97 protein-coding genes, 1 other RNA gene and 6 pseudogenes are annotated in these 98,843 nt (G+C 71.3%); 47 read left to right on the top strand and 57 right to left on the bottom strand.

The window, feature by feature from the left end; all coding sequences use genetic code 11:
• Nucleotides 1-188: 188 nt before the first annotated feature.
• Nucleotides 189-944, bottom strand: a complete 756-nt coding sequence (locus ACZ7EG_RS00555) for a DUF6578 domain-containing protein (RefSeq protein ID WP_471070236.1) — start codon at nt 942-944, stop codon at nt 189-191.
• A gap of 104 nt (nt 945-1,048) precedes the next feature.
• Between ACZ7EG_RS00555 and ACZ7EG_RS00560 the strand changes: the two genes are divergently transcribed.
• Nucleotides 1,049-1,849 (top strand): site-2 protease family protein, encoded by an 801-nt coding sequence (locus ACZ7EG_RS00560; RefSeq protein ID WP_471070238.1) that lies wholly within the window; start codon nt 1,049-1,051, stop codon nt 1,847-1,849.
• A 9-nt stretch (nt 1,850-1,858) separates the two neighbouring features.
• Here ACZ7EG_RS00560 and ACZ7EG_RS00565 read toward each other — a convergent pair whose 3' ends face one another.
• From ACZ7EG_RS00565 to ACZ7EG_RS00575, 3 genes are all read right to left on the bottom strand, one after another.
• Nucleotides 1,859-2,038, bottom strand: coding sequence for a hypothetical protein (locus ACZ7EG_RS00565; protein ID WP_471070240.1), 180 nt, complete (start codon nt 2,036-2,038; stop codon nt 1,859-1,861).
• Between the two features lie 71 nt (nt 2,039-2,109).
• Nucleotides 2,110-2,829, bottom strand: coding sequence for an NADPH-dependent F420 reductase (gene npdG, locus ACZ7EG_RS00570; RefSeq protein ID WP_471070242.1), 720 nt, complete (start codon nt 2,827-2,829; stop codon nt 2,110-2,112).
• A 38-nt stretch (nt 2,830-2,867) separates the two neighbouring features.
• Nucleotides 2,868-3,941: a sialidase family protein gene (locus ACZ7EG_RS00575; RefSeq protein ID WP_471070244.1), complete on the bottom strand. Its 1,074-nt coding sequence runs from the start codon at nt 3,939-3,941 to the stop codon at nt 2,868-2,870.
• 253 nt (nt 3,942-4,194) lie between these two features.
• On the opposite strand from ACZ7EG_RS00575, the gene ACZ7EG_RS00580 reads away from it, so the two are divergent.
• Nucleotides 4,195-4,797: a hypothetical protein gene (locus tag ACZ7EG_RS00580; protein ID WP_344457441.1), complete on the top strand. Its 603-nt coding sequence runs from the start codon at nt 4,195-4,197 to the stop codon at nt 4,795-4,797.
• A 408-nt stretch (nt 4,798-5,205) separates the two neighbouring features.
• On the opposite strand, the gene ACZ7EG_RS00585 is transcribed toward ACZ7EG_RS00580, so the two are convergent.
• Nucleotides 5,206-5,439: a hypothetical protein gene (locus ACZ7EG_RS00585; protein ID WP_031105401.1), complete on the bottom strand. Its 234-nt coding sequence runs from the start codon at nt 5,437-5,439 to the stop codon at nt 5,206-5,208.
• A gap of 58 nt (nt 5,440-5,497) precedes the next feature.
• Here ACZ7EG_RS00585 and map point away from each other — a divergent pair, with 58 nt between their 5' ends.
• Nucleotides 5,498-6,355: a type I methionyl aminopeptidase gene (gene map / locus ACZ7EG_RS00590; protein WP_471070247.1), complete on the top strand. Its 858-nt coding sequence runs from the start codon at nt 5,498-5,500 to the stop codon at nt 6,353-6,355.
• A 98-nt stretch (nt 6,356-6,453) separates the two neighbouring features.
• Nucleotides 6,454-7,101 carry a biliverdin-producing heme oxygenase gene (locus tag ACZ7EG_RS00595; protein WP_471070249.1) on the top strand — a complete coding sequence of 216 codons (648 nt, stop codon included), beginning with the start codon at nt 6,454-6,456 and terminating at the stop codon, nt 7,099-7,101.
• Between the two features lie 162 nt (nt 7,102-7,263).
• Here ACZ7EG_RS00595 and ACZ7EG_RS00600 read toward each other — a convergent pair whose 3' ends face one another.
• On the bottom strand, nt 7,264-7,908 hold the full coding sequence (locus ACZ7EG_RS00600; RefSeq protein ID WP_471070251.1) for a PhzF family phenazine biosynthesis protein: 645 nt from the start codon (nt 7,906-7,908) through the stop codon (nt 7,264-7,266).
• Between the two features lie 335 nt (nt 7,909-8,243).
• On the opposite strand from ACZ7EG_RS00600, the gene efeO reads away from it, so the two are divergent.
• Genes efeO through efeU form a run of 3 tightly spaced genes read left to right on the top strand, consistent with a single transcriptional unit; the run spans nt 8,244 to nt 11,477 of the window.
• Nucleotides 8,244-9,392: an iron uptake system protein EfeO gene (efeO, locus tag ACZ7EG_RS00605; protein ID WP_471070253.1), complete on the top strand. Its 1,149-nt coding sequence runs from the start codon at nt 8,244-8,246 to the stop codon at nt 9,390-9,392.
• Between the two features lie 11 nt (nt 9,393-9,403).
• On the top strand, nt 9,404-10,639 hold the full coding sequence (gene efeB / locus ACZ7EG_RS00610; RefSeq protein ID WP_471070256.1) for an iron uptake transporter deferrochelatase/peroxidase subunit: 1,236 nt from the start codon (nt 9,404-9,406) through the stop codon (nt 10,637-10,639).
• A 4-nt stretch (nt 10,640-10,643) separates the two neighbouring features.
• Nucleotides 10,644-11,477, top strand: coding sequence for an iron uptake transporter permease EfeU (gene efeU, locus ACZ7EG_RS00615; protein ID WP_471070258.1), 834 nt, complete (start codon nt 10,644-10,646; stop codon nt 11,475-11,477).
• A 383-nt stretch (nt 11,478-11,860) separates the two neighbouring features.
• Here the strand turns inward: efeU and ACZ7EG_RS00620 are convergent, their stop codons facing one another.
• The 4 genes from ACZ7EG_RS00620 to ACZ7EG_RS00635 form a co-directional block, all read right to left on the bottom strand.
• Entirely contained in the window at nt 11,861-12,835 is a 975-nt protein-coding gene (locus ACZ7EG_RS00620) for a polyprenyl synthetase family protein (RefSeq protein ID WP_471070260.1), read from the bottom strand.
• An 11-nt stretch (nt 12,836-12,846) separates the two neighbouring features.
• Complete coding sequence (locus ACZ7EG_RS00625) at nt 12,847-13,746, bottom strand: phytoene/squalene synthase family protein (protein WP_471070262.1); 900 nt, start codon at nt 13,744-13,746, stop codon at nt 12,847-12,849.
• Nucleotides 13,747-13,861: 115 nt separating this feature from the next.
• The gene (locus ACZ7EG_RS00630) at nt 13,862-14,704 is read right to left on the bottom strand and encodes an ABC transporter permease (protein ID WP_471070265.1); all 843 of its coding nucleotides are present in this window, start codon (nt 14,702-14,704) and stop codon (nt 13,862-13,864) included.
• Nucleotides 14,701-15,291 carry an ABC transporter ATP-binding protein gene (locus tag ACZ7EG_RS00635; protein WP_471070267.1) on the bottom strand — a complete coding sequence of 197 codons (591 nt, stop codon included), beginning with the start codon at nt 15,289-15,291 and terminating at the stop codon, nt 14,701-14,703. The genes ACZ7EG_RS00630 and ACZ7EG_RS00635 overlap by 4 nt, the downstream gene beginning before the upstream one ends.
• Nucleotides 15,292-15,856: 565 nt before the next feature.
• Between ACZ7EG_RS00635 and ACZ7EG_RS00640 the strand changes: the two genes are divergently transcribed.
• Nucleotides 15,857-16,837: an SCO2278 family lipoprotein gene (locus tag ACZ7EG_RS00640; RefSeq protein ID WP_471070269.1), complete on the top strand. Its 981-nt coding sequence runs from the start codon at nt 15,857-15,859 to the stop codon at nt 16,835-16,837.
• Nucleotides 16,838-16,871: 34 nt separating this feature from the next.
• On the opposite strand, the gene ACZ7EG_RS00645 is transcribed toward ACZ7EG_RS00640, so the two are convergent.
• Nucleotides 16,872-17,609, bottom strand: coding sequence for a bifunctional DNA primase/polymerase (locus tag ACZ7EG_RS00645; protein ID WP_471070271.1), 738 nt, complete (start codon nt 17,607-17,609; stop codon nt 16,872-16,874).
• 207 nt (nt 17,610-17,816) lie between these two features.
• Here ACZ7EG_RS00645 and ACZ7EG_RS00650 point away from each other — a divergent pair, with 207 nt between their 5' ends.
• Nucleotides 17,817-18,674 (top strand): glycerophosphodiester phosphodiesterase, encoded by an 858-nt coding sequence (locus tag ACZ7EG_RS00650; protein WP_471070273.1) that lies wholly within the window; start codon nt 17,817-17,819, stop codon nt 18,672-18,674.
• Here ACZ7EG_RS00650 and ACZ7EG_RS00655 read toward each other — a convergent pair.
• Nucleotides 18,653-19,294, bottom strand: coding sequence for a TetR/AcrR family transcriptional regulator (locus tag ACZ7EG_RS00655; RefSeq protein WP_471070275.1), 642 nt, complete (start codon nt 19,292-19,294; stop codon nt 18,653-18,655). The genes ACZ7EG_RS00650 and ACZ7EG_RS00655 overlap by 22 nt on opposite strands.
• Before the next feature lie 101 nt (nt 19,295-19,395).
• On the opposite strand from ACZ7EG_RS00655, the gene ACZ7EG_RS00660 reads away from it, so the two are divergent.
• Nucleotides 19,396-19,605: a DUF6243 family protein gene (locus ACZ7EG_RS00660; RefSeq protein WP_471070277.1), complete on the top strand. Its 210-nt coding sequence runs from the start codon at nt 19,396-19,398 to the stop codon at nt 19,603-19,605.
• Between the two features lie 132 nt (nt 19,606-19,737).
• Nucleotides 19,738-21,105, top strand: a complete 1,368-nt coding sequence (locus ACZ7EG_RS00665; RefSeq protein ID WP_471070279.1) for a S28 family serine protease — start codon at nt 19,738-19,740, stop codon at nt 21,103-21,105.
• Here the strand turns inward: ACZ7EG_RS00665 and ACZ7EG_RS00670 are convergent.
• From ACZ7EG_RS00670 to ACZ7EG_RS00690, 5 genes are all read right to left on the bottom strand, one after another.
• Nucleotides 21,072-21,425, bottom strand: coding sequence for a hypothetical protein (locus ACZ7EG_RS00670; protein ID WP_471070281.1), 354 nt, complete (start codon nt 21,423-21,425; stop codon nt 21,072-21,074). The two genes, ACZ7EG_RS00665 and ACZ7EG_RS00670, sit on opposite strands and share 34 nt — an antisense overlap.
• Before the next feature lie 77 nt (nt 21,426-21,502).
• Nucleotides 21,503-22,486, bottom strand: a complete 984-nt coding sequence (locus ACZ7EG_RS00675; protein WP_471070283.1) for a small ribosomal subunit Rsm22 family protein — start codon at nt 22,484-22,486, stop codon at nt 21,503-21,505.
• Nucleotides 22,487-22,627: 141 nt separating this feature from the next.
• On the bottom strand, nt 22,628-22,930 hold the full coding sequence (locus ACZ7EG_RS00680; protein ID WP_471070285.1) for a hypothetical protein: 303 nt from the start codon (nt 22,928-22,930) through the stop codon (nt 22,628-22,630).
• A gap of 79 nt (nt 22,931-23,009) precedes the next feature.
• Nucleotides 23,010-24,188 (bottom strand): serine hydrolase domain-containing protein, encoded by a 1,179-nt coding sequence (locus ACZ7EG_RS00685; protein ID WP_471070288.1) that lies wholly within the window; start codon nt 24,186-24,188, stop codon nt 23,010-23,012.
• Nucleotides 24,131-25,438 (bottom strand): multidrug effflux MFS transporter, encoded by a 1,308-nt coding sequence (locus tag ACZ7EG_RS00690; RefSeq protein ID WP_471070290.1) that lies wholly within the window; start codon nt 25,436-25,438, stop codon nt 24,131-24,133. The genes ACZ7EG_RS00685 and ACZ7EG_RS00690 overlap by 58 nt, the downstream gene beginning before the upstream one ends.
• A 147-nt stretch (nt 25,439-25,585) precedes the next feature.
• Between ACZ7EG_RS00690 and ACZ7EG_RS00695 the strand changes: the two genes are divergently transcribed.
• Both ACZ7EG_RS00695 and ACZ7EG_RS00700 read left to right on the top strand, forming a co-directional pair.
• The gene (locus ACZ7EG_RS00695; RefSeq protein ID WP_471070292.1) at nt 25,586-26,620 is read left to right on the top strand and encodes a Gfo/Idh/MocA family protein; all 1,035 of its coding nucleotides are present in this window, start codon (nt 25,586-25,588) and stop codon (nt 26,618-26,620) included.
• Between the two features lie 12 nt (nt 26,621-26,632).
• Nucleotides 26,633-26,971, top strand: a pseudogene (locus ACZ7EG_RS00700) (SDR family oxidoreductase); the annotation flags it as partial.
• A 454-nt stretch (nt 26,972-27,425) separates the two neighbouring features.
• Here the strand turns inward: ACZ7EG_RS00700 and ACZ7EG_RS00705 are convergent.
• Nucleotides 27,426-27,752: a nuclear transport factor 2 family protein gene (locus tag ACZ7EG_RS00705; RefSeq protein WP_471070295.1), complete on the bottom strand. Its 327-nt coding sequence runs from the start codon at nt 27,750-27,752 to the stop codon at nt 27,426-27,428.
• A gap of 153 nt (nt 27,753-27,905) precedes the next feature.
• On the opposite strand from ACZ7EG_RS00705, the gene ACZ7EG_RS00710 reads away from it, so the two are divergent.
• Both ACZ7EG_RS00710 and ACZ7EG_RS00715 read left to right on the top strand, forming a co-directional pair.
• Nucleotides 27,906-28,472 (top strand): DoxX family protein, encoded by a 567-nt coding sequence (locus ACZ7EG_RS00710; RefSeq protein ID WP_471070297.1) that lies wholly within the window; start codon nt 27,906-27,908, stop codon nt 28,470-28,472.
• An 86-nt stretch (nt 28,473-28,558) separates the two neighbouring features.
• Nucleotides 28,559-28,927: a MazG-like family protein gene (locus ACZ7EG_RS00715; protein WP_471070299.1), complete on the top strand. Its 369-nt coding sequence runs from the start codon at nt 28,559-28,561 to the stop codon at nt 28,925-28,927.
• Between the two features lie 111 nt (nt 28,928-29,038).
• Here ACZ7EG_RS00715 and ACZ7EG_RS00720 read toward each other — a convergent pair whose 3' ends face one another.
• The 14 genes from ACZ7EG_RS00720 to ACZ7EG_RS00785 all read right to left on the bottom strand — a co-directional run bounded on the left by ACZ7EG_RS00720 (nt 29,039) and on the right by ACZ7EG_RS00785 (nt 43,548).
• Entirely contained in the window at nt 29,039-29,821 is a 783-nt protein-coding gene (locus ACZ7EG_RS00720) for a hypothetical protein (RefSeq protein ID WP_471070301.1), read from the bottom strand.
• Between the two features lie 48 nt (nt 29,822-29,869).
• Complete coding sequence (locus ACZ7EG_RS00725; RefSeq protein ID WP_471070303.1) at nt 29,870-30,334, bottom strand: hypothetical protein; 465 nt, start codon at nt 30,332-30,334, stop codon at nt 29,870-29,872.
• Between the two features lie 20 nt (nt 30,335-30,354).
• Entirely contained in the window at nt 30,355-31,632 is a 1,278-nt protein-coding gene (locus tag ACZ7EG_RS00730) for an MCE family protein (protein WP_471070305.1), read from the bottom strand.
• Nucleotides 31,629-32,933 carry an MCE family protein gene (locus ACZ7EG_RS00735; RefSeq protein WP_471070307.1) on the bottom strand — a complete coding sequence of 435 codons (1,305 nt, stop codon included), beginning with the start codon at nt 32,931-32,933 and terminating at the stop codon, nt 31,629-31,631. Before ACZ7EG_RS00735 ends, ACZ7EG_RS00730 begins: the two co-directional genes overlap by 4 nt.
• Entirely contained in the window at nt 32,930-34,045 is a 1,116-nt protein-coding gene (locus tag ACZ7EG_RS00740) for an MCE family protein (RefSeq protein ID WP_471070309.1), read from the bottom strand. The genes ACZ7EG_RS00735 and ACZ7EG_RS00740 overlap by 4 nt, the downstream gene beginning before the upstream one ends.
• Nucleotides 34,042-35,208 carry an MCE family protein gene (locus ACZ7EG_RS00745; RefSeq protein WP_471070312.1) on the bottom strand — a complete coding sequence of 389 codons (1,167 nt, stop codon included), beginning with the start codon at nt 35,206-35,208 and terminating at the stop codon, nt 34,042-34,044. The genes ACZ7EG_RS00740 and ACZ7EG_RS00745 overlap by 4 nt, the downstream gene beginning before the upstream one ends.
• A complete protein-coding gene (locus ACZ7EG_RS00750) occupies nt 35,205-36,242 on the bottom strand; it encodes an MCE family protein (RefSeq protein WP_471070315.1) in 1,038 nt (345 codons plus the stop codon). Before ACZ7EG_RS00750 ends, ACZ7EG_RS00745 begins: the two co-directional genes overlap by 4 nt.
• Nucleotides 36,239-37,480: an MCE family protein gene (locus tag ACZ7EG_RS00755; RefSeq protein WP_471070317.1), complete on the bottom strand. Its 1,242-nt coding sequence runs from the start codon at nt 37,478-37,480 to the stop codon at nt 36,239-36,241. Before ACZ7EG_RS00755 ends, ACZ7EG_RS00750 begins: the two co-directional genes overlap by 4 nt.
• A gap of 8 nt (nt 37,481-37,488) precedes the next feature.
• Nucleotides 37,489-38,292, bottom strand: coding sequence for an MlaE family ABC transporter permease (locus ACZ7EG_RS00760; protein ID WP_328338145.1), 804 nt, complete (start codon nt 38,290-38,292; stop codon nt 37,489-37,491).
• 3 nt (nt 38,293-38,295) lie between these two features.
• On the bottom strand, nt 38,296-39,066 hold the full coding sequence (locus ACZ7EG_RS00765; protein ID WP_402243418.1) for an MlaE family ABC transporter permease: 771 nt from the start codon (nt 39,064-39,066) through the stop codon (nt 38,296-38,298).
• Nucleotides 39,063-40,007 (bottom strand): ABC transporter ATP-binding protein, encoded by a 945-nt coding sequence (locus ACZ7EG_RS00770; RefSeq protein ID WP_471070321.1) that lies wholly within the window; start codon nt 40,005-40,007, stop codon nt 39,063-39,065. Before ACZ7EG_RS00770 ends, ACZ7EG_RS00765 begins: the two co-directional genes overlap by 4 nt.
• A 362-nt stretch (nt 40,008-40,369) precedes the next feature.
• The gene (locus ACZ7EG_RS00775) at nt 40,370-41,497 is read right to left on the bottom strand and encodes an RNA polymerase sigma factor (RefSeq protein ID WP_471070323.1); all 1,128 of its coding nucleotides are present in this window, start codon (nt 41,495-41,497) and stop codon (nt 40,370-40,372) included.
• Nucleotides 41,498-41,551: 54 nt separating this feature from the next.
• A complete protein-coding gene (locus tag ACZ7EG_RS00780) occupies nt 41,552-42,580 on the bottom strand; it encodes a lytic transglycosylase domain-containing protein (protein ID WP_471072394.1) in 1,029 nt (342 codons plus the stop codon).
• A gap of 494 nt (nt 42,581-43,074) precedes the next feature.
• Nucleotides 43,075-43,548 (bottom strand): ATP-binding protein, encoded by a 474-nt coding sequence (locus tag ACZ7EG_RS00785; RefSeq protein ID WP_471072397.1) that lies wholly within the window; start codon nt 43,546-43,548, stop codon nt 43,075-43,077.
• A gap of 151 nt (nt 43,549-43,699) precedes the next feature.
• On the opposite strand from ACZ7EG_RS00785, the gene ACZ7EG_RS00790 reads away from it, so the two are divergent.
• Together ACZ7EG_RS00790 and ACZ7EG_RS00795 are read left to right on the top strand one after the other, a co-directional pair.
• Nucleotides 43,700-44,614, top strand: coding sequence for a helix-turn-helix domain-containing protein (locus ACZ7EG_RS00790; RefSeq protein ID WP_471070326.1), 915 nt, complete (start codon nt 43,700-43,702; stop codon nt 44,612-44,614).
• Entirely contained in the window at nt 44,611-44,808 is a 198-nt protein-coding gene (locus ACZ7EG_RS00795; protein ID WP_471070329.1) for a DUF397 domain-containing protein, read from the top strand. Before ACZ7EG_RS00790 ends, ACZ7EG_RS00795 begins: the two co-directional genes overlap by 4 nt.
• 108 nt (nt 44,809-44,916) lie before the next feature.
• Here the strand turns inward: ACZ7EG_RS00795 and ACZ7EG_RS00800 are convergent, their stop codons facing one another.
• The 13 genes and pseudogenes from ACZ7EG_RS00800 to ACZ7EG_RS00860 all read right to left on the bottom strand — a co-directional run bounded on the left by ACZ7EG_RS00800 (nt 44,917) and on the right by ACZ7EG_RS00860 (nt 55,364).
• Entirely contained in the window at nt 44,917-45,165 is a 249-nt protein-coding gene (locus tag ACZ7EG_RS00800) for an FAD-dependent oxidoreductase (RefSeq protein ID WP_471070332.1), read from the bottom strand.
• 254 nt (nt 45,166-45,419) lie between these two features.
• Nucleotides 45,420-46,295: a glutathione S-transferase C-terminal domain-containing protein gene (locus ACZ7EG_RS00805; RefSeq protein WP_471070334.1), complete on the bottom strand. Its 876-nt coding sequence runs from the start codon at nt 46,293-46,295 to the stop codon at nt 45,420-45,422.
• Nucleotides 46,296-46,687: 392 nt separating this feature from the next.
• On the bottom strand, nt 46,688-46,816 hold the full coding sequence (locus tag ACZ7EG_RS00810) for a hypothetical protein (RefSeq protein ID WP_471070336.1): 129 nt from the start codon (nt 46,814-46,816) through the stop codon (nt 46,688-46,690).
• Between the two features lie 450 nt (nt 46,817-47,266).
• The gene (locus tag ACZ7EG_RS00815; RefSeq protein WP_471070338.1) at nt 47,267-48,457 is read right to left on the bottom strand and encodes an LLM class flavin-dependent oxidoreductase; all 1,191 of its coding nucleotides are present in this window, start codon (nt 48,455-48,457) and stop codon (nt 47,267-47,269) included.
• A gap of 75 nt (nt 48,458-48,532) precedes the next feature.
• A pseudogene (locus tag ACZ7EG_RS00820) lies at nt 48,533-48,846 on the bottom strand (acyl-CoA dehydrogenase family protein); the annotation flags it as partial.
• Nucleotides 48,843-49,400 carry an NADPH-dependent FMN reductase gene (ssuE, locus tag ACZ7EG_RS00825; protein WP_471070340.1) on the bottom strand — a complete coding sequence of 186 codons (558 nt, stop codon included), beginning with the start codon at nt 49,398-49,400 and terminating at the stop codon, nt 48,843-48,845. The pseudogene ACZ7EG_RS00820 and the gene ssuE, both read right to left, overlap by 4 nt.
• A gap of 42 nt (nt 49,401-49,442) precedes the next feature.
• Nucleotides 49,443-49,601: pseudogene (locus ACZ7EG_RS00830) on the bottom strand (dimethylsulfone monooxygenase SfnG); the annotation flags it as partial.
• Between the two features lie 244 nt (nt 49,602-49,845).
• On the bottom strand, nt 49,846-50,832 hold the full coding sequence (locus ACZ7EG_RS00835) for an ABC transporter substrate-binding protein (RefSeq protein WP_471070343.1): 987 nt from the start codon (nt 50,830-50,832) through the stop codon (nt 49,846-49,848).
• A gap of 38 nt (nt 50,833-50,870) precedes the next feature.
• Nucleotides 50,871-51,635 (bottom strand): amino acid ABC transporter ATP-binding protein, encoded by a 765-nt coding sequence (locus ACZ7EG_RS00840; RefSeq protein WP_471070345.1) that lies wholly within the window; start codon nt 51,633-51,635, stop codon nt 50,871-50,873.
• Nucleotides 51,632-52,663 carry an amino acid ABC transporter permease gene (locus tag ACZ7EG_RS00845; protein WP_471070347.1) on the bottom strand — a complete coding sequence of 344 codons (1,032 nt, stop codon included), beginning with the start codon at nt 52,661-52,663 and terminating at the stop codon, nt 51,632-51,634. The genes ACZ7EG_RS00840 and ACZ7EG_RS00845 overlap by 4 nt, the downstream gene beginning before the upstream one ends.
• Before the next feature lie 21 nt (nt 52,664-52,684).
• The gene (locus ACZ7EG_RS00850) at nt 52,685-53,677 is read right to left on the bottom strand and encodes an ABC transporter substrate-binding protein (RefSeq protein ID WP_471070349.1); all 993 of its coding nucleotides are present in this window, start codon (nt 53,675-53,677) and stop codon (nt 52,685-52,687) included.
• On the bottom strand, nt 53,674-54,216 hold the full coding sequence (locus ACZ7EG_RS00855; RefSeq protein WP_471070352.1) for a GNAT family N-acetyltransferase: 543 nt from the start codon (nt 54,214-54,216) through the stop codon (nt 53,674-53,676). The genes ACZ7EG_RS00850 and ACZ7EG_RS00855 overlap by 4 nt, the downstream gene beginning before the upstream one ends.
• Nucleotides 54,213-55,364, bottom strand: coding sequence for an LLM class flavin-dependent oxidoreductase (locus ACZ7EG_RS00860; protein ID WP_471072400.1), 1,152 nt, complete (start codon nt 55,362-55,364; stop codon nt 54,213-54,215). Before ACZ7EG_RS00860 ends, ACZ7EG_RS00855 begins: the two co-directional genes overlap by 4 nt.
• Before the next feature lie 529 nt (nt 55,365-55,893).
• Between ACZ7EG_RS00860 and ACZ7EG_RS00865 the strand changes: the two genes are divergently transcribed.
• The 18 genes and pseudogenes from ACZ7EG_RS00865 to ACZ7EG_RS00950 all read left to right on the top strand — a co-directional run bounded on the left by ACZ7EG_RS00865 (nt 55,894) and on the right by ACZ7EG_RS00950 (nt 73,381).
• A complete protein-coding gene (locus ACZ7EG_RS00865; RefSeq protein ID WP_471070354.1) occupies nt 55,894-56,901 on the top strand; it encodes an amino acid ABC transporter permease in 1,008 nt (335 codons plus the stop codon).
• On the top strand, nt 56,898-58,874 hold the full coding sequence (locus tag ACZ7EG_RS00870) for an FAD/NAD(P)-binding protein (RefSeq protein ID WP_471070356.1): 1,977 nt from the start codon (nt 56,898-56,900) through the stop codon (nt 58,872-58,874). The genes ACZ7EG_RS00865 and ACZ7EG_RS00870 overlap by 4 nt, the downstream gene beginning before the upstream one ends.
• Nucleotides 58,875-59,146: 272 nt before the next feature.
• Complete coding sequence (locus tag ACZ7EG_RS00875; RefSeq protein WP_471070358.1) at nt 59,147-59,710, top strand: winged helix-turn-helix domain-containing protein; 564 nt, start codon at nt 59,147-59,149, stop codon at nt 59,708-59,710.
• An 18-nt stretch (nt 59,711-59,728) separates the two neighbouring features.
• Nucleotides 59,729-60,958, top strand: coding sequence for an acyl-CoA dehydrogenase family protein (locus ACZ7EG_RS00880; protein WP_471070362.1), 1,230 nt, complete (start codon nt 59,729-59,731; stop codon nt 60,956-60,958).
• Nucleotides 60,959-61,046: 88 nt separating this feature from the next.
• A pseudogene (locus tag ACZ7EG_RS00885) lies at nt 61,047-61,827 on the top strand (TSUP family transporter).
• Between the two features lie 162 nt (nt 61,828-61,989).
• On the top strand, nt 61,990-62,082 hold the full coding sequence (locus tag ACZ7EG_RS00890; RefSeq protein ID WP_471070366.1) for a putative leader peptide: 93 nt from the start codon (nt 61,990-61,992) through the stop codon (nt 62,080-62,082).
• Nucleotides 62,083-62,243: 161 nt separating this feature from the next.
• Nucleotides 62,244-63,287: an ABC transporter substrate-binding protein gene (locus ACZ7EG_RS00895; RefSeq protein WP_471070369.1), complete on the top strand. Its 1,044-nt coding sequence runs from the start codon at nt 62,244-62,246 to the stop codon at nt 63,285-63,287.
• A 4-nt stretch (nt 63,288-63,291) separates the two neighbouring features.
• Nucleotides 63,292-64,140: an ABC transporter ATP-binding protein gene (locus ACZ7EG_RS00900; RefSeq protein ID WP_471070371.1), complete on the top strand. Its 849-nt coding sequence runs from the start codon at nt 63,292-63,294 to the stop codon at nt 64,138-64,140.
• Nucleotides 64,137-65,153, top strand: a complete 1,017-nt coding sequence (locus ACZ7EG_RS00905) for an ABC transporter permease (protein WP_471070373.1) — start codon at nt 64,137-64,139, stop codon at nt 65,151-65,153. Before ACZ7EG_RS00900 ends, ACZ7EG_RS00905 begins: the two co-directional genes overlap by 4 nt.
• 81 nt (nt 65,154-65,234) lie before the next feature.
• The gene (locus tag ACZ7EG_RS00910; RefSeq protein WP_471070375.1) at nt 65,235-66,590 is read left to right on the top strand and encodes an LLM class flavin-dependent oxidoreductase; all 1,356 of its coding nucleotides are present in this window, start codon (nt 65,235-65,237) and stop codon (nt 66,588-66,590) included.
• Nucleotides 66,587-68,200 carry an FAD-binding protein gene (locus ACZ7EG_RS00915; RefSeq protein ID WP_471070377.1) on the top strand — a complete coding sequence of 538 codons (1,614 nt, stop codon included), beginning with the start codon at nt 66,587-66,589 and terminating at the stop codon, nt 68,198-68,200. The genes ACZ7EG_RS00910 and ACZ7EG_RS00915 overlap by 4 nt, the downstream gene beginning before the upstream one ends.
• Nucleotides 68,197-68,565, top strand: a complete 369-nt coding sequence (locus ACZ7EG_RS00920; protein WP_471070379.1) for a 4Fe-4S dicluster domain-containing protein — start codon at nt 68,197-68,199, stop codon at nt 68,563-68,565. The genes ACZ7EG_RS00915 and ACZ7EG_RS00920 overlap by 4 nt, the downstream gene beginning before the upstream one ends.
• Before the next feature lie 40 nt (nt 68,566-68,605).
• On the top strand, nt 68,606-69,514 hold the full coding sequence (locus tag ACZ7EG_RS00925; protein ID WP_471070381.1) for a TauD/TfdA dioxygenase family protein: 909 nt from the start codon (nt 68,606-68,608) through the stop codon (nt 69,512-69,514).
• A gap of 102 nt (nt 69,515-69,616) precedes the next feature.
• On the top strand, nt 69,617-70,075 hold the full coding sequence (locus tag ACZ7EG_RS00930; protein WP_471070383.1) for an RrF2 family transcriptional regulator: 459 nt from the start codon (nt 69,617-69,619) through the stop codon (nt 70,073-70,075).
• Nucleotides 70,076-70,214: 139 nt separating this feature from the next.
• The gene (locus ACZ7EG_RS00935) at nt 70,215-70,316 is read left to right on the top strand and encodes a putative leader peptide (protein ID WP_420706123.1); all 102 of its coding nucleotides are present in this window, start codon (nt 70,215-70,217) and stop codon (nt 70,314-70,316) included.
• 193 nt (nt 70,317-70,509) lie between these two features.
• Nucleotides 70,510-71,616, top strand: coding sequence for an ABC transporter substrate-binding protein (locus ACZ7EG_RS00940; RefSeq protein ID WP_471070386.1), 1,107 nt, complete (start codon nt 70,510-70,512; stop codon nt 71,614-71,616).
• Between the two features lie 54 nt (nt 71,617-71,670).
• Complete coding sequence (locus ACZ7EG_RS00945) at nt 71,671-72,468, top strand: ABC transporter ATP-binding protein (protein WP_471072403.1); 798 nt, start codon at nt 71,671-71,673, stop codon at nt 72,466-72,468.
• Nucleotides 72,455-73,381: an ABC transporter permease gene (locus ACZ7EG_RS00950; protein ID WP_471070388.1), complete on the top strand. Its 927-nt coding sequence runs from the start codon at nt 72,455-72,457 to the stop codon at nt 73,379-73,381. The genes ACZ7EG_RS00945 and ACZ7EG_RS00950 overlap by 14 nt, the downstream gene beginning before the upstream one ends.
• A 135-nt stretch (nt 73,382-73,516) precedes the next feature.
• Here ACZ7EG_RS00950 and rnpB read toward each other — a convergent pair.
• The 4 genes and pseudogenes from rnpB to ACZ7EG_RS00970 form a co-directional block, all read right to left on the bottom strand.
• Nucleotides 73,517-73,921: RNase P RNA component class A (gene rnpB, locus ACZ7EG_RS00955), an RNA gene on the bottom strand.
• Nucleotides 73,922-74,036: 115 nt separating this feature from the next.
• Nucleotides 74,037-74,816: pseudogene (locus ACZ7EG_RS00960) on the bottom strand (DMT family transporter); the annotation flags it as partial.
• Between the two features lie 19 nt (nt 74,817-74,835).
• Complete coding sequence (locus tag ACZ7EG_RS00965; RefSeq protein ID WP_471070390.1) at nt 74,836-75,663, bottom strand: AraC family transcriptional regulator; 828 nt, start codon at nt 75,661-75,663, stop codon at nt 74,836-74,838.
• Nucleotides 75,664-75,687: 24 nt separating this feature from the next.
• A complete protein-coding gene (locus tag ACZ7EG_RS00970; RefSeq protein WP_471070392.1) occupies nt 75,688-76,266 on the bottom strand; it encodes a Uma2 family endonuclease in 579 nt (192 codons plus the stop codon).
• Nucleotides 76,267-76,429: 163 nt separating this feature from the next.
• Here ACZ7EG_RS00970 and ACZ7EG_RS00975 point away from each other — a divergent pair, with 163 nt between their 5' ends.
• From ACZ7EG_RS00975 to eda, 5 genes are all read left to right on the top strand, one after another.
• The gene (locus ACZ7EG_RS00975; RefSeq protein ID WP_471070394.1) at nt 76,430-77,188 is read left to right on the top strand and encodes a MerR family transcriptional regulator; all 759 of its coding nucleotides are present in this window, start codon (nt 76,430-76,432) and stop codon (nt 77,186-77,188) included.
• Nucleotides 77,185-77,337, top strand: coding sequence for a hypothetical protein (locus ACZ7EG_RS00980; protein ID WP_471070397.1), 153 nt, complete (start codon nt 77,185-77,187; stop codon nt 77,335-77,337). The genes ACZ7EG_RS00975 and ACZ7EG_RS00980 overlap by 4 nt, the downstream gene beginning before the upstream one ends.
• Nucleotides 77,334-77,912, top strand: coding sequence for a hypothetical protein (locus tag ACZ7EG_RS00985; protein ID WP_471070399.1), 579 nt, complete (start codon nt 77,334-77,336; stop codon nt 77,910-77,912). Before ACZ7EG_RS00980 ends, ACZ7EG_RS00985 begins: the two co-directional genes overlap by 4 nt.
• A gap of 43 nt (nt 77,913-77,955) precedes the next feature.
• Nucleotides 77,956-78,738 (top strand): peroxide stress protein YaaA, encoded by a 783-nt coding sequence (gene yaaA / locus ACZ7EG_RS00990; RefSeq protein ID WP_471070401.1) that lies wholly within the window; start codon nt 77,956-77,958, stop codon nt 78,736-78,738.
• Nucleotides 78,739-78,842: 104 nt separating this feature from the next.
• Nucleotides 78,843-79,493: a bifunctional 4-hydroxy-2-oxoglutarate aldolase/2-dehydro-3-deoxy-phosphogluconate aldolase gene (gene eda, locus ACZ7EG_RS00995; protein WP_471070403.1), complete on the top strand. Its 651-nt coding sequence runs from the start codon at nt 78,843-78,845 to the stop codon at nt 79,491-79,493.
• On the opposite strand, the gene ACZ7EG_RS01000 is transcribed toward eda, so the two are convergent.
• Genes ACZ7EG_RS01000 through ACZ7EG_RS01010 form a run of 3 tightly spaced genes read right to left on the bottom strand, consistent with a single transcriptional unit; the run spans nt 79,468 to nt 82,480 of the window.
• Nucleotides 79,468-80,865 carry a bifunctional RNase H/acid phosphatase gene (locus tag ACZ7EG_RS01000; RefSeq protein ID WP_471070405.1) on the bottom strand — a complete coding sequence of 466 codons (1,398 nt, stop codon included), beginning with the start codon at nt 80,863-80,865 and terminating at the stop codon, nt 79,468-79,470. The two genes, eda and ACZ7EG_RS01000, sit on opposite strands and share 26 nt — an antisense overlap.
• A 20-nt stretch (nt 80,866-80,885) precedes the next feature.
• A complete protein-coding gene (locus tag ACZ7EG_RS01005) occupies nt 80,886-81,629 on the bottom strand; it encodes a zinc ribbon domain-containing protein (protein ID WP_471072405.1) in 744 nt (247 codons plus the stop codon).
• The gene (locus tag ACZ7EG_RS01010) at nt 81,626-82,480 is read right to left on the bottom strand and encodes a Nif3-like dinuclear metal center hexameric protein (protein WP_471070407.1); all 855 of its coding nucleotides are present in this window, start codon (nt 82,478-82,480) and stop codon (nt 81,626-81,628) included. Before ACZ7EG_RS01010 ends, ACZ7EG_RS01005 begins: the two co-directional genes overlap by 4 nt.
• A gap of 197 nt (nt 82,481-82,677) precedes the next feature.
• Here ACZ7EG_RS01010 and ACZ7EG_RS01015 point away from each other — a divergent pair, with 197 nt between their 5' ends.
• Complete coding sequence (locus ACZ7EG_RS01015; protein ID WP_471070409.1) at nt 82,678-84,030, top strand: hypothetical protein; 1,353 nt, start codon at nt 82,678-82,680, stop codon at nt 84,028-84,030.
• A gap of 49 nt (nt 84,031-84,079) precedes the next feature.
• Nucleotides 84,080-84,247, top strand: coding sequence for a hypothetical protein (locus ACZ7EG_RS01020; RefSeq protein ID WP_471070411.1), 168 nt, complete (start codon nt 84,080-84,082; stop codon nt 84,245-84,247).
• A gap of 86 nt (nt 84,248-84,333) precedes the next feature.
• Here ACZ7EG_RS01020 and ACZ7EG_RS01025 read toward each other — a convergent pair whose 3' ends face one another.
• From ACZ7EG_RS01025 to ACZ7EG_RS01035, 3 genes are read right to left on the bottom strand one after another with little or no spacing between them, the layout of a single operon-like run.
• On the bottom strand, nt 84,334-85,275 hold the full coding sequence (locus tag ACZ7EG_RS01025; protein ID WP_471070413.1) for a 3-oxoacyl-ACP reductase: 942 nt from the start codon (nt 85,273-85,275) through the stop codon (nt 84,334-84,336).
• A gap of 11 nt (nt 85,276-85,286) precedes the next feature.
• Nucleotides 85,287-86,363, bottom strand: coding sequence for a Zn-dependent alcohol dehydrogenase (locus ACZ7EG_RS01030; protein ID WP_471070415.1), 1,077 nt, complete (start codon nt 86,361-86,363; stop codon nt 85,287-85,289).
• A 31-nt stretch (nt 86,364-86,394) separates the two neighbouring features.
• Nucleotides 86,395-87,252 carry a MaoC/PaaZ C-terminal domain-containing protein gene (locus ACZ7EG_RS01035; protein ID WP_471070417.1) on the bottom strand — a complete coding sequence of 286 codons (858 nt, stop codon included), beginning with the start codon at nt 87,250-87,252 and terminating at the stop codon, nt 86,395-86,397.
• A gap of 250 nt (nt 87,253-87,502) precedes the next feature.
• On the opposite strand from ACZ7EG_RS01035, the pseudogene ACZ7EG_RS01040 reads away from it, so the two are divergent.
• Nucleotides 87,503-87,954 (top strand): annotated as a pseudogene (locus tag ACZ7EG_RS01040) (ATP-binding protein); the annotation flags it as partial.
• Between the two features lie 52 nt (nt 87,955-88,006).
• Nucleotides 88,007-89,221, top strand: coding sequence for a hypothetical protein (locus tag ACZ7EG_RS01045; protein WP_471070419.1), 1,215 nt, complete (start codon nt 88,007-88,009; stop codon nt 89,219-89,221).
• Between the two features lie 54 nt (nt 89,222-89,275).
• Here ACZ7EG_RS01045 and ACZ7EG_RS01050 read toward each other — a convergent pair whose 3' ends face one another.
• On the bottom strand, nt 89,276-89,617 hold the full coding sequence (locus tag ACZ7EG_RS01050) for a hypothetical protein (RefSeq protein ID WP_471070421.1): 342 nt from the start codon (nt 89,615-89,617) through the stop codon (nt 89,276-89,278).
• Between the two features lie 892 nt (nt 89,618-90,509).
• Between ACZ7EG_RS01050 and ACZ7EG_RS01055 the strand changes: the two genes are divergently transcribed.
• Nucleotides 90,510-93,941, top strand: a complete 3,432-nt coding sequence (locus tag ACZ7EG_RS01055) for an RHS repeat-associated core domain-containing protein (RefSeq protein WP_471070423.1) — start codon at nt 90,510-90,512, stop codon at nt 93,939-93,941.
• Nucleotides 93,942-94,569: 628 nt separating this feature from the next.
• Here ACZ7EG_RS01055 and ACZ7EG_RS01060 read toward each other — a convergent pair.
• Complete coding sequence (locus ACZ7EG_RS01060; RefSeq protein ID WP_471070425.1) at nt 94,570-96,042, bottom strand: MFS transporter; 1,473 nt, start codon at nt 96,040-96,042, stop codon at nt 94,570-94,572.
• A gap of 228 nt (nt 96,043-96,270) precedes the next feature.
• Between ACZ7EG_RS01060 and ACZ7EG_RS01065 the strand changes: the two genes are divergently transcribed.
• Both ACZ7EG_RS01065 and ACZ7EG_RS01070 read left to right on the top strand, forming a co-directional pair.
• Nucleotides 96,271-98,010, top strand: a complete 1,740-nt coding sequence (locus ACZ7EG_RS01065) for an MFS transporter (RefSeq protein WP_471070427.1) — start codon at nt 96,271-96,273, stop codon at nt 98,008-98,010.
• Nucleotides 98,011-98,100: 90 nt separating this feature from the next.
• On the top strand, nt 98,101-98,751 hold the full coding sequence (locus ACZ7EG_RS01070) for a class I SAM-dependent methyltransferase (RefSeq protein WP_471070429.1): 651 nt from the start codon (nt 98,101-98,103) through the stop codon (nt 98,749-98,751).
• Nucleotides 98,752-98,843: the final 92 nt, after the last annotated feature.

Below are 98,843 nucleotides of genomic sequence, written 5' to 3' on the forward strand. Positions count from 1 at the left end.
GGCGACTCCCGAGCCAGAAGCCTGCCCGACCACCAGCCCACGTCACACACGCCACGACGGCGACTCCCGAGCCAGAAGCCTGCCCGACCACCAGCCCACGTCACACACGCCACGACGGCGACTCCCGAGCCAGAAGCCTGCCCGACCACCAGCCCGCATCACGACGGCGGCTTCGGAGCGGGGGCCTGTCACGGTCCTTCGTCTTCGCCGTGCCGCGCGACGGACGTCGGGCCCCTCGACCGCCCGGCGGTGCCCGGACGGCCTCGTCTCCCGGGCCTGCTCAGGCTCTCCAGCAGGGCCGTCAGGTCCGCCGCCGGGATGTCGCGGGTCTCCGCGCCCGGTTCCGCGTGCTGGGGCATGCCCCGGGCCTCGCGGACGGCGTGGGAGAGCCGGGAGTCCGTGTCCGGCACGTCCAGGGTCACCACCAGCCCCGATTCACGCGAGCGCCGTCCCCGCCCGTCGGCCGCCCGCTCCGCCTCGGTCTCCTTGAACCACTTCGGGCACCGGTCCACCAGCCGCAGCCGGCGCTCCCCCGCCACCGGCTGGTAGGACCGCGATCCGGGCGCGGTCTCGGCCCAGCTCTGGGTCAGCACCTGCACGGCCCGCACCCGCCCGCCGGCCTCGGGCCACTTCGCGCCGTGCCGCTCGACGGACAGCAGCCCCACCGACCGGGTCCGGCTCCCCGGCCGCGGGCGCAGGTCCTCCGCGGCGTCGGGACCCGCCCCCAGGGCCACCGGCAGGCCCGACTCCTCCCGCACCAACCGCACCCCGCCCATGTCCTCCACAGACCCGGCCACCTCGGTGAGCTGGTCGTGCCAGCCGCCGCCCAGCACGCTGTCCGGGCCCACGAGCAGCAGCGGCCAGCTCACCTCGTCCCCCACCGAGAACGGTGTGCCGCAGCACTCCATCTGCCAGTCCTCGTAGTACACGTGCCACAGCCCCATTCCCCCAGCCTCCCCGGAACCGACCGCCCCGCGCGAGACGTTTTTCACCTGCGCCCGGTACCGTCGGGCCGTCCCACCCCGTGTCGACGAATGCAGGGAGCCCCATGACCACCGCCACCACCCGCCACAGCGAGCGGCGGATCAGCCCCGTGTTCGTCGGGATCCTCGCCGTGACGGCGGTCACGGGATGGGCGACCTGGACCGGCTTCGCCGAGCAGCCCGGCGTCGCCGTGTTCCTGTTCGTGACGGCGGCGTGGATCGTCTCGCTGTGCCTGCACGAGTACGCCCACGCGCGCACCGCCCTGCACAGCGGCGACATCTCCGTCGGCGCGAAGGGCTATCTGACCCTGAACCCGCTGAAGTACACGCACGCGCTGCTCAGCATCGTGCTGCCGGTGATCTTCGTGATCATGGGCGGGATCGGGCTGCCCGGCGGCGCGGTGTTCATCGAGCGGGGGCGGATCCGGGAGCGCTGGAAGCACAGCCTCATCTCGGCGGCGGGTCCGCTGACGAACGTGCTGTTCGCCGTCGTCTGCACCGCCCCGTTCTGGCTGGACGCGCTGGACGGCGTGCCGAGCGACTTCCGCTTCGCGCTGGCCTTCCTCGCGCTGCTCCAGGTGACGGCCGCGCTGCTGAACTTCCTGCCGGTGCCCGGGCTGGACGGCTACGGCGTGATCGAGCCCTGGCTGTCGTACAACATCCGCCGCCAGGTGGAGCCGTTCGCGCCGTTCGGCCTGCTGTTCGTGTTCGCGCTGCTGTGGCTGCCGGCGGTGAACGGCGTCTTCTTCGACGTGATCGACACGATCCTGAAGTCCCTCGGGATCAGTGACTTCGAGACGTACTGCGGTCAGGAGCTGTACCGCTTCTGGCAGGGCTCGAACGAGTTCTGCCAGGCGGCCCCGTGACGGGAGCGGTCAGTGCGTGACCGACTTCTGCGCCCTGGCGCGCTTCAGGTAGTACCAGGCCATGTTCGACGACAGCCCGGCGAGCAGCACCCACACGATCCCCAGCCAGCTGCCCTGCACGAAGGAGACCACGGCCGCGGCCACGGACAGGACGCAGACGATCAGGGCGTAGAGGGCGAGGCGGGGCATGGGGTCGACTCCTGTCGGGGGACACTGCGGCACTGCTGATGCCGTCCAGTGTCCCCCATGCGTTCACCGGCTCACACGTCGGTGACGCGGAGCCCCGCATGCGCCTTGTAGCGGCGGTTGACGGAGATCAGGTTGGCCACCAGCGACTCCACCTGGTGGGCGTTGCGCAGCCGCCCGGCGAAGACACCGCGCATCCCGGGGATGCGGCCGGCGAGGGCCTGGACGATCTCCACGTCCGCCCGCACCTCGCCGAGCACCATCACGTCGGTGTCGATCTCGTCGATCTCCGGGTCCTGGAGCAGTACGGCCGACAGGTGGTGGAAGGCGGCCGTGACCCGGGAGTCCGGGAGCAGGGCGGCGGCCTGCTCGGCGGCACTGCCCTCCTCCGGCTTGAGGGCGTAGGCGCCCTTCTTGTCGAAGCCGAGCGGGTTGACGCAGTCGACGACGAGCTTGCCCGCCAGTTCCTCGCGCAGGGACTCGAGGGTCTTGCCGTGGCCGTCCCACGGCACGGCGACGATCACGACGTCGCTGCGGCGGGCGGTCTCGGCGTTGTCGGCGCCCTCGACTCCGTGACCGAGCTCCTCGGCGGCGGCCCGGGCGCGCTCCGCGGCCCGTGAGCCGATGATCACCTTCTGCCCGGCCTTGGCGAGCCGGTAGGCCAGGCCCTTGCCCTGCGGTCCGGTCCCGCCGAGCACCCCCACCACGAGTCCGGAGACGTCGGGCAGGTCCCAGGGGTCCTTGGCGGGCGCCTTCTGGGCATTCTCGGTGGCAGCATTGTCGGTAGAGGTCATGGCCCTGACTCTACGACCGCGCCGTCACCCCGGGCGGCTCAGGTCAGCTCCGTCACGGGGACCCGCCGGAACGTGATCGTCTCGTAGGCGCCGAAGTCGCCGGTCTCGTACAACAGGCCCACGGTGTCCGCGTCGACGCGCACGAGATCCGAGTACGCGGCGGGCAGGCCGTCCACGGTGTGCACCGGGCGCCAGGTGGTGCCGCCGTCGGTGGAGGCACGGATCGTCATCAGGGCGCGGAAGCCCGGGTCGGCGGGGCCGGAGTACAGCAGCAGGTCGGGGTCGCGCAGCTGGAGGACGGCGGCCTCACAGACCGGGGCGGCGAGACCGGCCTGCGGACGGAAGGGCTTCACCAGGGTCTGTCCGCCGTCGGCCGAGTGGGCGTCGGCGCGGGTGCCGGGAGAAGGCGAGTCGTTGCGGGTGTTGAAGTAGACGCGCCCGTCGGGGAGTTCGGCGGCGGTGGTCTCGTTGGCGTTGATGTAGCCGTCGGTGTCGTCGTCGACGTAGCCGATCCGCCAGGTGGTGCCCGCGTCGTCGCTGAGCAGGCAGTGACCACCGTTGTACCTGCCCTCCGTGCCGTTGTCGGTGCCGGTGGGCGGCAGGGAGTGGTTGGCGGGGACGACGACGCGGCCGGTGCTCAGCTGGATCGCGTGGCCGGGGGTGGTGGCGTACCAGCGCCACTCCGGCCGCTTGGTCTCCTGGGTGATCTCCCTCGGCGCGGACCAGGTGCGGCCCTCGTCGTCGCTGTGCTGCACCCAGACGCGGCGTCCGTCGGCCGCGCTCACCTTGCCGCGACGGATGGCGTCCTCGGTGGCGAGGGCCGCGTTGCGCACGTGCACGAGGAGGACGCGGCCGGTGTCGAGGACGACCGGGGCCGGGTTGCCGGCGAGGGCGTCGCCGTTGCGCGCGGCGACCTGGAGCGGCCCCCAGGTCCGTCCGCCGTCCGTGGAGCGTTTCAGGACGACGTCGATGTTCCCGAAGTCGTCCCGGGAGCCGACCCGGCCCTCGCAGAAGGCGAGCAGGTCACCGGTGCCGGTGGCGACGACGGCGGGGATGCGGAAACTGGCGTATCCCTCCTGTCCGGCGCGGAAGGGGACGCTGGTCTCGGTCATCGGCGGGCTCCTCCGGTCGTTCGACGGCAGTACAGGTGACCGGTCCGCCTACCCAACATGGGCGAATTCGGCGGACTCCTCCGGTCGTTCGACGGCAGTACAGGTGACCGGTCCGCCTACCCAACATGGGCGAATTCGGCGGACTCCTCCGGTCGTTCGACGGTGGTACAGGTGACCGGTCCGCCTACCCAGCCCGGGCGAATGCGGGATGAACTCGACGTCACGAGTGACCGCTCGGGGCAGGATGCGGCCCATGGATGCGGTACGGGTCGCGTTGCTGCGGGAAGTGCTCGCCGGGACGGAGTGGCTCCAGGCCACGCGGCGGTTCGCCGGGGCGCTGCGCGGCTCGGTGGTGTCGCACGGGGGCGGGCTGCTGCTCGTCGGCACGCGGGAGTACGAGCCGTGGCATCTGGCCGCACACCTGGTGGACGAGGCCGCCTGGTCGGGCACGCCGGAGCTGGCCCCGACGCTGGTACGGCACGACGCGCGCCCCTGCGATCCGACGCATCTGGCGGTCGGTCTGGGCCGGCTCGAGGCGGCCCGGCGGGGCGAGACGCTGCTGGTGGTCGCTCCCGAGGGGCCCGCCGCACCACTCCTGGAACGGGTGTCCGACGCCCGTCGCGCCGGGGCTACGGTTCTGGCCCTGGGCCCCGGCCCGGGCGAGTTGCCGTCCATGGCGCACGAGACCCTGGCCGTCCCCGACGGCTCGGAGCTGGACCTCGACACGGTGCAGCACCTGGTCAGCGCGGCGGCCGGGGAGAACGCCCTGCCCACACCGAGGGGGCGGCGCCGGCTGCGGGACCGGGTGGCGCGCCTGGCGGAGCACCTGACGGCACCGCCACCGGCCCGCTGGTGACGCCCGGGCGTCCCGCCGCCGGCACCGCCCCCGGCCCGCCGGTGACGCCCATTCGTCCCACTTCCGGCACCGCCACAGGCCCGCCAGGCGTCCCGCCGCCGGCCTCGTGGGCACCCCCGGCTTCCGGCACCGCCACCGGCCCACCGGGGGCACCGCCACAGGCCGCCGGAGTACCGCCACAGGCCGCCGGGCGTCCCGCTGCCGGCCGCCGGGGTACCGCCACAGGCCGCCAGGCGTCCCGCCGCCGCTCCCGGTCCGCCCCCAGGTACCCGGCCATCGCGGAGCGCGCCAGGCAGGTCGTCCACGTCCCGCTCTCCGGAGCCGCGGCCTCCAGCACGACGCACTGGCCTCGTGGGCACCCCCGCACATCACGAACGCCCGGGGCCGCGGCCCCGGGCGTCGGTGGGATCAGCTCTCGTCGTCCCGGCTGCCCGCCGGTGCGTCATGCCACTTGGGGTCGTTCTCCCACTGGAGGTTGCGCTCGCGGGCGGTCGCCATCGCGTGTTCGGCCTCCGTGCGGGAGGCGTACGGCCCGAACCGGTCCTTGTTGGGGCACTCCGGCCCCTCCTCGACCTTCTTGTGCTCCAGGCAGTAGTACCACTCACCCGGCTTGCCGACCGTGCGCTTCTTGAACAGGGCCATGACCAGCTCCTCTCGCCATCGTCATGTTCCCCCATGGCCGCTGGTTAGACTCGCTGGCATGTCTGGCCAGTCGCTGCTCGTCCCGGGGGAGCTGTCCCCCATCCGTTCCGTGCCCGGAAACATCCGTCGCCCCGAGTACGTCGGCAAGCCCGCGCCGACGCCGTACACCGGACCGGAGGTGCAGACGCCCGAGACGATCGAGGCAATGCGCGTGGCCGGCCGGATCGCGGCCCGGGCGATGGCGGAGGCCGCGAAGCTGATCTCCCCCGGCGTGACCACGGACGAGCTGGACAGGGCGGCGCACGAGTACATGTGCGACCACGGCGCCTACCCCTCGACGCTGGGCTACCGCGGCTTCCCCAAGTCGCTGTGCACGAGCGTCAACGAGGTCATCTGCCACGGCATCCCGGACTCGACGGTCCTGCGCGACGGCGACATCGTCAACCTCGACGTGACGGCGTACATCGGCGGTGTGCACGGCGACAACAACGCCACCTACCTGGTCGGTGACGTCGACGAGGAGTCGCGGCTGCTGGTCGAGCGGACCCGGGAGTCCCTGGAGCGGGCGATCAAGGCGGTCAAGCCCGGCCGGCAGATCAACATCATCGGCCGGGTCATCGAGTCGTACGCCAAGCGCTTCGGCTACGGGGTGGTCCGGGACTTCACCGGGCACGGCATCAACTCGTCGTTCCACTCGGGCCTGATCATCCCGCACTACGACAGCCCGCACGCGACGACCGTCATCCAGCCCGGCATGACGTTCACGATCGAGCCGATGCTGACGCTCGGCACGCACGAGTACGACATGTGGGACGACGGCTGGACGGTCGTGACGAAGGACCGGAAGCGGACGGCCCAGTTCGAGCACACGCTGGTGGTGACGGACTCGGGCGCGGAGATCCTCACGCTGCCGTAGCCCGCACCACCCCCGCATGGCCCGCTCTCCCGCAGAGGGCGGGCCGTTCCTTTCCCGCTGGGGGTTTTTACCGACACCACGTCGGGAAAAGTGTCCGCATGGAATCCTTCTCGACGCTCCTTCGGACGGCTTCCCGCGAGCAGCACGAGGAGGTCAGGGGCTCGACCTTCATCGGTGACCTGCTGGGACGCAAGCTGGGGGTCGACGCGTTCGCGCGCTACACCGAGCAGCTGTGGTTCGTGTACGGGGCACTGGAGTCCGGCGCCCGGCGGCTGGCCGCGGACCCGGTGGCCGGCCCCTTCGTCCGTCCGGAGCTGTTCCGGATGACGGCACTGGAGCAGGACCTGGAGCATCTGCGCGGCCCCGGCTGGCGGACGTCGGTCAGCGCGCTGCCGGCGACCCTGGAGTACGCGGAGCGGATCAGCGCATGCGCCCGCACCTGGCCGGCCGGTTACGTCGCCCATCACTACACCCGCTACATGGGTGACCTCTCCGGCGGGCAGATCATGCGCGACACGGCCGAGAAGACCTGGGGTTTCCCGAGGAAGGGCGACGGGGTGCGCTTCTACGTCTTCGAGGAGATCCCCAACCCGGCCGCCTTCAAGCGGACTTACGGCGAGCTGCTGGACGCGCTGCCCGGTGACGAGCTGGAGCGGCAGCGGGTCGTGGCCGAGTGCAAGCGGGCGTACGGGCTGAACAACGGGATGTTCGAGGCGCTGGGTGCGGAGTTCCCGCTCACGGCGTGAACGGGCGGGGCCTCTCACGCGCGGCCAGGGGCCCCGGTTCCGGCCCGGGAGAAAGCCGGGCCTGTCCTGCTCGGCGGATGCCGACCGCCGGCGCTCGGTCATACCCGGAGCGCCCCTTCACCGCCCGCCCTGTTCCACCCCTGCGGACGCGCTCCGCCCGGGTCAGCGTTCGAGGTGGACCCGCCCGCCGACCTCGGTCCACCCGTGGGGCTGGGGCGCGGTGAGGATCTGGGAGCCCGCGCCCTGCGTGATGTTGAGGGCCCGGCCCAGCCGGTCGGTGAGCAGCAGGGCCGCGGCCCCCGTCGCCTCGTCCTCGTCGATGCCGTCGTCCCGGCCGGGGAAGGCCCGGGCCCGGATCCGCCCGGCCGGCTCGTCCTCCCATGCCCAGGCGTACACCCACTCCCCCGGCGGCGGCACGGCCAGGTCGTCGACCTCGGCGGCGCTGCCGTACTGCCGCAGCGTCCGCGGCGGCGCCCACTCCGCCCGGGCCTCGATCCAGCAGAACTCCCCGTCCTGCCGGGCCCCCACCACTCCGGCGGGCGTCACCAGCTCGGGCACGTCGAGCAGCCATGCCGTCCCGACGCAGGGGTGCCCGGCGAAGGGCAGGCGCAGGGTGGGCGTGTAGATGTCGATCACCCCGCGCTCGGGGTCGTCGACGAACACGGTCTCGCTGAACCCGACTTTCGCCGCGAACGCCTGCCGCTCGTCCCGCTCCGGCATCACGGAACCCTCACGCACGACCCCGAGCTCGTTGCCGTATCCACCGTTCGGCCCGCAGAAGACGCGGAGCACGTCGTAGTCAGTCACGAGGGGAATTCAAACATCGCGCGACGGGTCGGACATCCTCGTGATGCGGCATGCTCGCGCCCGACCGGGCCGGGCGGGCGCACGCCCGGGGTCAAGGGTGCGCGCCGGTGGCGTGGCGGCGGGGTGGTGTGTGGTCCGGAACTCGTCATGGCCGGTGCGCACCGGGCCTCGCTCCCGTGCGCCGGGCGTGGCGGGGCAGGCGCCGGGCCCCGGGGCACCGAAACGCGACCTTTGACCTTTCCTTGACCCAATCATGGGGGCCATTTTGAGCCACTTAGGTAATCCTTATGTGCTGCCCTTAGGTGAGCCTCACCTTCCTCTCTCCTGGAGCCCACATGCGACCCGCCCGTCCCGCTTCCGTCGTCATCGCCGCCGCGGCGGCCCTGGCCGCCGTCACCGGCTGCACCGAGAAGAGCGACGCGAAGGACGGCGACCACGTGATCAACGTGACGGCGACCGACGACAAGTGCCAGGTCTCGAAGAAGGAGTTCCCGGCCGGGCACGTCGAGCTGGCCGTCGAGAACAAGGGCTCCAAGGTCACCGAGGTCTACGTCCTCTTCCCCGACGACCGCGTGGTCACCGAGCGGGAGAACATAGGCCCCGGCACCAAGCAGCGGGTCACCGCCGAGGTGAAGGCCGGCGACTACCAGATCGCCTGCAAGCCCGGCATGAAGGGCGACGGCATCCGCCAGGCCGTCAAGGCCACCGGCGGCAAGGCCGTCAAGCGCGACCCCCGCCTGGACAAGGCCGTCGCCGCCTACCGTGCCTACGCGCAAGCGCAGGCCGACGAGACGCTGCCGAAGGCCGAGGCGTTCGCCGAGGCCGTCAAGGACGGCGACATCGAAGCGGCGAAGAAGGCGTACGCCCCCTCCCGCATCGGCTGGGAGCGCACCGAGCCGGTCGCCGAGTCGTTCGGCGACATCGACCCCAAGGTCGACGTCCGCGAGGACGGCCTGGAGGACGGCCAGGACCCGGCCACCGACTGGACCGGCTGGCACCGCCTGGAGAAGGCCCTCTGGCAGGACAAGAAGATCGGCGACCGCGAGAAGGACCTCGCCGACCTGCTGATCAAGGACCTGAAGGACTGGCAGAACCGGGTCGGCAAGGCCGAGATCACCCCCACCTCCATGGCCAACGGCGCCAAGGAACTCCTCGACGAGGTCGCCACCGGCAAGGTCACCGGCGAGGAGGAGCGCTACTCGCACACCGACCTGGTCGACTTCAAGGCCAACGTCGAGGGCGCGCAGAAGTCCTACGACCTGCTGAAGCCGGTCGCCAAGGAGAACGACGCGGCCCTCGTCACCGAACTCGACGAGCAGTTCGCGGCCCTGGACAAGCTGCTCGACCAGTACCGCCCGAACACGACGTCGTACGACTTCACCTCCTACGACAAGGTCGGCAAGACCGACCGCAAGGAGCTCTCGGACGCGGTCAACGCCCTGGCGGAGCCGCTGTCGAAGCTCGCCGCGGCCGTGGTCAAGTAGCGGAGGCCCCGATGACGGACACCAACTCCCCCTCCCCCAGCCGCCGTTCCCTGCTCGGCTGGGGCGGCGCGGGCCTGGCGCTCGGCGCCGCCGCGGCAGGCGGCGCGGTGGCGATGGCCCGCACCGAGGACGACGCCGAACCGGCAGGCTCGGCGATCGCCTTCCACGGCCCGCACCAGGCGGGCATCGCCACGCCGGTGCAGGACCGCCTGCACTTCGCCGCGTTCGACGTGACGACTGACGACCGGGAGGCCTTCGTCCAGTTGCTGAAGGACTGGACCGAGGCGGCCCGGCGCATGACGGCCGGGCACGCCGTCGGCGAGGGCGCGTTCGGCGGCCTGCCCGAGGCGCCCCCGGACGACACCGGCGAGGCGCTCGGTCTTAAGCCCTCCCGCCTGACCCTCACGATCGGCTTCGGCCCGTCCCTGTTCGAGAAGTTCGACCTCGCGGACCGCCGCCCGGAGGCCCTGGTCGACCTGCCGAAGTTCGCGGGCGACAACCTCGACAAGAACCGCAGCGGCGGCGACCTGTGCATCCAGGCCTGCGCCGACGACCCCCAGGTCGCGGTGCACGCCGTCCGCAACCTGGCCCGCATCGGCTTCGGCAAGGTCGTCATCCGCTGGTCACAGCTCGGCTTCGGCAAGACGTCGTCGACGACGCCCGAGGGGCAGACCCCGCGCAACCTGTTCGGTTTCAAGGACGGCACCCGCAACATCGCGGGCACGGAGACGGACCGCCTGAAGAAGTTCGTCTGGGTGGACGAGAAGGACGACCCGGCCTGGATGGTGGGCGGCAGCTACCTCGTGGCGCGCCGCATCCGCATGCACATCGAGACCTGGGACCGCACCTCGCTCCAGGAGCAGGAGGACATCTTCGGCCGCGACAAGGGCGAGGGCGCCCCGGTCGGCAAGGCCAAGGAGCGCGACGAGCCGTTCCTGAAGGCGATGAAGCCCGACGCGCACGTCCGGCTGGCGCACCCCGACACCAACCACGGGGCGACGATCCTGCGCCGCGGCTACTCCTTCACCGACGGCACGGACGGCCTCGGCCGCCTGGACGCGGGCCTGTTCTTCCTGGCCTACCAGCGCGACGTCCGCAAGGGCTTCATCCCCATCCAGCGCAGCCTGGCCGTGGACGCGCTCAACGAGTACATCCAGCACGTGGGTTCGGCGCTCTTCGCCGTCCCGCCGGGCGTCCGCGACAAGGACGACTGGTGGGGCAGCACGCTGTTCTCGAAGGAGGCCTGAGCCCGTGTTCTCCAACTACCTGATCGGTCTGCGCGAGGGCCTGGAGGCCAGCCTCGTCGTCTGCATCCTCATCGCCTACCTGGTCAAGACGGACCGCAGGGACGCCCTGAAGCCGATCTGGACCGGCATAGCCGTCGCGATCGTCCTCGCGTTCGGCTTCGGCTGCGCCCTCGAATTCGGCTCCCAGGAGCTGACGTTCCAGGCCCAGGAGGCGCTCGGCGGCTCGCTGTCGATCCTCGCGGTCGGCCTGGTGACGTGGATGGTGTTCTGGATGCGCCGCACGGCCCGCCACCTCAAGTCGGAGCTGCACGGCAGGCTCGACGCGGCGCTGGCGATGGGCACGGGCGCGCTGGTCGCGACCGCGTTCCTCGCGGTGGGCCGGGAGGGCCTGGAAACGGCCCTGTTCGTCTGGGCGTCGGTTCACGCGGCGAGCGACGGCACACCGCGTCCCCTGCTGGGCGTCGCCCTGGGCCTCCTCACGGCGATCCTCCTGGGCTGGCTGTTCTACCGGGGCGCGCTGCGCATCAACCTGGCGAGGTTCTTCACGTGGACGGGCGGCATGCTGGTGGTCGTCGCGGCCGGCGTCCTGGCCTACGGCTTCCACGACCTCCAGGAGGCCGACTTCCTGCCCGGCCTCACCGACAAGGCCTTCGACATCTCCGGCACGATCCCCCCGGACAGCTGGTACGGCACGCTCCTCAAGGGCGTCCTCAACTTCCAGCCCGACCCCACGACGCTCCAAGTCACGGTCTGGCTCCTGTACTTGATCCCGACCCTGGCCCTGTTCCTGGCACCGACCAGGACCACGGCCCCGACTCCGGTGCGCGACAAGGTGTGAAGCCGAGGCCGGGTGGGTGCGCACCCCGGCGTGACGGGGTACCGCTGCGCCCACCCTCCCCCAAGCTCTCGGCTTCGCTCGAGCAGGGGGACTCCCATCGCCCCCAGCGGCACGCATGCCCGCAGCGGTGGCGGAACGGGCGGCCGCGGCGCCCGCGACGCTGTGCGGGACGCGCCCGCGTCCGCAGCCTTGCGCTTCCCTGCCGAGTTGATGCGTTCGGATCTCCCGCGTACGCCTGAGGCGGGTGCGACAGGAGAAGCCGAGGTGACTTGACGGAGCCGTGGCCGGCAGGCGCCCGGTCAGCGCCGGCGGTCGGCTGCTGAGGCGGGTGCGACAGGAAAAGCCGAGGTGACTTGACGGAGCCGTGGCCGGCAGGCGCCCGGTCAGCGCCGGCGGTCGGCTGCGGAGGTGGCAAGTCGGGCGAGCCGGGTGGAGTCCGGCAGGCCGGTGAGTTCGGCGCGTGCTCGTTCGGCGCAGGAGGACGCCATCCGGGCCGCCCTGCCGAGGGCGCCGGTGCGTGTGAGCACCGCGAGGACCTCCCGGTGTGCGGTGACGGGATCGGTGCCGTCACTGAACACGGTGGTCAGGCGGTTGCGGTCGGTTTCGTCGGCGGCTTCGTGCGCGAGCACGACGGGCAGGGTGGGTTGGAGGTTGGCGACGTCGCTGGTGGCTGTCTTGCCGGTGGCCTGGTCGTCGGCGGTGTAGGGGAGCAGGTCGTCACGGATCTGGAAGGCCAGCCCGAGCTGTTCTCCGTACCGGCGCAGGGCCTGGTGCTGCTGCCGGGTCGCTCCGGCCAGGATCGCTCCGGCCTGGCAGGCGGCGCCGGTCAGCGCGGCGGTCTTGGCCCGCATGATGTCCAGGACGGCCGGCGCTCCGCAGGTCAGGTCGCCGCGGATCTCGGTTTCGCGCATGATGCCCTGGCACATGTGGCGCAGGGCCTCGACGGTGAGGCGTGCTGCCTGCAGCACGCGCTCGGCGGGGCCGGAGCTGATCAGGGCCGCGATTCCGGCCATCGACAGTCCGTCGCCCGCCACCAGGGCCTCGGCGAGGCCGTACTGTTCGGCGGTGGAGGCCCGCCCGCGGCGCACTGGGTCCTGGTCGACGATGTCGTCGTGGATGAGGCTGGCGACGTGCAGGCATTCGATGCCGGCGGCGAAAGCCAGAACCTGGTCGGCGGTGCCGCCGACGGCCCTGGCCGACTCCATGCACAGGACGGGGCGCAGGAGCTTGCCCGGAGGGAACAGCGCGTCCAGGCAGGCCAGCTCCAGCAGGCTGTCGCCGCTGCCCACCCAGCGCAGCAACTCGGCCTCCAGGAGCCGAACGGCCGTGTCGTCGGCGGGGGCCACAGCATGGGACATGTCATGTCCTTTCACAGGTCGGCGGGGATCACGGCGCGCATGAGGGGTCGCCACACCTGGAGCAGCGTGCCCAGGGGCGGCCGTACCGGTCGGTGGAGGACGTCCTGGCCCGCGGCCGGCACCGCGGCGATGATCAAGGCCAGGTGCTCACGGTGGGCGTGCCAGAGGGCGCTCGCGGGACCATGGTCCACTTCAGCGGCCTTGCGAAGTTGTCCCGTGACGCGCTCGGCTTCGAACGCGATGAGGTCGGCCACAGCCGGTGTCCAGCGTCTGGCCCTGAGCTCCTCGGCGCGCACGTGGAACCGGTCAAGGTCCTCCAATGGCAGGTAGAGGCGCCCGTCGTCGAGGTCTTCCGACAGGTCGCAGAGCACATCCGTCAACTGTGCGGCCACGGAGAACTCGCGTACCAGCAGCTCATCGGCGGGTCCGGTCGCGGCACCCGTCACCCGGTAGACCGCGGCCAACGAGCCACCGGTCATCTGCATGCACCACTGGCGCAGTTCCTCGTAGGTGGCGAAGTCACGGAAGTCGAGGTCCCGCTGCATCGCGCTGAACATGTCCTCGGCCGCCGACAGCGGGATGCCGAAAGTCCGGTAGGTGCGGACGGTGGCATGCAGCACGGGGTCGGGGGAGCCGCCGGTGGCGAAGGCCGCCCGGGTGGCCTCGACAAACGCGGTGAAGCGTCGCTGACGGTCTCCGGCCGGGCCGCTGTCGGCACAGAGATCGGCACGGTGCCCGTGTGCGAGCAGTGCCGCCACGTGAGGCCGGGCCGGTGCGGGGGCGCTGCGCAGGCCTTGCCAGCGGGCGGTTCCTCCGTCGGCGCCGTCCAGCTCGCGCACGCACACCGTGTAGCAGCGCCGGAGGACGGGATCGGTGATGCCCGCCGCGTCCAGCCATCGCCCTACCAGCATCTGTGAACCTTTTTCTGCTCGACCGGCTCCCTTCCGGGGCCGGTGCTTCGGTCTGCGTCGAAGGGCGGCAATCCATCGCAGGGTCCCGTTCGAGCCGTCGCACCGGGGGGGTTGCTCAGCGGGATGCCGACGTGGCCCGTTCCGGGCGCGCAGGATGCCGGTGTCCGGGGGGCCGGGGCAGATGGAAGGGCGGCCGTGCGGTCAGGGCGTCTTTGGTGCGGTGGTGGAAGGTGAGCAGGCCCAGGAGTGCGGCGCCGGCGAACCACAGGATCTGGACGACCAGATCGCCGGGCAGGTGTGTGTGGGTGAAGCCCGCGGCGGCGGTGGCCTGCGTGGTGCCGTAGGTGGGCAGGAGTTTGATGCCTACGTTTGTGGTGCCGCCGCCGGCCAGGGGGCTTTGCAGGCCGACATCGATGATGCTGATCATGACCAGGGCGAACATGCCCTCCACCTCCCGGCGCAGCAGGGAGCCGAAGACGACGCCGAGCGCCCCGTAGGTCATCGCCCCGCAGAACAGGCCGACGGCGAGCAGCATGGGCTGGCGCGGGCTCCAGTAGGTGCTGATCATCGCGGTGGCGTAGGCGGCGATGACGCCGGAGGCCAGGGTCAGAGAGGTGGTCTTGGCCAGGACGAGATGGACGCGAGGGTAGCCGGCCATGGCCAGACGACGGTCGAAGCGTCCGCCGTTGAACGTGACGGCGAACATCATGAACCCGGTGATCAGGGTGACGGCGTTGATGGCGCCGTTGATCTGCGTGATCTGGTTGCCCGCAGGTTCCAGGAGCTGGCCGGTCGAGCGCAGCTTGAAGGCCACGGTCTTGCTGGGGATGGCGACGAAGGCCAGGCTGATCCAGGAGGGGATGAACAGGACGACCAAGACCATGGCCAGCCTGTTCCGGGCATGTTCGATCAGGTCGAAACGGGCAGCAGTGACGAACAGGCGCAGATGACGCCTCATGCCGGCATCTCCGTCGCGGAACGCAGTACGCCACCCCGGAGCCGCCACAACTCGTCCAGGCGCTCGGCGTCATAGGCCAGGTGCGAGACGACGAGGACGGAGCGACCCGCGTCGCGCAACCGTGCCGCCAGGTCCCAGAAGCGCTGGTAGGTGTCCCAGTCGAAACCCTGGTAGGGCTCGTCCAGCAACAGGACTTGCGGATCGTGCATCAACGCCAGGGTCAGGTTCAGCTTCTGACGCGTTCCGCCGCTGAGCAGTCCGGCACGCTCATCGGCGTATTCCGACAACTGCAGCGCATCCATGACCTCTTCGGCGTGTCGCAGATCGGGCAGCCCTCGTGCGACGCGGAAGAACTCCAGATGCTGCCGCACGGTCAGAGCGTCGTTGATCACCACGTCCTGCGGGCAGTAACCGAAAAGACCTGCGTGACGGACCGTGCCGTGCTGCGGGCGCAGCTCACCGGACAGAATCTTCAGCAGCGTGGACTTGCCGGCACCGTTCTCCCCCACGATCCCGGCCAGCACACCGGGCCGCAGATCGAACTCCAGGCCCCGCAGAACCTCACGACGACCGTACGCGTGACGCACGCCCCTCACCTTCACCGCACCCCCAGGCCGCCCCGTAGACCGTGCCACGCACACATCGCTGACCACTCGCCGTCACGGCAAGGCTAGGCATCACATGTGATCAAAGGTGCAGCTCAAGCCGCTGAATAGCCCGTACGAGTGAAGGCCGCGCCGTAAACACGGCTGAGAGCTGAGTCGAGACGTGACAGGAACGGCGTTGGCGCAGGCTGGGCCGGTCGGAGTCCGGACGGACAGGGACGACGTCGACCGGGACGTCCTGGCCGGTGGAGTTGAGGAGGATGAGAACGGCTGCCGCGACGGCAACCTGCCCCGCTCGGTACCGGGATTCGGTCTCAGCGGCCCGGGACTCCCTGAGGGCTTCCTCAAGGCGGACAACCTCTTCACGGAGTCGCTTTCGACTGTACGGTGTCGCTTTCGACTTCCGGCTTCTGGTGCGTTCACCGCGCGAGCCCGCGCAGAGAACTCCGTCGGACGTAGCGGACGACCGCCCCACCCCACCCCCGGCCCAACCGCCGGAGGCACCCGGTAGGGTTCGCCTCCGGAAAGGGGAAGGTGAAGGTACCCGATGAGCAGGGATCGCGACCCTCGAACGCTCCGCAGGCCCGCCCGGAGCGCCCTCATAGCAACCTCGGCGACCGCTTTGTCGCTGACGGCCACTGGATGCGTCGTCGTGCACGGCGAACGGGAGATCCTCCCGTCCACGACCCGCGCCGAAGCCGCCCAGGCCCTCCAGGAGTTCACGGCCGCGTACAACGAGGCCGACAAGGCCTACGACGGCACCCTGGACGCCGGCCACACCACGGGCGCCCTCGCCGACATCGACTCGGCCCGCCTCAAGGCCGGGAAGGCGAACAACCCTGACGGCAACCCGCGCCACACCCCGCTGAAGCTGACGGACGCGAAGTTCACGATCCCCAAGAAGGCCGGCTGGCCCCGCTGGTTCGTCGCCGACGCGGCCGGCAACAAGGGCGGCACCGCCCGCTGGCTGCTGGTCTTCACCCGCAGCAGCCTGGACGACCCCTTCCAGGTGGCGTACCTGACGCTCGTCGCCCCGGACAAGGTCCCGCAGTTCAAGAAGGACGCCGACGGCTGGGCCGAGTCCGTCCCCGCGAACTCCACCGACCCCGGCGACCTGAGCCGCACGTACGCGACGTATCTGAAGAGCGGCGGAGAGACCTTCGCGGACGGTGCCCACACCAGCCAGTGGCGTGCCCTGCGCGAGAAGAACGGCAAGAAGCCCGGCATGGTCACCCAGTACATCGACGAGCCGCTGACGAACGGCGACTACGCACCGCTGGCGCTGCGCACGACGGACGGCGGGGCACTGGTGTTCTTCACCACCCGCCACTACGAGAAGCAGACCGCCTACGCGGGCACGTCCGTCCCCGCCCCCAACAAGGACGTCCTGGCCCTGACGAAGGGCGAGATCAAGCAGTCCCTCACGATGGAGTTCGTCTCCAACGAGGCGGCACTGGACCCCAAGGGCCCGGGCAAGGTGACGATCCTGGGCAGGATCCAGGGACTGACCTCGGCGGAGGGCTCGTAGAACAGGGCCCTCACGGCACGGTCGCCGACCGGCTTCAGTGCCGCAGGGGCCAGGCCGCCTCGCCGGCCCGGCCGGTGTCCTCGTCCGCATAGCGCCCACAGACCTCGGTGAGCACCTCCAGCAGGCTCAGCGGATCCGGCAGCGCGTGCTCGGGCCCACGCACCCACCGCACAGCCTGCTCCTCACCGGGCAGCCGCGCCGGCGGTACGAGGACGTAGGAACCCCGGCAGTGCCAGCGCAGCCCGGGGTGCTCGTCCATGGTCTCGGGGTGACAGTCCAGTTCGCACGGCCACCACTCGTCCTCGTCCTCGGGCGTACCGCGGGTGGCCGTGAAGAAGAGGAGGCGGCCGTCGTCGCTCTCGGCGACCGGCCCGACCTCGACACCGGCGGCGAGCAGCCGCTCCAACGCGTCGCGACCGGCGTCGAGGGGCACGTCGAGGACGTCGTGCACCATGCCGGTCGCGGTGATGAAGTTGGCCTGCGGCTGGTGGCGGGCCCAGCGCTCGATCTGGGAGCGGTCGGTGGTCGACTGCGTCTGCCAGGCGAAGGACACCGGGTGCCGGGCGGGGGTGGGACAGCCGACCCGGTCGCAGGAACAGCGGTAGCCGGCCGGGTGGGCGGCGGGCGCGAGGGGCAGCCCCGCGCCGGCGGCGGCGAGCAGCAGGGCCTCACGGCCGCCGTCCCCGGCGGTCTCCTTCGGCCGGCGCCCGGCGCGCAGCCACTGGGTGAGTTTGCCCTGCAGGCCGGTCCGGCCGCCGAACTCCGCGCTCATCTATCCCCTCGCCTCGCCGTCGTGCCGAACAGCATGCCTCATCGTCCCATCTTCCCGCGCACCGGGGGGCCAGTGCCCACAACCAGGACAGGTGGGACGCACCGTGCACCGGGCATCGGACGGGAGGAGAACGGCGAGCCCCGCTCTCCACCGAGATCGGGTGTCATTGCCCGCTTTGACATGACATGGCGCCCTACCGTGGTCGCCATGGTCACAAGGATCGCGTTGTCGGGTCTGGCCTCCGTGGCATCCGTGGTCTCGCTCGCACTGTCGGGGCCCGTCGGCCGCGCCCCGGCCCCGCTGGAGTGGGGCGCGGGCCCGCTGACCGTGGCGGCCCTGCCCCGGATCACGTACGTCGCGCACCGCGGCGGCGCCCGTGAGGTCCCCGAGAACAGCATGGCGGGGCTGGCGACCGCTTACGAGCGCGGGACGGCGCAGGTACTGGACTTCGACACCCGGATGCTGCGCGACGGCACGCCGGTGGTGTTCCACGACGAGACCCTGAACCGCACCACCTACCTGGGCGGCGCGGTCCGCGGTCTGGACGCCCGGGAGTGGCGGGGCGTACGGCTGCGCCCGAAGGACAGGCTCCCGGGGAGCTGGCGGTCGGAGCGGCCGCCGACGGTCGCCGAGGTGCTGGATCGTTTCGGCGGGCGGATCGTGCTGATGCTGGAGGCGAAGGACCCACGCGGCCTCGACCGGCTGGCCGAGCTGATCCGGGCCCGTGGCCTGACCCGCTCGGTGTTCGTGAACTCCAACGACCCCGAGGTGGCCAGGCGCGTCCACCGCCTCGGCCTGCTCTCGCAGTTGTGGCGCTCGGCGCAGCAGTTGCGCACGGACCGCCCGGAGCGCTGGCGGTCGTACGTGGACCTGCTGGACGTGGACCACCGGGCGCGCGATGCGGATCTGGTGCGAGCGGTGAACTCGGGGATCGCACGGGTGTGGGCGCACACCGTGGTGACGGACGCGCAGCGGGACCGGGTGCTGGCGCTGGGCTGCGACGGTGTGATCACGGACGCACCGGGGCGCCTCGCCCGGGCCGCTCAGCGCGGGGCCAGGCCGTGAAGGGCGTAGTCGACGAGGGTGTCGGTGTACTCGTGGGAGATCGGGCCGGTGTGCTGGAGCCAGCGCTGGGCGAGCGGGGAGATGAAGAGCTCCAGGGCGATGCGCGGGTCGATCTCGGGCCGCACCTGGCCCGCGTCCTGCGCGGCGCGCAGCCGGGTGATGTAGAGGTCGAGTGAGGGCTGCATCAGCTTGGCCACGAGTTCGCGCCCGAGCTGCTCGTTGACCACGCCCTCGGCGGCCAGCGCACGCGAGGGCGCCTCGAACCTCGGGTCGCGCAGTTCGTCGACGGTGGCGCGCAGGACCGCCTTGATGTCGGCGGCGAGGTCGCCGGTGTCCGGGAAGGTGTACGGCGCCGGCCCGGCCTCCTGCGGGGACTGCTCCGCCAGGTCGAGGAACGCCTCCATCAGGACGTCCGCCTTGGACGACCACCAGCGGTAGATCGTCTGCTTGCCGACGCCGGCGCGGGCGGCGATGCCCTCGATGGTGGTCTTCGGATAGCCGACCTCGACGACGAGCGCGAGGGCGGCGTCGTAGATGGCGCGGCGGGACTTCTCGCTGCGCCGGGTGGAGTCGGGGGCGGGCTTGCCGGGAGTGGGCTGGGTGGACTTCTGGACGGCCATGGGCCGAATTTATCAGGTTGACAAGACGGAGCGTCTCGCGGACAGTGGAGCACGTGCACGAGACGAACCGTCTCGTCGCGAATGATGGAAAGGAGTCCGAGATGGCCCGAGGCGGAGCCGGAAACATGCTGGGCGTCGGCGGATCGCGCAGGAACCTCGGCCGGAGGGAGCTGCGCGGCGGCGGCCGGGGCGGCCGGATCGGCGGCGGCCTCGACCCGCAGGCCCAGAAGCGCGAGCTGCTGCGCAAGCTCCAGGAGAAACGGCAGCAGCAGGACAGGCAGGAGGGGGGCACGGCGGGCACGGCGTCGTGAGCCTCCCCCGCGCGAGGGGGAACGGCCCCCCGCGCGCGGGATCCTCCCGGGCGGTCCGGCGGATGTACTGAGGCGGTCGCGGCCCGCGACCGGCGGACACCCGCCCCACGGACACCCGGGAGGACTCGGCTCATGACCGCATGGACCAGACGACGGCTGCTCACCACGGCGGCCACGGCCCTCCCGGCGGCGGGCCTCGCCACCACGGCGGCCCCCCTCGCGCGGGCGGCGGCCACGGCCCGCTCCGAGGACGCCGACGTGGCCGACGCCTTACGGGCACTGCCCGGGCTGCGCCTGGTCGAGGAGCGGCACGACGCCGAACCGGGATACCGGCACTTCGTCCTGGGTCTGCGTCAGCCGGTCGACCACACGAACCCGGCCGCCGGCACCTTCGAGCAGCGCCTCACCCTGCTGCACACCGCCGCCGACCGCCCCACCGTGCTGTTCAGCACGGGCTATCACGCGGTCCTCACCCCACGCCGGACCGAACCGGCGGTCCTGCTCGGCGCCAACCAACTCCAGGTCGAGCACCGCTACTTCGGCACCTCACGCCCGGCGGACCCCGGCTACACCCACCTCACCGTCCGGCAGGCCGCCGACGACCACCACCGCGTCGTCCGGCTCTTGCGCCGCCTCTACCCTGGCGCGTGGATCTCCACCGGCAGCAGCAAGGGCGGCATGGCGAGCCTCTACCACCGCCGCTTCCATCCCCACGACGTGAACGGCACGGTGGTCCACTCGGCCCCGAACAACGTCGACGACCGCGACGACTCCGCGTATCTGCGTTTCCTGGAGACGGTCGGCACCCCCGCCGCCCGAGAGGCCCTCGAGGCGGCCCAGCGGGCGATCCTGCTGCGCCGGGCCGAGCTGGTCGCCCGCTACGAGGCCTGGGCGGCCGCCGCCGGCGACACCTTCCGGCTCGTCGGCAGCGCCGACAAGGCACTCGAGATCGCCGTCCTGCGCGTACCGTTCATGTTCTGGCAGCGCGGCACACCGGCCGACATCGCCGCGATCCCCGGCCCCGCGGCGACGGCCGACGAGCTGTACGCCTGGCTGGACGACACGACGGGCCTGGCGCTGTACGCCGACACGACGGCCCGGAACTACATCCCGTACTGGTACCAGATCGGCACCCAGCTGGGGTACGGCAGCCTCCCCACCGCCCACCTCTCCGACCTGCTCCGCCACCCGGGCGCCGCCGAGCCGCGCAGTTTCGTCCCCCGGGACGTCCCCCTGCGCTTCGACCGGGCCGCCATGCCCGACATCGACCGCTGGGTCCGGCGGCGCGGCAGCCGGCTGCTGTTCGTCAACGGCACCCAGGACCCCGCGGTCGCCGAGCACTTCCGCCCCGGAGGGCCGGACTCACGGCTGCTGTGGGTGCCGGGCGGCAATCACGGCGCCGACCTCGCGGACCTGTCCCCCGCCGACCGGGCGTCGGCGGAGGACATGCTCGTCCGCTGGGCGGGTCAGGAGTACCTCACGCACACGTTGGGCACGTAGCCCACGGTGCCGCGGTAGTCGACCCTGCGCCAGTAGTGGTAGCTGTCCATGCCGCAGGTGTTCTTGTACGAGCCGCCGTCGACACCCTTGATGCCGCAGCCCTGGGTGCCCTTGTACCAAAGGCGCAGGCTGGTCGACCTGGTGCTGGCCGACTTGCGGACGTGAACGGTCGACAGGGCCGTGAGGCTCTTGCACTGCGCCGTCGCCGCGACGGTGGTCATGTCGTCGCCTCCGACCGTCGCCGTGCCGGAGGCGCTCGGCACGAACCCGGCCAGGGCCAGGGCCGCCGCCACCAGCGGAGCGATCAGCAGTTTCTTCAAAGGTTCCTCCCGTTTCAGTGGTACGCGTCGTGCACGCCCGAGGGCGCGAGTTGGTCTTATGCGTACCTGACAGAAGCTCAGGAGGGCGGCCAGGCGTCTCCCCAGTCGGCGTCCCGGGCGGCCTTGTACAGGTCGCCGTGGCGTTTGGTGACGGTGGCGCGACGGAGGGACGGTTCGCTCTCGCACAGGTCGAGGAGGACCTGTCCCTTGCGGATCTGGGGGCGTCGGACGACCCGGGAGGGAGCGGGGTCGACGGGGAAGCGGGCGGCGGCGACGTACGCGAACTTCTCGTCCTCGTAGGCGAGGGAGCCGCCCTTGACCTGGCGGTGCAGGGAGGAGCGGCTGACCCGGGCGGAGAAGTGGCACCAGTCCGTGCCGGGGGCGATGGGGCAGGCGGCGCTGTGCGGGCACGGGGCGGCGATCCGGAAGCCGGCGGTGATCAGCCGGTCCCGGGCCTCGATGAGGCGGGCGTAACCGTCGGGAGTGCCGGGTTCGACGATGACGACGGCCCGGGCGGCGGCCGCGGCGGCGTCGACGAGGGCGGTGCGGTCTGCGGCGGTCAGCTCGTTGAGGACGTAGGAGACGGTGACGAGATCCGTGCTCTCCAGGGTGAGGGCCGCCCCGATCCGGGAGCGCTGCCAGCGGACGTCCTTCAGCTCCGGGTTGGCCGCGGCGATCTCGCGTCCCAGGGCGAGCGCGGGTTCCGCCCAGTCGAGCACGGTGACGGGCCGCTCCCCGCCCCAGACCGCGCTCACGGCCCAGGCGGCGGCACCGGTGCCGCCGCCGAGGTCGGTGTGCCCGCCGGGCACCCACTCGGGCGCGGCCTCGGCGAACGCCTCCAGCGCGGAGCGCACGGCCTCGAAGGTCGCGGGCATCCGGTAGGCGGCGTAGGCGGCGACATCGGCCCGGTCCCGGAGGATGGGGGCGTCGGTCGGGGTGGCCCCGCGGTAGCTGGCGATCAGCCGCTCGACCGCCTGCGAGGCCTGCCGGGGCGGCAGCCCGTCGAGCAGACCGGCAAGGGCGGCGCGGAGGTTTTCGGCCGGGGGTGCGGGGGCGTTCACCCGGCGATTCTACGAGGCGGGCGAGGCACGCTGGGCGGCGCGCATTTCGAGGGCGCGCTGGACCGGGTGCGGGCGGCGGCCGAGTCGGCGCTGCGCGTGCGCGGTGTTCGCGGTCCCCTGCCTCGTTCACCGAGCGACCGTTCAGACGGCGGGGCGGGCTCCCGCCCGCCCGTCCTTCACCGAGGACGCTGCTCGCGCCCCCGGGCCCCCGGGCTTCACCGCGCAGGTCCGCAGCCTGCTCCTGTCCGGACCGCTCGGCGGCGGCCCGCTCGACCCGGGCTCCCATCGGGCCGCAGCCTGCTCCTGTCCGGACCGCTCGGGGGCGGCCCGCTCGACCCGGGCTCCCATCGGCAGGTCCGTCTCCCGCCGCATGGCGTCGAACCGCGGCCGCCGGTCGCGGATGAGCAGCGGGGCGGGGTGCCCGCAGTTGACCCACCGCAGCATCCCCGACGCCAGGTCCAGCTGGGCCGGGACACCGGTGCAGAACTGGTCCGGGAGTGCCCGCCCCTCCCCGGCGCAGGAATCAGCGCACCGCCCGCGCCACCCGCGACGCCGCTGCCGCTCTCGGGGCGTGGTCCGGGCGGCGGCGGCGCGGGTGGACCGCGTTGGTGAGCAGGATCAGGAACGTGTCCGTGGCCGGGTCCAGGACGAGGGACGTGCCCGTGAAGCCGGTGTGGCCCGCCGCCCCGCGGCCCGCCAGGTCGCCCATGAACCACGGCTGGTCGAGGGAGAACCCGAGGCCCGGCGGGGTGAAGAGGAGCTCGACGAAGTCGGGGCCGAGGATGCGGGCCGGGCCGTACGAGCCGCCGGCGAGGAGGGTGCGGCAGAACACCGCGAGGTCCCGGCCGGTGGAGAACAGCCCCGCGTGGCCGGCCACGCCCCCGAGGGCCCAGGCGTTCTCGTCGTGGACCTCGCCCCGCAGCATCCCCCGGTCCGCCTTGGCCCAGGGCCGCCGCTGGTCCTCCGTAGCCGCGGCGCCCGGGCACGGCCCGAAGTCCGTCGCCGTCATGCCCAGCGGCCGGGTGATGCCGTCGCGGATCAGGACGTCGAGCGTGCGGCCGGTGATGCGCTCCAGGACGTACTGCAGGAGCAGTGTGTTCAGGTCGGAGTAGCAGTAGGTGCCCGGCGCCCCGACCGGTCGCTCCGCCCGGAGCGCGGCCAGCCGCTGCGCGTCGTCGGCGCAGTCGTACAGCGGGAGTTCGGGCCGCAGCCCGGAGGTGTGCGTGAGCAGCTGCCGTACGGTGATGCCGTGCCGGGCGGCCGCCGTGAAGTCGGGCAGGTACGCCCCGGCCCTCGCGTCGATGCCGAGTGTGCCCCGCTCGATCTGCTGCACGGCGGCCACGGACGTGAACAGTTTGGTGAGGGACGCCAGGTCGAAGGGCGTGCCGACGGTCATCGGGACCCGGTCCTCGGGGGGCAGCTCCACTCCGGCGTCGGCATCGGGGTCGTAGGCCGCGTAACGGACGGCCCAGCCCGCGGCCTCTTCCACCGCGATCACCGGGCCGCGTCCGACGACGAGGACCGCGCCCGGTGCCCAGGGGCGCTGCCCGGTGGTGAGGACGTGGACCTCCCGGACGAGGTGACGCAGTTCCCCCGGGTCGAGTCCGGCCCGCTCCGGCGTGCCGTCGCGCAGTCTGGGTGCGCTCAGCTGACTGCTCCCTCCACGCTCGCGCGGCTGCTCTCCTGCTTCCAGGGTCGGCACATTCCCACGAAGCAGGCCAGTGCCACCAGTGCGGCGGCCAGTTGGACGACGGCCATCGGGAGGGCGGTGTCCTCCCCGGCGACGCCGACCAGCGGGGAGGCGACCGCGCCGATGAGGAAGGACGACGTGCCGAGCAGGGCCGACGCGGAGCCCGCCGCGTGCTTGGTGCGCATCAGGGCGAGGGCCTGGGTGTTGGGCAGGGTGATGCCCATCGCGGACATCAGCACGAACAGCGCGGCGGCGACGGGCACCAGACCGACCTCACCGAAGACGCCGAGGGACATCAGCAGCAGCGCGGTCGCGGCGGTGATGACGATCGTGAGGCCGACGCCGAGCACCCGGTCGAGGCTGACCCGGCCGACCAGGATCTTGCCGTTGATCTGCCCGAGGAGGACCAGTCCGACCGAGTTGAGGCCGAACAGCAGACTGAACGTCTGCGGGGAGGCGCCGTAGATCTCCTGGATGACGAACGGGGACGCCGAGATGTAGGCGAAGAGGGCGGCGAAGGAGAAGCCGCCGGTGAGCATGTAACCGGCGAAGGCACGGTCGGCGAGCAGGCCGCGCATCGCGCGCAGGGCCTCGCCGACGCCGCCGCTGTGCCGCTCGGCGGGCTCGAGCGTCTCGGGCAGCCTCGTCCAGACCAGGACCCCGATCAGCACGCCGATGGCGGTGAGGACGACGAACACCCCCCGCCAGTCGGTCACGCGCAGGACCTGCCCGCCGATGAGCGGTGCCACGATGGGGGCGACGCCGGAGATCAGCATGAGGGTGGAGAAGAAGCGGGCCATGGCCATGCCGTCGTAGAGGTCGCGGACGACGGCCCGCGCGATGACGATGGCGGCCGCGCCCGCGAGGCCCTGGGCCAGCCGGAAGGCGACCAGCGTTTCCACGGTGGGCGCGAGCGCGCACAGGACGGTGGCGACGACGAAGACGGCGAGCCCGGCGAGCAGCGGGCGGCGGCGCCCCCACCGGTCGCTCATCGGCCCGACCACCAGCTGCCCGAGCGCCATGCCGGCCAGGCAGGCGGTGAGCGTGAGCTGGACGGTCGCGGCGGGCGCGTGCAGGGAACGGGTGACCTCCGGCAGGGACGGGAGGTACATGTCCATCGCCAGCGGAGGCACGGCGGTCAGGCTTCCGAGGAGGAAGGTGACCAGAAGCCCGGTGCGGCGGTGCGGTGTGCGGTCGGGCCGCTCCGTCCCGGCTGCGGCCTCCTGCGCGGTGTTCGATATGGACGCCCCACCCTCGGGCATGAGTCCCTCCCTCTCCGAGTCGATCGCCACCTATGCTCTCAGCTCGTACGGACTGCGCGTACTGGCCGCTCGTACGACTGCCGCACGGACGGCATGTACGACTGCTCGTACGGATTGCTCAGGGTCACGAGGTGGAGGCGGGGCGCGATGACGGCGGACACGGTGCGGTGGGGGATCCTGGCGACCGGCGGAATCGCGGGCGCGTTCACCGCGGATCTGATCGATCTGCCCGACGCGGAGGTCGTGGCGGTGGCCTCCCGGTCGCAGGAGTCGGCGCGGGCGTTCGCGGAGCGGTTCGGCATACCCCGGGCCTACGGCGACTGGAACGAGCTCGCGCGGGACGAGGACGTCGACGTCGTCTACGTCGCCACCCCGCACACGGCGCACCGGACCGCCGCCGGGCTGTGTCTCGCGGCCGGGCGGAACGTCCTGTGCGAGAAGCCCTTCACGCTGAACGTGCGCGAGGCCGAGGAACTCGTCGCGCTGGCGCGGGAGCACGGGCGCTTCCTGATGGAGGCGATGTGGATGTACTGCAACCCGCTGGTACGACGGCTCAAGGCACTGGTGGACGACGGGGCGATCGGCGAGGTGCGCAGCGTCCAGGCCGACTTCGGGCTGGCCGGGCCCTTCCCGCCCTCGCACCGGCTGCGGAACCCGGAGCTGGGCGGTGGCGCGCTGCTCGATCTCGGCGTGTACCCGGTGTCGTTCGCGCAGCTGCTGCTCGGGGAGCCGTCGGACGTCGTGGCGCGGGCCGTGCTCTCCGAGGAGGGCGTCGACCTCCAGACGGCGGCGGTGCTGTCCTTCGACAGCGGTGCGCTCGGTTCGGTGCACTGCTCCATCGTGGGCGGTACGGCGACCGCGGCCTCGGTCACCGGTTCCAGGGGCCGGATCGACATCCCGCACGGCTTCTTCTTCCCGGACCGATTCGTCCTGCACCGGGAGGGCCGCGACGCCGAGGAGTTCACGGCCGATCCCGCGGACGGGCCGCACAACAGCATGCGTCACGAGGCGCTGGAGGTGATGCGGGCACTGCGGGCCGGTGAGACCGAGTCCCCGCTGGTTCCGCTGGACGGCACGCTCGCCGTGATGCGCACGCTGGACGCGATCCGGGACCGCGTCGGCGTCCGCTACCCGGGCGAGGCGCCGGACGAGGACCTCACGGCGGAACTCGCGCCGGCTTGAGCCCTGTCATCAAACAACGGCTCGATCTCCGCACACACGCCCCGCCCGATGTCGGTGGCCTGCACGGCGACGAAGCAGGCGCTGACCGGCCTGACGAAGTCCCTCTCCCTGGACGGACGGCGGTACGGGATCGCGGTGGGGCAGATCGACATCGGCAACGCGGCCACCGACATGACGTCCCGTATGCAGACGGGAGCGCTGCAGGCGAACGGGGAAGTAGCCCCGGAACCGGTCATGGACGTCGCGGACGTGGCCCGCACGGTGCGGCACTTGGCCGAACTGCCGCCGGAGGCGAACGTGCAGTTCGCGACCGTACTGGCGACGGCGATGCCGTACGTCGGCCGTGACTGAGCGCGCGGCAGAATTCGTCAACTCGTCAACCTGCACAAATGGAATAGGGACCTCCGCCCCATTGCGGCCGGTAGGGGGCTTATGCTCAACTCTCCTACACGAAAGCTTCACAGTTGGAGTGGAGCACTTCCGTCGGCCACATCCAGGGGGGAGGCGGCAGTCGTTCCACGGCACCGGGTGGGGGTGGATTCCGCGAGGGACCGCGGAGTACGCACCGGTGGGCGTGGAACGACTGCCGCTCACATCGACGACCGGTGCGGGAATCACGGGCCGAAGCGGGGTCGACGACCGGTGCGGGATCGACGACCGATGCGGAATCACCGGCCGAGCAGCCGGTCGACCTCGGCCGGCTGCGCGCCGGTCCCGGTGAGCGGCCCCATCCCGAGCGGAGTTGACGTAGTCGGTGCCGAGCCGTCGCAGGGAGGCGGTCAGGGCGCGACGCGGTGAAGAGACCTCAGGCCTGCCCGGTCTCGAAGCGGGTGATCCGGCCGTCGTCGTCCACGTGGAAACTCCACCGGGTGCGCATCTCGCCCCAGGTGTCGTTGCTGTAGCGGGCGAGGAGGGAGCGGCCGCCGTTGGACTCGTTGTCGACCTCCATGTGGCCGTGGGAGGAGAAGATCTCCCGGTCCACCCAGTCGGCGAGGTCCCGGTCGGAGCCGTCGTCCGTCATGGTCGCGCCCGGCGCGAGGAGCGCCATGAAGCCCTCGCGGTCATGGTTGTTCACGGCGGCCACGAAGGCCCGGACGGCCGGATCGCTGAGACGCGTGGTCTGAATCGTCATGCGAGCAGCCTCGTACCGGCCGCGGCCCCACGCCACCGGTGCCACCCGAACGGCGTCCCGGACGGGTCCGCGGGGCGCGAGGGTGCGACGGTGGAAACGCGAAGAGGGGCGTTCCTCTGTTCCTGCTGCCTGCTGCCTGCTGAGGGAGACGACGTGAGGCGTGACGACCGACGTGATCTGGGTCTGCTGCTGCTCCGGCTGGGGGCGGGCGGTGTGCTGGCGGCGCACGGCACGCAGAAGCTGTTCGGCTGGTTCGGCGGGCACGGCATCGAGGGCACCGGCCAGTTCATGGAGTCCGTCGGCTACGCCCCCGGCAAGGCGAGCGCGACGGCGGCGGGTCTCGCGGAGACGGGCGGCGGCACGCTGCTGGCCCTGGGCCTGGCGACCCCGGCCGCGGGGGCGGCGGCGGCCGGCGCGATGGCCGGAGCGGCGGCGGTGCACACCCCGAACGGCTTCTTCAACCAGGGCGGCGGGTACGAGTACGCGGCGACGCTGGGCCTCACGGCAGCGGGCCTGGCCATCACCGGCCCGGGCCGCTTCTCCCTGGACCACCTGCTCGGCCACGCGGTGAACCGCGGCTGGATGATCCCGGCGGCCTTCGCGGCGACGGCGGCGGGCACGGCGGTGGTGGTGGGGGCCCGGGCGAGGCGGCTGCGGAAGGCGAAGGAAGGGGAGCAGGAGGCGTTGTTCGAGGAGGAGTACGAGGAGTACATGGAGTAGGGGGCTGGGGGGCCGGATCGGGCCGTTGTCAGACAAGCCGGGGTTCGGGCCGGGGTGTTGTCAGACCCTCGTGCCAGGCTGCGCCCATGACCGACCAGACACCGCCCGGACCCGATCTGTGGACCACCGTCGACACCCTCACGCAGTGGCTCGACGCCAACCGCCCCATCGGGGGCCGCGAGGGCCTCCTCCTGCGCATCCTGAAGCTCTCCGAGGAGGTCGGCGAGGTCTCCGAGGCGGTGATCGGGGCGACGGGCCAGAACCCGCGCAAGGGCGTCTCGCACACGTGGGAGGACGTGCAGGCGGAGCTGTGCGATGTCGTCATCACGGCGCTGGTGGCGCTGCGGACGCTTACGCCGGAGGCTCGGGAGGTATTCGCACGGCACCTGGATCGGGTGACACGACGGTCCACGGCGGCGTCGGCCAGGACGGACGTTCCGCGTCAGTCTCTCTGATCACCGGGTACCGCACGAGAGCCCGTTCGCCTTTCCGCCGAGCGCCCGCACCGGCAGGGGCCCACGCGGCCGGATCCCCGACGAGGTGTCCCCGAGAAGCCGGTCCTGCCTTCACAGTGCGTCCACCGCGCTCACCTTCCACCCGTCGCCCGTGCGGTCCATCGTCATCCGCACCCGGTTCTGGTCCAGGCGGGACCCCGACACCTGGGTGCTCTCGGTGATCTGGTTGACGAAGAGCAGGACGACGACCTTCTCCGGGGAGGCCGAGACGACGGAGGCGGCCGGGGCGCCGCCGGAGCCGGGGGCGGCGACCCTCGCCTTCACCACGCCGCGGTACTTCTCGGCCGTCGGGGCGACCACGGTCTTCGTGGTCTTGCCGTACTCGTCGCGGAAGTCGCCGGTCAGGTGGGCGCGGGCCTTCGAGAAGTCCTTGTCCAGGTGACGGTAGTCGTACGACAGGACGACCGGCGCCGCCTTTCGCGCGGCCGCGAGCGCCTCGGTCCGGGCGGTCTGCGTCAGGCGGCCCTCGCGGTACCGCCATCCCAGGGCGGCGAGCGCGACCAGGCCGACGACGAGCAGGACGGCCAGGACCGAGATGAGCAGCCTGCGTCCCCCGCCGGGACCGTGCTCCCTCCGCTCTTGCGACCCGTCCTCCTCGAACGACTCCGTCGACGGCTCCGGCGGATCGTCCCAGCCGTCCTTCGGGGCCTCGACGAGGACGGTGCGTCCGGCGCGTGGCCGCTCGGCCCGGCGCGGGGACCCCTCGTCGGTGGCCGTCACGGCCCCCGCTTCGCGGTGGCCGCGCTCCGCGCGCTTCGCCGCCGCGCGGGCGGCCGCCGTCATGGTGCGGCGGGCGCCGGGACCGGGGGCGCGGCCGGTGGTCGTCTTCGGCATGGTGGTACTCCTCGTCGCTGCTTGTCGGTCGGCGGATCGGCCCGTGAATCAGCCGACGAACTCGACGTCGGACGTCAGCCAACGGCCGTCCTTGTGTACGAGGTCGAGCTGGAGCCGGTACGTGCGCGCCTCTCCCCCGGGCACCGCGGTGTTGGTCACCTTGCTGTCGGCGACCACCAGCACACGGGCCGAGTCCTCGTCGGAGCGGACGATGCCCGCCTCCAGGACCTGGCCTTCCGACACGGACTTGTTCTGGGCCACCAGCTTCGTCAGCTGCTCCGTCTGGGCGGTGAACTGCTTCCTGAAGGCGCCGGTCGCACCCGCCAGGACATTCGCGCTGTCGCGGTCGTAGTGCCGGTAGTCGAGGGAGGTGAAGTTCAGTGCCGACTGGCGGGCCGCGGCCAGGATGCCCTGGCGTCGTTGGTCCGTCTCGCGCTGTTCGTGGATCACGAAGGTCAGCCAGAGCGCCAGTGCTGTGGTGATGACGGTCGCCGCGACGAGTCCCGCCGTCATCACCCGGGGTGGTACCTGCCTCATGCCATGGGGCCAACGAGCAGCCATTGCCACGACTCCTTTCCGAACACGGCCTGCTGGCCGCCCGCCGAGCCGATCTCGACGTTCCTTCCGTCCGGGCCGGTGGTGGTGCCGGTCTCCGGGTCGTACGGGGTGACGTGCGCCGCCTGGTTCGCGCCGCCGCCCGGTGTCGACGCACCCGGGGCGTTCTGCGCGCCGCGTACCGACGACTCGCTGCCGCGCGGGAGCGTGCAGCGGGCGTCGGTGTTCGCCTCGCGTGTGCTGGTGTCCGCCGGGTCGCGGCGGGCCGTGCCGTACCCCTGGGTGCAGGCCGGCGGTTCGTCGGCGTTCAGCACCAGACCGAAGTGGGTGGTGCCGTCGCCGGGGACGACCGTGTAGCTGCCCGCCACCGTCAGCGGGAAGGTGACGAGGGCCTGCTCCACGCCGGGGAGGCGGGCCAGCGTGACCTGGCCGCCGCTGATCAGGTTGGCCAGCAGGACCGACAGCTGCGGCCCGGTCGCCTTCAGCAGCGAGTTCAGTTCCTGCGCCGCCGGCCGCGCGTTTCCGATCAGCTTGCGCAGGTCCCCGTCACTGGCCTTCAACTGGGCTGACAGCGCCGCCAGATCGCGCGCGAACGACTTGATCGACGAGCCCTGGTCGGCCTGCGTCTTCAGGACCGTCCGTGAGTCCTCGATCAGGTCGATCGTCTCCGGCAGCGCCCCGGACGCCGACTCGATCAGGGTGTTGCCCGAGTCCACCAGGCGGCCCAGGTTCGGTCCGGTGCCGGCGAACGCCTTGCCCAACTCGTCGACCGTGACCCGCAGGTCGTCCTTGCCGACCGAGTTCACCAGGCGGTCCAGGCCGAGGACCATGTCCGTCGTCGACAGCGGCACCCGTGTGCTCTCGCGCGGGATCGTGCTGCCGTCCAGCAGGTACGGGCCGTGGGAGACCCGGGGCTGGAGGTCGACGTACTGCTCGCCCACCGCAGAGCGGTTCGCCACCACCGCCAGCGTGTCCGCCGGGATGTGCGGCGCCCCGTCCTCGATGTCGAGCGTGACCGAGACCCCGTCCGGGCCGGCCAGGCGCAGTGCGCCGACCCTGCCCACCGGCACCCCGCGGTAGGTGACCTCGGCACCGGGGAACACGCCCCCGGAGTCGGCGAAGTCGGCCCGCACGGTGTAGCCGCGGTCCAGGACCTCGTCCACCAGGCCCGTGTACTCGGCGCCGACGTACGACACGCCCACGGCGGTGAGGGTGGCGAAGGCGATCAGTTGCGCCTTGACCGTACGGGTGATCACGGCTGGACCCCCTTCAGCATCAGCTCGGCGAGTTCGAGGTTGATCCCCTCGGCCCGGTAGCCCCCGGTCCGGTAGTCCCGGGGGCCGTAGCCGGCGGTGCACACCGGCGGGCACAGCGGGTCGTCGCCGCCCGAGGGGGCGGACGGGGACGACGGCACGGCCGGACTGCTCGGCAGCGCGGTGGGCTTCGGCACGCCCGGCACGTCCGGCAGATCCGGTGCGTCCGGCAGGTCGGGGGCCTCGGGAAGCTCGGGAAGCTCGGGCACCCGGGTGTCCCCGCCGCCTCCGCCGCCCCGCTCGTCCGTCAGGTTGCCGTAGATCCCGGCGAGATCGAGGTCCGCGGTGATGTGCAGGTTGACGTAGTCCCCCTTGATGGCGTCCACCGCGTTGCGCGGGAAGGGGTAGGTGGTGAGCAGTTCCAGGGAGTTGGGCAGGTCGCTGCCCGCCTTGTTGAGCTGTTGCAGGATCGGCCGGAGCTGCTTGAGGTTGGCGACCGTGTCGTCGTGCGAGGCGTTGACCACCTTGGTGCCGGTCTTTCCCAGCTTGGACAGGGCGGTGAGCATCCTCGTCAGGTCGCGGCGCTGGTCGGCCAGGACCTTCAGGGCGGGCGGCATCGTGTCGACGGCCTCGGCGATCGTCTTCTTCTCCTTGCCCAGCCGTTCGGCCAGCCGGTCCACGGCCTTCAGCGCGCGGACGATGTCCTGGCGCCGGCCGTCCAGGCCGCCGATGAAGGTGTCGAGCTCCTTGAGCAGGGACTTGACCCGGTTCTCCCGGCCTTCCAGGGCCTTGTTCAGCTCCGTGGTGATCGTCTTGAGCTGGGCCACGCCGCCGCCGTTGAGCAGGGCGGACAGGGCGGACAGCACCTCCTCGACCTCCGGGTTGCGGCCGCTGCGGGACAGCGGGATCACATCACCGTCGCGGAGCCGGCCGGCCGGTGTGCTCTCCGGCGGCCCGGACAGCGCCACGTACTTCTCGCCGAGCATGCTGGTCTGCCGCAGCTCGGCGATGGCGTTGCCGGGCAGCTTCACCGAGTCGGCGACCCGGAGGCGGACCCTCGCGTGCCAGCCCTCCAGCTCCACCTTCTCCACCGCGCCCACCGTGACGTTGTCGACCTTGACCGACGACTGCGGAACCAGGTCCAGGACGTCGCGGAACTCGACGGTGACGTGGTAGGCGTGGCCGTCGGCGGCGGCTCCGCCGGGGAGCGGGACGTCGTACCAGCCGTTGAACTCGCAGCCGGACAGGAGCACCGTGCCGACGGCCGCCCACGCGACGGCCCCGCTCTTGCGCGGGGGCCTCATGCGCTCGCCCCCAGGATTCCGCCGAGGGTGCGGTCGACCGTGCCGGCGCCCGAGGTGCCCCGGGGCACCTCGGGCAGGGAGTCGAAGAGGTCTCTCAGGTCCCCGCAGTCGGTCTTCTCCCCGGTCGTCTTCAGGATCGAGCACAGCAGTGCGGCCGGGTCCTGCGGATGGTCCGGGTTGTTGCGGGTGTCGAGGGTGCCGGCGGCAGGGTTGTAGGCGTTGTGCAGGTTCGACACGCCCGTCGGCGCGACCTCCAGCAGCTCCTCCAGCGCCGCCCGTTGGGTGACGAGCACCTTGGTCACCTTGCTCAGGCCCTCCACGTTCGACGTCAGCGACTTCTTGTTCTTCTTCACGAAGGCGGACACGTCGCCGAGCGCCGTGCCGAGGTGTTTCAGCGCCGCCGCCAGGTCCTTGCGCTCGCCCGCGAGTTGCCCGGCGACCTTGGCGAGGCTGGCGTTGAACGACCGCACGCTCTTGTCGTCAGCCGCCAGCGCCGCCGTGAACACCTGGAGGTTGCGGACCGTGCCGAACAGGTCCGTGCGGCCGTCGGACAGGGTCGTGACCGCCTCCGAGAGGTCCTTCACCGTCCGGTGCAGGTTCTCGCCCTGGCCGTCGAGGTTGTCGGCGCTGACGCCGAGCAGCCGTGACAGGGCGCCGTCCTTGTTGGCGCCCTCGGGGCCGAGCGCCTCGGCCGTGGTGTGCAGGCTGTCGAAGACGCGGTCCAGTTCGACCGGCACGGCCGTGCGCGACTCGGGGATCTCGTCCCCGTCCCGCAGTACCGGGCCGCTCCGGTACACCGGCAGCAGCTGCACGTAACGGTCGCTGACCACCGAGGAGTTGATGATCGCGGCCTGCGCGTCCGCCGGGACCTTCCGGTCCGCGTCGTACTCCAGCTCCACCCGCACCCGTCCGCCCTCGGGCGTGATCTTCTTGACCTCGCCGATCCGCACACCCAGCACGCGGACGTCCGAGCCGGGGTAGATGCCGACGGTGCGCGGGAAGTACGCCGTGACGCGGGCCGGTTCGGTCCGCGGCCACAGGACGTAGGTGAGCGCGGCGACCAGGGTCAGGGCGGTCAGCAGGGCCGCGCCCTTCTTCCAACGGTTGCTCACTGCGCGCCTCCCGTCCGCGTCCGCGGCACCACCGGGGCGGCGACCAGGTTCTGGACGTAGGAGTCGAACCAGCGGCCGTTGCCGAGGGTGTTGGTGAAGACCCGCACGTAGGGCGCCAGGAGCTCGATGCTCCGGTCGAGGCTGGACTGGTTGCGTTCGAGCATCTTCACCACGGTGTTGAGGCCCTTGAGCGCGGGCCCGATCTCCTTCTCGTTGTCCTGGACCAGGCCGGAGAGCTGGATGCCGAGCGCGGCGGAGGTCTTCAGCAGCTTGTGGATCGCCGTACGCCGCTTGCTGATCTCCTTGAACAGCTTGTCGCCGTCCTCGACCAGGGCGGTGAAGTCGCCCGACCGGTCGGCGAGCACACCCGTCACGCCGTTCGCGTGGTCGAGGAGCTCCCTGAGGGCCTTGTCGCGCGAGGCCACGGTCCGGGAGATCCGCGACAGGCCCTTGATGGACGACCGCACTTCGGCGGGTGAGTCCTCGAAGGTCGTCGAGATGGTGTCCAGCGCCTTCGCCAGCCGGTCGGTGTCGACCTTCTCCGTCGTGGTGGTGAGATCGCTGAACGCCTGCACGACGTCGTAGGCGGAGACGGTCCGCTTCAGCGGGATCTCGCTGCCGGGCTCCAGCCGGCCCCGTCCCCTGGGGTGCAGGGCGAGGTACTTGGCGCCGAGGATCGTCTTGACCCGGATCGACGCGCCGGTCCCGGTGCCGAACCCCGGCTCGCCCTTGATCTTGAAGGTGACCTTGACATGGTCGCCGTCCAGGTCGACCTCCTCGACCTTGCCGACCTTGACCCCGGCGATCCGCACCTCGTCACCCGGCTTGAGACCGCCCGCCTCCGCGAAGGCCGCACTGTACGTCTCTCCGTCGCCGATCACCGGCAGGCGGTCGGCGTTGAACGCGGCCGCGGTCAGCAGCGCCAGGACGGTGAGGCCGACCGCGCCGATGACGATGGGGTTGCGATCGCGGAAGGGGCCGAGGCGCGGACGGCGGAGCCGTATCCCCGGCAGCTTCGGAGGGTCGATACGGACCTTGACCAGCGGCTGTGGACGCGGCGTGCGGCGCGGCAGGAGCCGTGTCCGCGGCAGCCGTACTCTCGGCAGCTTCGGCGGTTCCACCCGCACCTTGAACATCGGCTCCGGGCGGCGCTTGCGGCTCATGCCCCACACCTCGCCCTCGCCACGTGCATCTCGGGGGTGAGCACCTGCTTCGTCTTCGGCAGCACGATCCGGCCGTCGAAGTCGCACAGGTAGAAGTTGAACCACGATCCGTAGGACGCCGTCCCCGTCAGCTCGCCCAGCTTGTTCGGCAGCCTCTTCAGCACGCCCTCCACGGTCTTCTCGTTGTCGTTCAGCGTCCCGGTGAGGTCGGTCAGTTCCGCGATGTCGTCCTTCAGCGGCGGACGCGCGTCCTTCAGCAGGCCCGAGGTGGCCTCCGTCAGATCGCCGATGCTCACCAGCGACTCCCCGATGGGCTTGCGGTCGGCGGACAGGCCCGAGATGACCCGGCGTAGCTGCTTGAGCAGTCCGGAGAAGCGGGCGCCGCGCTTGTCGAGCGTCTTCAGCACGGTGTTGAGGTTGTCGATCACCGAGCCGATCAGCTTGTCGCGGCCGGCCAGCGTCGTGGTGAGCGACGCCGTGTGCGTGAGCAGGCTGTTGACGGTGCCGCCCTCGCCCTGGAGGGTCTTGATGATCTCGGTGGCGAGCTGGTTGACGTCCTTCGGGCTGAGCGCGGCGAACAGCGGCTTGAAACCGTTCAGCAGCGCGTTCAGGTCGAGGGCGGGCTGGGTGCGCGCGAGCGGGATCGTGCCGCCGGGGCGCAGCCGGGTGCCGTCGCCGGCGCCCTCGGTCAGCGCGACGTAGCGCTGTCCGACCAGGTTGCGGTAGCGGATGACGGCGCCCGTGCTGGTGAGCAGCGGCCGGTTCCGGCTGGCCGTGAAGGTGACCTCGGCCAGCGTCCGGTCCTTGATCCGGATGCCCTCGACCTCGCCGACCCGCACTCCGGCCACCCGGATGTCGTCGCCCTCCTCCAGGCCGGTGACGTCGCTGAAGACCGCGCGGTACTCGTGCTCGGGGGTGAAGGAGATGTTCACGATGGTGGCGGCGAGCAGGGCTGTCGCCACCACCGTCACCAGCGCGAAGAGACTGAACTTGATCAGCGGGGCGGCGGTCTGCCGGGCTCCTGCGGTGCTCATGCGACGCTCACCGCCGTCCCGCGCGCCATCGGCCCGAACAGCAGCGTCGCGACCGGCGGCACCTCGTCGGCGGGCACGCCCAACACCGGCGCCACGAGCGAGCCGACGGCCCGCTGCTCGGCCCGGGTGGCGGAGACGCCGAGCGGACCGCCCGAGGCCGTACCCGGCTTCTTGGAACCGTCGTCGAGGTGGGCGCCCGGCGCCGGCACCGGAGGGTGCGGCAGATCGCGGCAGTTGGGGCCCGACCGCTCGCCGTAGCGCGGTTCCTCACCCGGTTCGTACGCGCCCTGCGGCCGTACGACCTCCAGCGTGATGTGCATCTTCCCGCCCCGGAACGCCTCCTCGGACGCCTTCTCCTGCCGGACCAGGCCGGCCAGCAGACAGGGGTACTGGGGCGAGTAGCGGGCGAACAGCTCCAGCGTGGGGCGGGAGACCCGGCCGAGGGTGATCAGCCGGTCGCCGTTGACGTCGAGGAAGTCCTCGGCGGTGCCCGAGACGGTCGCCGTGGACTCCAGGGCCGCCGCCAGCCGGTCCTTCTGATCGACGATCGTGCGGCTGGTGGTGACGGTGTTGCGCAGGATCTCCATCAGGTCGGGCGCCGCGTCGCCGTAGACCTCGGCGACGTCGGCGAAGCGTGCGATGTCCTCTTTCAGGGACGGCAGGTGCGGATTGAGGCGGCGCAGGTAGGCCTCCACTCGCGTGAGGTTGTCGCCGATCCGGTCGCCGCGTCCCTCCAGGGCGGTGGCGAACGCGGAGAGCGTGGCGTTGAGCTTGCCGGGCTGCACGGTCCGCAGCAGCGGCAGCAGGTCGTTCATCAGCTGCTGGACCTCGATGCCGACGCGGGTGCGGTCCTGGGTGATGACGTCACCGGCGCGAATGGGCCGGCCCGATGAGCCGCGCGGTGCGACCAGGTCGACGTACTTCTCGCCGAACAGCGTCTTGGGCAGCAGGCGCGCGTGCACGTCGGACGGGATGTGGGCGACGTGCTCCGGCTTCAGCGCGATGTCGAGCGTCGCCTTCGTGCCGTCGGCCCGCACCTCGCGCACCTCGCCGACCAGCAGCCCGCGCAGCTTGACGTCGGCCCGCGGATCGAGCTGGTTGCCGAGGCGGTCGGCCTCCAGCGTGATCCGCACGACCGGTGTGAACGCCTGCCGGTAGACGGCGACCGACAGGGACAGCAGCAGCGCGAGCACGGCGATGAAGACGACGCCGTACAACCGCAGTCTCAGCACCTTCATCCGGCGGCTCACCCCGCGATCCGTACGGTCGTGCTGGCGCCCCAGATCGCCAGCGACAGGAAGAAGTCCAGGACGTTGATCGCCACGATCGAGGTCCGCACCGCGCGGCCCACCGCGACGCCGACGCCCGCCGGGCCGCCGCTCGCGTAGTAGCCGTAGAAGCAGTGCACCAGGATGATCAGGACGGCGAAGACCAGCACCTTGCCGAAGGACCACAGCACGTCGACCGGGGGCAGGTACTGCTGGAAGTAGTGGTCGTAGGTGCCCGTGGACTGCCCGTAGTAGCCGGTGGTGATGGTGCGGGCGGCCAGGTACGAGGACAGCAGCCCGATCACGTACAGCGGGATGACGGCCACGAACCCGGCGATCATCCGCGTCGTCACGAGGAACGGCAGCGAGGGCACGCCCATGACCTCCAGCGCGTCGGTCTCCTCGCTGATCCGCATCGCGCCGAGCTGGGCGGTGAACCCGGCGCCGACGGTCGCGGAGAGCGCGAGTCCGGCCACCAGCGGGGCGATCTCACGGGTGTTGAAGTACGCCGAGAGGAACGCGACGAAGTTGGAGGTGCCGAGCTGGTTGAGCGCGGCGTACCCCTGCAGCCCCACCTCCGTGCCGGTGAAGAACGACAGGAAGGCGATCACGCCGACCGTGCCGCCCACGACGGCGAGCGCGCCCCGGCCGAAGCTCACCTCGGCGAGCAGCCGCAGGATCTCCTTCTTGTAGCGGCGCAGGGTGCGGCCGGTCCAGGCCAGTGACCGCCCGTAGAAGGACAGCTGGGCACCCAGCTCTTCCAGGCCTTTCAACAGCGCCATGCCTCAGCCCCTCTGGGGAACGACTTGGAAGTACACGGCGGTCATCACGAAGTTCGTCACGAACAGCAACATGAAGGTGATCACCACCGACTGGTTCACCGCGTCGCCCACTCCCTTGGGTCCGCCCTTCGCGGTCAGCCCCTTGTAGGAGGCGACGATCCCGGCGATCGCACCGAACACCAGCGCCTTGACCTCGGCCGCCCACAGGTCGGAGAGCTGGGCGAGCGTGGTGAAGGAGGCCAGGTAGGCGCCGGGCGTGCCGTTCTGGAGGACGACGTTGAAGAAGTAGCCGCCCGCCACGCCGACCACCGACACCAGGCCGTTGAGCAGCACCGCCACCAGCATCGACGCCAGCACACGGGGGACGACCAGCCGGTGGATGGGGTCGATGCCCAGCACCTGCATCGCGTCGATCTCGTCGCGGATCTTCCGCGCCCCGAGGTCGGCGCAGATCGCCGTGCCGCCGGCGCCCGCGATCAGCAACGCGGTGACGATCGGCGAGGCCTCGCGCAGCACGGCGAGCACGGAGGCGGCCCCGGCGAAGGACTGGGCGCCCAGCTGCCGGGTCAGACTGCCGATCTGGAGCGCGATGACCGCCCCGAAGGGGATGGAGACCAGGGCCGTCGGCAGGATCGTCACGCTCGCGACGAACCACGCCTGCTGGATGAACTCCCGTGTCTGGAAGGGCCGGCGGGGGATCGTCCGGACGACGTCCAGCGCCATCGCGAAGAGGCTGCCGGAGTGCCGCAGCGCTCCGGCCGGTGACAGGCTCATGCGCCGGCCACCTCCTTGTGGTGGAGCCGGCCCTCGCGCCGTGCGATCGCCTCCCAGCGGGGCGGCCGGGTGATGCCCGGTCCCGGCAGCAGGCGGGGAGTCAGCGCCTGGCTGCCGGGAGTCTGTGTGCGCTCGCCGTCGCCGAGGGCGGCGAGCTCCTGCTCGACCTGGGCGGCGTCCTTCTCCTCCGCCATGCCGATCGGGCCCTGCATCCGGCCGTTCAGGAACTGCCGTACGACGGGCTCGTCGCTGGTCAGCAGCTCTTCTCGCGGCCCGAACATCACCAGCTCGCGGCGGAACAGCAGCCCGATGTTGTCCGGCACCTGGCGGGCGGAGGCGATGTCGTGCGTGACGATCAGGAAGGTCGCGTCGATCTGGGCGTTGAGGTCGACGATGAGCTGGTTGAGGTAGGCGACGCGGACCGGGTCGAGACCCGAGTCGGGTTCGTCGAAGAGGATGATCTCCGGGTCGAGGACGAGCGCCCTTGCGAGCCCGGCCCGCTTGCGCATCCCGCCGGAGATCTCACCGGGCAGCTTCCCTTCCGCCCCGATCAGCCCGACCATGTCCATCTTCTCCAGCACGATGCGCCGGATCTCGCTCTCGGACTTACGGGTGTGCTCGCGCAGCGGGAAGGCGATGTTGTCGTACAGGTTCATCGAGCCGAACAGCGCGCCGTCCTGGAACAGCACGCCGAAGAGCTTGCGCACCTCGTACAGGTCGCGCTCGCGGAGCTTGGTGATGTCCCGGCCCTGGATCGTGATCGAGCCGCGCTCCGGCTTCAGCAGTCCGACGAGCGTCTTGAGGAACACCGACTTGCCCGTGCCCGAGGGGCCGAGCATGACCGAGACCTCCCCGGCGGGCAGCGTCAGCGAGACGTCCTGCCAGATGACCTGGTGACCGAAGGACTTGGTCAGCCCTTCCACACAGATCTCGACACCCATCCGGTCCACCCTTCAGCCCATGGAGCAGTGCTCCTGGAGCAGCTCTGACATCTGCTCTACGGGGAGGGGCCGGGCGTCCGTCGCTCGTGTGGCCGATTTTTTTCGGGCGGGTTTCCGGGCGGCGCTTTCGGGTGGGTTTGCGGGCGGCGCCGCCGGGCGGGCTTCCGGGCGGCGCTTGCGGGCGGCGCCTTCGGGTCGGTTTGCGGGCAGCGCTGCCGGGTCGGTTTCCGGGCAGCGCGTACGGGCGGGTTTCCGGGCGGCGCTTGCGGCCGGCGCCTTCGGGTCGGTTTCCGGGCGGCGCTGCCGACGGCGCTTGCGGGCGGCTGCCGGGCGGCGCTACCCGGGCGGGTTTCCTGGCAGCGCTACGGAAGCGGGCTCACCGTGAGCTCGGGGAACGAGATGGGCGGTGCGTCGGAAGCCTCAGGAGCTTCCGGGACAGCCGTGTCCGTCACGTCCGCCGTGTCCGCCACGTCCGCGATGTCCGTCGGCACGGCGGAGGGCTCCACGGGCAGGTCGGGGACGTCGGGGACGTCGGGCACTTGCGGGACCTCCGGCGCGGACAGCCCGGGCAGCGGCGACACCGGGACCTCCGGAACGTCCGGGACCTGCGCGACGACCGGGACCTCCGGCAGCGACGGCACGGACAGCGGGAGGAACGATTCACCGACGGGAGCCTCGGCCGCTCCGCGCGCGCCTGCGGCAGCCGTGGGCTCAGCTCCCCGAGGCGTACGGCCGTCCCCACCGCCGTCCGGCCGTATCGTCTCCGCGTCCGGCGTGGCGACCGTGGGCCGAGGCGCCGTACCGCCACCGCCTCCGCCTCCGCTGCCGTCGAGGGCGTACGGCAGCACGAACCCCGCCACCGCCAGGGACGCCGCCGTCGAGGCGACCGCCACGGCCTGTGCCCTGCCGACCCCGCGCGGCCGCCCCCACCCGATCAGGAACAGCGCGAACCCGAGCGTGGCGGCCAGCGACTGCCGCAGCGTCCGCCGGGCCCGGGCCAGCAGCGACTCGACGGTCCGGTAGCTCAGCCCCATCCGGACGGCGACCTGGCCGACGTCCAGGTCCTCCGACTTCAGCCGCAGCGCCTCGGCCTGCCGCGCGGGCAGCTCACCACTGCGCACCGCCAGCCACTTCGCCTCGGCCCGGTCGCACACCGCCTCCTCGACGGGCACCGGACCGGGGGCGATGAGCGTCGGGCTGGTCCGCACCTCGACCTCGCGGTTCACCTGCCGGTAGCGGTCGACGCACAGCCGCATCGTCACCGTCGTCAGCCAGGCCGCGAGCCGCTCATCGTCCAGGTCGGGCCGCTCGGCGGCGCGCAGCATCGCCTCGTGCACCGCGTCCTCGGCGTCCTCCGCACTCATCGACCTGCGCCGGGCCACCTTGAGCAGGTGCTCACGGTGGCTCCACATACGCCGCCACCGCTCGTCGGCCGCGGTCACCTCCGCTGGTGTCTCTGCGGGCATGTCCGCAGGCGTGTCCGTCGCCATGAGGGCCCCTTCGCGCTCACCCACCGGTCTCGTGCTGTCCGGCGGTGGGCGACATTACCGCCCAGTATCGGCGGTTGTGGAGGGGGAGACGGTCATCGAGTCCGCGCTGTTACTGGTGATCGGGGCGGCGCTGGGCAGCAGGTCGTCGCCGGGGAGCTCCATGTCCGGGGCAGGGACGGTGAGTTGCGGCTCCTCCGTCTCCGAGGGCTCGGCGGCCGGACGGGACGGGGTGACGGCCGGTGAGGCGGAGGCCGACGACGGGCGGGACGGGATGGCGGTCGGACGGCCGGAAGGGGCGGGTGCGGCTCGTTCCGGCTTCGAGGGCGATCGTGACGGCTCGGGGCGCGCGGAGGAGGACCCGGCGGAGCCGTCCGGCACCACACGGTGCCCTTCCAGGAAGTACGCGTACCAGGCCCGGACCGTGCGCAGATAGGCCACCGAGTGGTTGTAGCCCAGGATCGCCCGGTCCAGCGCGGCGGGAACGGAGAGATCCCGCCCGCCCGCACACAGATACCGTCCGGCGGCGAGTGCCGCGTCGAAGACGTTGTTCGGATCCGTACGCCCGTCGCCGTTGCCGTCCGCGCCCCAGCGGGCCCAGGTCGACGGGATGAACTGCATCGGCCCGACCGCACGGTCGTACGCCGTGTCCCCGTCGTGGGCGCCGCCGTCGGTGTCCCGGATCAGCGCGAAGGCCACGCCGTCCAGCCGCGGGCCGAGGATCGGCGCCACGGTCGTACCGTCCGACGTCACCCTTCCGCCCCGCGCCTGCCCCGACTCCACCTGCCCGATCGCCGCCAGCAGCTGCCAGCGCAGCCGGCAGCCGGGCGCCTCCCGCGCGAGCCGGTCCTCGGCCCGCCGATAGGCGGCGAACACGCTCGCCGGCAGCGCGCCGCCCACCACTTCCTCCTCTGCCGCCGCCCCGCCGCCCGTGGGCTTCCCGGTCCGCAGCGGCGGCAGCTCGGTGCGGTACGGCGCGTCACCGGACACGCTGGGTCCGTCCTCGGCAGGTGCCTGACCGCGCGCCGGTGCGGCTGCCCGCGCCGGAACGGCCCCCGGCGCCTGTGACGCGCTGAGCGCCACCATCGCCGCCACCGCGGCCGCCGTACCCCTGACGCGTCTGCCCCTGTGCCCCGCCACGTCCTGTTCCCCTCCCTGTGAGCTCTTCCCGTCGTCTGCTCTACGGGGGAGGGCGGGGGGTCCGTCGCAGGGTTTTGCGCACGTTGCGGCTACGGCGGATTCCGCACTCCGCTCAGCGCTTTCTCCGCTCACTGGTCGACGAGGCGGGTGACCATGTGCTGGGGCACTTTATGAAGTGCGTACAGACCGAGTGCAGACGGGCCGCGGCGGCCGTCAGTTCACCAACCTGTCCCGACGGCGCATCGGCCACGCGTCCAGGTGCAGGACGAAGAGCAAGCAGCGATAGACCACGGCCGCCGGTGGGAGGCCCCGACCACTTCCGGCTGCTGCCGACCCAGTGACTGCTGGGAGAACCGGGAAGCAGCCTGAGCGCCCTGCTCCTCTCCTGGTGCTCGTGCGACCAGGAGAGGAGCAGGTCAGGGACCGTCCTGATGACGTGACTACTTCGCGAGCGCGTACTCGGCCCAGACGGTCTTGCCCGGTCCGTCCGGGCGCGGGCGCCAGTCCCAGCGAGCGGCCAGGTGCGATACGAGGAGCAGCCCGCGGCCGGTTTCCTCGGCGTCCGGGGTGGCGTGGGCGGCGGGGCGGCGAGGGAGGCGTTCGGCGCGGGTGTCGGTGACCTCGACGCGTACGGTGCCGCCGTCGGCGGTCGCGTGAACGCGGACACGGAAGTCCCGGCCGGCGACGTGCCCGTGCCGGACGGCGTTGGCGGTCAGTTCGGCGACGATCAGGAGCAGGTCGTCGTGGTGGTGGGAGTCGTACGGGATGCCCCACTCGTCAAGCCGGAGGGCCGTCAGGCGGCGGGCCAGGCGGGCGCCGCGGGGCGTGGAGGTGAAGCACATCTCGAAGACGCGCCCGGTCTCCGCCGGGTCGCCGAGTTCGGTGGTGCTGCTGGTGCTGTCGGGCTTGGTCATCACGCTGATCACGGTGCCGTTGGTGGCGTAGCGTTACCAGTGGTGACGCACAGACGCGGTGCAGCTGTACGCGCGGTGTGCGCCCTGGTACGAGATGCACGGCGTGACGGCGTCCGGGGGCGGGCGTTGGGCCGGGGAGACAGTGGCTGGGATGACGGAGCGTGCGGGTGCGGACGCCCAGACGGGCGGGGGCGGTGGAGCGGCTGTGAGTCTTGGAGACGCTTGGGAGAGCGGAGACGGCGGGGCGGGGCGACGACCGGAGGACGAGGCCGGGAAGGGCGTGGTCTGCGCGTTCGGCAAGAACCTGAAGACACTGCGCCTGCGGGAGGGCATGGACCGGGAGGAGTTCGGCAAGCGGATCGGGTACTCGGCCGCGACCGTCGCCTCGTACGAGCAGGGGCGGAGGATCCCGTCGCCCAGGACGATCGACCGTGCGGATGAAGTGCTGGGCGCCGGTGGGTTGTTGAGCGTGTGGAAGGAGGAGGTGGAGCGGGCTCAGTATCCGGGGTTTTTTCAGGGGATGGCGGCGCTGGAGAAGGAGTGCATTGAGCTGCTCATGTACGACACACTCGTCGTCAACGGCTTGCTCCAGACCGAGGAGTACATGAGGGCGTTGCTTGGGATGCGGCGTCCGCCATTGACCCCAGAGACCATCGAGCAGCGTGTAGTGGCGCGGCTGGCTCGGCAGGACATCTTTGACCGGTATCCCGCACCACTGCTGAGTTTCGTGCTGGACGAGTCGGTACTGCGACGCCCGTACGGTGGACGGGACGTTCTGCGAGGGCAATTGGAGCAACTTCTCCTGATCGGCCAGAAGCGGAACGTCGAGATCCAGGTCATGCCGCTCGGCTGCGTGGAGAGCGCGGGCGTGGACGGCCCGTTCACCGTCGTCACGCGTACCGACGGCAAGAAGTTCGTGTACGCCGAGGCACAGGGAACCAGCGCCCTTGAGACCGACCCGAAACAGGCAGCTCTCTCCGCCGCACGCTATGGGATCATCCGATCACAGGCTCTCACTCCGCGGGAGTCATTGGAGCTCATCGAAGGGTTGCTGGGATCGCTATGAACAACGCCGAGTCCTCGACCATCACTTCTGACCTGGCCTGGTTCAAGAGCAGCTACAGCGGCGCCGAGGGCGGCCAGTGTGTAGAGGTCGCGGCCGCTACGAGCGCCGTCCACATCCGGGACTCCAAGGAGGTCGCCGGTCCCGTTCTCACGGTGTCACGTGAGGCTTGGGCGGGTTTCGTCGAGTTGATCTGACACTTGTACGGCCACGATCGGTAAGCAGGCTGTACGGCCCTGTGCATTCATTGCGGGAGTCCTGGGGGGTGTGCGGTGAACGGCGCGGGTCACGGGCCTCCGGTCCGGTCAGCCCGTACCGGCCGGGCTGGGTTGGGCGTCGCGGGCTCGTACGCGCTGTCCGCGCAGGTGGAGGTAGGCGTCCGGGTCGGCGTTGACGAACGTCCGTGTGGGCAGCCGGAATCGGTGGACGTAGTGCAGCGTGGTGTGGTGGTTGGAGGGCAGCCGCATCGCTCCCAGCTCGCCGTGGGTGCCGTCCCAGAAGCGGTGCGTGCGGATGCGGCCGCCGGGACGGCCCGCCCGCTCGTAGACCGTCACCTCCAGGCCTCGGCGAACCAATTCGTAGGCACGGCCAGGCCGGAGATGCCGCCGCCGATCACGGCCACCCGGCCCGTGGCGCCGCGCCGCGCCTCCACCAGGTCCGCGGGGAACCGGAAATGTTCGTCGAAGGGGTGCCGGTGTCGGTGTCCGTCATGTCACGGGACGCTACGCAGCAGTGCGGGGCGCGTGGTGGAGGCGGTAGTGCAGTCGCATGAAAACGCCGGGGGCTGCGCGTCCGCCCCGCCTCCCGGTCAGCCGGACTGGCGCACCGGCTCCGATGCCTCCCGTCGTGCGTACGACGCCCAGTCCACGATCTGTACCGCCGCGCCGGCGGCCTCAGTGCCCCGGCAGTGGGCGTGATGCCTGCGGGCGATGCCGTCCAGGTCGAGGTGAGAGCCGAAGGCAGGGTGCGCCGCCAGCCGTCGTGCGTACGCCCACAGACGGGGATGGTCGGTGATCCGGTCAACCGCGGCGGCGTCCAGGTGGTGGCGGTGCACGGTGTCCAGCTGCACCAGCGTCACCCACAACTGCACATCGGCGAAGGTGAGTTCGCTGTCCAGCACGTGCTCCCGGGAGGCGAGCCGCCACTCCAGCACGTCCAGCGCGCGCAGCAGGGTGGCCAGCGCGGTGTCGCGTGCCGACGGGTCGCCACCGGACTGCCCGGCGCGCTGGGCCGCCCAGGTGATGCCCTGCTCGCAGAGCCGGCCCACGGCCTCGATCGCCTCCTCGGCGCCGCACGGGTGGAGCTCAGGGCCATGACCGCCGAACTGCCGGGCCATGTCCCGCAGTATGTCGGGAGTGTGGGTGCTGACGATCCGCCCGGTCCAGTTGTCACTGAGGACCGGCGCCACGGCCGGACCGGGGTGCTGGTGTGAACTGGCCTCGTACAGCGAGCGCAGGGCCCGGTGTCCGCCGCCGGGTGCGTCGGGTACGGCGGGCAGCAGGGTCACCGGGAGGGTGTCGTCGAGACCGAGCAGGCTGTGCGTGACGGCGATCTGCAGGCAGTGCGGACAGGGCAGCGACAGGTGAAGCCGGTAGCGGTGCGGCGCGGCGTAGTAGCCGCTGCGCGCGTCGCGGCCAATCCTGCTCCGGAAGGACGGCACGGCTGTCGGGGATGTGGCGGACATGCGTCTCCCTGGGGGTGCTCGATCACAGGCATACGGGCCTACGGAGGCGACGGCACGCGGCGGCTTCGGCACGAGCCGGGACGTGGTACTTGTGGCGGGAAGGTCAGGCGTGAGCGGGTGCCGGGCCGCCATCCCGCAGGGAACTCGCCGCACTGCACACACGCACGAGATCGATGTGGCGGCGGGACGTCAGCAGGGGCAGCGGCCGGACGGCGACACGGACAGCGTCGCCACCGAGGTCCAGCGCGGCACAGCCCATGATTCCCTACCAGTTCACTAGGATTCCTGTAGTGGAGTGTCAGGGTGCGTCCAAGCTGCGTCAAGAGGGCCGTTCGACCGACACCAGGACGTCTCACCACGTGAGCGGCCGGGCCCCTGGCCCGCCGGGGCGGTCAGGCCACGCGGCCGTTCTCGCCGGCGGCGAGCAGCGCGCGGACCACCTCGACGGCGGCGCTGGTCACCGAGGGGTCCGCTCCATGCCGGGGGCGCGCGCTGAGCCGTACGGGAGAGACGGTGGGCAAGCCATCGACCGTCGTCAGCCCCTCGGGGCGCTGGCCGCCGGGCACGGCGAGCAGCGCGGCGCCCAGTCCGGCGCGGGCCGCGTCCAGGACGCCCGCGAGATACCCGGCCTCGGCGACGACAGTGGCCGGGGTGTGGCCGGCGGCCAGCGCGGTGAGGGCCCGGCGGCGGATGACGCACGTGCCACGAGCGGTTCAGCCGCCGCATCGCAGCCGAAGCGACGGGGACATCGGAGGCACGCGGGGAGCGCGGTGGAGTTCAGCTGCACACCGCAGTGGCGACGCGCATCAGATCGATGGCCCGACTCTTGCGGAAGCGTTCGAAGACCCGCATGCCAGCGAAACTGACGAGCCGTCAAAGTCTGGTCAAAGCAGACCAGTTTGCGCTACCGCCATTGCAACGACACCTTCGTGGAGGTGTCATGTGCTCGTTACCACTGCGGCCGCGGCCACTCACCTGACAGCGTCGGCGAAGGGGACCTGCGCGGAGGGGGTTGCCTGCTTGGCGAAGGGGTGGTGCCACAGGCCCTGCGCCTGAAGCCTCGGCAGCACGCCCTCGCCGAACCAGTACGCCTCCTCCAGGTGCGGATAGCCGGAGAGGACGAACTCCTCGATACCCAGGTCGGCGTACTCCTTGATCCGCTCGGCGACCTCCTCGTGGCTGCCGACCAGCGCTGTACCGGCTCCCCCGCGCACCAGCCCGATACCGGCCCACAGGTTGGGGTGGATCTCCAGCCCGGTGGGGGTCCCCCCGCTCGAGCGAGGTCGAGAGTGGGGGAGGTTTCCGCCGCCGTGCAGGGCGAGCATGCGCTGCTGTCCCTCGGACTCGCTGCGGGCGAGCCCGGCCTGCACGGACTTCACGGTCGCCGGATCGAAACCGTCCAGCAGCCGGTTCGCCTCCGCCCAGGCCTGCTCGGAGGTGTCCCGGGTGATGACGTGCAGCCGGATGCCGAAGCGGAGGGTACGGCCCTCCCTCGCTGCCAGCGACCGGATCCAGGCGATCTTCTCGGCGACGGCGGCGGGCGGTTCACCCCAGGTGAGGTACGTGTCGACGTACCGGGCGGCGACCTCTCCCGCCGCGGGCGAGGAGCCGCCGAAGTACACCTCGGGAACCGGGTCGGGCAGCCGGGCCAGCGTCGCGTCCTCCACGCGCAGGTGCTCACCGTCCAGGTCGACGCTCTTGCCCTCCCACAGTCCCCGTACGATCTGCAGGAATTCGCCGGTACGGCGGTAACGGCCGTCCTTGTCGAGGAAGTCGCCGTAGGCGCGCTGCTCGTGGCTCTCGCCACCGGTGACGACGTTGAGGAGCAGCCGTCCGCCGGTCTGCCGCTGGAAGGTGGACGCCATCTGCGCGGCGAGCGTCGGCGAGACGAAGCCCGGCCGGAAGGCGACCAGGAACTTCAGGCGCTCGGTGTTCTGGCTGACCATCGCGGTCGTGAGCCAGGCGTCCTCACACCAGGCCCCGGTGGGCGTGAGCGCGCCGACGAAGCCCAGGTCCTCGGCGGCGCGGGCGATCTGGCTGAGGTAGGCGACCGTCGGCGGCCGGTCCCGGCCGGAGGCGGTGGCCGGGGTGCCGTGGCCGCCGCCGACGACGTGGCGGCTGTCGCCGTTGGTGGGCAGGAACCAGTGGAAGGTGAGGGACATGCGGGGGGCTCCGATCAGGAGTGCGATCAGGGTTGTTCGTCAGAGGAGGCCGTGCCGGGGCGGCCTGGTGCCGCTCTGCTCGGGGCTCCCCTTGCGGCGCAGCACGCCCACGTACGCGAAGTGGCTCTGCGGGATCTGAGCGAGGCTGGCGTCGGCGGCGGCCGGCAGCCGGAAGATCTCGGCCAGCGTCGCCGCGCCGACGTCCGCGCCGCCGAACTCCGCGGGCACTGTCACCGCGAGCAGACCGGACGCGGACAGCCGCTCACCTCCGCGTGCGGGAGCCGGCGCCGGGCGCCCCGTTCGGAGGCGTCCTTGCGGAAGTCCGCGGCGAGTTCGGCGGCGACGGCGAGAGCCTCGGCGTCGTCGGCGACGACACTCGCGGCGCTCATCCGGCGGCCGCCAGCACCGTCGTACGGCCGCCCAGCGCGGCGGAGAACTGGTCCGTGACCTGCGCGAGGGACTCGGCCGAACCCGGTGCGACGGTCAGCGTTCCGTCGTCGCCGACGGCGATGTCCTTGTCGAGCGTGAACCAGCCCGGGGTGATGTGGGCGGGGCCCATGGAGGCGAGGACGGGGCGCAGGGCGTAGTCGATGGCCAGGACGTGGGCGGTGGAGCCGCCGGTCGCCAGCGGGAGGACCGTCTTGCCCGTCAGTGCGTACTGCGGGAGCAGGTCGAGAAGTGACTTCAGCAGGCCGGAGTAGGCCGCCTTGTAGACGGGGGTGCCGATCACGACGCCGTCCGCCTGCTCGAACAGGGCGGTGGCCCGGGCGATCGCCGGGTGACCGAAGTCGGCGTGCAGCAGGGCCTCGGCGGGGAGCGTACGTACGTCCAGCGGGATCACGTCGTGCCCGTGGGACGTGAGGCGGTCGTCCAGGTGGCGCAGCAGCCGTGCGGTGCGGGAGGTGGCGGAGGGGCTGCCGGAAACGGACAGGATGGTGGCCATGTAAGGACCTTTCGCTTCTTTGTCTCGCGTGCGGGGTGGCGGTCAGGCGTGGGTGGCGGTGGTCGCTGACTCGGGCTGCTGCGCCTCCAGTTCGCGTACCAGCGGCAGCACGCGCTTGCCGAAGTGCTCGACCTCCTCCGGGTAGTGCAGGAAGCCGAGGAGGAAGAGGTCGACGCCGAGGCGCTTGTAGGCGACGGTCCTCCCCCACCCTGCGGCCGGGGGACCCCTATGGCGGCCGGGATCGGAATTCACAGAAGGAGATCGCAGACGGAGCGGGTGGGAGGGTTTCCCTCGGGTGCGCTCAGGCCCGACAGCGACAGCAGGAGCTGGAGACACGCGGTGGCACGGGGGGAATCCTTGAGGGTCGAAGACGGTCCGGGCGGTCGCGCCTCGCACGGGGGCGGTTGAGGGCGCGGAGGCCGTGCGTCTCCGCGCCCTGGACCGGCTACTTGTCGGTCTTGGGAAGGCCGGGCGGGTTGATCTCCGACTTGGTCACCGCCTCGTCGGAGAGGCCCCAGCGCTTCAGCACCTTCGCGTACGTCCCGTTCTCGATGACGTGGTTGAGGGCGTCGGCGAGCGGCTTGACCAGGCCGCTGTCCTTCTTGGTCGTGGCCGCGATGAGGCCCTGGAGGGTGGCGCCGGCGCCGGAGTAGGTGCCGACGACCTCGGTGCGGCCGGAGGTGGCCGCGTGGTAGGCGGCGGTCGGGTTGGGGCCGAGGTAGAGATCGATGCGGCCGGACTGGAGGGCGAGATAGGTGTCGCTGTCGTTCTGGTAGTACTTGATGTTCACCGGCTTGCGGCCGGCCTTCTCGTTCTCCTTGCTCCATTCGATGAGCAACTTCTCCTGGTTGGTGCCGCTGCCCACCGCGACCGTCCTGCCCGCCACGTCCTCGGGCCCGGTGACCTTCAGTCCGCTGCCCTTCTTCGCCTCGAAGCCCAGGTTGTCCTCACGGTAGGTGGCGAAGTCGTACTTCTCCTTGCGCTCCTCGGTGACGGTGATGTTGCTGAAGCCGACGTCGTACTTGGCGCTGTCGAGGCCGACGAAGATGTTCTCCCAGGAGACGGTGTTGATGTGCAGTTCGAGGCCGAGGACGTCGGCGACCAGGGAGGCGATGTCGGGCTCGACTCCGATGACGGTCTTGTTGTCGGTGGCGTGGAAGGTCAGCGGCGCGGCGGAGCCGGACGAGTCGACGATCTCCAGGGTGCCTCTCTTGCGGATCTTCTCCGGGACCTCGTCGGCTATGGAGTCGACCTTGTCGGTGGTGATGCGGTTCTGGTCGGGACTGACGTTGATCTTCGTCTTGCTGCCCGACGTGGCCGCGACCTCGGTCGTGCCGCCGTCGTCGGGGTTGCTGCACGCGGCGAGGACGAGGGCGGTGGCGAGACCGAGCGCGGTTGCGGCGGTGCGGCGGCGGATGATCGAGGTGGACATGGTCGTGCTCCTTGCTTGCGGAAACGGGTGACGGTCGGTCAGAGGACCTTGGAGAGGAAGGCGCGGGTTCGCTCGTGCTGCGGGTCGTCCAGGACGGCCGAGGGCGGGCCCTGCTCCACGACGACACCGCCGTCCATGAACACCACGGTGTCGGCGACCTCGCGGGCGAAGCCGATCTCGTGGGTCACGACGATCATGGTGGTTCCGGTGCGGGCCAGGTCCTTGATGACGTCGAGGACTTCGCCGACCAGTTCCGGGTCGAGCGCCGAGGTGGGCTCGTCGAAGAGCAGCACCTTCGGTTCGAGGGCGAGTGCGCGGGCGATGGCCACGCGCTGCTGCTGGCCGCCGGAGAGCTGCCGGGGGTAGGCGTCGGCCTTGTCGGCGAGGCCGACCCTGTCGAGGAGCCGGCGGGCTGTCTCCTCCGCTGCCTTGCGCGGGCGGCGCAGTGCGGAGACGGGCGCCTCGATCAGGTTCTCCAGCACGGTCAGGTGGGGGAAGAGGTTGAAGTTCTGGAAGACGAACCCGATGTGGGTGCGCTGCTTCAGAACGTCCTTCTCCTTCAGTTCGTGCAGCTTGCTCCCGGAGCGGCGGTAGCCGATGAGTTCGCCGTCGATGCTGATCCAGCCGCGGTTGACCTTCTCCAGGTGGTTGATGGTGCGCAGCAGCGTGGACTTGCCGGAGCCGGACGGGCCGAGGATCACGGTGACCTCGCCGGCGCGCACCTGAAGGTCGACGCCGCGCAGCACCTCCAGGGGGCCGAAGCTCTTGTGGACGCCGTGGACGTCCACCATCACCTGACTCATCGGCTGTCTCCCAGGGGTCCAGGGGTCTTCAGAGGTACGACGGGCTCGTTGTGCTGGGCCGCCGCCGCGCGCAGGGTGCGTACGAAGCGCCGGGCGCGCTGGAGCGGGGTGGGCGGCGGGGTGCGGTTGGCGCCCCGGGCGTAGCGGCGCTCCACGTAGTACTGGGCGACCGACAGCAGGGAGGTGAGGACGACGTACCAGGCGGTGGCGACCAGCAGCAGCGGGATCACGCGGCCGTTGCGGCCGTAGATCACCTGCACCTGATAGAAGAGCTCGCCGATGGACATCACGTACACCACCGAGGTGCCCTTGAGCAGGCCGATGATCTCGTTGCCGGCCGTGGGCAGGATGGCGCGCATGGCCTGGGGCAGCACGATCCGGCGGATCTGCCGCAGCCGGGGGATGCCCAATGCGGCGGCTGCCTCCAACTGTCCGTGGTCGACCGAGACGACGCCACCGCGGACGATTTCGGCGGCGTAGGCCGCCTGATGCAGCGTCAGCCCAATGATCGCGGCGCCCATTGTGCCGATGATGCTGTTGCTGTCGACGGACCAGAACACCGGGCCGAAGGGGATGCCGAAGCCCAACCTCTCGTACAGCGCGCTCAGGTTGAACCAGAACACCAGCTGGACGATCATCGGAATCGACCGGAAGATCCAGATGTAGGTCCAGGCGACGGTCTGCAGCACCGGACTGCGCGACAGCCGCATGAAGGCCAGGACGGTGCCCAGGAGGAATCCCAGCACGGTGGCGTAGGCGGTGAGCTGGAGGGTCACCCACACCGCCTGCACGATCGTCTCGGACAGGACGTAGTCGCTGAAGACGCCCCACTCCCACACGGGGTTGGTGGCCAGACCGTGGACGAACTGGGCGATCAGCACGATCACGGCGACGGCCGCCACCCAGCGGGCGTAGTGGCGGGCGGGTACGACCTTGAGGAAGGCCGGATCGTCCGGGGCGGGCGGGGCTTGTGGGCCGGTGCCCGGGGTGGCCGCGCCGGGCGGCGCGGTGTCGGTGGTGGATGCCATCGTGGTGTTCCTGCTCACTCGTCACGTGTGCTCTGGCGGATTGATCCGCGACGCGTCGATCGCAGAGGCGGTAGTGCCCCACTTGGCGAGGATCCGGGCGTACGTACCGTCCTTGATCAGCTCGTTGACGGCGGCCTGGAAGGCCTTGGTGAGTGGGGAGCCCTTCTTGAAGGCGAAGCCGACGTCGAGGCGGTGGAACTCGCCGAGGAAGGTGGTCTGAGAGGCGGGCTGGGCCGCCTGGTAGCGCAGGCCGTTGATGGTCGACATGATCACGTCGATACGACCCTGCCGGAGTGCGGTGAGGGTCGCCGCGTTCTCCGAGTAGACCTTCACGTCGTACGGCTTCTTGCCCGCCTTGGCGCACACCCCCTTCTGCGCGGTGAGGGTCGCTTCGAAGGTGGTGCCGGCGCCAGTGCCGATGGTCAGCCCGCACAGCTGGGTGAGGTCCGTGACCTTCGTCTTCAGCGCGGTGTTGCCCGTCTTCACCGCGAAGCCCTGGCCGTCGTTGATGTAGGTGACGAAGTCGATGGTCTTCAAGCGTTCGGTGGTGACGCCGAAGTTGCCTGTCCCGAAGTCGTACTTGCCGCTGCCCAGGGCGGGCAGGATCGTCTCGAAGGAGGCGTCCTGCCGCTCCAGCTTCACGTCGAGGACCTTGGCCACCGCGTCGGCGAGGTCGATGTCCTGGCCCGCGGGCGGCTTGTCCTGCCCTCCCCCACTCTCGACTTCGCTCGAGCGGGGGGACCCCCATGGGTAGTACGCCCCCGGCGGGAACCCGATCGAACTGCCGACGCGGAGCGAGCCCGCCCTGCGGACGTCGGCGGGGAGCAGGGCCGCGACGGACTCCACCTTGCGTACCGCGGCCACCGGGTCGTCGGTCGGCGCGGGGGATGCCTGAGCGCCCGCCGGTGTGGCGCCGGAGGTGTCGCCGGAGCCACAGGCGGTCAGCGCCAGTACGGGCAGCAGAGCGATGGTCGCGGCGATGCGCAGGCGGGTTCTGATCGGGCGAAGGTTCACCGGTCGGCTGCCTTTCCCGTGGGTGCTGTGTGTGCTGTGCGGTCTGTGCGCGCTTTGGCCGGCAGACGCTTCTCGAAGGGCAGCGGGCCGATGGTTTCCGGGTCGGCCTCGGTGTCGAACAGCGGTGTGTAGCCGGTGGCCAGGTACAGGCCGCGGGCCTCGGGCTGGCGTGGCCCGGTGGTCAGGTAGATCCGCCGGTAGCCGCGTGCGCCCGCCTCGCGTTCCAGCTCGGCGATGACACGGCGGGCGAGGCCAAGCCGCCGGTGGGCGGAGTGGGTCCAGATCCGCTTCAGCTCGGCGGTGGTCGCGTCGTACCGGCGGAAGGCGCCGCCCGCGACGGGCTCGCCGCGCTCCAGGAGCAGGAGGAGTAGTCCGCCGTACGGCTCGGTGAACTCCTCGTCGGGGTAGCGGGAGATTTCGGCGTGGGCGTCCTTTCCGTAGCGCGTGGAGTACTCGTGCCCGAGTTCGCGCAGCAGGGGTCTCACGCGCGGATCCGAGACGGGTACCTGAATGACCGTCAACTCGGGAGCGGACGTCATCCGTGCACCGCCGCGAGCGTCTGCGCCCCGCGTGCCGCCCGCTCGGCGTCGCGCTTGGCGACCTCCTCACGGACGATCGGGATCACATACCGGCCGAAGTCGATGGCGTCGCCCAGCAGGTCGTAGCCGCGGGCGGAGAGGATGTCGACGCCGAGGTCGTAGTAGTCAAGCAGCGCCTGGGCCACGGTCTCGGGCGTGCCGACCAGGGCGTTGGAGTTGCCCGCGCCACCGGTCGCGGCGGCGGTCGGCGTCCACAGGGCCCGGTCGTAGCGCTCCCCCGCCTCGGCGATGGCGATCAGCCGCTGCGAGCCGACGTTTTGAGGTGTTGCAGCCTGCTGCTGCGCGTGCCCGTTGTGGCGCTTGGTGATCGCCTCGCCCCGCTCCTTGCGCGCCTTGATCGCGCCGACCGTGCGGTGGGCCTTCTCCCAGGCCAGCTCCTCGGTCGGGGCGATGATCGGGCGGAAGGCGACCTGGATGCGCGGCACGTCGGTACGGCCCGCGGCCTTCGCGGCGGCCTTCACGTTCTCGATCTGCTCGGCGGTCTTCGCGAGGGGCTCGCCCCACAGGCAGTAGATGTCGGCCTCCGCGCCGCCTGCGGCGTACGCGGCCGGGGACGAGCCGCCGAACGACACGTTCGGGCGGGGCTGCTGGAGCGGGAAGACGTCGCTGACGAAGTCGTGGAAGCGGTAGTGCTCGCCCTCGTGGTCGAAGGGCTCGTGGGTGGTCCAGACCTTCTTGACGATCCGGATGTACTCGCGGGTGCGGGCGTACCGCTCGTCCTTGGTGAGGGTGTCGCCCTCGCGGCCCTGCTCGTGGTCGTTGCCGCCGGTGATGAAGTGCACGGTCAGCCGGCCCTCGCTGATCTGGTCGAGGGTGGCGAAGGTCTTGGCGGCGAAGGTGGGGTAGGACACGTTGGGCCGGTGGGCGAGCAGGATCTGCAGGCGCTCCAGCCGGCTCGCGATGAACGCGGCGGCCGGCGCCGGGTCCGGTGATCCCGAGCCGTAGGCGAACAGCACCCGGTCCCAGCCGTGCTCCTCGTGCGCGCGGGCGAGCCGGAGCGTGTACTCCTTGTCGAAGGCGGCGCCGGAGCGCGGCGTGGTTTCGGAACCGTCGTTGGTGGCGGCGATGCCGAGGAACTCCACGGGCATGGGCATGGCCCTTTCTGGGATGCGGCACGCGGGCATGACGAAACTGCCGGGCACGCACACATGAGTGATGGCTCGTCAGGACGACGAGTGCGTACGGGCGTGACGACGCCGGGCGTCGGTGAAGGCGGTGGTGCGGCAGCGCGCCTGAAGAGAGAACTCGGCCCGCGACGGGGTCACCGAGGGAGGGAAGGGCCGGTCAGAGGGCCCGCTGCCGAGTCAGGCGCAACACGCGGCAGACCACACCCGACCGAAGTCGATGTGATCGCGCGAGACCAAGCGCTGCTGGGCAGTCATGCGACTACTTGAGCAGCACATCGTCACGCGCGTCAAGCCGCGCCCGGATGCCGGACCGCCTCGACCGGCGCCTGCCGAGGCGCTGTTGACACATCGGTGTCAGGGGCGCATACGATCGACGGCGGACCGGCTCCCCGTTGTGCGGGCAGCCTCTCCGGCCGCGTTGAGGGACGCGGCGAGCGTGACGACACCGGATTCACCCACGCCTGCGCTTCCCTCCCCGGAGAGCCTCCCCATGGTCACGCCACCCGATGTCACCTCGACCCCTGCCACGAAGAATCCGGAACCTCCCGCCGCCCTCGGCGCGGACCTGCCGCAGATCGTTCCGCGCAGGCACGTCGGCCGGTGGGCGACCGCGGCCGTCGTGCTGCTGCTGTTCGTGATGGTGCTCAACTCCGTCGTCCGCAACGACGCCTTCCAATGGAGCGTGGTGGGCCGGTACTTCACCACCGCCGCCGTGCTCGACGGACTGCTGCTCTCCCTGTGGCTGACCGCCGTGGTGATGGTGCTCGGCTTCCTGCTCGGCACCGTGCTCGCGGTGATGCGGCTGTCGGCCAACCCTGTGCTTCGCACGCTGAGTTGGGGCTATGTGTGGATCTTCCGGTCCACACCGCTGCTGGTGCAGCTGCTGTTCTGGTTCAACATCGGCGCCCTGTATCCGACGCTGGGCCTCGGCATCCCGTTCGGTCCGCAGTTCCTCACCGTCAAGACGGTCAGCCTCCTCGGCCCCACCCTGACCGCCGTCATCGGCCTGACCCTGCACGAGACCGCGTACGCCGCCGAGGTGGTGCGCGGCGGCATCCTCTCCGTGGACGCCGGGCAGACGGAGGCCGCCCAGGCGCTCGGTCTGAGCAGACGCCGCACCCTGCGCCGGATCGTCGTCCCGCAGGCGATGCGCTCCATCGTGCCCACGGCCGGGAACATGCTGATCGGCACCCTCAAGGGCACCAGCATCGTCAGCGTGCTGGCCGTGCACGACCTGCTGTACTCGGTGCAGCTGATCTACAACCAGACCTACCAGGTCATCCCGCTGCTGATGGTCGCCACCCTGTGGTACATCGCGGTCACCACGGTGCTGAGCGCGGGCCAGTTCCACGTCGAGCGGTACTACGCGCGCGGGGACTCCCGCACCCTGCCGCCGACCCCGCTGCAACGGCTGCGCGGCCACCTGACCGCCGTGCGCCACCGACTGAGCGCGGCCACGGCCGCCGACGCCCGCCCGGCGATCGGCGGTGACCGGTGAGCAGCACCCCTTCGTCGGCCGTCCTGGTCGTCGTCGGCGCGGGGCCGCGCGCCACGGGTCTGCTGGAGCGCATCGCCGCGAACGCGCCCGAACTGTGGGACGGGGCACGCAATTTGCGCATCCACCTGGTGGACCCGCACCCGCCCGGCCCAGGACGAGTCTGGCGCCATGAGCAGTCCGCGCTGCTGCGGATGAACTCCATGGCCGAGGACGTCACCATGTTCACCGACGAGTCGTCCACCATCGAGGGCCCGGTACGGCCCGGCCCCTCGCTCGCCGAGTGGGCCGCCCAGTTCTCCGGCCGGAGCCCGCGTCACGCCCCGTACACCGAGCCCGCCGACTCGGAGGTGCTCGCCGAACTGCGCACCCTCGCCGGGACGGACTTTCCCACCCGCCGCGCCCAGAGCGCCTACCTGGACTGGGTGTTCCGCCGGGCACTGGCCGAGCTGCCGCCCACCGTCACCGTCGAGTGGCACCCCACCACCGCAACCGCCGTCACCGGCCTCCCGGACGGCCCCCAGCAGGTGCACCTGGCCGACCGTGCCACTCCGCTCACCGCCGACCTGGTGATCCTCGCGCAGGGACATCTCGGCTCCGCTCCCGCCGCCGAGTACCGTGACCACGCCGCCTTCGCCCGCCGGCACGGCCGCTTCCACCTCCCGCCCGAGTTCTCCGCCGACGCCGACCTGTCCGCGCTGCGCCCCGGCGAACACGTCATCCTGCGCGGCTTCGGGCTCGCCTTCATCGACCTGATGACCCTGCTCACCGAGGGCCGCGGCGGCACCTACCGCACCGAGCCCGACGGCACCCTCACCTACCTCCCGTCCGGCCACGAGCCCGTCCTCCACGTCGGATCGCGGCGCGGAGTGCCGTACCACTCCAAGACCCGCTACCGCCTCCAGGGCCCCCGGCCCCCGCTGCCGCGCCACTTCGGCCCAGAGGCGGTCGACGGGCTGCTCGCCGAGGGACGCCCGCTGGACCTGCGGCGCGACGTGTGGCCGCTGATGGCCAAGGAGATCGGCTACGGCCATTACCACGAGCTCTTCCACGCCCACCCCGAGCGCACCACCCTGCCCTGGCCGGACTTCATCGCCGCGTACGACCGTCTGGGCTGGTACGACGACGAGATGGCCGCTCTCGTCGCCACGGCCGTACCCGACCCAGCGGACCGGCTCGACTTCGAAGCCCTGGACCACCCGCTGGACGGCCTCGCCTTCCCCGCACCGGACGCCTTCCAGGACCACCTGCGCGACCACATCGCTCAGGACGTCACCCGCCGCGAGAACCCGGAGTTCAGCGCCGACCTCGGCGCGTTCCTCGCCCTGCTCTCCGTCTACGGCCAACTGCCCCGCCTCGTCGCCTCCGGTCGTCTCACCGCCCGCTCGGTCGCCGACGACCTCGACGGCTGGTGGCACGGCTACTTCAGCTTCCTCGCCTCCGGTCCGCCCGGCTTCCGCCTGCGCCAACTCCTCGCGCTGTCCCGGGCCGGCATCGTCCACTTCCTTGGGGCGCGTATCCGCATCGCCACCGACGAGACGAGCGGCACCTTCACCGCGACCAGCCCCACCGTCTCCGGCCGCACCACCCACGCCACGGCCCTGATCGAGGCGTACCTGCCCGGCCCCTCCCTGGCCCACACCGAGGACCCGCTCGTGCGGGGCCTGTATCAGGAAGGCGCACTCGCCGAGGAGGTCATCGCCGACCCCACCCACACCCACCGCTCCGGCCTGCTCGCCGTCTCCCCCGCAGACGGCCACGTCATCGACCCGTCCCTCGACAGCCCCCATCCCCGCCGCATCGCCCTCGGCGCCCCCACCAACAGCCGGGCCGTCGCCGCCTTCGCCCGCCCCCGCACCAACGCGCCGGCCTTCCGCCAGAACGACGCGGTCGCCCGCGCGCTCCTGCGCGCCCTGAGCGCCACCGAGGCCAAGACGGCTACGTCTCCGGTGGACGGCCGACCTCTCACAGTGTGAGACCTTTCCTACTTTCCCTATGGAATTACTAGGGAAGTCTTGACTGGGTCCGCCGGGGGCGCACAGGATGATGAACATGTCCCGTAAGCAGCAACGACTCGTTCGTCGTCGGCATGTCGACTTTGGTCACGTCGTCAGTGCCGCCTGCTGCCGCGCGTAAGGCACGCGACTCGCACCTTCGCCCGTGCCGCTCCGCTCCCCCCTTCCCGGGCGATCAGGCGAATTCACCCACTGCGCCTGATGGCCCCAGACACTTCTGAGGGACAACCGCCATGACCACGGCACTTCCGGCCCAGGCCACCCCACACGATCCGCTCCTCTCCGACACACCCCGTCTTCGTCTGGTGGGCGACACCGCTCAGAGAGACACCCAGGGACACACTTCCGCGCCGCTCGTCGGCTACCTCGTGCTCGTCCCCGAGGGCACCGATCCCACCGAGCTCTTCGCCAAGGACAGGCCACGGCCCGAGATCCGACCGGTCGCCGCCGCAGGCTCGGCCCCTGTCCGGCGGACGGCGGACGATGTCGTCCGCATCGATCCGGCGCGACATGTCGCCGAGGTCGACGGACGTCAACTCGACCTCACCTACCTGGAGTTCGAGCTGCTGGCGCATCTCGTTCAGCATCCCCACCACGTGCAGACGCGTGATCGGCTGGTGGCCGCCGTCTGGGGCTACGACCACATCGGCGACGGCCGCACCGTGGATGTCCACATCGCCCGCCTGCGCCGCAAGCTGGGCGAGGCTCACCGGCACCGGATCGTCACCGTCCGGCGCGTGGGCTACAAGTACGTGCCCGACCAGCAGGAAAGCCCCAACGCCGCACACTGCGGTTGACCTTGAGGAGATCCTTCCATGGGCCTTGCCCCCGCGCCGTCCCACCCCGTCTCGCCGTCCGACCGGACCGGGCCCGGTCACGCGCACTGGCTGCGCGTGGCCCGCGAGGCGGCGGACGACCTGGCCACGGACACCGTGGCCAGGGAGCAGGCGGGCAAGGCCCCGATCGACGAGGTGTCCCGGCTGCGCGAGGCGGGCCTGCTGACGCTCCTGACGCCGGCCGAGTCCCAGGGAGGCGGCGCGGACTGGCCCACGGCCTACGCCGTCGTCCGGGAGATCGCCGCGGCCGACGGCGCGATCGGTCAACTGCTCGGCTGTCACTACTTCCTGTCGGGGAGCGCCCGGTTCTTCGCCGGGCCCGCCCTCGCCGCGCAGATAGACCAGCGGTCCGCAGCCGAACAGTGGTGCTGGGGCGGCGGTTTCGCGCGTCAGGAGCCGCCTCTGAAGCTGGCCAGGACCTCCAAGGGACTGGTGCTCGACGGTCGGCAGAGCTACACCACCGGGGTCCTGGTCGCCGATCGTGTCGCCGTGCGCGCCGTGCGGGAGGACACGGGTGAACCACTCGCCGTCGTGGTGAATCCCGCCCGTCGCGGTGTGGCGATCGACGGTGACGCCGATACTTTCGGCCAGCGGCTCGCGGCCGGCGGCAGCGTGGAGTTCGACGACGTACTGGTGGATACCGAGGACGTGCTCGGCTCCCTGTCCGCGGACGAGGACTTGCTGTCGCCCCGGGCCGCTCTGGCATCTCCGGTCGGGCGTCTGTTCTCCGCCCAGCTCCTTCTCGGCATGGCCGAGGGAGTGCTCGCCGAAGCCCGTGAGTACAGCAGGACGGGCCAGGCAGCCTGGCACCCCGCCTGGCCGGCCGGTACCCCGCACGACCCGCACGTGCAGACCGCCTACGGAGAACTCACCGTCCTCACCCGCTCCGCGTCGGCACTCACCGATCAGGCACTGGAAGCCGTGCGGGGCGGCCTCGAGCGCGGTGAAGACCTCACCTATGACGAGTCCGCGGACATCTCCGCCCTCGTGGCCATGGCCGAAACCGCCGCGGCCAGGGCAGCGCAGGAGTCCACCACCCGCGCCCTCGATATCGTCGGCGCCCGCTCCATCTCCGCGCGGCTGGGCTTCGACCGGTTCTGGCGCAATGCCCGAACCCACACCCTGTACGAGCCCGTGACCCACCGGCTCCGCGATGTCGGGGAGTACTTCCTCAACGGCGCCCACCCTCCGTTCGTCCTGCCCGCCTGATCGGGAGGCGGGGACGTTCGGGGAGACCGATTCCACAGCGGGGAGCACGGCGGCGATACTGGCCGGACATTCGCATCGGATGCCTGCCGTGACATGGTCAACGGGGCTGGCCGGGCCGGCCGTCGGCCTGGTCATCGCGGTGGTGACCGCGCCGGTGGGCGTTTCGGGTGCGGTGTTCCTGCTGCCCGTGCAGTTGAGCGTCCCCGGGGTGCCCAGCCCGGCGGTCACGCCCACCAATCTGCTGTTCAACGTGGTGGCCGGGCCCGGCGCCCTGCTGCGCCACCACCGCCAGGGCCTGTTGTACGGTCCGCTGACGCGCCGCCTGGTGACCGGCACTCTGCCCGGGGTGGTCATCGGCGCCGTGATACGAGTCTTCGCCGTACCGGGGGCCACCGTCTTCCGCCTTCTGGTCGCCGCTGCTGATGCCACTGGGCGTGTGGGTCATCGGGCGCACCCTCCGGCCGGCCCGGCCTGCCCCGACTGCGGAACCCTCGCCCCGGGGCATCACCGGACCGGCCATGGTTGTCGGGATCGTCGGTGGGATCTACGGGATCGGCGGAGGATCCGTCCTCGGCCCCGTACCGGTCGGCCGGGGCATGCCCGTCGCCCGCGTGGCACCGGCCGCTCTCGCCTCCACGTGCGCCACCTCCGTGACCGGGGCCGCGGCCTTCGCGCTGCCGTCCCTGACGGGCTCCGGTGACATCGCCCCTGACTGGTACCTCGGTCCGGCCTGCGGCCTCGGCGGACTGATCGGCGGCTACCTCGGGGCACACCTGCACCCTCGTCTGCCCGAAACGGCGCTGTGTCTCCTGCTCGGCGCCCTGGCCACCGTCCTCGGTGCCCTCTACGCCGCGCATTCACTGCGCTGACGGCGGTGGCGGCGCAAACGGCGTTCACCACGCCACCGCCCTTACCGCCCTTCCAGAGAATTGTGAACGCCGCGCTTCATTCGCATGTCGGACTGTTGAGAATATAAGACGCATACGCAAGCGACATTGACCTGGGTGGATTTCGCTGCAACTCTCTTGGCTGTGAGCAAGTCCGAGACCCTCGCCGCGCGACTGCACGTCGATCTGCGACGTCAGGCCAGCGCCATCTGTGCCGCCGGTCGCCGCACCCGCTGACAGGCACAGCTCCCCCTTCGCTCCATTTCACAGTCGGCTTCTGCGCGAGCCGCTGTTTTCAACAGACGTCGGCCCTCGTCTTAGCCATTTCTGCTGAGGTCTCTTCTCCGGCGTTCGACGTCTGCCTTTTCCTTGCCCCGTTTCCTGAACAGGACCCTTCCATGGCCACGACGGCATCGACCCGACGTCACTTCCTCACCCTGCTCGGTCTTTCGGCGGTGTCGGTGAGCTGCGGCACGTCCGCGTCCGGAGTACCGGCCGCCAAGAACCAGACCAGGACGCTGAGTTACCAGGGCTGGGCCGGTCAGGTCACGTTGCCCGAGCTGGCCGAGGATCTCGGCTATCTGGAGGACGTGAAGCTGAAGTGGGTCGGCAACACGATCAGCGGACCGCAGGACATCCAGTCCGCGGCCACGGGTCAGGTCGACTTCGGCGGCGCGTTCAACGGCGCGGTCGTCAAGCTGGCCGCCAACAACGCTCCCATCAAAGCCGTCATCAGTTACTACGGCGCCGACAAGCACGCCTACAACGGCTTCTACGTCCTAAAGGACAGCCCGATCCGCTCGGCCCGGGACCTGATCGGCAAGAAGGTCGGGATGAACACCCTCGGAGCCCACTCCGAGGCCATGCTCGACATCTACCTTCAGCGGGGCGGTCTGTCCCAGACGGACATCGACAAGGTCGAGCCGCTCGTGGTGCCTCCGGTCAACACCGAGCAGTCCCTGCGCCAGAAGCAGATCGACGTGGCCGTACTAGGCGGCATCCTGCGCGACAAGGCCCTGGAGACCGGCGGCGTCCGCCCGCTGTTCACGGACTACCAGCTGCTCGGCGCGTTCAGCGCCGGCACGTACGTGATGACGGACCGCTTCCTGAAGCAGAACCCCGACACGGCCCAGACCTTCGTCACCGCCGTGGGGCGAGCCATCGAGTGGTCGCGTTCCACTCCGCACGAGGAAGTCGTCGACCGGATGACGGAGATCGTGAAGAAGCGCGGCCGCAACGAGGACACCGCACCGCTGAAGTTCTGGCGGTCCTACGGCGTCGCCGAGACGGCGGGCCGGATCACCGGCAAGGAAATCCAGTTGTGGATCGACTGGCTGGCCGAGCGGGGCGACATCAAGAAGGGCCAGGTCACGCTGTCGGACCTCTACACAAATGAGTTCAACGACTACAAGAAGTCCTCCGCCGCGAAGAGCGGGAGCTGATCCCATGCCGGATTCCACCACGCATTCCACGACGCCCAAGATCGTGTTCGAGGACGTACGGAAGGAATTCACCGTCAAGGGCCGGACGGGGACCGGGCAGGACACCCGGTTCACCGCCCTCGACGGTATCGACCTGGAGATAGCGGACGGCGAGTTCGTCGTCCTGGTCGGTCCCAGCGGCTGCGGAAAGTCGACGCTGCTGGATCTGCTCGGCGGCCTCACCCACCCCACTGGCGGGCGGATCCTGCTGGACGGCGAACCCGTCACCGGCCCGGGCCTGGACCGGGGCATCGTGTTCCAGCAGTACGCGCTGCTGCCGTGGCGCACGGCGCAGGGCAACGTCGAGTTCGGCCTGGAGGCCACCGGCGTCCCGCGGCGCCGACGAGCCGCACGCGCCCGGGAGTTCCTGGACCTGGTCGGCCTGATCGGGTTCGAGGACCGCCATCCGCACGAGCTGTCGGGCGGAATGCGGCAGCGGGTGGCGATCGCCCGCAGCCTCGCCTACGACCCCGACGTCCTGCTGATGGACGAGCCGTTCGCCGCGCTGGACGCCCAGACCCGGGAGTCGCTCCAGGGCGAACTGCTGCGCATCTGGCAGCGCACCGGCAAGACCGTCGTCTTCATCACCCACGGCATCGACGAGGCCGTCTACCTGGGACAGCGCGTCGCCGTCATGACGTCCAGGCCCGGCCGGATCAAGCAGATCGTGCCGGTCGCCCTCGGCTCCCGTACGGCGACGGACGACCTCCGCTCCAGTCCCGAGTTCGCACGCCACCGGCACGAGATCTGGTCGCTGTTGCACGACGAGGTGGCCAGGGCCCAGCAGTTGGAGAAGGAGGAGGCCTCCGTATGAGCTCCACGACCGGCACGACCGCAGAGAAGACCGACGCGACCCACGCGACCACCACGACCGACGCGGCGAACACGACGGAATCCGTCCAGGCACCTTCCCTCACCAAGTCCGCCGGGTCCGCCACGTCCCCTGAGGTCGGCACATCCACCGCGTCCGCGCCCGGCGCCTCATCACCCCCGGACGCGCGCCGGGCTCCCTCCCTCACGGCCCGTGTCCGCCGGACGGCGCTGCGGACGGTCCGCCGACTGCCGTACCTGCTGTTGAAGGGGGCGACCAAGTCCGCGGCCATCGTGGCCCTGCTCCTGCTGTGGGAGATCGCGCCACGAGCCGGTCTGGTGGACCGGACCTTCCTGCCGCCGTTCAGCGAGGTTGCCGACGCCTGGTGGGGGCTCGCCACAGACGGTCAGCTCGCCGACAACGCGCGTGCCAGCCTGGCGCGTTCGTTCAGCGGATTCGGTATCGCCGTAGCCGTCGCCGTACCGCTCGGGCTGCTGATCGGCTGGTACCGGCCGGTCGCCGACCTCCTCGGACCGCTGCTGGAGGTGTTCCGCAACACGGCGGCGCTGGCCCTGCTGCCGGTGTTCGTCCTGCTGCTGGGCATCGGCGAGACCTCGAAGATCTCCATCGTGGTGTACGCGTGCACCTGGCCGATCCTGCTCAACACCATCAGTGCGGTCCGCCACGTCGATCCGACCCTGCTGAAGCTGGCGAAGTCGATGGATCTGTCCGCGCCCCGGCTGTTCCAGAGGGTCATCCTGCCGGCCTCGGTGCCGGTGATGTTCACCGGCATCCGGCTGGCCGGAGCGGTGTCGATCCTGGTGCTGGTCGCCGCCGAGATGATCGGTGCCAAGGCGGGCCTCGGCTATCTGATCAATGCCTCGCAGTACAACTTCGCGATCCCGCAGATGTACGCGGGCATCATCACGATCTCCGTCATCGGCGTGGTCTTCAACCAGTTCCTGGTGACCGTCGAGCGACGGCTCAGCTCCTGGCGCGTACCCGCGGGCGGCTGACCTGCCCGCCACCGCCCCTCCCTCTCCGCCCCTCTCCCTCTGTCACCCGCACCTCTCGCTGCCCCCGATCCGAGGAACCCCATGACCGCGCCCAGACCCCGTCAGCTGCATCTCAACGCCTTCCTGATGAACGCGGGCCACCACGACGCCGCCTGGCGGCACCCTCGCACCCAGCCCGAACGCGTCACCGACCTGCGCTACTTCCAGCACCTCGCGCGCACCGCCGAGCGCGGTCTGCTCGACTCCGTCTTCCTCGCCGACGGACTCGCCCTGTGGGGGAAGGTCCGCCACAACGCCCTCGGCGGCTTCGAACCGCTCACCCTGCTGTCGGCCCTGGCGGCGGTCACCGAGCACGTGGGCCTGATCGCCACCGTCTCGACCACCTTCAACGAGCCCTTCCACACCGCCCGCAAGTTCGCCTCCCTGGACCACATCAGCGGCGGCCGGGCCGGCTGGAACATCGTCACCTCCGGCACCGTGAACGAGGCCCGCAACTTCGGGCAGGACGAGCACCTGGAGCACGCGCTGCGCTACGAGCGGGCGAGGGAGTTCGTCGAGGTCGCCACCAAACTGTGGGACAGCTGGGAGGACGACGCGATCCTGCTCGACCGTGAGCGCGGCGTCTACGCCGACACCGGCAAAGTGCGGGAGATCAACCACCGCGGGGAGTACTTCGGGGTGCAGGGCCCCCTGAACGTACCGCGCACCCCGCAGGGCTACCCGCTGCTGGTGCAGGCCGGTTCGTCGGAGGACGGCAAGGAGTTCGCCGCCCAGTACGCCGAGGCCGTCTTCACCGCCCAGCAGACCCTCGCCGACGGCCAGGCCTTCTACAAGGACCTCAAGTCCCGGCTCGCCCGATACGACCGTACGGGGGACCAGTTGCTGGTGCTTCCCGGCATCGCGCCCGTCATCGGCTCGACGGAGGCGGAAGCTCGCTCCTTGGAGCAGGAGTTGACGGAACTACAGGTCCCGGAGTACGGGCTGGCCCAGCTGTCCGGCATGCTCGGTACCGATCTGACCGGGCTGCCGCTGGACGGGCCGCTGCCCGAGCTGCCGGAGGAGCGGGACATCAACGGCAACAAGAGCCGCTTCACGCTCGTCGCCGAACTCGCCCGCCGTGACGGCCTCACCCTGCGTGAGCTCATCGCCCGCCTCGGCGCCGGACGCGGCCACCGCGTCTTCGCCGGCACTCCCGAGCAGACAGCCGACGAGATCGAGGAGTGGTTCACCGAGGGCGCCGCCGACGGATTCAACATCATGCCGCCCCATCTGCCGGGCGGCCTGGAGGACTTCGTCGACCACGTCGTACCGATCCTGCAGCGGCGCGGGCTGTTCCGTACCGAGTACACCGGCCGCACCCTGCGCGAGAACTACGGCCTGGCCCGCCCCGCCAACCGGCTGACCGCGACAGCCACAGGAGAGGAAGTGGCCGTATGACCGGTCTCGACCTCACCACGGACGTGCTGGTGGTCGGCGGCGGCCCCGCCGCCACCTGGGCCGCGCTCAAGGCGGCTCAGGACGGGGCGGACGTGGTCCTCGCCGACAAGGGCTACTGCGGCACCAGCGGCGCCACCGCCTCCGCCGGAACGGGCGTCTGGTACGTCCCCCCGGAGCCCGCCGCGCGGGAGGCGGCCATGGCGAGCAGGGAGGCCCTGGGCGGCTACCTGGCCGACCGGCGCTGGATGGCCCGGGTGCTGGACCAGACGTACGCCGGGGTGAACGAACTGGCCGCGGCAGGGCGCTATCCCTTCCCGACCGGAGCGGACGGAAAGCAGCTCAGAAACGGCCTCCAGGGGCCGGAGTACATGCGCAGGATGCGGATCCGCGTACAGCGGGCCGGGGCGCGCGTCCTCGACCACAGTCCGGTCACCGAACTGCTCATCGATCCCTCCGGGGCGGTCGCCGGGGCCCGGGGGCACCGGCGGCAGGCCGGTCAGCCGTACCGGGTGCGTGCTGCGGCGGTGGTGCTGGCCACGGGCGGCTGCGCGTTCCTCAGCGGTGCTCTGGGCTGCAACGTCAACACCGGCGACGGTGCGCTGTTCGCCGCGGAGGCGGGCGCGGAGCTGTCCGGGATGGAGTTCTCCAACGCGTACGGCATCGCGCCCGAGGGAACGTCCGTCACCAAGACCGCGTTCTACTCCTTCGCGACCTTCTACCACGAGGACGGCACGGTCCTGGAGGGCGCGGCCAGCCAGGGCGGCCGGTCCGTGATCGCGCGTGCGCTGCTCAGCGAGAAGGTGTACTGCCGCCTGGACCGGGCGGACGAGGCGGCCCGGCAGGCGATGCGGCTGGCCCAGCCGAACTTCTTCCTCACCTTCGACCGGCTCGGCATCGACCCCTTCACCCAGCGCTTCGCCGTCACCCTGCTCGCCGAGGGCACCGTGCGCGGCACCGGCGGCATCCGCATCACCGGCGACGACTGCTCCACCACCGTCCCTGGGCTGTACGCGGCCGGGGACGCGGCGACCCGTGAGCTGATCTGCGGCGGCTTCACCGGCGGCGGCAGCCACAACGCCGCCTGGGCCATCTCCTCCGGCATCTGGGCGGGCCGGGGCGCCGCCCGCCACGCCCGCTCGCTCGGCGTACGCGCCGCCACGAGGCGCCTGGTGGCCGCGGGCGGGGCCGGGCTGCGACCCACCGGGACCCCGGGACCGGCCGACGGCTTCCGCGAGGTGGTCACCGCGGTCCAGGGCGAAGTGCTGCCGTACGAAAAGAACTACCTGCGCCACGGCGACCGGCTCACCGCCTCACTGAAGGTCCTCGACACCGTGTGGGCGGAGTCCCGCGCCTCCCTGCACGCCGAGGGCGGGGACACGATACGGGCGAGGCAAGCGGCGGCGATGGCGGCACACGCCCGCTGGATGTACGCGGCCGCGCTGGCCCGTACCGAGACCCGCGGCATGGCCAAACGGCTCGACTTCCCCGCGCAGGACCCCGGCCAGCACCACCGCATCATCACGGGCGGTCTGGACCGGGTGTGGACCCGTGTCGAGCCCCTGACGAACGCGTCGGCCACGCCAGCCGCACCCCTGGAGGTGGCTTCGTGATCGAACTGGTCTCGGCGGAGCGCTGCATCACCTGCGACAAGTGCATCAAGGTCTGCCCGACCGACGTCTTCGACCGAGGCGAGGACGGCATCCCCGTGCTCGCCCGCCGCGACGACTGCCAAACCTGCTTCCAGTGCGAGGCGAACTGCCCGGCCGACGCCCTGTTCGTCGCGCCCCTGACCCACCCGCTGCCCGACGACTCCACCACCCGGGACGAGGACCACCTGGACCGTACGGGGCTGCTCGGCAGCTACCGCCGGCACATCGGCTGGGGACGGGGCCGCACGCCCGGCGCGCTGCGGGCCATCGGCCCTCCCCTCAGCCCGCCGGGGTCCCAGGGAAGCTCCCCGCCCATCACCTCCTGACGACCTCCCGACTGATCACCCCTCGAAAGGACACCCGCGCATGACCACCAGCACCGACTTCGACATCCGCAGGATCGGCGGCCGTATCGGCGCCGAAATCCTCGGCGTGGATCTCTCCACCGACCTCGCCCCCGCCGTCGTCACCGAGATCAACTCCGCACTCCTGGAACACAAGGCGCTCGTCTTCCGCAACCAGGACCTGGACGACGCGGGCCAGCTCCGCTTCGCCTCCCTCTTCGGCGAACTCACCACCGCGCACCCGACAGTCCCCTCCGTCGACGGCCGGCCGAACATCCTGCCCGTCGACGGCGACGAAGGCATCCGCGCCAACCACTGGCACACGGACGTCACCTTCGTCCGGACACCCCCGAAGGCGTCCACGCTGCGCAGCATCGTGGTCCCGCCCTACGGCGGCAACACCCTCATCGCCAACTCGGCCGCCGCCTACCGGGACCTGCCCGAGCCCCTGCGCGAACTGGCCGACAAGCTGTGGGCGGTGCACACGAATGCCTTCGACTATGCCGCCTACGCCACCCCGAAGAACGAGAAGGCGGCCGAGCACCGCAGGCGGTTCGTCTCCCGGAAGTACCGCACCGCCCACCCGGTCGTCCGCGTCCACCCCGAGACCGGGGAGCGCGGGCTGTTCATCGGCGGTTTCGCCCAGAGCATCGTGGGCCTCGGCCCCTCCGACTCCCGCGACCTGCTGCGTATCTTCCAGTCGTACATCACGCGTCCCGAGAACATCGTGCGCGTGGCCTGGACGCCCGGCGACCTCGTCCTGTTCGACAACCGCATCACCCAGCACTACGCCCCCGACGACTACGGCGACCTGCCGCGCCTGCTGCACCGGGTGACTGTCGCGGGCGACGTCCCGGCCGGTGTCGACGGCGCTCTCAGCCACGTCATCGAGGGCGACGACGCCGCCCACTACACCCCGGCCGCAGCCTGAGCACCACGCCCGCCACGCACGGCCGCCGGGCAGGGGCTCCGCTCCCGCCCGGCGGCCCGCCGGCAGCGGATACCGGCCGAAGCCTTACGGGATAATGGGCGCATGCGGATCTCAGCCAGAGCGGACTACGCGGTACGTGCCGCGCTGCAGCTCGCCGCGTCACGGGATGACGGGCCACTGAAAGCCGAGGCCATCGCCGAGGCCCAGGACATCCCGCACAAGTTCCTCGAAAGCATCCTGAACGACATGCGCCGGGGCGGTCTCGTGCTCAGCCAGCGCGGCGGCAACGGCGGCTACCGGCTGGCCAAACCCGCCGAGTCGATCAGCATCGCCGACGTCATCCGCGTCGTGGAGGGCCCCCTGGTCTCGGTACGCGGGGTCCGCCCGCCCGAGCTGTCCTACACCGGCCCCGCCGAGTCACTGCTCCCCCTGTGGATCGCCCTGCGGTCCAACGTGCGCAAGATTCTTGAGGGCGTGTCGCTCGCCGACGTCGCATCGGGCCAACTGCCCGCCGACGTAGCCGCCCTGACCGAAGCCCCGAAAGCCTGGGTAAACCCCTGACACGCTGGGCCATCAACCAAGCTTCCCAAAGAGCGAGATAGCCGCGTCCATCATATGAACACCCCCTTGGGGTGAACGCCGCCTTCTGCCACGATCCCTATCAGCCAGGTAGGAAAACTAGGGATCTGTGGGGGCGGCCATGAGAACGCGCGACCGCGCAGACCTGTCCCTCCCTCTGCTGACCTCGCGCCGCCACATCGACCTCGGCCGCACGTCCAGCGCCATCTGTCGACCCGCCTGAGGCCGTCGGCAGAACATCCTTCGGCCGGCAGCGCCACGCGCGCCTGCCCATCCCGCACACCTCCGCTCCCGGACCGCGACGGCATTCCTGCCGCCGAGGGCCGACGAATGGAGCGCAGGCGCATGCCCATGAGCTTTGCGCCTCGCGCTTTCGGCATCTCCCTGATCAACCCATTCCCCGAGAGGACACCTCCGTGTCTGCCGCAAGACCGCTCACCGCCCTGCGCACCATCGCCGTCGTAGCAGCGCTCCCCCTCCTGCTCACCGCCTGCGGCTACGGATCCGACGCCACCGAAGACGACAAGCAGACCGAGGTCGCGGCGGACGCCAAGAAGCTCTCCGCCGACGAGGTGAAGATCGGCTACTTCCCCAACCTCACGCACGCCACCGCCCTGGTGGGCGTCCAGGAGGGCCTGCTCCAGAAGGAGCTCGGCGGCACCAAGGTCAAGGGCTCGACGTTCAACGCAGGGCCGTCCGAGATCGAGGCGCTCAACGCCGGGTCCATCGATATCGGCTGGATCGGCCCCTCTCCCGCCATCAACGGCTACACCAAGTCGGGCGGCAAGAACCTGCGCATCATCAGCGGTTCCGCCTCCGGTGGCGTGAAGCTCGTCGTCAACCCTGACAAGATCAAATCCCTGGACGACGTCAAGGGCAAGAAGATCGCCACGCCGCAGCTCGGCAACACCCAGGACGTCGCGTTCCTCAACTGGATCGCGGAGAAGGGCTGGAAGGTCGACGCGGAGAGCGGCAAGGGCGATGTCTCCGTCGTCCGCACGGACAACAAGATCACCCCGGACGCCTACAAGTCCGGTTCCATCGACGGCGCCTGGGTGCCGGAGCCGACCGCGTCCAAGCTGGTCGCCGAGGGCGCGAAGGTGCTCCTCGACGAGGCCGACCTGTGGCCCGACAAGAAGTTCGTGATCACGAACATCATCGTCCGGCAGGCGTTCCTGAAGGAGCACCCGGACGTCGTCGAGGCCGTGCTGCGCGGCTCGGTGAAGACGAATGAGTGGATCAACGCCAACCCGGAGAAGGCGAAGGCTTCCGCCAACGAGGCGCTGAAGGCGGAGTCGGGCAAGGCCCTGCCCGCCGAGGTCATCGACCCGGCCTGGAAGTCGATCACCTTCCTCGACGATCCGCTGGCCGCCACCCTCGACACCGAGGCGGAGCACGCGGTGAAGGCCGGTCTGCTGGAGGAGCCCGACCTGAAGGGCATCTACGACCTCACCCCGCTCAACAAGGTCCTCAAGGCCGAAGGCAAGGACGAGGTCGACGACGCCGGTCTCGGCGCCGAGTAGCCGAACAGCTGACAAGCGACAACCGCCCCGATGAGTACGCAGGAGGTGACGACCATGGCCACCACGGTCGCCAAGGCTGCCCAGGACGCCACGGCGGTGACGCACGCCGCCCGTATCGAGCACGTCTCGAAGTCCTTCCCCTCGCCGGGCACGCCCGGCGGGCAGCAACTCGTGCTGGACGACATCACGCTCGATGTCGCACCCGGCGAGTTCGTCACCCTCCTGGGGGCCTCCGGCTGCGGCAAGTCCACCCTGCTCAACCTGGTCGCGGGCCTTGACCTGCCGTCCGCCGGCTCCATCGGCACGGACGGCCGGCCCGCCCTGATGTTCCAGGAGCACGCGCTGTTCCCATGGCTGACCGCGGGCAAGAACATCGAACTCGCGCTGAAGCTGCGCGGCGTCGCCAAACCGGAGCGCCGCGCCGAGGCGGAACGGCTGCTGGAACTCGTGCGGCTGCAGGGCGCGCACGGCAAGCGGGTGCACGAGCTGTCGGGGGGTATGCGCCAGCGCGTCGCACTGGCCCGGGCGCTCGCCCAGGACAGCCGCCTGCTGCTGATGGACGAACCGTTCGCGGCGCTGGACGCCATCACCCGTGACGTGCTGCACGACGAGCTGACCCGCATCTGGCGTGAGACGGGGCTGTCGGTGCTGTTCGTGACGCACAACGTGCGGGAGGCGGTGAAGCTGGCGCAGCGGGTGGTGCTGCTGTCCTCGCGGCCGGGGCGAATCGCCCGGGAGTGGACGGTCGGCATTCCGCAGCCGCGCCGCATCGAGGACAGCGCGGTAGCCGAGCTGTCCGTGGAGATCACTGAAGAACTGCGTGGGGAGATCCGCCGCCATGGCCAGCACTGACACCGGCGTCGACGCCAAGAAGGACGGCTCGTCGGCAGCCGGGGAGTCCCAGGACACACAGGATCTGGCGGGGCTGGAGGCCGGGCTCGACGCACTGGAATCGGTGCAGGCCGGCCGCACGCCGCTGCGCGAGACCCTGATACGCAAAGCACTGCCGCCCCTCACCGCCGTGGCACTGGTGCTGGTGGTCTGGCAGCTGCTGGTGTGGGCCGAGGTCGCCCCCGACTACAAGCTGCCGTCGCCGTCCGCGGTGTGGGATGAGGTGACCGACGCCTGGCGGCAGGGCACGCTCCTCGACTACATCTGGACATCCGTCTCGCGCGGCCTGCTCGGCTTCCTGATGGCGCTCGCCATCGGTACGCCGCTCGGCCTGCTGGTCGCCCGGGTGAAGTTCGTCAGAGCGGCCATCGGCCCCATCCTGTCCGGTCTGCAGTCGCTCCCCTCGGTGGCCTGGGTGCCGCCCGCCGTGCTCTGGCTGGGCCTGAACAACTCGATGATGTACGCCGTGATCCTGCTCGGCGCGGTCCCCTCCATCGCCAACGGCCTCGTCGCGGGCATCGACCAGATCCCGCCGCTGTTCCTGCGCGCCGGACGGACGCTGGGTGCGACCGGGCTGAAAGAGGCCCGGCACATCGTGATGCCGGCCGCACTCCCCGGCTATCTGGCGGGGCTGAAGCAGGGCTGGGCGTTCTCCTGGCGCTCCCTGATGGCCGCCGAGATCATCGCCTCTTCACCCGATCTGGGCGTCGGCCTCGGCCAGTTGCTGGAGAACGGCCGCAACAACGCCAGCATCTCGCAGGTGTTCCTGGCCATCTTCCTCATCCTGCTCGTCGGCATCGCCATCGACCTGCTGATCTTCAGCCCGCTGGAGCGGCGGGTGCTGCGCGGGCGGGGCCTGCTGGTCACCCGCTGAGCGACGGGTCGCAAGCACTACCGCTCCGCCGAGTATGCGCCGTGGGCAAGTGCAGCGCAGATTCGACCCGGATTCGACCCCGACAGTTTGTTCAGTCAGTCAGCATGGCCTCTGAACTGCGAAAATGCAGAGCGGCAGACGAGTCAGGCTATACGCCGGGTTCTGTTCCCCGGGACCTCGCGGTCGTCGGGGCGACGGCCATCCATCTAGGGCCGGTGTTGCCACCGGCCTCGTGCGGTCTACCCGCGAACTCGGGCGGGCAGCCCTCGATCGTCCGCGCAGAGACACCGAGGTGTCTCCTCTTGACCTTGCTCCGGGTGGGGTTTACCTAGCTGCCCAGGTCACCCTGGGCACTGGTGGTCTCTTACACCACCGTTTCACCCTTGCCGAGGACCGAGGTCCCCGGCGGTCTGCTTTCTGTGGCACTGTCCCGCGGGTCACCCCGGGTGGCCGTTAGCCACCACCCTGCCCTGTGGAGCCCGGACGTTCCTCGGGAAGCTCCCCGTCAGGGGGACTCCACGCGGCCGTCCGCCCGGCTCGTCTGCCGTGTCGACCATGGTACCCGGCGGACGACACGCTTCGGCGCCGCGGCCGTGGCCAGTACCGAGCCCGCCAGGATCAGGGTGAAGGCGACGCCGATGCCGAGCGTGAGCTTCTCGTCCAGGAAGAGCGCGCCCGCAGCGACCGCCACCGCCGGGTTGACGTACGTGATCACGCCGGCCCGGGTCGGGCCGACCTCCTTGATCAGCTCCAGGAAGGCCACGAACGCGATCGCGGTGCAGACGACGCCCAGGCCGGCGAGGGCAGCCAGGACCTCGCCCGACGGCATGGTGGCGGGCCTGGTCAGGAAGGCCGCGGGGGCGTAGACGGCGGCGGCCAGCATGAGGCACGGGGTGATCAGCTGGAGCGTCGGGACGTCCCTGAGGTACCGGGCCGCAATCAGCGGGGCCGTGGCATAGCCGACGACCGTCACCAGCACCTCGGCCATCGACAGGGCGTCGCCCCCGGTGAGGTGCGGCAGAGTCAGGACGGTGACGCCCGCGAGGCCGAGGGCCAGGCCCGTGATGCGGCGGGCGCCGACCCGCTCCTCCGCGCCGAAGAAGCGGGCCAGGAGGAGGGCGACGATCGGCACCCCCGCGATCAGGAGGCCCGCGGTCGAGCTGGACAGGTGGCGCTCGGCGTCGGTCAGGGTCCACCAGGGGCCGACGATCTCGATGACGGCGAAGGCCAGCATCGGCTTCCAGTGGCTCCGGACGGTACGGGCGAAGCCGCCCTGGCGCAGGGCGAACGGCAGAAGGAGCGCGGCGCCGAGGGCGCAGCGGGCGAACACCACCATGGACGGGGACAGGTCGGCCACCGCCACCTTGATCATCAGGTAGGGGACACCCCAGATCACTCCCATGAGGGAGAACAGGAACCAGCCGCGTGCAGTCATGCGATGAGTGTCGGGCTTCTCACCGCATGGTGTCTTGAACGCTGTTGCGGTACGCCGCCGGGGTCACCCCCAGCACCCGGCGGAACCAGCGGGTGAGGTGCGCCTGGTCGGCGAAGCCGACGAGGCCCGCGACCTCGGCGGGGCGCAGTCCGGCTTCCAGGAGGCCGCGGGCCCTGGCCACCCGGTGCTGGGCGAGCCAGGCGTACGGCGGTACGCCCATCGTCGTGCGGAAGGCGCGCAGGAGCTGGTAGCGGGACAGGCCCAGGTCAGTGGCGAGCAGAGCCAGGGAGGGAGGGTCCAGCAGCTCGTCGGCCAGGCGGTCGCGTACGGTCCTGGCGATGCCGTCGGCGCCGGTCACGGTGTCGCTCGTCGCCCTGGCCGTCGAGTGGCGGCGGGCCAGGGCCGCGAGCAGCCAGGGCAGCCGGGACTCGGCCTCCAGCGGGTCGGGGCAGGCGCTGATGTCGGTGTGGGCGGCGCGCAGGGCTGCCGCCAGCTCCGGGTCGTGGAGGACGGGGTCTCGGAAGTGCGGGAGGCCGCCGAGGGTGCCGTCGGTGAGGAGGGCCGGTTCGGCGTAGAGGGCCTGGTAGGCATAGCCGTTGCAGGCGGCCGGGCCGCCGGTGTGCATCTCGCCGGGCTCCAGGACGACGATCGAGCCGGGGTAGGAGTGGATGTGCCCGCCCCGGTACGCGATGACCTCCGAGCCGCCGACCGTGACGCCGATGGTGAATTCGTCGTGGGCGTGGGGCGCGTAGACGTGGCTGTCGAAGTGCGCGGTGAGGAGGTCGAGGGGCGGGCCGGCACGGCCCAGGCGTGCCCTGGTCCAGCTCGTCTGTTCGCGCATCCCCATGTCGCACCCCCCGCCCACAGGGGATCAGACGAGGTCGGCCGTGTCCAGGTCGAAGGCGAAGGGTTCCGGAAGAGCGATGGGCTTGCCGAAGGGGCGGGCGCAGTGCTCGCGCCAGTCGTCGTCCTTCGGCTCGCTGAACACCGTGACCTGCGCCGTGTCCCGGTCGACGAGGAGGTAGAGCGGGATGCCCGCGCGGGCATAGCAACGGCGCTTGGCCTCGCGGTCGGCCTGGGGCTTGGTGGAGGTCACCTCCATCACCATGGCGACGCCGTCGCAGGGCATCCAGGGGTCGGCCCCCCGGTACAGGCGCAGTTCCATGGGAGCGAACGTGCCGTCGGGGACCAGATGGTTCTTCGGGCAGCCGCCTCCGCTGCGCAGTTTCAACCCCTTGTTGCCTGAGAACTGAATGTCGGTCCGGGAACGTCTGATCACCTGGTTCACGATCAGTCCGATGTAGTCGTCGTGATCCCCGTCCGGCGGCGGCGTCACAACGATCTCCCCCTCGATCAGCTCGGCCCGGAAGCCCTCCGGGGGGTCCAGGGCGAGGAAGCCCTCCAGCAGGACGTCTTCCTGCGAGAGCGGCTCGTGGGCCATGGCAGTCATGTCACGCCCCTCCTTCTGTCGCCCGCCACGCTGGGACATCGCCGAACCACCCGCCGTGAGATCGGGGACCGTTCCCTCGATCGTGGCACACGATCACGGTCGTCGTCAGAAGGCCGGACGGCTCGCTTGACCTTGCCGCAGCGTCAACGTCTTCACTGGTCGCATGCGGATCGGAGAACTCGCCGCCGTCGTCGGCGTCACCACGCGGGCCGTGCGGCACTACCACCATCTGGGGCTGCTGTCCGAGCCCGAGCGGCTGGCCAACGGATATCGGGAGTACGGGTTGCGGCATGCCGTCGTGCTGGCGCGGATCCGGCGGCTGACCGAGCTGGGGCTGGGGCTCGCGGAGGTGCGGGACGTGCTCGCGGACGACGCCGGGAAGGACCTCGTCGAGGTGCTGACCGAGCTGGACGAGGATCTGGCGCGGCAGGAGGAGGCGCTCCGGGAGCGGCGGGCGCGGTTGCGGACGCTGCTGGACGGGGAGGGCGGGGTGCCCGTCGAGGGGCCCGTGTCGCCCGAGCTGGCCGCGCTGTTCGCCGGGACCGCGCATCTGTCGGACTCGCCCATGGCCGCCAAGGACCGCGAGATCGCCGCGTTCCTGGAGACCGCCATGCCGGCGGAGGCCCGGGAGCAGATGGTGTCCTCGCTCGGGGAGGCACTGGGGAGCCCGGGGGCCGTGGCGCGGGCCGGTGAGGCGTACGCGCTGCTCGACGCGCTCGTCGACGCCGAGCCGGACGATCCGCGCGTCGCCGAGGCGGCCCGCGCGCTCGCCGGTTGCATCCCGCCGGGGCTGTTTCCGGAGGTCTCGGAGGTCGGCGGCGAGGAGAACAACTTCCTTCGGGCGTTCTATGCGGACCTGGCTCCCGCGCAGGCCGAGGTGATCCGCCGCACGCTGCGGATCCTGACCGAGGAGCGGCGATGAGGATCGTGTGGCTGCTGGTGCGCCGGGAGGTCCGGGCGCTCGCGGGGATCGTCCCCGGGGGACCTGCCGTGCGGGGCGGGCGGTCGCCGCGCCGGCCCGAGGCCGGGGCGGCGCTCGTGGGGACCGCGGTCCGGGAGGAGCGGCGATGAGGATCGTCCGGCTGCTGGTGCGGCACGAGGTGCGGGTGCTCGCGAGTCTGGTGCTGTGGGCGGCGCGGCGTACGCACGGCACGAAGAGCGGGCGGGCCTTCGGGTACGCCCGTGGGCAGGGCGCGATGATGGCCGGGTTCGCCTTCGTGTGTGTCGTCGAGACGGTCGCGCTGTCCGTGCTGCTGTGGGACTGGCCGGTCGTGCACGCGGTGTTCCTGTTCCTGGACGTGTACGGCGTCCTCGTCGTCGCCGGGCTGCACGCCTCGTCCGTCGTGCGTCCGCATGTGCTGGATGCGGACGGCGGCTCGCTGCGGATCCGGCGGTACGTCCACGTCGACCTGCGCGTGCCGCTGGAGCGGATCGCCTCGGTGCGGCGTGAGCTGCGGATGACCCACGAGCGGGCCGACGGGGAGCTGGATGTGGAGGTCGGCTCGCAGACCAGCGTCACGCTCGAACTGACGGAACCCGTCACGCATGTCGGCTTCTTCGGGCGGCGTCGGGAGGTGCAGGTGGTCCGCTTCCACGCCGACGACGCCGACGGGCTCGTGCGTGCCCTCGGCCGGGCCCGCGTCTGAGCTCCCCGTACGCTGTCGGCGGAGTTCGATCGAAGGAGTACCCGTGCTTGTCCTGCTGCCGCCGTCCGAAGGCAAGGCCTCTTCCGGCCGCGGTGCCCCGCTGAAGCCGGAGTCGCTGTCCCTGCCGGGGCTCTCCGGAGCCAGGGAGGCCGTCCTCACCGAGCTGGTCGAGTTGTGCGCGGGTGACGAGGACAAGGCCCGCGAGGTGCTCGGGCTGAGCGAGGGGCTGCGGGGCGAGGTCGCGAAGAACGCGGAGCTGCGGACCGCGGGCACCCGGCCGGCCGGGGAGATCTACACCGGCGTGCTCTACGACGCCCTCGGCCTGGCGAGCCTGGACACCGCCGCCAAGCGGCGTGCCGCGCGGTCGCTGCTCGTGTTCTCCGGGCTGTGGGGTGCCGTGCGGGTGACGGACCGGATTCCGTCGTACCGGTGCTCGATGGGGGTGAAGCTGCCGGGGCTCGGAGCGCTGGGCGCGTACTGGCGTACGCCGATGGCGTCGGTGCTGCCGGAGGTGGCCGGGAGTGGGCTGGTGCTGGACCTGCGGTCCGCCGCGTATGCCGCCGCCTGGAAGCCGAAGGGCGAGGTCGCCGGGCGGACGGCGTCGGTGCGGGTGCTGCACGCGCCCACGCGGAAGGTGGTCAGTCACTTCAACAAGGCGACGAAGGGGCGGATCGTGCGCGGTCTGCTGACCGCCGGGGCCGACCCGAAGGGACCGGCCGAGCTGGTGGAGGCGCTACGGGATCTCGGGTACGTCGTGGAGGCGCAGGCGCCGGCGAAGGCGGGGCAGGCGTGGTCGCTGGATGTCCTGGTGGACGAGGTCCACTAGTCGAGGCCCACCAGTCGAGGCCCACTGGACGAGACCCAGCAGCGAGCGTTGCAGGGGGCGCAACGAGCTTTGCGCAGCTTGCATGCCGACGGCAGGATGACGCCATGGCCTCCCCTCCCCTGCCCGCCTCCGTGCTGGACCTCGCCCCCGTCGTTCCTGTCGTAGTCGTCGAGGACGCCTGCGACGCCGTACCGCTGGCGCGGGCGCTGGTCGCGGGCGGGCTGCCCGCGATCGAGGTGACGCTGCGGACGCCCGCGGCCCTGGAGGCGATCGGGGAGATCGCCCGGGAGGTGCCCGGCGCCGTGGTCGGGGCGGGGACGGTGATCCGTCCCGGGCAGGTGGCCGAGGCGGTGGCCGCGGGCTCGCGGTTCCTGGTCAGCCCGGGCTGGACGGACGTGCTGCTGGAGGCGATGCGGGCGTCCGGGGTGCCGTTCCTGCCGGGGGTGTCGACCGCGTCCGAGGTCGTGTCGCTGCTGGAGCGCGGGGTGCGGGAGATGAAGTTCTTCCCGGCGCAGGCCGCGGGCGGCACGGCGTATCTGAAGTCGCTGTCGGGGCCGCTCCCCCAGGCCCGGTTCTGCCCCACCGGCGGGATCGGCCCGGACTCGGCCCCGGACTATCTGGCCCTGCCCAACGTCGGCTGTGTGGGCGGCAGCTGGATGCTGCCGCCGGACGCCCTCGCCGCTCGCGACTGGGGCCGCGTCGAGGCGCTGGCCCGGGAGGCGGCGGTGCTCAGCGCAGGTGGGACGTGTCGTTGAGGAGGCGGACGCTGGCGTTGCCGTCCGCGTAGTAGGCGACCACCGACAGGGACGCGGCCGACAGTTCCATGCGGAACAGGGACTCCGGCGGGGCGCCCAGGGCGAGCCGGACGAGCGTCTTGATCGGGGTCACGTGCGTGACGAGCAGGATCGTGCGGCCCGCATGGGCGGCGACCAGCTTGTCGCGGGTCGCGGCGAGCCGGGTGGCCGTCGCCGCGAAGCTCTCGCCGCCGCCGGTGGGTTCGGCGTCCGGGGAGGCCAGCCAGGCGTTGAGGTCGTCGGGGTGGCGCTCGCGCACCTCGGCGAAGGTGAGGCCCTCCCAGGCCCCGAAGTCGGTCTCGCGCAGCCCGTCGTCGATGCGCACGTCGAGCCCGAGCCGGGCGGCGACGATCCCGGCGGTCTCCCGGGTACGGGCGAGCGGCGATGACACGACGGCCTGGATGGTGCCCCGCCGGGCCAGCATCGCGGCGGCCCGCTCGGCCTGCTCCCGGCCCGTGTCGGAGAGGGAGGGGTCGGTGCCGCCGCTGCCGGAGAACCGCTTCTGGGGCGTCAGCGGCGTCTCGCCGTGCCGCAGCAGCACGAAGGTGGCCGGGGCGCCCATGTCGGCGGGGGCCCAGCCGGGCGCGGCGACGGCCTTGGCCGCACGCTCATCGGCGTCAGCCGTCGCCGAGCCGGAAACGGTCCCGTCTTCGCCGCCCGGCACATCGGCATCGGCATCGGCACCGGCCCCCGCAGCACCGGGACCGGGTGGCGCCGCCTCCCGCCCGGCGTCCGGCCCGCCCGCGCCGGAGGGCGTGGCCGGCATACGGCCCGCGGCGAGCGCTCCGCGCACCCGCGCCGCACCCGCCGCCGCGTCACCGGGCGGGCCGGAGGGCGCGGCGGCCTCGGCACGCCCGTCGCCCACGGCGCCCTCGGCCGCCGTGTCCAGCTCCGCCGTGGAGTCGGCCTCCGACCACCGCTCGCCCCTGGCCCCCGCGTCCATCGCCTCGTTGGCCAGCCGGTCGGCGTGCTTGTTCTGGGCCCTCGGGATCCACTCGTACGTGACCCGCCCGGGCGGGAAGACCCGGGCGGCCTGCGCGGCCAGGGGCTTCATGTCGGGGTGCTTGATCTTCCAGCGGCCCGACATCTGCTCGATGACGAGCTTGGAGTCCATCCGGACGTGGACCGTCGCGTCCGGGTCCAGCGCGTGGGCGGCGCGCAGGCCGGCGAGGAGGCCGCGGTACTCGGCGACGTTGTTCGTGGCGACGCCGATGTACTCGGCGGTCTCGCGCAGGGTCTCCCCCGTCGCCGCGTCGCTGACCACGGCCCCGTAACCGGCCGGTCCCGGGTTGCCCCGTGACCCGCCGTCGGCCTCGACGATGAACTCCCGCACCGGAAGGGCTCCCTGAAGGCCTAGAGACCGGACTCGGACGTGCGCACCAGGATGCGGCGGCAGTTCTCGCAGCGGATCACCGTGTCGGGCGCCGCCTTGCGGATCTCGGCCAGCTCGGTGATGGCGAGCTCCTGCCGGCAGCCCTGGCAGCTGCGCGCGTACAGCTTCGCCGCGCCGACGCCGCCCTGCTGCCCGCGCAGCTTGTCGTAGAGCTTGAGGAGGTCGTCGGGGATCGACCCGGCGATGACCTCGCGCTCCTTGGTGACCGTGGCGACCTCGCCGTCGATCTGCTCGAAGGCGGCGTCGCGGCGCGCGGTCGCGTCGTCGATCTTCGACTGGACGGAGGTGACGCGCTCGGTCAGCTCGGCGACCCGCTCCTGCGCGGACTCCCGGCGCTCCATGACCTCCAGCACCACGTCCTCCAGGTCGCCCTGCCGCTTGGCGAGGGAGGCGATCTCGCGCTGGAGGTTCTCCAGGTCCTTGGGGGAGGTGACGGCGCCCGAGTCGAGGCGCTGCTGGTCGCGGGTGGCGCGCTGGCGCACCTGGTCCACGTCCTGCTCGGCCTTGGTCTGCTCGCGGGCGGTGTCGCTCTCCTCGGTCTGCGCGGCGACGAGCAGGTCGCGCAGCTGGGTGTGGTCCTTGGTCAGCGACTCGATCTCGGCGTGCTCGGGCAGCGACCGGCGCTTGTGCGCGAGCTGCTGGAGGCGGACGTCGAGGTCCTGGAGGTCGAGGAGACGGATCTGGTCGGCGGGCGCGGCGTTCAGTTCGGGGCTCCAAGGGGATCAGAAGGGGGCGAGGCCGCGTGCGCGGTCCAAGGGTCGGTGACCGTCTTCGAGACGTGGACGCGCAGGTCCCATCCGTGCCGGTCGGAGATCTCGTCGAGCTGGCTCGCGGCCAGCTCGCACCAGGGCCACTCGGTGGCCCAGTGCGCCGCGTCGAGCAGCGCGAGGGGGCTCTGGGCGCGGGCCTCCGAGACGGGGTGGTGGCGCAGGTCCGCGGTGAGGAAGGCATCGACCCCGGCGGCGCGTACGTGGTCGAAGAGGCTGTCGCCGGAACCGCCGCTGACGGCGACCGTGCGGACGAGCGCCTCGGGGTCGCCGGCGACGCGGATGCCCTGCGCGGTGGCGGGCAGCCGCTCGGCGGCGCGGGCGGCGAACTCGCGGACGGTCACCGGGTGGTCCAGCGCGCAGAGGCGGCCGAGGCCCCGGCGGCCCTCGGGGTCGGTGGGGTCCGGCACGAGCGGTCCGGTGACCCGCAGGTCCAGCGCGCCGGCGAGGGCGTCGGAGACTCCCGGGTCGGCGGTGTCGGCGTTGGTGTGGGCGACGTGCAGCGCGATGTCGTTCTTGATGAGGGTGTGGACGACCCGGCCCTTGAAGTGCGTCGCGGCGACCGTCGTCGTGCCGCGCAGGTAGAGCGGGTGGTGGGTGACGAGCAGGTCGGCACCCAGCTTCACCGCCTCGTCGACGATCTCCTGGACCGGGTCGACGGCGAACAGGACCCGCGTGACCTCCTGGTCCGGGTCGCCCGCGACGGTGCCGACCGCGTCCCAGGACTCGGCCCGCTCGGCGGGCCACAGGGTCTCCAGCGCGGCGATGACTTCAGACAGACGGGGCACGGGAGCAAGGCTACCCGCCTGATCTGTGGCGTTGCACCGCCACCGCCCGCTCCCGGCCCCCATCGCCCCGCTCAGCACAATCGCCCCCTTTCCCTCAGGCGAATCGTTCCTGGAACACCCTTATGTGTGAAGCCTGCGGCCGCGGAATTCCACGTTCGGGCGGGGGAACTACCTTCGTCACTGGAGGTGACCGAGCGATGACGGTCTGTGCGATCGAGCCTTCGGCGACATTCGAGGACGGTGACGAGTACGGGGCCGGGGACGGCCGCGGGGACGGGTCCGCGCCGGCCGGCTGCACTTTCACGGCGGACGGTGCCTACGGCGCGCGTCTCGCGTCGGCAGGCGGCTCCTGGTTCCCGGAGCGCTGGACCCTGGACGGCCCCGAGCCGTACGCGGTGCCCCTGCCGCGCAACCAGCCGGAGGAGCCCGGCACCGAGGTGCAGCCGATGGCCGACGGGCGGGTGCTCATCCACCGGGTGGTGGCCGGGCGGCACGCGTTCTCGCTGCTGTACCCGACCGGCCCGGGCACCGGTGAGCTGCCCCTGGGCGCGGTCGGCTGCCCGGACCCGACGGCCCGGCTGCGGCTGCTGCCGCCCGCCCCGGACGGTGAACGGGCCTACGCCCTCGCCGTCGGCCCGCGTACGACGTCGGTGTGGCTGGTGGCGGGCGGTGCCTTCGGGCCCGAGCGGCTGGCGGAGCTGCCCGGCCGCTGCTCGGGCGGGGTCTGGCTGGACCGGTCGGGACGGCTGCTGGCACTGGACCGGGAGACCGACGGCCGCACCAAGGCCGTCGTGGTGGACCTGGAGTGCGGCGGTGAGGTGTCGCCGCTGCTGCAGATCGCCGCCGACAGCGACGACCGGGTGCTGCTCGCCGACCACGACAGCGGGCTGCTGATCGTCCGCTCGGACGCGCCCTCGCCGGGGCAGGACCGGCTGGGCTGGGGTGTCCTCGGCAGCACGCTGCCGGTGCGCTTCCCGGAGTGCCTGCGGGTGCGGGACTGCTCCGTCACACCGTTCGCGATCCAGCCGGGACAGGTGCTGACGCCGGAGAGCTGCGCGGTGGCGTTGCGGGTGGACGGGCCGACGGGCAGCTGGGTCGGTGTCTGGCGTCCCGCCGAGCGGCGGCTGCACCATCTCCGGGCGCCCGAGGGGTGGTTGACGGGTACGGGCCTGTGGACGCCGGAAGGGGTGCTGCGGCTGCCGTACGCGACGGAGGCCGTGCCGTGCGGGGTGGCGCAGGTGAGCCCGCCGCCCGTCGCCGAGCCGGAGCCCGGGGGCGCGCGGGGGCCGCGGCCGGAGCCCGGGGCCGCCCCGGGGCCGCGGCCGGGACAGGAGCCGCCTTCGCAACCGCGGCCGGCGGGCCCGCCGCAGGAACACCCGGGACGGCTCGCAGCACCGGGAGAGCCTCGCCCGCCGGCCCCGTCCGCCCAGCCTCCGACGCCCTCGGCCGCACGTCCTGTGCCGCTTCGGGAAGCGCCGTTGGGACGCCTTGTAACGAACCAGTGCCGGTTGGCGTGGCCGGCTGGATCCGAGGTCAGGGGTGCCGGTTAGACTCACCCGGCTGTAAAAAAGATCATGTTGACGGGGTGAATTCCATCCGATGAGCGACGCCAGCACGAACCAGCCGAGCAATGCCGACGTCCAGCGGCCCTCCTCCGGCCCCGGCCGGCACCGTGGTGAAGTCTCCACGCAGGACGGCGAGACGGCTCCGCGCGGACGTCACCGCAAGCCGGTGGCGGAGACCGAGCAGGCCGTGACTGCGGCCTGACGGCACGCCAGTCACCAGACGGAGCGGCCCTTCCTGCCACAAGCGGGGAGGGCCGTTCCGCGTCCGTCACCGTCTGTCACCCGCTTTCACCCGCGTTTCAGGCCCAGCACCTCCGCCGCGGCGAACGTCTCCCCCGTCGGCCGGTCCGCGTAGTACGGGCCGAGGACGGCCTGCAGTTCGTCGTAGGTGAAGGTGTCCTGCTTGCTGTCGAACCTGGCGGCGACCCGCGGCCGTTCGACGACGGCGACCATCCCACCGTGCACCACGAGGAGCTGCCCGTTGACGTGGGCGGCGGCGGGCGAGGCCAGATAGCCGACGAGCGGGGCGACGTGCTCGGGGGCGAGCGGGTCGAGGCCGGTGCCGGAGGGCTGCTCGACGCCCGCGAAGACGTCCTCGGTCATCCGGGTGCGGGCGCGCGGGCAGATGGCGTTGGCCGTGACGCCGTACCGGGCGAGGGCGAGGGCGGTGGAGGTGGTGAGGCCGACGATCCCGCCCTTGGCGGCGGCGTAGTTGGGCTGGCCGGCGGAGCCCGCGAGGAACGCCTCCGAGGAGGTGTTCACGATCCGCCCGAACACCGGCTCCCCGGCCCGCTTGGACCGCTCCCGCCAGTGCGCGGCGGCGAACCGGGTGGTGCTGAAGTGCCCCTTGAGGTGCACGCGCAGGACGGAGTCCCACTCCTCCTCGGCCATCGAGAAGACCATGCGGTCGCGCAGGATGCCCGCGTTGTTGACGAGGATGTCGAGCTTGCCGTACGCGGTGACGGCCGACTCGACGAGCGTGCGGGCCTGCGCGAAGTCGGAGACGTCGCCGGTGTGCGCGAGGGCGTTCCCGCCCGCCGCGCGGATCTCGGCGGCGACCTCCTCGGCGGGCCCCGCGGACGCCTCGCCCGTGCCGTCGCGGCCGGGCTGCCCGTAGTCGTTGACGACGACGGCGGCGCCGAGCCGGGCGAGTTCCAGCGCCTCGGCCCGGCCGAGCCCGCGGCCGGCGCCCGTGACGACGGCGGACAGCCCCTCGAGTGGCAGTGACATCGGCGGAGTCCTCAGATCTCTATGCACGTACGCAGGGCGGTCCCGGTGCGCATCTGATCCAGCGCCTCGTTGATGCCGGCGAGGGGCACGCGGTGGGTGATCAGGCCCGTGAGGTCGATCCGGCCCGCGCGCCACAGGGCGATGGTGCGTTCGTAGGAGCGCAGCACGTCACCGCCGCCGTACATGGACGGGAGGATCCGCTTCTCGTCGAAGAACAGCTCGAACATGTTGAGCTGGAGGAAGTCGTCCATGGCGCCCGCGCCGACGATGACGAGGGTGCCGCCGCGCCGGGTGTTCTCGTAGGCGGTGCGGGCCGTGGCGGACCTGCCGACGACCTCGAAGACGTAGTCGAAGCCCTCGCCGCCGGTCACCTGCTGCGTGGCGTCGGGCAGTTCCTCCGGGGAGACGGCCCGCGACGCGCCGAACGTCAGCGCCGACTCGCGGCGCGAGGCCACCGGGTCGACGGCGACGATCTCGGCGGCGCCCTTCAGCCGGGCCCCCTGGATCGCGGAGATGCCGACACCCCCGCAGCCGATGACGGCGACCGACGAACCGGCTTGCACATCGGCCGTGTTGAGCGCGGCGCCGAGGCCGGTGGTCACCCCGCAGCCGATGAGGGCGGCGATGTCGAAGGGCACGTCGTCGGGTATCGGCACCGCGCAGCCGGCGTCGACGACGACCTCCTCGGTGAAGGTTCCGGTGCCGGCGAAGCCGAAGACGTCCCCGCCGGGGCGCTTGAAGTTGGGGGTGCCGGCGTTCATGAAACCGGCCAGGCACAGCTGGGTCTGGCCGCGCTTGCAGGCGGGGCAGGCGCCGCAGGCGGGCAGCCAGCACACGACGACCCGGTCGCCTGCCTTCAGGTGGCTGACGCCCTCGCCGACCTCGGTGATCTCTCCCGCCCCTTCGTGTCCCGGTACGAAGGGCGCGGGCTGCGGGAGTACCCCGCCCATCGCGGACAGGTCCGAGTGGCACAGCCCCGTGGCGCGCACCCGGATCCTGACCTTGCCGGGCCCGAACCCCACCGCCTCGACGTCGTCGAGGACCTCCAGCTTGTCCTGGCCGATCTCGTGCAGTACGGCTGCGCGCATGGTGCGGGCTCCCCTCGTACGGCGTGGTGGTTCAGGTGTGTTCGACGACGGTGTCGGCGAGGACGGCGGCGTCCTCGCGCTCGACGGCACTGACGGCGGCCCGGGTGGAGCCGGGTGTGTGCCACATGCGGATCCGCAGGGTCTCCCCCGGGTACACGACCCCGGCGAACCGGGTGGCGTAGGACCGCACCCGGGTCACGTCCCCGCCGAGCAGGGTGTCGACGACCGCCTTGAGCGTGATGCCGTAGGTGCACAGGCCGTGCAGGACGGGCCGCTCGAATCCGGCGACCTTGGCGAACTCGGGGTCGGCGTGCAGCGGGTTCCGGTCGCCGGAGAGGCGGTAGAGCAGGGCCTGGTCGTCGCGGACCGGCCGTTCGACGGTCCGGTCGGGTTCCCCTGCGGGGGGTTCGAGGCGGGCGGAGGGGCCGCGGTCGCCGCCCCAGCCGCCCTCGCCGCGGATGAAGATCTGGGCGTCGTTGGTCCACAACGGGCCTTCGGTGTCCGCGACATCGGTGCGCAGCACGAGGACGGCCGCGGTGCCCTTGTCGTACACGGCGGCGATCCGGTTGGTCGCGGTGGCGGTGCCCGTCGCCGGGATGGGCCGGTGGATGACGAGGTTCTGGCCGCCGTGCAGGACGCGGGCCAGGTCGACCTCGATGCCGGGCATGGACAGCCCGCTGGTGACGCCGGGCTTTCCGGCGCCGGCGACGGTGGCGAAGCTCGGCAGGACGTGCAGCCGGGTCTCCAGGGTGTAGCGCAGTTCGTCGGGGTCGGTGGCGGGGCTGCCCGCGCCGATGCCCAGGTGGTAGAGCTGCACGTCCTTGGGTTCCCAGGAGATTTCACCGGTCCGGGGTGCGGCGGCGAGCGCCTTGGCTGCGTCGATGGGCATGGGGCTCCTGATCGCCGGAGGAAGGACCTCGGTACGGCCGTCCGCACCGTCGGCCGCACCGAGGCCGTCTGGGACCGGGCCGGGACGCGAACTGAAACGCGTTCCAGTCCCGCGCCCTCTGTATAGCCGAGGCCCCGGCACTTGTGAAGACTCCTGACACTGTGTCAGATTCAGCCGGGCCGGATCGGCGTGGCGATGACATGTGTCCTGCCGGAGTCCGTACAACCGCCTCTGCCGCCGGCCCCGCCCGGTGGTCCGGGAGGCGGTCACCAACGTCGTACGGCACAGCGGGGCGGCGCGCTGCGAGATCACCCTGTCGGGCGGGGGGAACGGGTGCGGCTGACGGTCTCCGACGACGGGGGCGGGGCGGGCGCCCCCGGGGACGCGGTGGTCGCCGGCGGCGGCATGGTTTCGGCCGGCTCCGGCGGCACGGGCCCGACCGGCCTCGACGGCACACGGATGACCGGCTCCGGCGGCACGGGCCCGACCGGTCCCGACGGCGCAGGTGTCACCCGCTCCGGCGGCACCGGACTCACCGGGCTGACGGAGCGTCTCGCGGCGGCGCGTGGTTCGCTGACGGCGGGGTCGCGGGCCAGGGGCGGGTTCGGCGTGACGGCGGAACTTCCCCTCGACGTGGAGGACCCGCGGCCGGCGGGGGCGGGAGACTTTCGCAGCGACGCGGCCGTGTACGTTGGCCGGTGATCCGCGCGACCTACACGTCGAGTACCGGCAACGGCCGGGGGAACGGGAGCACATGGGACGCGTCGCCGTCATCACCGCGCCGAACATCGGGTACCGCAACACGGGCATGCTGACCGTGGACCTGGCGTTCGAGTCCCTGCGGCGGCGGATGGACACCGCGTTCGACGCCACCTGGTACACGCTGCACACGCCGGAGACCGTGCCGCTGCGCGACGGTGCGCGGGGCATCGAGTTCCCGTTCCGCTTCCACCCGCTGGCCGAGCACCTCGACACACTCCGGGACCATGACGCGGTCGTCTTCTGGGGCGACTTCCTGCACACCCGGCACTACCTGGCACAGGACGCGACGAACCGCCTGCTCGACTTCGGCTTCGCCACGGACCGGGACGACGCCCGGGCGCAGCTGAACCGCGCCCTGCTGTTCGCGGACCAGCCGGACGAGGTCCTCGCCCGGACCGTCAGCTACGGCGGGACGATCCTGCACAACACGCAGTCCGACTACGAGGACAAGGAGTACGGCCCGCTGTTCTCCCGCCTGGTGACCCGCAGCCACCGGATGTGGGTACGGGACCCGCTCTCGGCGGCGAAGATCGCGCATCTGCGCCGGGACCGTACGACCGACCACTTCGGTTCGGACGCGGCGCTGCTCTCCCGCCCCGGCGACCTCGACCACCTCCCGGTCACCGAGTGGTCCCGGTCGGTTCCCGACGGCGGTGCGATCGGCGTCTTCCTGGGGGCCCGGACGCCGATCCCCGACTGGCTACCCGGCTTCTGCCAGGGCCTGTCCGACCGCCTGGGCGTCCCGCTGGAGTGGCTGCCCTGGTTCGACCGGGAGGTCCCCGGCCCGGTGCGCCACATCGCCGCCCGCCCGGGGAATCCCACCGTCGGCGACCTGGTCGGGGTCCTGCCCCGCTACCGGCTGGTCGTCACGGACACCTACCACCTGGCGGTCAACTCCTGGGGCGCCGGCACCCCGGCGGTGTGCGTGGGCGCGCCCGAGCCGACGCCCAAGACGCACGACGACTACCTGACGCTGAGCGATGTGAAGAAGCACGTCTTCCACATGGCGTACGACGCGACGGACTTCTACCTGACCACCGTGGAGGGGCACGGGCAGGACCTCGACCGGCTCGTACGGCTCCTGGAGGGCGGCGGCGCCGGGACCGTCGCGGCGCGCATCCGCGACCACGCGGACCACTCGGCGTCGTCCTTCATCCGGACGCTGACCTCGTTGCTGGACACCCCCCGACCCGACCCGGGCCCGTGACCGGGCGGCGCATCCGCGTCCGGATGTCAGCGCCGCACCGTCCGGAGCGCGACGTCATCCGCATGGTGCTTGCGGAGTCGACCGGGGCAGCCTCAGTATTCCCTCCACCGTCCGCCCCGTCCGGGCATGTTTGGCGAGCGCGGCGAACCGCTCCAAGAGCGTATGCCCTTCACACAGCACGGTCTCGTGCCCGCCGTAGGTCTGCAGGTTGACCACCGCTGCTTCCACATGGCGGATTTCGCGGACCAGCATCGGCACACCTTCGGCGCCGCAGGCGAGCGCGGCACCTGCCCTGGCATAGAGCAAGGGCAGCAACTCCGCTCCGCTGGCGTTGCGGAGCGTCTGAGGATCCGCGCTGCTTTCCGCTTCCAGGCACTGCCTGGCATGCTCGATCACCCGGGTCAGCATCTGGAAGTCGACGCGGGTGAGTTCGAACGCCAGGAGATCCGTCTCCGATTGCGGTGTGGGTGCAGGCCGTCTTCGTCTCCGCCCCCAAGGCATGACTGCCCCCATCCCCTCAGCCAAGGCGGTGCATCCTGTCGGGCAGGCCAGTGGCGCTACGAGCACCGCCCGGCTCCCGGTCGCTCAACCCTGGTGGGCAAACGTCCCGCCACTCTGATGGACCCAGGTCACCCCACAGGGCATGCCAACGCTCCTTCGGCGGTGCGCTGGTCCAGTCGTTCAGCGACAGGAGTGGTCGAGAGCAACCAATCTCAGACTACTGGGACTTGTGAGAATTTTCTTGTCGCATGACAACTTTTCGAGTGAGGGTGACCGGTCACCTTGAAGCAACGCGCCCCCACCGGCGCTCCTTGCACCCCGGAGGTGCCGCAGCGGGCCCACTTCCGCTCAGGAAGGAGGTAAGCAGCATGAACTGACTCGAGGTGACCGATCTAGTTGTCGTGAGACAACTTTTGAATCCGACATACCGCCGCAAATCCACACTGAAGGAGGTGCAAAGGGGAGGACTTACGTGATCTTACTGGGGTGAGGCTGGCTGGAATTGAGCGATGATCCAGCGACGGGTCTCCCTTCCTGCCGGCCACCAGCACTTTCGGTCCATCCGCAAGCCCTCTACTGACGGACACTGGCGCCAACTTGCACTGGAATCCACGCATATGTCACGCGCGAGGCTGCCGAAATCCCGAGAAGGGGTTTGGCTGATTCCGCGGCGCATGTGAAGACAGTTTGCGGGCACAGCCCGTCAACTTGTGTGCTTCTTGTGACAGGTTGTCGGGCCCTGGTGGCCTTTGGGGTTCCCGGGTCTGACTTTCTGTGGGGGAAATGCATGCATTCACGTGTTTCCGGCACGCCTCTTCGGCGTGCCCGTAGATCATCACGTTTCGGGCTGGTGGCTGCTCTGGCGACGCTGTCACTCGTCACGTCGGCGGCTCCGGCATTGGCTGCCCCGTCGCCTGCCGACGAGGGGTCGACGTCCGCGTGGGGCAAGAAGACCGACTTCCAGGTCCCGCCGGTGAAGGTCGGCGAGACCAAGCCGGTGCCTGGCCAAGCGGAAGCCGAGCCGACGAAGCAGCAGGCCGCGTGGCGGGCCGAGCAGAAGGAGCGTGCCCGAACCGGTGAGGTGCCCAAGGCACCGAGGGCCCCGTCCGCGGCCGCAGCGGCCGCCACGGCGGAGACGGTGTTCGTCCCCGAGGACCAGGGCTCGGTGCCCTGGCACAAGTTCAGCGAGTTCCGGATCACCGACTCGCTGGTGGCCCGCATCAACCTCTCGACCGGCAATCTGATGCTGGCCGCCGCCGACTTCGAGATCGCCGGCGTGGGTCAGAAGCTGCGTCTGGCGCGGACGTACAACTCCTTCGACGCCCCCTGGGGCAAGGTGTCCCAGCGGTGGTGGCAGGAGTACGAGCGCTACCTGCACCTCTTCACCGATGAGGCCGTCCTCTACGACGCCACCGGCGCCACCGTCCGCTTCACCAAGAACGCCGACGGCACCTTCACCACGCCCAAGGGCTACTCGAAGGACCTGAAGAAGAACGCCGACGGCACCTACACGCTGACCGACCGCAAGTCCGGCTCGAAGGACACCTACGACGAGCACGGCACCCTGACCAAGGTCACGGACAAGAACAAGGGCGCCATCACCGTCGAACAGCACGACGACGAAACCGAGCACAGGGGCTTCAAGCTCACCGAGACCCGCTCCGGGCGCTGGATCGACCTGGTCAAGACCGACGCGAGCCAATGGCAGGCCAAGGACCACACCGGCCGCACCGCCGTCTTCGACCTCGACGCAGCCGGCGACCTGACGAAGACCACGGACACCGAGGGCAAGGCGACCCTCTTCGGCTACGACTCCTCCCGGCGCCTGACGAAGATCACGACGCCCGAGGGGCGCGTCACGGTCTTCACCTACGACGATCACAACCGTGTGCGGTCCATGCTGCGGGCCACCGACTTCAACGGCTCCGGCCACACCGGCCCCACGTACACCTACGCCTACTCGAACACCGCCCCCTCCGCGGCCGGGACCACGACGGTCACCGACCCCGAGCAGCACGCCACGAAGTACGAGCACAACGCCGACGGCGGCGTCACCAAGGTCACCGACGCCCTCAACCACTCCCGCAAGCGGACGTTCGACCCCCACCACAACGTCGACACCGCCGAGGACGCCATGGGCGTCGGCGGCGCCGCCGGAAACGTCACCGACTACGGCTGGGACACCCGCAACAACCTCACCTCGGCGAAACTGCCCAGCGGGGCCACCACATCACTGACCGGGTATCAGACCATCTCCGGTGCGGATCTGCCCGGCACGCTCACGAGTGCCGACGGCGAGAAGACCGACTACACCTATGACACGGCGGGCAACACCAAGTCCGTCGCGGTCACGGGCACCGGCGGCGGCAAGCGGACCTTCGACCGCAACGCGGCCACGCCGACCTGCGGCGGCTTCGAAGGCCAGGTCTGCAAGGCCACCACGACCCTGACGACAACCAAGTCGGTTTCCACGTCGTTCACTTACGACGCCAAGGGCAATCTGTCCAAGGTGACCCCGCCCGCCCCGCTCGGCGCCACCACCTACACCTACGACGCGCAGGGCCGTCCCGAAACGGTCACCGACGGGCGCGGCATCAAGACGGTGTACCAGTACGACAAGCGTGACCGCGTCGTCCTGGTGTCCTCCACCAACGCCACGGTGCGCTACCACTACGACGGCGACGGCAACCTCAGACAGCGCGACGACGCCACCGGCGTGACCACGTACGAGTTCGACCCGCTGTCCAGGGAGACGGTCCGCACCCTGCAGAACGGCTCGCAGACCAGACTCACCTACACCCCGGCCGGCAACGTCGACACCTACGAGGACCCGGCCGGCGTCACGGACTACACCTGGAACGAAGTCAACAAGCTCTCCGCGCTGAAGGACCCGACGGGCAAGACCACCACGTACAAGTACAACGCCAACGACTTCCGCACCACGACGACCTACCCCGGCGGCACGGTCCAGGAGGTCACCCCGGACAAGTCCAGCAGGCCGGAGAGGATCAAGGCGACCTCACCCAAGGGCACCCTGGTCGACCTCGCCTACTCCTACTCCAACGCCGGTACGGACGGCACCAAGATCCGCACCCGCACCGACGCCGTCGCCGGGCTGAAGACCACCTACACCTACGACAGCGCAGGCCGCTTCTCCTACGCCAAGGAGGAAAAGGGCACCACGCTCAACTCCTCCTGGCAGTACTGCTACGACCAGGCCGGCAACCTCACCAGCCAGGGCGTCGACCCCGGCTGCCCCCGTGGCACCACCTACACCATCAACGACGCCCAGCAGATCACCGCCAAGAACGGCTCCACCGCCAACTGGTCCTACGACAAGACCGGTAACGAGACCGCCGGCGCCTCCACGCCCGAGGGCACCCGGACCGGCGAGACCTGGTCCGACTACAGCCAGCTCACGTCGATCACCGTCGCCGGCAAGACCTACGCCGGCCAGTACGGTTCCACCGACCAGAGCGAGCGGATCAAGCTCGGCGACACCTTCTTCCACAACGGCCCGCTCGGCCTGTCGGCCAAGACCACGGCCGGAGTCGACATGGGATTCAACCGGGAGCCCGGGGGCACCTTGAACTCCATGACGACCGGGGGCAAGTCGTACTACTACCTCACCGACGCGATCGGCTCCGTCGTCGCGCTCGCCGACGAGACCGGCACCAAGGTGAACTCCTACGCCTACAGCCCCCGAGGCGTCGAGCGCGGCACCACCACCGAGAAGACCCCCCAGCCCTACCGGTTCGCCGGCGGCTTCCAGGACCCGACCGGCCTGTACCACTTCTCGGCCCGCTACTACGACCCCAACATCGGCCGCTTCACCAGCCCCGACCCCTCCGGCCAGGAGAAGAACCCCTACCTCTACGCCGAAGGCGACCCCGTCAACCGCATCGACCCCAGCGGCCTGGCGTCTCAAGGCCTGAATCTTGAGGTGTGTGCCTTTGGGGGGTGCCTCGGGGGTGGCGTCAGCGTCAATGACGACGGCGCGATCCATCCCAGCCTCTCCGTGGGGGCGGGCACCCCGGGAGTGAGCGGGGGGTACGAAGCGAGCGCCAGTGACGCCTCCGCCGGTTGGACGGGCGAGGCGGAGTGCTCAGCGGGCTACTACCGCGCATCGGCCAGTACGCAGGGCGAGACAGCGGCCGGAGCCAGCACTTCGTTCAGTGGCAAGCCGGGGTGCTCGGCCAAGATAAAGAAGACCTGGTAACAGAGAGGGCGAGAGATGCTTGCAGTGGAACTGGCGGCCCCCGGCGGAGGGCCTGACGGCCCGCCGTGGCTCGGTATCGCCTTCGGCGTCCTTGTGGTGATCGGAGTCATCTTCTTCGCCGTGAGCCTCATGCGAGGCCGAGGAAAATAGAAGGGAAGGCTCGAAGGTACCGGGGGCGTGATCCTCGCCGAGGTGGACGACAAGAGGGCTGAAGCTCCTTTCGCTCCGTGGCTCACAGCCACGGCGAAGATCACGACGTTCCTGTGCATCGCCTTCGGGTCGACGACGAACAACAGAGGCCCGTCATGAGTGCGCGCCTTTCGCGCATGCTTCATCCGGCATCGGTCCCGGCTCCGGAAGGGGCCGGGACCGATGCCGTCGACGTTCAATCGGCAACCGGGGGCACGTCGTACTGCCACCTCACCGGCGCGACCGGCTCCGTCGTCGCGCTCGCCGACGAAAGCGGCACCACCACCGAGAATGTCCCCCACCTCGCCCGCCACCGCATCAGCGTCCTGTTTCGCCATGCTCCGCGACGGAACCTTCTACCAACCCGGAAGCCCCCGACTCGCTCGACGAAAGGCACAGAGGCCGACCACGGCACCCGGGTCACCCGCCCCGGCACCCCTCACGGCACCTGGGCCGCCCGCCGCGGCAGCCACACCCACATCAGCACCACTCCGGCCACCAGCACCCCGGCGCCCACCCGGAACGCGAGCGCGTAGCCCTCCGTCAGGGCCTGCGGGGTCGCGCTGCCCGCCGATTCGGACGCCGCCAGGGTGGACAGGACGGCCAGCCCCAGGGAACCGCCCATCGTGCGGGACGTGTTGACGAGGCCGGAGACCAGGCCAGCCTCCTCGGGGGCCGCGCCGGAGGTGGCAAGGGAGGCGAGGGGGGTCGCCGCCAGGCCCGCGCCGAGCATCATGAGGACGCCGGGGAAGAGGATCGCCGTGGCGTAGGAGCCGTCGGCGGTCATCGTGGACTGCCAGGCGAAGCCGGCCACGGCGACCAGGGTGCCCAGCGCGGCGACGTTGCGCGGGCCGACCGGGCGCATCAGGCGGGGTGCGAGCTTGGAGGCGAGGATGACGGCGAGGGAGCTCGGGACCAGGGCGAGGCCGGCCTCGATCGGGGTGTAGCCGAGGACGTTCTGCGCGTAGAGGGTCATGAAGAACCACATGCAGAACATCGCGGAGCCGCACAGGAACATCGAGACGTTCGCCGAGGAGACCGAGCGCACGCGCAGGAGGCCGAGCGGCATCAGCGGGTTCGCCGTGCGGGCCTCGACCGCAAGGAACGCCCCGAGGAGGACCAGTCCGGCGACCAGCGGAAGCAGGGTGGCCGGTGCCGTCCAGCCCGCCGCCTCCGTCTGGGAGATGCCGTAGGCCAGCGTGCCGAGACCGGCCGTGACGAGCAGCGCGCCCGGCAGGTCGAGGCGCCGGCCGTCCCCGGCGCGGCCCTCGGTGAGGAACCAGGCGGCGGCGCACAGCACCACGGCCCCGACGGGCACGTTGATCAGCAGCACCCAGCGCCAGGAGAGCGTCTCCACCAGCAGCCCGCCGACCAGGCCGCCCGCCGCGCCGCCACCGGCCCCGACCGCCGTCCAGGTCCCGATCGCCCGGGCCCTCGCGGCGCCCTCCGGCACCGACGCGGTGAGGATCGTCAGCGTGGAGGGCGCCAGCACCGCCGCGCCGAGCCCCTGCACGGCCCGCGCCATCAGCAGCTGCCAGTCGTCCTGTGCCAGCCCGCCGGCCGCGGAGGCCAGGGTGAACAGGCCGAGCCCGACGAGGAACATCCGCTTGCGGCCGTAGAGGTCCCCGGCGCGTCCGCCGAGCAGCATGAAGCCGGCGAAGGCGATGGCGTAGGCGTTCACCACCCACTGCAGGCCCTGCTCGCCGAGGCCCAGCCCGGTCCGCATCGACGGCAGCGCCACGTTGACGACGGACACGTCCAGCACGACGAGGAACTGCCCGGCGCACGTGAGCGCCACCACGAGCCACATCGGCGGCGCTCCGCGCGGACGAAGCCGGGACAGCCGGGGAAGTCGGGATATGCGGGGGCGTCGGGCGGTGTCGGCATCGGCGGGTTCGAGCATGGGTGTCATGCTCTCAACCGCCTCGCGCCCCTTGCATCGGGATATCGCAGGGCGCGGTGCTCGGTCCCGGGACCTAGGCCTCCGGACAAACCACTACGGATCTCCCCATAGTCCCCCGCCAGGCCCAAGGAAAGGTCAAGTTTTCGTTAGGGTGCCAAAGCAACGGAATAGTTGCCTGGACATACGAGGTTCGGAGTCCACGTAACCCGACACTCCCCGGCCTGGAGGCCCTCCTCAATGACGCAGACGACGACAGACCGCCCCGCCGGCAGAGCGAGCGGGGCCGTGGTCCCGGTGCTCGCCTTCGCGGGCATCGTTGTCGCGGTGATGCAGACCCTGCTCGTTCCGGTGATCAAGGACCTGCCGCAACTGCTGGACACCGCCCCCAGCAACGCCACCTGGGTCCTCACCTCGACCCTCCTGTCGGGCGCGGTGGCCACCCCCATCATGGGCCGCCTCGGCGACCTCTACGGCAAGCGCCGCATGCTGATCCTCAGCCTGGCCGTGATGGTCGTCGGCGCCCTGGTCAGCGCACTCACCAGCGATCTGCTGCTCATGATCACCGGTCGTACCCTCCAGGGCTTCGCGATGGGCGCGATCCCGCTCGGCATCGGCCTGATGCGCGACATGCTGCCCCGCGAGAAGCTCGGCTCGGCGATGGCCCTGATGAGCTCCTCCATCGGCGTCGGCGGCGGCCTCGCCCTGCCCGCCGCCGCCCTGGTCGCCCAGCACAGCGACTGGCACACCCTCTACTACGGGGCCGCCGGCCTCGGCCTCGTGGCCATCGCCCTCACCCTCCTCGTCGTACCGGAGTCCTCGATGCGTGCCGAGGGCTCCTTCGACCTGCCGGGCGCGCTCGGCCTGTCCGCCGGGCTCGTCCTGTTCCTGCTGCCGATCACCAAGGGCAGCGACTGGGGCTGGGCCTCCGGCACCACCCTCGGCCTGTTCGGCGCCTCGGCGGTCGTGCTCGTGCTGTGGGGAGTGATGGAGCTGCGCCTGAAGGCCCCGCTGGTCGACCTGCGCACCACGGCCCGACCGGCCGTCCTCTTCACCAACCTCGCCTCGATCATGGTCGGCGTCTCCTTCTACGTCGTCTCCCTGGTCCTGCCGCAGCTGCTCCAGCTGCCGACGTCCACCGGCTACGGCCTCGGCCAGTCGATGGTCGTCGCGGGTCTGCTCGTCGCGCCGCTCGGCCTGACGATGATGTTCACCGCGCCCGTCTACGCCCGGCTGTCCGCCAAGTACGGGCCCAAGTTCACCCTGATTCTCGGCCTGCTGATCATCGCGATCGGCTACGGCGCCGGTCTCGGCCTGATGAGCGCCGCCTGGCAGAGCCTGGTCATCTCGGTCCTGCTGGGCGCGGGCATCGGCCTGGCCTACTCCTCGCTGCCCGCGCTGATCGTGGGCGCCGTCCCGGCGTCGGAGACGGGTGCGGCCAACGGTCTCAACACCCTGATGCGCTCCATCGGCACATCGGTGTCCAGCGCCGTGATCGGCATGGTGCTGGCCGACACCGCGAACAACGTCGGCGGCGTCGAGATCCCGACCATGCACGGCTTCCGGGTCTCCTTCCTGATCGCGACGGGAGCGGTGGCCGTGGGCCTGCTCCTGGCGCTGTTCCTGCCGGGCCGACGGCCTTCGAACAAGCCGCAGTTGCGGGCCGGCAGCGAGGAGGACGCGGCGCTGGAGCGCGCCGAGCAGGTGCTGCGGGGCTTCCGCGGCCGGGTGCTGGGCGCCGACGGCTCGCCGGTCGCCCGCGCCACGGTCACGCTGATCGACCGCCGCGGCCGTCAGGCCGGAGCCACGCTCTCCGCCGAGGACGGCAGCTACGCGCTCACCGTCCCCGACCGGGGCTCCTACGTCGTGGCGGCCCGGGCCACGGGCCACGGTCCGCTCGCCTCGTCCGCGAGCCACACGGGCGACGAGCGCCCGGTCGACCTGGACCTGTCGCTCCCGGGCGAGACGGTCTCCGCCTGACCCAACTACTCACCGGTACCCCCTGTCGTGTCACGGCAGGGGGTACGGCACGATGGGCGCCCGAACCGTCGTACGACCGAGAGGAACCCCATGCCCGCGGCGCCGAAGCCCGAGATCCTGGCCGCGTTCGAGGCGGCGAAGGGGTTCATGCCCGCCGGTGAGGGCCTCGCGCTGTACGCGGCTGCCGTGGAGGCCGGGCGGCTCGGGCTGCCGCTGCTGGAGGTCGGCACCTACTGCGGCCGGTCCACGATCCTGCTCGCCGACGCGGCCCGCGAGGCCGGGGTCAGCGCGCTCACCGTGGACCACCACCGGGGCAGCGAGGAGCAGCAGCCGGGCTGGGACTACCACGACCCGGAGACGGTCGACCCCGGGATCGGCCTGATGGACACGCTGCCCACGTTCCGCCGCACGCTGCACCGGGCGGGCCTGGAGGAGCACGTGGTGGCGCTGGTCGGGCGCTCCCCGCAGATCGCCGCGTTCTGGGGGACGCCGCTGGGGTTCGTCTTCATCGACGGCGGCCACACCGACGAGCACGCCACGGCCGACTACGAGGGCTGGGCGCCGCACGTCGCCGAGGGCGGGCTGCTGCTCATCCATGACGTCTTCCCCGACCCGCAGGACGAGTTCACCGGCCAGGCCCCCTACCGGATCTACCTCCGGGCCCTCGCCTCCGGCGCGTTCACCGAGGTCTCGGCGACGGACTCGCTGCGGGTGCTGCGGCGCACGGGGCCGGGCATCTGACGCACCGGCACTCCCTCCCGGCGGCGTTCGCCGAGGTCCCGCTCACGGACCCGGGCCGCGGGTCCCGCGACACACGGGCCCGGCCGTCTGGC

The sequence above is a fragment of the Streptomyces sp. NPDC037100 genome (assembly GCF_055606225.1).

Bases quoted from the DNA above. Each gene is read 5' to 3' on its own strand.
- ACZ7EG_RS00555 (WP_471070236.1), bottom strand. From the start codon at position 944: ATGGGGCTGTGGCACGTGTACTACGAGGACTGGCAGATGGAGTGCTGC.
- ACZ7EG_RS00560 (WP_471070238.1), top strand. From the start codon at position 1,049: ATGACCACCGCCACCACCCGCCACAGCGAGCGGCGGATCAGCCCCGTG.
- ACZ7EG_RS00565 (WP_471070240.1), bottom strand. From the start codon at position 2,038: ATGCCCCGCCTCGCCCTCTACGCCCTGATCGTCTGCGTCCTGTCCGTG.
- npdG (WP_471070242.1), bottom strand. From the start codon at position 2,829: ATGACCTCTACCGACAATGCTGCCACCGAGAATGCCCAGAAGGCGCCC.
- ACZ7EG_RS00575 (WP_471070244.1), bottom strand. From the start codon at position 3,941: ATGACCGAGACCAGCGTCCCCTTCCGCGCCGGACAGGAGGGATACGCC.
- ACZ7EG_RS00580 (WP_344457441.1), top strand. From the start codon at position 4,195: ATGGATGCGGTACGGGTCGCGTTGCTGCGGGAAGTGCTCGCCGGGACG.
- ACZ7EG_RS00585 (WP_031105401.1), bottom strand. From the start codon at position 5,439: ATGGCCCTGTTCAAGAAGCGCACGGTCGGCAAGCCGGGTGAGTGGTAC.
- map (WP_471070247.1), top strand. From the start codon at position 5,498: ATGTCTGGCCAGTCGCTGCTCGTCCCGGGGGAGCTGTCCCCCATCCGT.
- ACZ7EG_RS00595 (WP_471070249.1), top strand. From the start codon at position 6,454: ATGGAATCCTTCTCGACGCTCCTTCGGACGGCTTCCCGCGAGCAGCAC.
- efeO (WP_471070253.1), top strand. From the start codon at position 8,244: ATGCGACCCGCCCGTCCCGCTTCCGTCGTCATCGCCGCCGCGGCGGCC.
- efeB (WP_471070256.1), top strand. From the start codon at position 9,404: ATGACGGACACCAACTCCCCCTCCCCCAGCCGCCGTTCCCTGCTCGGC.
- ACZ7EG_RS00620 (WP_471070260.1), bottom strand. From the start codon at position 12,835: ATGTCCCATGCTGTGGCCCCCGCCGACGACACGGCCGTTCGGCTCCTG.
- ACZ7EG_RS00625 (WP_471070262.1), bottom strand. From the start codon at position 13,746: ATGCTGGTAGGGCGATGGCTGGACGCGGCGGGCATCACCGATCCCGTC.
- ACZ7EG_RS00630 (WP_471070265.1), bottom strand. From the start codon at position 14,704: ATGAGGCGTCATCTGCGCCTGTTCGTCACTGCTGCCCGTTTCGACCTG.
- ACZ7EG_RS00640 (WP_471070269.1), top strand. From the start codon at position 15,857: ATGAGCAGGGATCGCGACCCTCGAACGCTCCGCAGGCCCGCCCGGAGC.
- ACZ7EG_RS00645 (WP_471070271.1), bottom strand. From the start codon at position 17,609: ATGAGCGCGGAGTTCGGCGGCCGGACCGGCCTGCAGGGCAAACTCACC.
- ACZ7EG_RS00650 (WP_471070273.1), top strand. From the start codon at position 17,817: ATGGTCACAAGGATCGCGTTGTCGGGTCTGGCCTCCGTGGCATCCGTG.
- ACZ7EG_RS00655 (WP_471070275.1), bottom strand. From the start codon at position 19,294: ATGGCCGTCCAGAAGTCCACCCAGCCCACTCCCGGCAAGCCCGCCCCC.
- ACZ7EG_RS00660 (WP_471070277.1), top strand. From the start codon at position 19,396: ATGGCCCGAGGCGGAGCCGGAAACATGCTGGGCGTCGGCGGATCGCGC.
- ACZ7EG_RS00665 (WP_471070279.1), top strand. From the start codon at position 19,738: ATGACCGCATGGACCAGACGACGGCTGCTCACCACGGCGGCCACGGCC.
- ACZ7EG_RS00680 (WP_471070285.1), bottom strand. From the start codon at position 22,930: ATGCTGCGGTGGGTCAACTGCGGGCACCCCGCCCCGCTGCTCATCCGC.
- ACZ7EG_RS00690 (WP_471070290.1), bottom strand. From the start codon at position 25,438: ATGCCCGAGGGTGGGGCGTCCATATCGAACACCGCGCAGGAGGCCGCA.
- ACZ7EG_RS00695 (WP_471070292.1), top strand. From the start codon at position 25,586: ATGACGGCGGACACGGTGCGGTGGGGGATCCTGGCGACCGGCGGAATC.
- ACZ7EG_RS00705 (WP_471070295.1), bottom strand. From the start codon at position 27,752: ATGACGATTCAGACCACGCGTCTCAGCGATCCGGCCGTCCGGGCCTTC.
- ACZ7EG_RS00715 (WP_471070299.1), top strand. From the start codon at position 28,559: ATGACCGACCAGACACCGCCCGGACCCGATCTGTGGACCACCGTCGAC.
- ACZ7EG_RS00720 (WP_471070301.1), bottom strand. From the start codon at position 29,821: ATGCCGAAGACGACCACCGGCCGCGCCCCCGGTCCCGGCGCCCGCCGC.
- ACZ7EG_RS00725 (WP_471070303.1), bottom strand. From the start codon at position 30,334: ATGACGGCGGGACTCGTCGCGGCGACCGTCATCACCACAGCACTGGCG.
- ACZ7EG_RS00735 (WP_471070307.1), bottom strand. From the start codon at position 32,933: ATGAGGCCCCCGCGCAAGAGCGGGGCCGTCGCGTGGGCGGCCGTCGGC.
- ACZ7EG_RS00745 (WP_471070312.1), bottom strand. From the start codon at position 35,208: ATGAGCCGCAAGCGCCGCCCGGAGCCGATGTTCAAGGTGCGGGTGGAA.
- ACZ7EG_RS00750 (WP_471070315.1), bottom strand. From the start codon at position 36,242: ATGAGCACCGCAGGAGCCCGGCAGACCGCCGCCCCGCTGATCAAGTTC.
- ACZ7EG_RS00755 (WP_471070317.1), bottom strand. From the start codon at position 37,480: ATGAAGGTGCTGAGACTGCGGTTGTACGGCGTCGTCTTCATCGCCGTG.
- ACZ7EG_RS00760 (WP_328338145.1), bottom strand. From the start codon at position 38,292: ATGGCGCTGTTGAAAGGCCTGGAAGAGCTGGGTGCCCAGCTGTCCTTC.
- ACZ7EG_RS00765 (WP_402243418.1), bottom strand. From the start codon at position 39,066: ATGAGCCTGTCACCGGCCGGAGCGCTGCGGCACTCCGGCAGCCTCTTC.
- ACZ7EG_RS00770 (WP_471070321.1), bottom strand. From the start codon at position 40,007: ATGGGTGTCGAGATCTGTGTGGAAGGGCTGACCAAGTCCTTCGGTCAC.
- ACZ7EG_RS00775 (WP_471070323.1), bottom strand. From the start codon at position 41,497: ATGGCGACGGACACGCCTGCGGACATGCCCGCAGAGACACCAGCGGAG.
- ACZ7EG_RS00780 (WP_471072394.1), bottom strand. From the start codon at position 42,580: ATGGTGGCGCTCAGCGCGTCACAGGCGCCGGGGGCCGTTCCGGCGCGG.
- ACZ7EG_RS00785 (WP_471072397.1), bottom strand. From the start codon at position 43,548: ATGACCAAGCCCGACAGCACCAGCAGCACCACCGAACTCGGCGACCCG.
- ACZ7EG_RS00790 (WP_471070326.1), top strand. From the start codon at position 43,700: ATGACGGAGCGTGCGGGTGCGGACGCCCAGACGGGCGGGGGCGGTGGA.
- ACZ7EG_RS00795 (WP_471070329.1), top strand. From the start codon at position 44,611: ATGAACAACGCCGAGTCCTCGACCATCACTTCTGACCTGGCCTGGTTC.
- ACZ7EG_RS00805 (WP_471070334.1), bottom strand. From the start codon at position 46,295: ATGTCCGCCACATCCCCGACAGCCGTGCCGTCCTTCCGGAGCAGGATT.
- ACZ7EG_RS00815 (WP_471070338.1), bottom strand. From the start codon at position 48,457: ATGTCCCTCACCTTCCACTGGTTCCTGCCCACCAACGGCGACAGCCGC.
- ssuE (WP_471070340.1), bottom strand. From the start codon at position 49,400: ATGGCCACCATCCTGTCCGTTTCCGGCAGCCCCTCCGCCACCTCCCGC.
- ACZ7EG_RS00835 (WP_471070343.1), bottom strand. From the start codon at position 50,832: ATGTCCACCTCGATCATCCGCCGCCGCACCGCCGCAACCGCGCTCGGT.
- ACZ7EG_RS00840 (WP_471070345.1), bottom strand. From the start codon at position 51,635: ATGAGTCAGGTGATGGTGGACGTCCACGGCGTCCACAAGAGCTTCGGC.
- ACZ7EG_RS00845 (WP_471070347.1), bottom strand. From the start codon at position 52,663: ATGGCATCCACCACCGACACCGCGCCGCCCGGCGCGGCCACCCCGGGC.
- ACZ7EG_RS00855 (WP_471070352.1), bottom strand. From the start codon at position 54,216: ATGACGTCCGCTCCCGAGTTGACGGTCATTCAGGTACCCGTCTCGGAT.
- ACZ7EG_RS00860 (WP_471072400.1), bottom strand. From the start codon at position 55,364: ATGCCCGTGGAGTTCCTCGGCATCGCCGCCACCAACGACGGTTCCGAA.
- ACZ7EG_RS00865 (WP_471070354.1), top strand. From the start codon at position 55,894: ATGGTCACGCCACCCGATGTCACCTCGACCCCTGCCACGAAGAATCCG.
- ACZ7EG_RS00875 (WP_471070358.1), top strand. From the start codon at position 59,147: ATGACCACGGCACTTCCGGCCCAGGCCACCCCACACGATCCGCTCCTC.
- ACZ7EG_RS00880 (WP_471070362.1), top strand. From the start codon at position 59,729: ATGGGCCTTGCCCCCGCGCCGTCCCACCCCGTCTCGCCGTCCGACCGG.
- ACZ7EG_RS00895 (WP_471070369.1), top strand. From the start codon at position 62,244: ATGGCCACGACGGCATCGACCCGACGTCACTTCCTCACCCTGCTCGGT.
- ACZ7EG_RS00900 (WP_471070371.1), top strand. From the start codon at position 63,292: ATGCCGGATTCCACCACGCATTCCACGACGCCCAAGATCGTGTTCGAG.
- ACZ7EG_RS00905 (WP_471070373.1), top strand. From the start codon at position 64,137: ATGAGCTCCACGACCGGCACGACCGCAGAGAAGACCGACGCGACCCAC.
- ACZ7EG_RS00910 (WP_471070375.1), top strand. From the start codon at position 65,235: ATGACCGCGCCCAGACCCCGTCAGCTGCATCTCAACGCCTTCCTGATG.
- ACZ7EG_RS00915 (WP_471070377.1), top strand. From the start codon at position 66,587: ATGACCGGTCTCGACCTCACCACGGACGTGCTGGTGGTCGGCGGCGGC.
- ACZ7EG_RS00925 (WP_471070381.1), top strand. From the start codon at position 68,606: ATGACCACCAGCACCGACTTCGACATCCGCAGGATCGGCGGCCGTATC.
- ACZ7EG_RS00930 (WP_471070383.1), top strand. From the start codon at position 69,617: ATGCGGATCTCAGCCAGAGCGGACTACGCGGTACGTGCCGCGCTGCAG.
- ACZ7EG_RS00935 (WP_420706123.1), top strand. From the start codon at position 70,215: ATGAGAACGCGCGACCGCGCAGACCTGTCCCTCCCTCTGCTGACCTCG.
- ACZ7EG_RS00945 (WP_471072403.1), top strand. From the start codon at position 71,671: ATGGCCACCACGGTCGCCAAGGCTGCCCAGGACGCCACGGCGGTGACG.
- ACZ7EG_RS00950 (WP_471070388.1), top strand. From the start codon at position 72,455: ATGGCCAGCACTGACACCGGCGTCGACGCCAAGAAGGACGGCTCGTCG.
- ACZ7EG_RS00965 (WP_471070390.1), bottom strand. From the start codon at position 75,663: ATGGGGATGCGCGAACAGACGAGCTGGACCAGGGCACGCCTGGGCCGT.
- ACZ7EG_RS00970 (WP_471070392.1), bottom strand. From the start codon at position 76,266: ATGACTGCCATGGCCCACGAGCCGCTCTCGCAGGAAGACGTCCTGCTG.
- ACZ7EG_RS00975 (WP_471070394.1), top strand. From the start codon at position 76,430: ATGCGGATCGGAGAACTCGCCGCCGTCGTCGGCGTCACCACGCGGGCC.
- ACZ7EG_RS00980 (WP_471070397.1), top strand. From the start codon at position 77,185: ATGAGGATCGTGTGGCTGCTGGTGCGCCGGGAGGTCCGGGCGCTCGCG.
- ACZ7EG_RS00985 (WP_471070399.1), top strand. From the start codon at position 77,334: ATGAGGATCGTCCGGCTGCTGGTGCGGCACGAGGTGCGGGTGCTCGCG.
- eda (WP_471070403.1), top strand. From the start codon at position 78,843: ATGGCCTCCCCTCCCCTGCCCGCCTCCGTGCTGGACCTCGCCCCCGTC.
- ACZ7EG_RS01015 (WP_471070409.1), top strand. From the start codon at position 82,678: ATGACGGTCTGTGCGATCGAGCCTTCGGCGACATTCGAGGACGGTGAC.
- ACZ7EG_RS01020 (WP_471070411.1), top strand. From the start codon at position 84,080: ATGAGCGACGCCAGCACGAACCAGCCGAGCAATGCCGACGTCCAGCGG.
- ACZ7EG_RS01025 (WP_471070413.1), bottom strand. From the start codon at position 85,275: ATGTCACTGCCACTCGAGGGGCTGTCCGCCGTCGTCACGGGCGCCGGC.
- ACZ7EG_RS01030 (WP_471070415.1), bottom strand. From the start codon at position 86,363: ATGCGCGCAGCCGTACTGCACGAGATCGGCCAGGACAAGCTGGAGGTC.
- ACZ7EG_RS01035 (WP_471070417.1), bottom strand. From the start codon at position 87,252: ATGCCCATCGACGCAGCCAAGGCGCTCGCCGCCGCACCCCGGACCGGT.
- ACZ7EG_RS01045 (WP_471070419.1), top strand. From the start codon at position 88,007: ATGGGACGCGTCGCCGTCATCACCGCGCCGAACATCGGGTACCGCAAC.
- ACZ7EG_RS01055 (WP_471070423.1), top strand. From the start codon at position 90,510: ATGCATTCACGTGTTTCCGGCACGCCTCTTCGGCGTGCCCGTAGATCA.
- ACZ7EG_RS01060 (WP_471070425.1), bottom strand. From the start codon at position 96,042: ATGACACCCATGCTCGAACCCGCCGATGCCGACACCGCCCGACGCCCC.
- ACZ7EG_RS01065 (WP_471070427.1), top strand. From the start codon at position 96,271: ATGACGCAGACGACGACAGACCGCCCCGCCGGCAGAGCGAGCGGGGCC.
- ACZ7EG_RS01070 (WP_471070429.1), top strand. From the start codon at position 98,101: ATGCCCGCGGCGCCGAAGCCCGAGATCCTGGCCGCGTTCGAGGCGGCG.